The sequence below is a fragment of the Paenibacillus kyungheensis genome (genome assembly GCF_028606985.1).
Lineage (GTDB): Bacteria > Bacillota > Bacilli > Paenibacillales > Paenibacillaceae > Saccharibacillus > Saccharibacillus kyungheensis.
In genome coordinates, this window is sequence record NZ_CP117416.1 from 1,239,043 (window position 1) to 1,354,385 (window position 115,343).

The window sequence follows — 115,343 nt, forward strand, 5'->3', positions numbered from 1 at the left end:
AGTGATGGATACCGAATCGGTGAGTTTATTGCAAAAATCAGGCTTTTACCGTTTATTGGTCAAATTGAATCCGTCTCAGATCATGACACCGGATGTCGATGACAATACCAAACAACAAATTAAAATGATCACGCTCAAAAACTTGATGAATCCTGATATTGTCAGCGAAGCACAGTTATTACCTACAAACTTCAAAGCGGTACAAGGCTTGCAATTCCCTAAAAACTTGCCTGTTATTTTCTTTTTAGTCCAAAATGATCCTGATATTAAAAACTGGACAACTCAACATGAAGAACAGATCAAAAATTCATTACATGGCAAAGTGGTTCTATTAGACGGTACCCATTATCTGCATTACACTCAATCCAAAGCTATCGCAGATGATTTGCGAAGTTTTATGAACAGTATAAAGTAACAATTTGAAAGTGGTTCTAAATTATAATCTGCTAAGGAAGTAGATTATAAGACATGATGAATTATTTTGAATAAAAGAGCTACAGGAACTATATTTTTATCATTAGGATTAATCATTATCATCGAGCAACAAAGTTTACGTTTTATAGTAGTAACCGCAATGACTTTTCATAGTAATGGCATGTCTAATACAGCTATACAAGAGATGCTAACTTGGACGCTTACACCATACAACTTAGCTATACCTATCATTTTTGTGATCATAGGTATAGGTTATCTACTCTGGTCAGAATTAAATAAAGAATAAAGAATAAAGAATAAAGAATAAAGAATAAAGAATAAAGAATAAAGAATAAAGAAAAAGGATGCTATTTACTACAAATAGTATCCTTTTTCTTTACCTCAAACTTTCAACCCCATGCTGTGTCCATTTCCAAACATACTACATTTACTTTCATATCATTATTATCCTTAACTTTATTCAAAAGTTTTTAAATTAATCGTCTCCCAAATATCATCCTAGCACAGAGCGGAGATAAAGGAATTACCCGATAGAAGCGAAGCGTTCGCCTTTAAGATTTGGATATCGACCCCTACGCGGTCAAATCAAGATATCCAAGTCTTACCAGCGATCGACAGGGTAATTCTTTATCGGAGCGGTCTACAAATATATCAACTTAAATTATCTATCAGTAAATATGTAACTATAACTAACGCAATGAAGTCGCTCTCAATCCCGCAATTCTATTTTGATAACGCTTACCTAAAAAAAGTACACATAACCTAAAGAACTTAGCGTAGTTTCCTTACCGTCTCTTGCTCATAATAAAAGTATAAGCATATAAGAGAGATACCGGAGAGAAAGGGGACTTCAATCATGACCTTTTTGTATGAATTGCGTAAAAACAAAGTTCTTTTTTTGATGGCATTACCTGCATTAATTTTGCTAGTTTTGTTTAACTACTTGCCGATGTTCGGAGTCATCCTTGCTTTCAAAAATTATAATTTCTACGATGGGATTCTAGGCAGTCCATGGATTGGATTCAAAAACTTTGAATATTTGTTCAAAGGCGACGCCTGGCTGATTACCCGTAATACATTGTTATATAACTTCGTTTTTATTATTTTCGGACTGATTCTCGCAGTCGCCCTAGCGATTGTACTCGATGAGATTCGTAACCGATTCCTTTCCAAAACCTATCAGACGATCCTCATTATGCCTTACTTTTTATCATGGACGATTGTAGCCTTAATTTTTTACGCTTTTCTTAGCGCAGACAAAGGTATTATTAATCAAGCACTTACCTACATGGGGATGCACCCGATTAATTTCTATTCCGAGACGACATACTGGCCGTACATTTTGATCTTCGTCTTTTTCTGGAAAAGTGTAGGGTACAGCAGTATTATCTATCTTGCTTCGATCACAGGTATTTCACCGGAGTATTACGAAGCCGCTACGATTGATGGCGCTAGTAAATGGCAACAAATTCGCTTTATCACCATTCCTTGTCTAAAGCCTATCATTATTATTATGACCATTCTAAGTATCGGTAAAATTTTCTACGCTGACTTTGGACTATTCTATCAGGTGACATATAACTCGGGCGCTCTGTACCCTGTTACACAGGTTATTGATACGTATGTCTACAACGGTCTAACTTCGATGGGGAACTACGGTATGACGGCAGCAGCAGGCTTATATCAATCGTTTGTCGGATTCGTACTTGTGATTATTACCAACTGGATCGTCAAAAAAATGGACAAAGACAGCGCGCTGTTCTAGAAAAGGGGGAATTTCGATGGAGCAAACATCTAGTAAATTCAATCAGCTTCCAAAAAGTTGGAATCTTGTATTTAACCTGATTTTGATTGTGCTGTGTGTAGTCTGTATTATTCCAATTATTCTGGTTTATGCGATCTCATTCACCAGTGAAGCTAGCTTATCTGCAAAAGGATATCAGTTTTTACCATCAGAATGGAGTCTGGATGCGTACCGTTATGTGTTCCGCAACGGAGATCAGATTCTACAATCAGCATATGTTACGATCGGAGTTACCGCTATTGGAACATTATTCAGCTTACTGGTCACTGCGTTATTCTCGTATGTATTGTCACGACGTGATTTTCGTTATCGTAATGTGATGGCATTTTTCTTGTTTTTCACAATGTTATTTAACGGTGGATTGGTTCCATCCTATATTGTAAATACAAATGTACTGCATCTAGCAGATACGTTTTGGATTTTGATTTTACCGTATTCACTGAGTGCTTTTAATGTTATTATTTTGAGAACGTTTATGCAGCAGTCTATCGAAACAGCAATTTTAGAAGCAGCAAGAATAGATGGAGCAGGAGAGTGGTATATTTTTGCCCGTATCGTGCTACCATTGTCCAAGCCAGGTCTGGCTACAGTTGGTTTGTTCACTTTAGTGACGTATTGGAACGATTGGTTTCTTGGACAACTGTATATCACCAATCCCAAATTAGTCAGCCTACAATACATGTTAATGAAATTGCAGTCTAATATTGATTTTGTGACCAGTAACGCGACTTCAGCCACCAACAATATGCTGATGGCACAGATTCCAGCAGAAGGCGCACGAATGGCTATTCTGGTCATTGTGTTAACACCGATTCTTTGTGCATACCCGTTTTTCCAGAAGTACTTTGTTAAAGGATTAACGATTGGTGGTATCAAAGGCTAACACAAGGTAAGGAGGATTTTATGAATCATTCCAGATACAGGTATCACCGAATTGTTTTGATTCTGGTGGTATCTGTATTGTTGTTTATTGGAGCAGGTTGTCAGAAGCAGGGTAAGCCAGATATCACTTTATATTCAGCGACTTCACAATCATCACAGACAGGGCAAGAGGTCACGCAAAGCAATCTTCCACCTGCGGAACTGGTATTTTACAATTATGCCAATCCAATGCCAGATCAAGCTAAAGTGATGGACGAAGTGAACAAATATCTAAAGCGCAAAATCAATGCCACCATTCGAATTATTACATTGAATCCAACCGAATTTGAAGCGAAAATACCGGCTATTCTAGCTTCCGGTCAGCCAGCCGATCTAGTATTCACCAGCTCATGGACAAATAATTATTTAGCAAATGTGTCTAGAGGGGCCTTTTTGCCGCTAGATCATTTGTTAAAGCAATATGGTATAGGTATGCAAAAATCGATTCCGTCTATTTTGTGGAAAGGGATGCTGGTTGATAATCAGACGTATGCTGTACCTCTTAACAAAGAAATCGGACATCAATACGGTATACTGATGCGCAAAGACATTGTAGATAAATACCATTTGAAGATCAATCATATTCGAACATGGCAAGATATAGAGCCATTCTTGCAGATTGTTCATCAACATGAACCTCAATTACGACCACTCGATACACCGGAAATGTTGTACCGCTCTATTCCAATGAATCATATTGCAGGAGATTGGTATTTGCCAGGTGCGATCAATATCGGAGAATCACCTGCTTTTAAGCGTGATGATACGAACGTATTCAATCAGTATGCTACCCCTGAATTTAAGCATTTTGTAGAAACGATGTATCGCTGGAATCAAGCAGGCTATTTACCAAAAGATCCAATGTATGAGGCGGAAAATGATTGGAAAACAGGTCAAATATTTGCAGGAGCCCTATCTTATGCGCCTAACTATGTATATGAGCGTAGCAGTCAATTGGGTTATGATCTGGATTATGTTAATATCGGGCAGGGTGTGATTGAGACAGGCGATGTACAAAGTGGTGCTTTTGCCATTCCTCGATCTTCTGAGCAGCCTGAACGTGCGATGATGTTTTTGGAATTGTTATACACTGATCCGTATCTTGCTAATCTATTGAAGCATGGTATTGAAGGAGTTCATTATGTCAAAGTAGATGATAAACATATTGAACCTGCGCCTGGAATCGATCCGCTGAATCCTAAGTACGATTATGGATATGGTTGGATGTGGGGCAATATTTTTATTTCTTATTTTGATAAATCGTATCCGCAAGATACGTATGAGCAATATGAAGCATTTAATAGTGGCAATATTCCAGCGCCAGCACTCGGATTTAATATGAATATTGCGCCCGTATCTACAGAAGTAGCAGCGATCAATAATGTACTGGCAGAGTATTATCGTCCGCTTATCAATGGAACTGTTAATCCGCAAAAAGTACTGCCTGTTTTTTTGCAAAAATTACAATCAGCAGGCGTCGAACGTTTAATAGCAGAAGAGCAAAAACAACTGGATTTGTGGAGAGCAGCACAATCGTTAACATCTTCTATGCCTTGATGTTATAACGTATCTTCTGACAAGTTCGATATCATCTGTATCCTCAGGTGAAATATCTTTGAGCAGATTGTTTTCCCCTATGCTATGTTTATGGTACATTTATAAAAAAGAACTGTATGTGAGTATAAGTTCTTACGGGAATAGGGGGATCATCATCATGGCTGTAGATGAGAATTATCAGCGTAAGCTAGAAGATCAAAAGCGTTTATTTAAACAGTTGGGGATTAAGTTCGATGCACTTACGATTCATGAAAAAGATTTTGCGACCAAAATGCGTGGCTATTCTCAAGAAGAAGTCGACTTTTTTCTAGATGATGTTATTTTAGATTATGAGCGTTTTTACAAAGTCATTACAGACTTGCTTGATAAATATAATGAACTTCAACGTCGTCAGACATATGAAAGCGAGCGAGCTTCTGCACGTATGAAAGAGGTTGAAGATTCAGTAGATCGCAGTATTGTAACCGATGCTATTGGAACACTGGAGAGAACGATTGATCAGCTCAAAGTTCGCTTGCGTGATAGTGATAACAAAAAAATGATCTAACACATTACTAAAATATAAAACAAAAAGCTGCTTTCTGTCATCATAACAGGAAGCAGCTTTTTGGCATCAATACGATTAGATATCCAGTACAGATTGCAAAAGATTACATTTTTCTACAAGTGAAGATTCTTGCGAAAGAAAAGAGAACATCGCTTTGAGCATTCCTTTTCGTTGATGAGTACTTAATATTTCTTGTTCTAGCTCGTGTAGAACCTGACGATAATCTTCTTTTTGCTCATCAGAGACTTGCAGATGATGCAGTAATCTTTTGAGGTCTAGCAGGGCATCATGAATAATAATCCCTTTAAAAACAGGGCTTTCTTTAATATGTTCAGGATCTACTTTAAGCTGCTTCCAATCCCAGATCGGTACATAATTATATTTTATCATGCCTTTGATCCATATATCGATTGTATTCCCCAGAAGGGCAGCAAATTCTTCGTCTGTAGTATTCGGTTTGAGACCCATCATCGGTAAAATCAAGTACTGCATCATCATGCCGCGAATCATAAAAATAACATCATAAGCAAAAGGTTCAACCTGTTCACCATAGATATCTACCAGACAATCGGTAGTCCATTTGCTTAGTTTGAATTCTACAATCAAAAAAGCTTCGATTAGCTTTTCGCTATGAAATAAACTTTTATCATGCATCGACATCATCATCGTATGGAATTTGGTATCTAACGAATTTTGTAAATAAATACGGACAAATTCAGCAATTTTTTGCTCGGAAGCTAGCTGAGTATCAGAATACATGATACGAATCGCTTCATCGATTTTGCGTCCATGCATCATTACGGTAGCCACTAGCACATCTTCTTTACTTTGAAAAAATTTATAAAAAGAAGCTTTGGCTATTCCGCTTTCCTTCGCAATCTCATCTACGGAAGTAGCTGTATACCCTTTTACGGAAAAGAGTTGAAGTGCTACTTCAATAATTTCATCTTCTTTGTTTTTCAAGTGCACATCTCCTTTACCGCTACGTCATCACGTCATTATAAAATAAGAACAGGCTCTTTGAAAAGAAGCCTGTTCTTATCCAGTACACATTCATATCTACAGAATAATTCGATTACACTTTTTTACTTAAATTCAACTTTTCACGACGTTGTTGCTTGCGTTCTAATTTACGGGCTGCTTTTTTATCTTTCCGTCTAGCAACAACCATGTATAAGGAAGGCACTACAAACAATGTCAAAATCGTTGAGAATACAAGACCGAAAATAATAGTAACCCCAAGCGGTCGGAACAATAGTTCACCGACAGTAGCGATAGGAATCATACCCACAATCGCTGTCAACGAGGTAAGAAGAATAGGGCGGAAACGAGCAGATGCCGCAGAGATAATAGCATCGGTTAGTTCCATACCTTCATGCCTTGCATCTTCTATAAATTCGATTAATACGATACCGTTCCTTACAACAATTCCGGCGAGTGCTATAATCCCCATGACTGACATAAATCCGATCGGTGTACGAGTAATAAATAATCCTAATATACCGCCCGCAGCCGCTAGATAGACTGTAGTCATAATAATCATCGGAATCGAAAGCGAGTAGAACTGAATCATAATTAAGATAATGATCAGGAAGATAACGACTACAAACAGTTGCCCCAAATCAGTAAAGGTATCTGTTTGGCTGGACGTTGCTCCACCGACATCCCATGTGTATCCTTCAGGGAAATTAATTTGTTGTATTTTAGGTTCTAATTCCTGCATAACTTCTGTAGCGGTACGTCCATTCGCATCTGCCTCAATCGTATTCACTCGTGTTAAGTTATAACGATCGATTTGTTGAATCGCAAATGATGGTTTCATTTCAACCACTTGTGATAATGGAATCTGAGTTCCAGCAGAGTTAGTAATACTGACTTGTTGGAATAGTGCTGTTGGACTAGCGTTTGTAGAATCTTTCATATAAAGCTTGATATCGATCAGGTCTTCACCGTTATCAAAGTCACCTACACTAATACCGCTACCCATCATCAATAGTGTACGTGTTAAGTTCTCATAACTCACTTTATATTGATCCATCGCTTGTTTATTAACGACAAAGTTCAAAGCATAATTTTCGACACCAATACTATCAGTAATACCATATGTTCCTGGTGTATCAGCAATCGCAAGTTTCACTTTATCTGTCAAACTACGAATTTCTTCTAGATCATCACCTAGAATACGGATCGATACTGCTTTACCTACAGAGACACCCAAATCTGTAGCTTTTACAGAGATACTGATACCTGGATAATCTTTTTTAAGTTGATCAGACCATTGTTCTGACGCTGTAGCTACATCGAGCTTATGTTCTTCACCGGTGACTAGAATCTGTCCGGTCGTTACACCACCGCCACCTAGACTAAGGTTGGTAAATAACTGAGGTGCACCGCCACCAGAAGCATAAGCTATATTTTCAACACCTGGCTGTTTTTTGACCCATTTCGCAACGCCTTGTACGACTTCATCTGTTTTCTGTAAAGAAGTACCTGTAGGCAACGATACATTGATCGTTAACTGAGGATCAGATGAACTTGGGAATAGCTCGATTGGTGTAAAAGCAGCTAACCCGTAAGCAAGTGTACTCACAATAAGTCCTGTTAAAGCGACAATTAATGGACGTTTTAACACTTTAGGCATTAATTTTTTAGCATAGCCATTCGTTAACGATTGGATTTGTTTACCTAATAGTCCAGCAGGTTTTTCTGTGCCATGTGTTTTACCTTGTTCATTACGACGCTCTTCATACCATTCACGGAAAATAGGAATGATCGTTAATGCCATAATCATCGAAGCTAACATACATAACGAGATAATCGTTGGAATCGGACGAATAAATGATCCCATATCGCCTTCAAGCAACATTAATGGAGCAAAAGCCGCGATTGTTGCTAATGTAGCAGTAATAATAGAGATCGATACTTCTTTGGTACCGTTTATAGCTGCATCGGTCGGGCTTTCTTTGAGTACGGTTAATCGTCGTTCAATGTTATCATTCACAACAACCGCATCATCGACCAGTATCCCCAGTACGATAATCAATCCTACAATCGTAATCTGATTCAGCGATATTCCCAGAGTAGGCAAAAGAATCAGACCGAGTGCGATTGAGACTGGAATAGCCAAAGCTACAAAAGAAGCTGTTAACCAGTTCAATCCCAACATACAAATAATAATAACCGCCAAAATCGCAATTAACATTTCACGAATCAAATCATTGAAAATACGATCTACTTCATTTTTTTGAGCAAATAGGGAAGTAATCTTGATGTTAGCAGGCAATGTTTTTTCAAGTGAAGACATTTTTTCTGCTACACGCTCATGCATTGTAGGTACATCAGAACCTGTTTCACTACTGATATCGAGTGAAATTGCAGGTACACCGTTGTAATATCCTAAGTACGTTTCTTTATCCGTTACCAATTGCACATTAGCTATGTCTTTAACATAAACAGGAATACCGGCTTCTGTTTGAAAAACAACAATATTTTTGAGGGAATCTACATCATGAGATTCATCAACCGTTAATTGATAAGTACGTGATTGGTAGGCAATATCACCTGTAGGTACACGGTTATTTTCAGACTGGATCGCTTGCATAACCGATTCCCACGAAATATTGTACTGTTTTAACTTCGCCATATCAGCGTCTACTCGAACTTGCTGATCCGGGATACCTTTAATCGCTACATCGGTAATACCCGGTACAGAGCGAAGTTGGTCACGCCATGTATTCATAAGATCACTTAAAGCATAAATATCTTCTTTGGTTTTGCCATATACAGCAAACGATTGAACAAATGTCTGTGTTAAATTGTCATTAACGACAGGCGTGTTAGCATCAGAAGGAAGTTCGCCTTCAGCATCTTGCACTTTACGGCGTAACTCACTCCATGTGTCTTTAGCGTTTGCTGAGGGAAGAGCTTGAATCACGATACTGGATACTCCGTTACTGGAAGTAGAAGAGATCGTATCCAGATTGGTAACTTCTTTAATCTTCTGCTCTAACACTTTGGTGACCGTTTGTTCCATTAACTCTGGAGTTGCACCAGGATAAGTAGTGGTAACTGTTGCTGTTTTTACAACGATATCTGGCATTAATTGTTTAGGCAACTGCAATGCACTTACGATACCGAAAAGGATAAGCATGATAAAGAAGACAAGCGTAATTTTACGCTTTTTGACGATATATTTGATCATTTAGTGGTCGCCTCACTTACTGTAAGGGCATCTCCATTAAATAAACGGTCGGCTCCTTGAGTCACCACCTGATCGCCTACTTTTAAGCCTTTAGTAATCTGATAACGATTGTCGTATAGATTACCAATTTCAACAGGGGTTTGGACAGCTTTACCATTTACATTTTTGAATACATACGGTTCAGAGCCTGTACTTACAACCGCTTCTACAGGAATGGCGATTCCTTTTAATGAAGCAGCTTGACGAGAAGCTTTGACAACCTGACCTGGTTTCCAATCTAATTTAGGATTATCAATCGTTACTTCTGCATTGATAGAACCTGTATTTTCATTGGTGGCAGGATAAAGCTTTGTGACTTTGCCTGTACGTGCTTCATCATAAAGGTTTAAGCTAACTTGTTGTCCAACTTTCCACTTACTGATTTCACTATCTGCAATAGGAAGCAACACTTTAAGTTTGTTAATTTCACCAAGTGTAAACATAGCTGTACCCGCAGTTACCGTTTGTCCATTAGAAATCGTTTTTTCTAACACGACACCGGATACAGGAGCAGCAAGTCCTACTCTAGATAAATTCAATTGAGCCGTTTCTTTAGCAATAACAGCTTGTTCATAACTTGCTTGTGCCTGGCTAATACCCGCATTTGCTTGTTCGATACCTGCATTTGCTTGCTCAATTCCTGAATTGGCTTGCTCTACACTAGCAACAGCACTTTGACGACCAACTTCAGCTTCTTTAACCGTAGAAGCAGCTGCTGCACGATCTGATGCGCTTGCTCCTTCTAATAGAAGAGAAAGTTGTTCTTTGGCGTCATTCAGACTGTCTTGCGCTGTAGCAAGAGTCGTTTGAGCTTGTTCATTTTCTTGTTGCGTTAATAAACCATTTTGAAATAGTGTTTTGGCACGATCGGCTGCTGTTTTGGCTTGATTGTAAGCAGTTTGTGCTTTGTTCACTGCATTTTGTGATTGTGCTTTTTCTTGTGTACGAGCTCCAGCGGCTACGCCTTGCTCACGAACTTTCGCACTTTGAATTTGTGCATCCGCAGATGCGATACCTGCTTGAGCTGCTTGTTTGGCGGCTTGCGCATTGCTAAGAGAAGCTTGTGCGCTGGTAAGAGAAGCTTGTGCGTTGCTGAGGGATGCTTGAGCTGCGGCAACACTTTGGTTGGCATTGTCGAGATCAAGTTGTAAATCTGCGCTATCTAGTTGGGCTAAACTTTTCCCTTTTGTAACCTGATCTCCAATATCGGCATTCACTGAAGTGACTGTTCCACCGATTTTAAAAGAAACAGGGGTCTCATCATATGCTTGTAGGGTGCCTGATAAGTCATAGACCGCATCTAATGTTACTTCTTTGACGGCTGTGACTTCGACACTACTACTTGCCGGCTCCACTGCAGCTTTCTCTGTTGAACATGCTGTCAAACTAACAGCTAACAGAATCGCTGTAAAGGCCGTTGGCCAGCTTTTTTTCATAGTTACAGTATCCTCCTCTGAACTCACCAGTTTAATTTATACTCTATAGTTCATGGCTGAATTATAGATTGTTTTTACGGTGCTTGTCAATTGTATCAAACTAAATTTGAACCGACCTCAACCTCTGGATGTAGATTTGGATAAGATAAATTAAATCTAAAAGTGGATGCTTCATTTATGCAGAATAAGATTGTGAATATTGTGTGACGAATGGTAAGATTGTAGTATCATAATATATACAATATATGGAAGAGAAGGTGATTCATTGTGAGACCGACAGATCATTATGATCCAGATCAGAGGAACAATAATACGCCAAATCACAAACTTCATTATATAAATACAAAGCCTGCTATGGTGCGAGAAAAAATACACCTTTTACTTGCTGCGTCTATTTTAGTAGCACTGGTGGTCATTTTATTAGAGTGGACTTAAGGAAAGATATATCTGAAGGTATAATTTTATTTTAAAATAATGTTTGAACAAGGATTACGTATATGTCATTTAAGGTATATAATATAGAGGTAGAGTATTCATACATTTATATAAGTAGAAGAAACGATTTTTTAAATCAAACTTATTTTTAATTATAAATGATTTATTGAATTGTAGTTGATTTATTTTGTTAGTAATGCTAAATTAATTTTATTAGCTATACTAAATGTTTTTGGCAGAAGCATTCATTTGCGAGTGAAAGTATTTTTTTGAATATATGAAAAGAGGTAATATGGATATGAAAAAAGGAATGGTCGGCGCTTCTCTTCTGGCTATGGTACTTGTAGCATCTCAACCACTAACTATGGCTCATGCTGCGGATGCAATACCGACTCCAGTTGTAACAGACACAACAGCTACCCCAGCATCACAATTAACGATCTCTGGAGCAGGCGAATTGAAAAAGCTTGATACTTTGGATCTAAATACAGTTATCAATCTAGCACTAAATGATTCTTATAACCTTGCACTTCTTCAATTAAAATATAAAGTGTTAGATCAACAAAATGCGAGTCTAGGTGTAAATCTAGTTGACTTGAATAATAGCTTTAATATTCAAGCAGGTAATGGCTCTCCTGTATTGCATGTTCCATCTGATAATGGTAGTGGTACAGATTCAGGTGTTAATGGTGATGATTCACAAAGTGGTTCTGTAACTACAGTAAGTCCTTCACTAAAAGCTGCTAATACAGTGAGCGCTCAAGCAGAAGATGCTACGCCAGCTGCAACAACAGACAATAGTGGTTCTGGATCTGCTAGTGCTACAGATGCTGCTGATCCTACACCAGAACCTACTCCTACGCCTGAACCATCAAAGCCAGATCCAAGTGATGCTTACGAGCAACAATTAAAAGAACTTCAAGATGCTGTAGGTAAAATTTCGGATGGACTAAATAAAAGTGCAGCCGCTCAAAACACACAACTTGAAACTTCTCGTAAAACATTAGAAAAAAATATTAACAGCTTGGATACTCAAAAAGAAAATACAGAACTTCAAATCAATGAAGCTAAAGAAGGTATCAAACTTGGTATGACAGGTCAATATGTACAACTGTTGGCAAGTCAAAAACAAGTTCAATTGTCTAAAGACTATATCGATGTATTGACTCGTGATGTACAACGTGCTCAAACATTACAGTCTCTAGGATCAGGTACACAAGAAGATATCGATAAAGCAAATCGTGCTTTGTTAGCAGAAAAAGATAACTTAACTAATCTTGAAGATGCGTACCAAAAAGCATTGATTACTATTTCATTTGATCTAGGTATTGAATACAATCCAAATATTCAATTAACAGATATTGATGTAACTGTAGAACCGGTTACAAAGAAAAATGTAGATACAATCTTGTCTTCTTCATACCAAGTACAGACGCTTGCTAATGGCATTGTTCAAGCTCAATGGGAAGAAGATAACCAAGATAAAAATGCAGCCAACAGCTTTGATGAGCAAGCAACCAAAGCAAATACTGAAATTGCTAGACAACAATTGACTCAAGGTAAAATTGATTTGGCTAAATCTATCGAATCAAGTTACACTGATGCAGATACAGCATATAAAAGTGTTGTAACCGCGCAACGTACAGTAAGTGATGTGACTCTGGATAATACCAATATGCAGATTCGTTACAACGCTGGCGTAGTAACAAAATACGATTTTGATAAATTCCAATATCAAGTGCATGTAGATCAAGTGAAACAAGACTTGGCTAAACTACAATTTTATGTACAACAAGCTAAAGTACAAGCTATGGAAAATGGATATATTGCAGCTTCTTCTAGTGCTGCTGCTTCCGGTGCTTCATCTGCTTCTAGTGCAGGTTAAGTATTATCTATTCAACAAAAAAAGCCTATCCTTTGTATAAAGGGTAGGCTTTTATATATATATATATGATTTTACTAAACGCACGATTATATAGCGATTATGCTTCAGAAGCACCTTCTGTCCATTCGCTTAATTTGCGATCAGAAGGAAGTAAGAACGTGATGACTCCAAGTAATGGCAAAAAGCTACATAACTGCATGACAGGCGAGATCCCTATTTTATCAATCCAGTTACCTACGACTAAGGCTCCAAGTCCGCCTAATCCAAAAGCCAATCCTGTAATCAATCCAGATACAGTACCAATTTTGCCAGGGATAAGCATTTGAGCATAGACGACAGTGACTGAAAAGCTAGAAATAAGAATAAATCCGATAATCGTTAACAATACGCCGCTCCAAAATAAATTAGCATACGGCAAAATCAAAGCTAAAGGTGCTGAACCTGCCATCGATGCAAAAATAAGATTTCGTTTTCCAAAACGATCTGCTAGTGTACCACCGAAAAAAGTACCTAAAGCCCCAGCCGCTAAAAATAGAAAAATGTAAATCTGTGCATCGCCTACACTTAGTCCAAAACCTTCGATTAGATTAAAGCTATAATAACTCGCAATCGAAGACGAATACCAGGAGCGCACAAAAACAAGTGAAATTAAAATAATCATCGCAAATGCAATTCGATTTTTCAGTTCAGGGCGAATTTTTCCAGCATTGCGATGCTTTTTGGCAAAACTTTCACTACGAATCGTTCGTCCATACCAGCGTGCGATAAAGATTTGAACAATAATTCCTGCGGCTGCGACTCCGGTGAATCCGATAGCTCCGAATTGACCATACGGTACAAAGATCAGTGAAGTGAGCAGGGGAGCTAGTGATTGTCCTGCATTACCACCCACCTGAAAAATAGACTGAGCTAATCCTCTTCGATTCCCGGCCGCCATATGGGACACTTTGGAACCTTCAGGATGAAAAGTTGCTGACCCTAATCCGACAAATACTACAGCTAGCAACACTGCCGAATAAGAACTTGCATAAGCAAGTAATAACATGCCTGTAAATGTAAATCCCATTCCGATAGGCAGGAGAGAAGGGGTAGGACGCTTATCTGAAAAAAGACCAACAACAGGTTGCATAATAGAAGCGGTAAAATTAATCGCAAACGCAATCCAACCGATTTGTGTATAACTGAGATTCATCGTTTCTTTTAAAATAGGAAAAATAGCTGGAATGACCGATTGCATCGAATCGTTAAACAAATGAACAAGGGAGATTGCAAGTAAAACTCCGAATATTGTCTGATTCGCTGTAGAACCGGGAGAAGCATTGTTTATCTTTTTGGTGAGTGATGGCAACGACATGTTCATAATACTCCTTTTTTCAGTATAATATACACGCTGTAACACAAAAAAACCTTTTAGTTCTTCACTAAAAAGGCACTGAGTCCAAAAAAGAATCACATGGCGATCATCTTTTCCGTCTCGGTCCCAAGCAGGATCAGAGCAGAAAACAATGTAAAGTCAGCTTAAATGGATATTCACCCATTCACTGGCTTAGTCCTAACACCTCCAACATACATATGTATTGTATAGCTATTTGTAAAGCTAAAAGTACAATTCGGATCTACCGATATTGTCTTTTTATCAGTATATCAGAAATGACATACAGGTTCATTCTAGAAAAAAATAAAACGTATCTACATCTACACTAAAGTAGACATAAATACGCAGAATATGAATCTGATGGATTTAAATATTTAACAGTCTAGCAATAGTCTGTGGTTTGAATAATTTGGCAAGCTCTTCTTGAGCAGTCAGATAGACCATTCCATTTCCTTCGAGACGAGGAGAGTCACCGAGAGGAATTGTACGCTTGATCAATTGAGCATAAAGTTCAGGCTCTGTTAACTCTCGTTCAAAGCTTTGATTCGCGGTTACTTTGATTAACGCCATCGCACCGGATACATGAGGGGTAGCCATAGAGGTTCCGCTCAGTGTGGCATATTTACCATCCAAATATGTCGATAATATATTTTCACCTGGAGCCACTAGATCAACTTCATTATTCGAGTTCGAAAATTCGGAAGATTGGCGATTAAGATTGATTGCGCCTACACTAATGACTTCATTATAATAACCAGGGTATCCATATTCGTCAGTATTAGAATCGTTGTCGCCTTCATTTCCAGCGGCACAGATCACTAGAATATTGCTGTTGACTGCTTTTTGAATCGCTTCATGTAATTCAGGTACATCATCAGGCCCACCAAGAGACATCGAAATAATATCTACTTTTTGCTCGATAGCATACTCGATTCCTTGAATAATCCAGTCAATTTGACCAGAACCATCTTTATTTAAAACTTTACCAATGAGTAAATTCACTTCTGGAGCTACACCGACTACACCTGTATTGTTTTGGATCGCTGCAATCGTACCTGCTACATGAGTACCATGACCATTATAATCTTCATAGATATCAGGGTTACTTTGATCATCATCTGTAAAGTTACGTCCTTTGGTAATACGACCTTGTAGATCAGGATGATCTGTATCACAGCCTGTATCAAGTATAGCGACGATAATACCTGCACCTTTGGTAGTGTCCCAGACTTGCGGAGCTTGAATCATTTCTACACCTGTTGGTGTTTCAGTAACTTGTTCTGCATGAGCAATCACTTCGTAAGGAATAATACGCATATTACGTTCCATGTTTTGCCCTCCTTTAAATCATATCTGATCAGATCAACAACAATAAAGCTTGAAAGCTTACTTGCATGAACGAACGATAAGGTAGGATGGAAGTATCAACAAAAGTGTATATTCGAATATAGGTACAGTGTAACAATAATAAAGAGCCCAACACAGTTGCTATAGCCTTAGATATTGAACTTCTTTTGCTTTTATATATACAAAAATTGTTAAAAATTGACGAAAAACAATACAAAAAAGAACCTACCTCTTCTTCGTTAAAAGAAAGGTAGGTTAAGTAATAGGGAGGGTATAACGGGTCTAGCATCAAAAATATTCATCAAACACTATAAAGTGTGTTGATTTAGTAAGCACCTTCAGCAGTCATAATATCGCGCTCCAAATTAGGAACTTCAAGATTGGCGTGTAAATACTCTTGATCATGTGGAAGAGCCAATTGGAAATCTTCGCTACTGCATATTGAAATCGTGCAGTGATCCACAATAAAGTCGAGCACATGACCACCACCATTACGCTCATCATTAATAAAGTGTAAGTGATAACCTGCTACACCAATTCCTTGAGCAAATGCTGGTGTCCAGAAGCCTGCAATCACTCCGCCTGTATTAGGGAAATGGAAAGAGGGCTGCGATTTGGTTACTTCGATAAACGGTTTGTACGGCTTTTGTTGATGCGGTACAGTTCGTGTATTGACTTCACGGAACTGACCATCGATACGTATTGCATGAAAAATATTAGGGCTATCCAGTAGATCGTCCAGTACTTTTTCCAATTGCTGACGAGTCAGTGTGCGATTGATCTGGAATGTTTTTTCCTCTTCAAAAAAAGTCACTGTCGAGAACGGTGTACTTTCTTGCATACCGACTTGCTGAGCACTGCCATCTGGATACAGGTGATAGAATTTACCATCAAAAGCGATCATTTCACCATCCAATTGATGAAACGTACCAATGCCGAAATCACCATGTTTTTTGAGTTCGCCAAATGTGACTGAACCATCATACATACCGCTGAGTAAAGCGATCATTGTTGAAGCTTGATATATTACGTGATTTCCCATTTCTGTCTGACTCCTTTTTCAAATAAAATCCAATGTTATCTATAAATAATTGTTATACGATTGCTAAAATCAATAGATCTGTATTAGTTGATCGCATCAGGTAATAATTTTTCACCTAATTTGATATTATCTTGATAATCAATAGGTACATCCACAACAACAGGACCTTGATGTGCCATCGCTTGACGAAGTACATCTTCTAACTCTTCAGGACGAGTAACACGTAGCCCTAATGCGCCAAAACTTTCAGCATATTTTACAATATCGACTTTACCAAAATCGACACCAGAGGTACGACCGTATTTCATCACTTGTTGAAAAGCAACCATATCGTAAGCACCATCACGCCATACAATATGCACCAGTGGTGTATTTAAGCGGACAGCCGTTTCTAGTTCCATCGAAGAGAATAAGAAGCCGCCATCACCAGAAATCGAAATTACTTTCTCATTCGGACGTACTAATGAAGCGCCGATTGCCCAAGGCATCGCCACACCTAACGTCTGCATACCGTTACTGAACAACAGACGACGAGGTTCGTAAGAACGGAAGTACCGTGCCATCCAGATGTAATGGGAGCCAACGTCGCAAGCCACAGTGACTGTATCGCCGATCATACCGCGTAATGTTTTCATAAATTCTATCGGATGAACAAGATCTGGATGTGAAGAATGGAATCCTTTACCATCTTGTTCTAGTTTATGATGTAAACGTGCAAGCACTTCAAGCGATGGTGAAGAAAGGCGTAAACCTTCCAACTGTGTAGACAAAGCTTCTATATTAAGCGCAATATTACCGATCAATTCGCTTTGTGGTTGATAATAATGATCAATATCCGCTTTGCGATTATCTAAATGAAAAACAAGTCGTTGACCTTCTTGATTCCATAAATGAGGATCATACTCGATAGGATCATAACCCACAGTGAGCACTAGATCAGATTGTTTGAGTAGTAGATCACCGGGTTGATTACAGAACAGTCCGACTCGACCTAGAAAATGTTTCTCGAGATCACGCGAAATAGCACCAGCAGCTTGGAACGTTTCGACTACTGGAATATCAGTATCACGAATCAATTCACGAATCGCTTGCGTTACTTCAGGGCTACTTGCTTTCATACCTAATAAAATAACAGGCAATTTGGCTTGGCGAATCGCTGTAGCCACTTCATCAATCAGATGAGTAGGTGCTGTACCAAGCTGTGGTGTATGCATTGTATGGAAATTGAATTTTTTGGCTTCACTTACCAGTACATCCATCGGCAAACTAACAAAAGCAGCTCCCGGTTGAGAAGCAGAAGCTTCACGGAACGCATTCGTAATTGCTTCGCCTACATTGTTAGGATGTTCGACTTCAACGCTGTATTTGGTAACCGGTTCGAACAATCCTGCATTATCCATCGATTGGTGAGTACGTTTGAGACGATCTGTTCTGGAGACTGCACCTGCAAGAGCAACTACTGGATCACTTTCGGCATTGGCTGTTGCAAGCCCTGTGACTAAATTAGATGCGCCTGGACCTGAAGTCACAAGACATACGCCAGGTTTCCCTGTTAAACGACCGATTGCTGCCGCCATAAAAGCAGCATTTTGTTCATGACGACATACGATTAATTGTGGACCTCGATCTTGCAAAACATCAAATACTGCATCAATCTTAGCTCCTGGAATTCCGAAGATATATTCAACTCCTTGAGCGATGAGGCTATCAACAACAACATCAGCACCTGTTGTCACCTTTGTTTTCGCTACGTCGGTTGGATTCGTTGTTTTAATTTTGGTTTCTGTACTCAATCTGTCCATCTCCTTTTTCTGTTTATGAAAATAATCATTTTCTTTTCTGTACTTTCTTGTAAGTATGGAAAAGAGTACATTACCTATTTTATTCCCAAATAAAGTAAAATCAACTGTTAAAATTTTAAATATTTGATGGAAGCGATACCAGAAAATACTATAAAAAATAGTTGAAAATCACAGAATATAATTATAGCGAAATTTAAAATAACGCTTTCGTAACAATAGTTTTTGAATATGAAATATCATAAATACCAGATTGTTGATTTTTAAATGAATTTAAATAGTCTATTTTAATGGAAATAAATGAATAAGGAATTAATATCATTATAAGATCATATGTACGGCTACCATTGAGCGCAGAGGGATTGTTAAAAAGAATTATAAGTGACTTTTATATTCAAATTGTTATATATAAAAGAGAATAATGATAAGGTATTAGCCAGATTGTTCATACGCTTATTCCGACTATAGGGATAGGTTTTTCTATCATTATGGAAGTTAAAATGATGCGGAGAAAGTAAAGAATTTAAAGATAATTTGGAAATAAAATATTTTTAGTATATTTTGTGAACACCATAAATCGACAAAATAATATATGCTTTATCATAGAAAAATAACAAAAAAAGCTAACGCAATAACACGTTAGCTTCAAGCAAAATTCTATTTATAGAGCATTTTCATATCACAATTAACGATTATCGATCGTTTCAGGATACATATCATGATTCATCATACGGTGCTCTGCCATTTGCTCATACTTCGTACCTGGCTTGCCGTAGTTTGTATATGGATCGATAGAGATTCCGCCGCGTGGCGTAAATTTACCCCAGACTTCGATATAACGAGGTTCCATCAATTTAACCAGATCATTCAAAATAATATTCATACAGTCTTCATGGAAATCACCATGATTGCGGAAACTGAACAGGTAAAGCTTAAGTGACTTACTTTCAACCATTTTTTGATCAGGGATATAACTGATATAGATTGTAGCAAAGTCTGGCTGTCCTGTAATCGGGCAAAGGCTTGTAAATTCAGGGCAGTTAAATTTGACGAAGTAATCGCGATAAGGATGTTTATTATCAAAATTTTCAAGAATACTTGGATCGTATTCAAAATTGTATTTGACGCCTTGATTGCCGAGCAATGTTAAATCTTGCATTTCATCTGGTTGTCTTCCTGACATAAGAACAAATCTCCTCTAAATATATAATGACTTTCAATTTACTGCCTCTAGCATGTTACGTGAAAAAATGAAGTATATTATGATCTGCTACACTCCGCGCTTATTGCCCCATACCAGTGTATGCAGTTGCGGTAAAATACGAGCATCATTAAAAGCAGGCATCTCCATCGCTTGGTCAATCAGCCACTCATAACGCTTCAATAAAGAAGCAGCAATCTGATCATCTGCACTGGTCACATCCGGATTACCCGTCTGTAAATAAAGCAATACATTCGGATAGCGCACATGTACTCTCTCTGCATAAGCCAGATCATGTTCATCAAAAATAACCACTTTAAGGCTAAACGAATGAGCAAACTGTGATGTTCCTGCATAAGATAAAGACGTTTCTTGCGCTTGAGCGGTATAGCGACTAATCTGATTGTGTTCCAGACGACGAATAATATCATCTAACATCTCAAAATTCGTTGTCATTCCTGAACTTGGTGGCTTAGGAGAGATCGTAACTTCATTAATATCGGTCAACCAATCTTGCCATTTGGAACCTTGAGTCTCAACAGCGGTACGGATTCCTTTTTCAGCAAGCAATTTCACCAGCTCACCCAGTTGAGGAAGCAATGCAGGATTCCCGCCTGAGATTGTCACATGGTTAAAGCGATTGCCACCAATTTCAAACAATTGAGCATATACTTCTTCAGCACTAAGACGCATAATCTGATCTTTGGCACTGCCATCCCATGTAAAAGCAGAATCACACCAGCTACAACGATAATCGCAACCAGCTGTACGGACAAACATCGTTTTCTGCCCGATCACCATTCCTTCACCTTGTACAGTCGGTCCAAAAATCTCCAGTACAGGAATAGGAGCTACTTTGGCTTGAGTAGTGTGTTCAGCATGATGATGGTCGTTAGCATCTGCACTGGCTAACTGGTTCGCTTTGGCAATTTGCTCGGCGTTTACTTTAAAGGTTGTACTCATGCTTGCATCCACTCCCGTCTTGCTTCTGCGTAACTGGTTGGTGTCTCATACAATTGTACAAATTCTACACGTCCGCCTTCGACTTGAGCTGCATAAGGCTCACTTTGTAATGCTAATTCCATTTGTTCATATAACCACACGACCATATTTTCAGCCGTTGTATTCATCGGAGGTAGTGTCTCATTCAAATAACGATGGTCCAGAAAAGGTTCGATATGTGCTTTCCAGATGTCTTTAATATCGCCAAAATCTACAACGATTCCATTATCACTCGGAATACCACTAATTCCAAAAATCACCCGGTACGTATGACCATGCAGATTCATACATTTACCTTCATAGGCATGTAAATGATGCGCCGCATCAAATGTAAATTCTTTATTGATAAGCACCCGTCTACGATGGTAGCGGAGCTGTTCATGTTGGATATCAGTACCATACTGCTGCAACTTTTCGACGATACGGAAAGGGCCCGGTTGATTCATCGACGTGTACCTTCAGTAGAGTTGTTTTGTTGACGTTCTGCCAGATAACGATCTAGTCCAGCTTGACGCAATTTGCAAGCAGGGCATTCTCCGCAACCGGAGCCAACTATACCGTTGTAGCAAGTTAACGTTTTTTCACGTACATAATCAAAAGCACCTAATTGATCTGCCATTTCCCATGTCTGAGCTTTATCAAGCCACATCAAAGGAGTATGAATCACAAATTGATGATCCATGGATAAATTCAACGTTACATTAAGTGATTTGACGAAAATATCACGACAATCGGGATATCCGCTAAAATCCGTCTCACAAACACCGGTAATAATATGACGTGCGCCTTTTTGCTTGGCCATAATTGAAGCAAAGCTCAAAAACAACAAATTACGTCCATCCACAAATGTGCTTGGTAATTCGCCTTCTTCGTGCGTAATATCAATATCCGAACGAGTTAACGCATTAGGAGCCAATTGGTTGAGTAGACTCATATCGAGAATCGTTTGCTCAACACCTAATTCGTTAGCGATTTGATTAGCGACTTCGATCTCTGCGCTATGACGTTGACCATAGTTGAACGTTACCACTTCTACTTCAGCAAATTGTTCTTTTGCCCAGAACAAACAGGTTGTACTATCTTGGCCACCACTGAAAACGACGACCGCTTTTTCATTTTTAAGCATAAAAAAATCTCTCCATTTCCTTAAAGGGATATCAAGACATCAGCATGAAAATCACTTGGTCAAAAGAATCTTTATCATTCTAGTTAGCAAAGTGTTCTACATACTACATCTTGTCGTCCTTCGGGAAGAAGAGAGTTCCATGAACCTGTCCAACAAAAAACAAACCTCATATCAATGCTAAAAAAGACACAAATGATCTTTTTTAATCGTTGCATTAATCAGGATTGATAGTTTTTTATAGAGGGAGTTCGCGAACCTCTCCCGCGTTGCTCTGTACGGAACCACGTTATCTACTTTATCAGCAGAAAGTAGTTCTTTGCAGAACACCACGGATTATCTTCTGTTCAGGATAAAACTTAAAAAAACTGCTTCGTTAGTATAGCATATTTGCAAGCAATGATGCATGATTAGAACTAAATAATTTATAAAGATTTTAAAGGAGTAATCGATGGAAAAATACATATGTGCTGTATGTGGATATGATCAATTGGACGAACCGCAATGGGAAGGTGATTCGCCAAGTTATCAAATATGTGATTGTTGCTATTTTCAGTCAGGATTTGATAACGATGGAGCGAGTTACCCTGTTAGTGTCGAAGAATATCGCAAACGTTGGTTAGAGAATGGAAGCCCATGGAGAGGATCATATCAAAATCAGCCCGAGCATTGGGATGCAAGAATGCAATTAAAAAATATAAATGTTGATCCAGATAAGGAGGATAAGCCTATTATTCATGGGATAGGACATATTACATTTTCTGTAGCTGATATCGAGCATGCAATGACTTTTTATATTAATGTATTTGCTGTTCAGCCTGTATTAGTCAAACCGAAGACTGTTTATTTTGAAATAGCAGGTATTTGGTTAGCATTGAATGTACAAGAAGATATACCAAGACAAGAGATTCACCAATCATATACTCATATTGCTTTTTCGGTAAAAGAGGAAGATTTAGAAACTTTACAAGTTAGGCTTCAAAGAGCAGGTGCAACAATAGAAGAAGGCCGTCAGCGCAATCCAGAAGGAGAAGGGCAATCTATCTACTTCCGCGATCCGGACGGACATTTACTAGAGTTCCATACAGGGACGTTAGAACAACGATTGGATTATTATCGCAGATAATTTATAAAACTAAGTAGAAGGAGATAAACATTTGGAGGATTGGAACATACGATCAATATTTTAATTAATATTATTTAATCGTAGATGAGAGTTAGAGTTGAATTGCTCAAATAAACATAAGATTTTAAAAATAGAGAATGAATACTACGAATGTTATAGGTTTGATTTTAAAATTTGTACAGGACTAGGTGAATAGTAATGAAATATATATGTGCTGTATGTGGATATGATCAATTGGATGAACCGCAATGGGAAGGTGATGCTCCAAGTTATGAGATATGTTCTTGTTGCTTTTTTCAAGCAGGTTTCGATGATGATGGAGCAAGTGAGCCTGTGACTGTAGAAGAATATCGCAAAAGTTGGTTAAGATATAAGGGTACATGGGCTAACTTTCTTACACGTAGACCAGAAAATTGGGATTTGAGAGAACAGTTGAAAAATATTGATGTTGATTTAGATAAAGAGGATAAGCCTGTTATTCGTAGCATAGGACATATCACTTTTTCTGTAGCAGATATGGAGCGTGCAGTAATTTTTTATATTCATGTTTTTGGCGTACAACCTTTATTAGTAAGACCTAACATAGCTTATTTTGAAAGTGCAGGAATTTGGTGGACATTAAATCTGCAAGAAAATATGGTAAAAGAAGAAAGTAAACAGTCCTATACTCATATAGCTTTTTCAGTAAAAGAAGAAGATATAGAAACGCTACAAGCAAGATTATTAAAAGCAGGTGCAACAATAGAAGAAAGTCATCAGCATAATCCAAATGGGGAAAACAAATCTATCTACTTCCGCGATCCTGATGGACATTTATTAGAGTTCCATACAGGAACCTTGGAACAACAATTGGATTATTATCGCAGATAATTTATAAAACTAAGTAGAAGGAGATAAACATTTGGAGGATTGGAAAAATATTAAAATAGATGGTGTAAATAAGATAGAAAAAGTAGTCGCTGAATTTAATATACATGCAATGGAAAAGCTACCTTTTTTTAAATTTAAAATAAAAATAAGAGAGAGCAGTACAGGTGGATATTTTGGTTCACCAAATGTCGCTGTTAGAAGTCAGATAGATCATGAGCCTGATTGGATTTCAGGTTTTGGTCATTCTATAGATAAAGCATTGGAAGACACGATTATATACTTTTTTAAAACATTAGAAGATATGGATACAAAAAACTTAACTGAAGAAGATTTTGTATGGTCAGATGTTCACGATTTTTAAGAATATTCAATAATTAAGGAGGGTTTCATTTGGATTACTTTGAAAAATATCCGATTGGAAATTGTTGTGTTTGCTCACAAGGATGGGTTGTGATTGTTAAAGAAATTTCCATTCCAAAATATTTTGTGTATTGCAATGAGTGCGAAACAGAATGAGCTCATCCTGAAGATTTTATACTTAGACAAAAGAGCTCAAGGTTTAAATATGAAGATTTCTCTGAACCGAATGATAAAGAAGTGGTCGATATAGGTTGGTATAAATATATTGATCAAACCATGTTACAATAAAACAAACAACTGATTTTCATCAACAAAGGAGAATATACAATGAATATCACGATACGTAATGCTCAATTGGAGCAAGTGCCTGAACCGGATAAAGGATATATTGGCAAAGTGGAATTAGTCGTCGAAGGGCATGCTGAACCTTATGAAGTGACACTATTCACCAAGCGTGGCAAAGAGTGGGATTATAGCTTGCACTTTCTCAATGAACCCGGTAAAGAAGAAGAAATTCTTGCACTGGAAACGCTGATTAGTGAAGATGATGATACGTTTGATCGTATTATTGATGCGGTTTGGGATTTTTATGAAGCGAATGAAGAAAACTCTGCTTCCGAATAAATCATAGCCAACCTATGAAGAAGTAGCTAATATCCGTCATCATTAGACAGGATATTAGCTATTTTTTGTTATTTTTACATACAATGGAGTTATAACACTTGGCGTAAAGGGTTATTATAGGATAATATGCAAAAGAAGAGCTATTCCATATTCATATATCTAATGAGAGAAAGTAGGAGTTCCAGGCGGCATGATTTTGATGCAGCAATAATTGCACACATCGTAGCTTATAATAGACAGCACATATGGAAGGGAGATGTATGATGATTGGTTTTTTTCGTAACAAAACGGTTCCTTTAGCTGATCAGTGGACACGTCTGAAAGAAGCAGGTATTACCGTAAATGAAGGAATTAGTCTTGAACATTTAATGAGTGGTAAAGATAAAGCTTGGTTTGAGGAGAAGCCTTATGTGCATCTATTGATCGCATTGGGCGGGCAGACATTGATCGAAGAAGAATGGGCAAATCATACAAGTAATATCTGGTATGTGGATCTCAAAGCGGTAGAAGATACCGATATTTATACTCAACTGGCGGAGCGTATGGTGCAAATGACCGATGGCGCCCTTGAAATGAAACATATTCGCAGTTGTGTCGATCATGAGAAACGCAATGTACTGTTTTCGTTTATCTATCACGGAGAACGGATAGAATGGAATTTGGAGTATAAAAATGAATGGATCGATAAAAGCTTTTTCGATCATATGATTGCGCTGGATCGCACACGTAATCCAGAACGACAATTTGTTGCTAGCCCGCAAGATCATCATTTATTGATTGCATATATTGATCAGAAGCAGTTCAAACAGCTTAACAAATGGATCAAACCCGAGTTTGAATTATGGGATAATGGAGCTCGTTAATCGCAAAATGGATCGAATAGCTACCTGAGATAACAAGGTGTGCTAATCGATCCATTTTTGGATTCAACTTATTATTTAATAAATATGCCACCAAAAGGAATCACTTCACGTAGCACTCGCTTGAACAATCCATCGCCTTGCAAATGCTTTTCCAGTTCGCCACTATCATGCCCACTTTGAATCAGTACCGAGCCATTACCTGTCATTTGCCATTGATAATGCATATGCTGGCTAGCCAGATGATTACCATAGACACTTAACTTCAATTGAGCATTCTCAGGATAAGCAAGTAGACTACGAGCATCTACATATAAAGGTTCGGTAGGATGCAGTTTCATTTCAACAACAGCACCTTTGGTCAAAATACCGATTTCACCTTCACCGCTAAATTTTACTTTGATCGCATCACGGGTAATTAACATATTTTTGAACTGTAAGAGTCGGGTTTGCATTTTGATGCCGTCTGTATAATAAAAAAGGTGTCGGAAATCATAAAGAAGATCACTACCACCACTAATAGGAATAGGCATCAAATTAAAACCGGGGGGAAGAGAAGCGATAAATCGGCATGAACCTGTAAAGTCAGCTCGAATCAGATTACGTTTGCGGTACATTCCTTTAACATCCATAAAGCGATCACTGCGTCCTCCAGAAGGGCCGGTATATGCTATCACTTGACCGGGATGGAGCATATGCAATTTTTCTGCTTCATCTAGTACAATCGTTACCGCTTGTCCGGACGAAGGCATTTTGGTTGATTGTTGCCATTCCAAGTGCAAAAGGGTTCCTCCTGAAATTTATAATTAATATAGTCAATGTTTTCTTTTCGATCAATCGTATCATTAACGACGACGTAAGCCAAAACGGATCAGACGGGTAGATATAAAGAAAAGTACAACTATCCCTATAGCAGTAAAGACTAATCCTTTCCAAAAACGAGCGCTTTGTGCACGATCAGCTTCCGATTGCTTGAGTTGTTCTACTGTTTGTGCGAGTAAAGCATTTTGTTCAGCCAGACGTGCATTTTCTGTACGATAAGCTTCTATATTCGATTGAGCTTGATCAAGTTTATTTAATGCCTGATCATACCCTTGTTTGAGTTCATTCACTTCCTGGGGCAAATTCGTAAAAGTCTCAATCCCATTTTTGTAGTCTTCCCACCAACCTGCATGTGCCATCGTCTGGCTTGTAAATAGCCCTGATAATACGATGAAGCCGACCAAAAATATTCGTAACGGTTGAGTCCTTTTTGGCATTGTGATCCCCCTTTCTTTTCAATAGATTCAGTGTAAAGATGTATCATAATACATATACCCTAATATTACATGGTTTATAGGAAAAAATACATTTTGTTCTATATGACTCAGATACATTTCCGGCAAAAACATATGAAAGATGTTTAACTTCTTCTAAATACGGGTAATACTAAGACAGGCCAAGAAAAATTTCCAGTTCCACCACATACAAATACGAAGATTAACTATACTAGGAGTGAAAGAAAAATGTACAATTCTAACTTTGATCATAATTACAGAAAGATTCAAATTACAGTAAATGGCGAGCCAGTAGGCGACGGTTTGGTATTAGATCGTGTCACTTATGCACCTTTACGTGAAGAAGACAATCAAGCAGATAAAGCGAATCAACATCAAGCCATATCTTCTATCTAAATAAACATTAATATAATGAGTATCACCGATAGACGCGGAGATCCACGACCCGCGGCTTTTTTATATCTAAAATGATGTGTACGGAGCATCTACAAAGACAATAAGCCGTATAATTATTTTTTCTGTAGATAGAGAAAATGGTTATAGGGCTTTTTTGATAAATAAATAGGTAACATAGGTGTAGTAACTGCTTAATATCTATTATAATAAGTAAAATAGAGCATTAATTATGGATTGAAGGAGCCCAATACGATGAACACTATGGAGAGTCAGGCTGAACTTGAACAAGCATTACAACAGATTAAAAAGTGGGAAAAAAATCAAGGTGGTCTTATGTTTTGGGACAAATTGGGACGTATCCCTTTTATGATCCTCGATAAAATGACACCTAAAATGATCCGTAACAAATTAGGAGTAGTCTTAAATGAGTTAGGACGTTTTATTCAAAGTGGAGGAACATATCTAATTTCATCCAAAGCAGTCCTGCAACGTCTAGCCAAAGAACAAGGTCAAGCTGAGCAAGAGCTAACGATATCACAAGCATCTCAATTACCTTTGCAAGTGATGAACAAAACAGCAGACTCTTTATCCAAAAATCGTTCCAACTGGGCAGCGCTTCAAGGAGCAACAACAGGCATAGGCGGTATTTTCACTATTTCGGCAGATATTCCAGCAATGATTGGGATGTCGCTCAAAATACTACAAGAGATTGCATTATGTTACGGTTATGATCCAAAAGATCCGAAAGAGCGTTTGTTTATTATGAAATGTCTGCAATTCGCTTCTTCTGATGTAGTAGGCAAAAAATCAATTTTAGCAGAATTATCAGATTTTGATCATGCAGATACATCCAAAGAAGTATTTTCACAAATGAAAGGGTGGCATGAAGTCATCACCACCTATCGTGATAATTTTGGGATCAAAAAATTATTTCAATTGATCCCTGTTGCCGGGATTGCTTTTGGTGCATTTACGAACCATACTGCACTTGAAAGTGTCGCAGAAGCAGGTAAAATGTTGTATCGCAAACGTCGTATTCAAGAACGTCTACAAGAATTACAACAAGCTGAATCAAGTTCTCCTTCATTAGAAAAAATGTAATAGAATAGATCTGATCGAGCAGGTTCTATGCTAAACATATGAATAGCTAATCATTGTAAACAAAGACAAGCGTTCTCCATCGTAATCGTGGAGATAACGCTTGTCTTTCTCTTTTATACAAAAGCGAACATACGTGCTATAATGAGGGATGCATAACCTCGCCTTGAATAGGTGAAATGTTATTCACAAACTGTACAGGTAACGAAGTAGAATCTGCCCAATTGGCTTGATCCATCACTTGAAAATGAATATGAGGTTCGCTGGAATTGCCAGAATTACCACATTGTCCGATCACTTGTCCACGCTTCACCGTATCACCGACTTGTACTCTAATCGAATGTTGACGAAAATGAGCAAGCATACTGTATTCACGATCCGCATGTTGAATGATCACGTAATTACCAGCAGGCTGTTGTTCGTTTGTTGAACCTACAGGAGTATTATCTGCAATATCGTTCACGACTTTAATGATTTTGCCATCAGCAGGTGCAGTAACCGGTCGGCCAAAAGCAAAGTAACTATTGTTCTTTTTCGCATTACCACGATAAGAAGATCCATTTTGAGTAACGATAAGATCATAAGCATAACGTTGATTCGGATATTCATAATGGTAATTGATTAGTGTATTAGAACCACCCCAGACCACTTGCCAGTTTTGCTGAACAGGTGGACTGAATATCGTTTGAGTCTGTATATGATCTGTAGCAGGATACTTTTCTAGCTCGTTTACACGTAATCCTAAAATTGTATGATCTGGATAATCAGGAAGCTGATCAGCGAACACAGCAACGATTCCGCGGCGTTGTTGTTCGTCTACCCAGACTTTGCGAATCGTATGGTCTTGTTTGAGTTCAGATATAGCTTGGAATCCTTTGGCATCATCGCCAAACGAAGAAATAACTTTGAGAAACGTATCCCATGATACTTCTTCTTTGAAAGCTTGAGAAGTCTGAGAATAAATTTGCTCATAATTTCCTTTGACTAATTCATTTGCCAGATGATCGGGATGAATCGGATATTCTGATGTATCGCTAGGTGTGACACGCACAGATTGTGAAGTTTTATGCATAATTTGTTCTCCTGACTGTATCTTGAATGATTTGCTAGTTACAGATGAAGAAGCTAGGTGGTCTGTATTACAACTGGTAAGCATCAGGCTCAATAGTGAACAATATAATGTAATACGGAGCAATTTTGATAATGTTCCCATATGAACGCTCCTTTAAAAGATGTTAGAAAATGTGCTTGGATTCTTATGTGATGTCTTTATAGCTATCTTACTATGAATAATCAGGATAAAAAGGCGAATAGTAAAAATTTAACATTCATCTAACAAATCAAACATTTCATTTACAAAACAACATGAATAACTGGATGTGCTTGGCAGAAAGGAAGATTTTTTTATTATGATGGGTAAATCGCATTTTATTATTAGTACCGGCGTCACCGTTTCGTTGATGACACTTGCAGGAATACCGGTGACATCAGCAGCTGTTGTTGCAGCGGTTGTTAGTTCTTTATTACCCGATATCGATGAGCCTAATTCACTGCTTGTCTCCAAAACATTATCTGAACCTCTATTGCGCGTATTACAGACGATTATGCTGGTATCGGTCGTATGGATTTTGTGGCAAGGGCTTTTTGGAATGCCGTGGGATATAGGGATCGCAGTAGCTGTTGTCTTTATAGCTTTTTTGCCTGTTCGTTCTTTGCGCAAATTTGTGATGTTTATGATTGGAGTCGGTATGATTATTTATGGCCGAGATATAGCTCCATGGAATTATATGGCAGGTAGTCTGCTGATTATTTGTACCTTTTTACCTCACCGGGGATTAACTCATACGATCTATGGTACAGCCGCATGGTCAGCATTGTTGTATGGAACGACTGCTCATCTAGGCAAAAGTATCTGGATAGCGGGCGGAGTTTCTTATTTTCTACATTTATTAGCTGATTCTCTTACCAACCGAGGCGTAAAATTATTGCCACCGCTTAAATGGAGATTACGTTTTAATCTGATGAGCACAGGAACTAAAAAAGGCGATAAATTTGAAAATATATGTATCGTATTGACACTTATTTTGCTAGGGATCGTCTTTTTACCGAAGTTATCAGGGTAGAACGAAAAAAAGTATACACAATCATAAAAGAATCTTGCAGGAAGTTCCCTCTGTATCGCCAATTGATATAGTAAGCATTTCAATCTATAACTAAGCGACAGGGGGAAAAAGCAATGAGTGAGCAACCGATGAATGAACAAGAACGTGAAATGATGGAAAAGCTGATGGAAGTACAGGGTGGGGTACATAATTACAGCAGTGAGGAATCTTGGGTTAAGCCAGAAGATCCGTTCATTTTGGAACGATTAGAATGGTTCAAAGATCAGAAGCTAGGGCTGATGATGCATTGGGGGCCTTATTCACAGCTAGGGGTAGTCGAATCCTGGGCGCTTAGTGATGATGATGGCGATTGGTCAAGAGACGGGATCGATTGGCAACAGGACAAAGAAGAATTGAAAAGAGAGTATTTCGATCTGAACAAAACATTTAATCCGATCCGCTTTCAACCGGAAGTCTGGGCAGAACTTGCGGCAGAAGGTGGATTCAAATATTTAAATTTTACAACCAAACATCATGATGGATTTTGTATGTGGGATACGCACACAACCGATTATCGTATTACAGGCAAAGACACTCCTTTTCATCAGCATAAATACGCCGATATTGTAGGCAATGTGTTCAATGCTTTTCGGGAAAAAGGATTAGCAATCTCTGCTTATTTCTCCAAAGCGGATTGGCATACGCCATATTACTGGGCAGATGGCATGGAACGTGGACAAAATTCATGGCGCGGGCCTTCTTATGATCCTGCTCAATATCCATGGTTATGGGAAAAGTTTGTTGAATTTACGCATGAGCAGATTTTGGAATTGTTGACGAAGTACGGACGGATTGATGTACTGTGGTTAGATGCAGGATGGGTTAGACCAGGTAAAGGCAATCAAGATATTCGTCTGGGTGAAGTGGTGGAAAAAGCACGTAAACAGCAACCGTGGTTATTGTCAGCAGATCGTACTGTAGGAGGAGCTTATGAAAATATAGTAACCCCTGAACAGACAGTTCCAGAACATGCGATGTCGATTCCATGGGAAAGCTGTGTGACGATGGGAACTTCGTTTTCTTTCCGCTATGAAGACAACTACAAGTCAGTGCGTGAATTAGTGCATATGTTAATGGAGATTGTCGCCAAAGGTGGTAATCTAGCGCTGAATGTAGGGCCACAACCGGATGGACGTTTGCCAGAAGGAGCTATCGATCGGATCAAAGGATTGGGCGCTTGGCTAAATGTGTATGGAGAAGCTGTATATGGAACACGCAGTGTTGCACCTGTGTATACACAAGGATGGGCTTTTACAGGTAAAGCAGCTCAGCAGACAGTCTATGCTTCGTATTTATATGCGAACGAAGCGATAGTGGTTCCGTCTACAATCAGTATTCCTTATATGGAACAGATCGCAAGTATCGATTTATTAGGCGAAGAAGTCATTGAAGGATTAGACTTTGAACAAAATGAAGAAGGTATTGTGGTGAAATTGCCTGCATCTGTAACCGATGTAACAAGTGCGCCAATTGCTCATGTATTTCGTATTCAACAATCTTAAAAGATAATATAGATCTGTACAGTAAAAAGAGTGGTTATCTAAAACCACTCTTTTTGTGTAGGCAATATAAGCTTAAAAACGTTAAAAAGAACGTATGTTCGATTAATAATCAAAAAAATAATACATCTCTGGTGGGATGCCTGTTCGTTTAGCAAAAGCTTCGGTCGTTTCTCCTATTCGTTGTTCTTGTCCAACTGTTAGTAATGTAATCGCAAAATAGTTGGCTTGTCTTTCTAATTTACCCGGCCAGAAGTAAGAATGTTCTTCTAAAAAAAAGCGATTAATGCCTTTATGCAGTCGGTCATGTCCCAGTTCGTGCGCACATACGAATCGCTGCCATTGATCCGAAAGCCCTTCATTAATAATAATAAAGCGTCGTCTCAATTTTTTGTAATACAATCCCTTGGTTGATTTCCCAAGATCCATATAGCGAATATGTATGCCGAGCGCTTCAGCAATTTCAAAAGGGCAATTGGTTTTATATTTGCGGACCAGATGAGCTGCGTTCTCTTCCATCGTTACAAGCCACCTCCGAGCGCTTAGTCGAATAAGCGCGACTTCTTCTAGTCTGATAAGAAAGTGATTTTTACAAAGCAAAACTTCTTTCGTCCAAGCGCTTGGTAGTAAAAGCGCCTTTTTTCTATAGAATACGTATACATAAGATAAAGTGTTTATTTGGATGTAGAATCGTCAGAAGAAAGAGGTTTCCGTTTGTTCATTTGCTTGGCTTCCCAGAACAAACCGGTTAATACATCTTTGATCCGTTGCTTATCTTCATCATCCAGTGGCACTCCATCAAACATTAATTCACCATCTTCCTCTAACATTTTTTTAAAATCTCTTTTATCACGCGAACTAGCCCACTCGGGAATTTGTTCCGCTTCTTCAGGGCGCAAATATCCTGCTTGATCCATCATTTCGGAATAAGAAATAGCTAGCGCTTTGGCTAGTTTTTCGATCGTTTGTGGCTTAGGCACACCACGTCTACCATTTTCGATCCGTGAAATTTGTGAAGTGCTGATGCCGGCGATCTCTGCCAACTGATTAATACTCCAGTGTTTTTGCTCACGTATTTGCTTCAAATATAGACCAAATGAAAGATTATCCACCGACAATACACCCTTTCTATAGGTACACTTGCGAAATATTCAATGAAAGTAAGAACACTTATAATATACCCTAGTATTGCCATTAGGTAAACACACTCTTTTATTTCTTTGCCAAAAGGTATGGGTTTGTGAGCAAAAGCGAGATAATATATGTTTTTTGTACGAAAATCGCTTTATTTCCGATTTTACCAATATTCTCCGGTATGATATTGTAAAAACATAAAATACGAACAAAATACGAACAAGATCAATAAATTGGAATTTTTGATCAGTTTATAGAATGAGAGAAAGTCATTATTGTTTAAAATATTGCCAAAAGGTAATGGATGAAATAGCAAGAATATTGCCAGGTGGTTGTATTTTGTTAGCTCCGTTCTACTTTATAACTATACTAACCCTATTAAAGGAGTGTTGTCTCATGAATTTATTAACTGCTCTACCTGAATTAGATCGCCGCCAAACTCGTACTGCTGTCGAAGCGGTATTTGAAAAATATCGGATTTACAAAACAATCACATTTGAAATGCGTGAAACGTCGATGACTGCGTCTTATCAAGAACGGATGCATGGCCCTACAAATGTAACTAGCGATTCTACAGCAAATGCTGCGATCTATAATGTAGATACACCAGCCGCACGTCGTGCTTATTGTGAACGAGTAGAAGCGATTGTAGAGCGTTTGGGAGAACGCGAGCAATTGTTGCTTAAAGAGCGTTATCTCAAACACGATGATGTATTCGATTATAAAGTGTACAGTTATTTGTTCGATCCGCCGATCAGTAAAGACACGTATGTTAAAGTCAGAACCAAAGCTTTTTACAAAATGGCGTTAGCGCTTGCCGATACAGGAATGATCAAATTAGATGAATTGATGCCGAAAAAAAATCGTACCCGTCGCAGTACAGAAGTTCCTTATAGTTCATAATGATTATATGATAAAGCACAGATTCATATAATCATTATAAGGAAGATAGAGAGTCCAACGGTAAAGTGGAATAGAACTCATAGATTGTGTTACCTTTAGACAGATCTCAATAGAAATGAGGAAGAATCATGAGCCTAAAAGCAAAACCTGCATGGTGGATCAAAGTTGCTACAGCATCTGTGCTAGTATGTGCAGTCGATATTGTACTTTCTCGCAAAGTAGTCAGTCAATCGTGTTCCAACGCTGTAGATACATCGACAGGCAATCATCCAGTGAAATAAGTAATATTCAATCATATATAAGTCGTCCCAAACGTTTGCTTACAAGCAGACGTTTTTTTGTTTTTATTATGGAAGCTTTTCATAATAGATTTCAGTATTATATTCGAAATGGAGCGGAATAATGAGAATAACACAACGAATATGATTTGATTCACTAATAGGGCTAAATTGTTTTAACCTTCATTTATATAGAAGAAAAGAATTCAATCAGGCAGAAAAAGCGCTATAAAGCCTGTTATATCAACGAAAATCAAGCTTATCGAGAGGGGTTCCAATACCTCTTCTTTTTACCACCGTAAGTCATCTATTAACCGTCCTTTTTTCGTCCGATACACCGTCTCCATTAGGAGAAAAACGAGGTAAGATTGTATTATCGGAAATGAAGCAAAAGGAACACAATCAACCGAAAGCACATACGCTAATGTACAGACTGATCCTAGAGATTCAGTCTTTTTTTCATGCGGTGAGATGATTCCTTTGCTTATATTTCTGGATAAAGGAGGTGAACAATATTCCTAAGATGCGAGCTACGATCAAGTCCAAGCTGGCAGAGATTATTCCAGAATGGAAAGGTCAGGTGTACGACCTTCCGCCACTTGATTTGATTTTGCCAGGTTCTTGTGCAGTCGTTACTTTTGCAGAAGAAGTACAGAAGTCATCTTGGGCAGGTTATCGTCGGATTGTTAAAGTCTGGCCTTACGCCCGGGTGAGTAATGGCGGCTTTGAACAAGTAGAAGCTTGGACACAACAATTGATTGAAGCATTACATGATGTGCGTTTGGAAGATAAAGATGGGCATGCATTTACATGTATCTATCTTGGTGCTTCGGACAGTGACCGAATCGATACACTCAGTGGATTAGCTACACGAGCGATACGATTCGGTATCTATGTTCCTGAACCAGTAGATACAACCATTAGCAATAATGCGCTTCTGACTTCCAGCGTTGCTGATGCCAGTCCGTCTGCAACACTTGAATCTGGACAACCTGATTCATGGCTCACTGCCTTACACGATTGGACACAAGAACAACTAGGCAATGAGTGGACAATCTATAAGGAAGCGTGGCCTGCTGGTTATGTTGCTCCTGCTGTGCTCTGGCGATTGACTGCAAGTAACTTTGCGGCGGCAGGAACTTCTGCTTTTGATGTGCGGAAGCAATGGATAGGGCATGTCTATGGGCGAAATGCACAAGAAAAACAGCGAATAGCGACCGGGTTGGTAGAACGTCTGAGTTCACAGACACGAATCCCACTCGATCTGGCTGATCGACGTTATTTAACGGTAAGTGAAGCATCTGTAGATTTACAAGCAGATGCTTTTTTGAATGGACAGATTCGTTTAACGTTGTTGCGTCGTGTCCAGCGAGAATTACCTAATGCACCGTTAATTCGCGAAGTGACCAACAAACCTGTTTTAGATTACTAAATGTATGCTGAAGCGAATAAGTGCAAGCTTACTCATTTCATAGTCATGCTAAGAAAATGAGGTGTTCTGATGGCAAATGTCAGCAAAAAGAGTGTAACTGCTAAAACAAGCAGCACTCCAGTACATGAAGATACGGAGCAGTCCTCTTCCAAAGCAAGTCAGCCTCAATATACGCTGACTGAACTTCTGCAACATGCAGATGAGCTTTTTGGAGTAAAGGCTGAAGTATTGCATGGTGTGTTTTACGATGATTCCGAAAAATTATTTTCAGTAGAAGAAGCTACACAAAAAATCCAACAATTTATGAAAGAGAAGGTGAAGTAAAATGGCAAGTGGCACATGGGAAAGCACGAACAAACCGGTACTTCCGGGTTTATATATGAATTTTGAGGCAGCAGCTGCTTCAGCAATTCAAGCAGGTAATCGTGGTACAGTGGTTGTTTTGGTCAAAGGAAACTGGGGACCTGTAGGAGAGTTTGTGGAAATTGGTAGTGAAACAGCGATCTCACAACATTTTTCTGGAGACAGCGAAAATGGAGCAACAGCTTATAATTCACTTTATTTGGCATTGCTAGGTGGCCCTAAAAAATTGTTGGCTTACCGTTTGGCAGATGATACAGCTAAATCTTCTAGTCTAGTATTGAAAGCAGCAGGTGCTACAGAAGGCACAGCAGGCGCTAATGTGCTTCAATTGGATACAAAATATACCGGTACACGTGGTAATGGCTTTACTGTAACGGTTCAGCCGAACTTAACAGACAGTACTCAACAAGAAATTCGTCTATATGAAGGAACCAAATTGGTACGCACATTTGTAGCCAAAGATGGAAAAGCATCTTCTTTTGCCAAAGCGATCAACGAAGATACAGATAATCTATGGATTACAGCAAAAGCTTTAGTAGATGGTGGCATTCCAGCTAACGTAGCGAACGCTGCATTTGCAGGGGGCGCAAGTGGTAACGCTGGTCTAGCTAATGCTGACTATATTGAAGCACAAGCAGCACTTGAAAGTGAAGAATTCGATGTGTTGGCATTAGACTTTGCTGCTGACCCTGCTTTACTGAAAAGCTTTGCCGCTTGGATCAAACGTGTACGTAGTGAGGGTAAACATACGGTTGCAGTAGTCGGTGGTACAGCAGCAGATGATCTATCTTCCAAAGCAGCTACGATTGCAGCAACACGTTCTCTTTCATTGAACTACGAAGGTATTATCAATGTAGGTACAGGTGTGCGCATTGGGACAACAGATTATACTTCTGCACAAACAAGTGCTTATGTAGCAGGTCTCATTGCAGGTCAACGTTTAAACGAATCGACAACGTACCATATTACGCCTTTCGATGATGTGACTCGTCGTTGGACACGTTCTGAGCAAGAACAAGCTGTAAAAAATGGTGTGTTTATTTTCTTCCATGATGGTCGTCAAGTGAAAGCTCTTCGCGGGGTGAATAGTCTTGTGATTCCGGCTGCTGGACAAAATAATGCTTGGAAAAAAATCCGTTCGATTCGTGTTATGGATGCGATCAATGGTGACTTGCAACGTGCGGCAGAAGATTCTTATATCGGTAAAGTGAATAACACTGAAGAAGGTCGCCTTGCTCTTATTGGTGCCATGAAAGAATATCTGAATCTTTTGGCGCAAAGTAGTGTTATTGAAGCATCTGGCTTCGATGTAATCTTAGATCCTGCTTATTATGGCGCAGCTCCAATCTTACGTCCAGAAGCAGATCAAGTATTCTTGCAATGGAATGTGAAATTGACAGATGTTATGGAGCAATTGTTTGGCACATTTTACGTGCAATAAATAGTAGTCGTCAGCGCTATATCTATTCATTTAGGTATAGCTTATTCCCTTTACAAACAAAACTAAGAACCGAAAATCGAAGGAGGAAATATATATGTTAGACGCTTCAAGAGTTATTCTGGGTACACACGGACAATTGCACATCGATGGGGTATGGCAAACGCATATCAACAAACTGGAAGCAAGCGTAGAAATTGAAAAACGTGAGCTGAATCTGGTGGGTAACGAATGGAAAGTACACAAAAATGGTTCCAAAAAAGGTACAGGTACAATGACAGGTTATAAAGTGACTTCGGATATGTTGGTACGTGGTTTCCAAAAATTCGATATTATCTCCAAACTAGACGATCCTGAATCGTATGGTCATGAGCGTGTTCGCTTGATCCGTTGCATGCCAGACAAAATTCAACTGGCAAACTGGACAGCTGGTGAAGAAGTTCCAGAAGAAACGGCGTTTACGTTTGAAGGATATGAGTTGCTAGATCCGATTGTAGCGAACTAATTCAACTATTCATAAACTACTCAATAACTTTACAGTGTATGAGTAAATTAGTATGCGAATAGGTAAGGGTAAAAAGGCTACTTTTTACTATTACTGTTTTGGATATTTATAAGCTTTCATATCTTATTCCACTATAGGCTAAGCGGCAAGAGAAGAACTTATTAGCTATTTCTTCTTTTGTCGCTACTTGGCGTGGACTGAATATGAAATCATTTTTCTGTTTGTAGCAAAACACTATTATTGACGATCCTGAGGAGGACATAATCATGAGTTTGAACGAAAATTTATCAGAAGAACAAATCTTGGATAGCCTATTTGAAGCAGCAGACAAATTGCCAGAAGAAACAGTAGGGATTCAACGTCTGGATTTGCAAATGACGTTGCGTGGACTCACTTCGAGTAAAGTAGACAGTATTCGTGAACGTTGTACGGTTCGTAAAACGACTAAAGGTCGCACAGAAGAAAAAGTAGATAGCGAAACATTTAACGCATTGTTGATCTCAGAAGCTACTGTTCAATTGGAAGTCAAAGGATTGAAATTAAACGGTTGGGGCGATCCACGTATTACCAGTCGCTTGAAATTATCCGGTGGCGAGCAAGCGGTACGTCGTATGTTGCTAGCAGGTGAACTGGATGCAGTCGGCGATAAAGTCCTTGAACTATCTGGCTTCGGTGTGGAGCTTGATGACCTAAAAAACTAATCCACTCCGGCGGGATCACAACGATGCTGTATCACATGTGGGTACGGCACAACCTCCGTCCCGGAGAGTTTTGGAATTTGTCCCAGGGTGAACGTTCGCTATTGTTAGCTTTTTCGCAAGAAGAACTGCAATCGATCAGTAGCCAAATGGGAAGATAAAAGATATTTACTAGTAATTCCTTTGAGTAAATAGGGAGGTGAATGTATGGCAGAAAGCATAGATAATAGTCAATTGAAAGCAACAGTCAGATACTTTGATCAGATTCAGCGATCATCTGATCGATTGGGACGTGCACGATATCAGAATATTATCAAAATGAATAACGAATTAAAATCTACTACTCGTTACTTTGATAATATTTCTCGCGCAGCTTCAAAATTGGCTAGTACTCGAATTACACTACAGGTAAGTTTGAATGATCAAGCTTCTCCAGCATTAGATCGATTGCTTAAAAAATTGAGCAGTGTGAAAAGCCAAATGATTAGTGCTTCAGGTAACTTTACGATTCAACAACAAATTAATGCTACGATCAAAGGTCTCACATTACCCGTTCCCAAAGTAGCTCCCGCTACAGTTAACATGAGTCCCAGCTTAATTAATGTTTCTAATAATAGTCTAACTAATAATTCAACTAGTTCAGCAGCAAAAGAAGAACCTAAAGGATGGTTTGATACTGCTAAGGGATGGTTTGATGAAACTGTAGAGAATATTGATAAGATGAATAAAGTTTTCGATGGAGTTAAGAATATAAAAGGTCTTTTTGTAAAAGATAAAAAAGATCCTACGGATACAAACGGTAATTCAAATAGTGATACTGCTGCAAACGGAAGCAATGACAAATGCTGCTGCTGTTGTTCAGACAAAAGCGGATCTGGCGGATCTTCTAGTATCATCAATCAACCTAATCCGGCAGCAAATAATTCAAATCGTGATAATGCAGCAAATGGTAAAAAGGTGAGGAGAGGACGATTCGGAAATCAAAGAATTTCTACAGGAGGACCTTCGCCAGCTGCTGATTCACCTAATCCGCCCAATAATACAAACCCTGCACAACGTAGAATAGTATTAAATGCTAGAACTACAGATGCAATTAGGAATAGAACCCTTCATAGAACCAATCCAAATGATACTGCTACTGATGGTGATAACGATACTGCTACAGGCGGTAGAAGAGGGAAAATCAAAAGTGCTTTATCAGGCTTTTTTAGTATGGATGGTTCAGGTCCAGCCGGATTACCAAATATGGAAGAAGGCATGGGTAAACTTTCGGAACATTTATCTGGAAGTAATAATAAGTTTTTGAAAATGGTCGGTGGCGGACTAGCTGACGGTGGCGGTAAGATCTTGAAACCACTAGGATTTATATCAGACATGGTCAATATCGCTACTTCTTCAGAGGAAAATAGAGGAGAAGCAGTTGGTTCCGCTGTAGGTAGTACCGCAGGAACAGCTCTGGGCGCTGTAATTGGGTCAGCTATCTTACCAGGTATTGGTACTTGGGCAGGTTCTATGGTCGGTGGTTGGGCTGGGGAGAAATTAGGTGGATTGGTTGGTGGTAGTGATCTAGGTAAAGCTGCTGTTAGCGCAGTAGGTGATGGCATTACAGGTGTCAAAGATTATCTTTCAGACAAAGCCAATGGATTGAAAGATGGAATTATGAGTTGGTTTGGTGGTGGAGATAAGGCTAAACAAGAAGCTGCCGCTACTCCAGCAGTAGCTCAAGTAGCTCAACAACCTAACAACCCGATGCTTGCGACCAATGCCAATATAGCTAACCCCGCAATGACAACTCCTGCTGCCCAAATAGTTAAAAATGCAGCAACTAATTCTGATAAACCTGCAAGCAAAGGTCCAGGTGGAGATGCAACGAAAGCCGTTCAAATCAATGAAACACAAATGGGAGCTATTTCAGGCATGCTAAAAGAATTTAAGTCTGAAGTAGTTAATAAAGTATCGATTACTGTCCCAACAGGAGCCGTTCAAGTAACAGTCAAAGAAAACGAATTGGATTATGAAGGATTAGCTTTACAGATTGGTCATCGTATTGCAAATGAGCTTCGTAAATCTATGCAAAATATGAAGCCCAATCCTTCAAAAGCTACCCCATTACCTATGTAGTGTAAACTTTATAATTTTTATAAGAAAGGAGGATTACTGTGGATATTTTTCTGATTGATGGTAAACGTCGTTTTTTTCATTTTCCTGTAAATCCAGAAGAAATAAGTATCTCTCGATCAAAGGGATATGAAACAGTAAATATGTTGCAATATGGAGAGTTTGATTTTGTTCAAGGAGATAAAGTAAAAGAAATTAGTTTTTCTTCTTTTTTTCCAAAAGAATATAATCCTTCATATTGCCAATATAAAAATATTCCTGCACCGAATATAGCAATCAATAAATTAAATGAACTTCTTATCTCAGATCATCCTATGCAATTAATGATCACCACTACAGGAATAAATGTCCCTATTTATCTAATTTCATTTAATAGTTCTTTTAAAGGTGGAGAACCAGGTGATATTTCGTTTGATCTCACTTTCCGCACATGGCGTGATGCTAAAGTAAAACAAAAGAAAACCAGTAAGAATGGTAAAACTACAAACAAATCTGGTTCTCGTGCTGATCTTAAAACTAGCAATAAAGCGTATACTGTCAAATCTGGAGATTCTCTTTCTAAAATTGCTAAGCTTGAACTTGGTGATAGCTCTAAATGGAATGATATTTACAAATTAAATACTAAGTTAATTGGTGCGAATCCTAATCAAATCAAACCTGGACAAAAGTTGGTGATGCCAACATGAGCTATAAAGTTATTATCAAAGACAAGTATGATATCACTTCTTTAGTAGAAACACTAAGTATGAAAGATTCTTTAGATCAAATAGCTTATCAAGCTAGTGTTCGCTTAGCAGTATCTTCTAAATTAGGCTTACCTACTATTGCTCCAGGGATGGATATTCGGATTAGCGGTATTCCTTTTAATCAAAAAGCATATCATCCGATACTCGATTTAGGTGTGATCTGGGAAGTTGAAAGTTCCAATAGTGGAACAAAAAGGTTATCTATGACTGTATATGATCGCATGATTTATTTAGAAAAATCGGAAGATGAATACCTTTTACCTAAAGATCAGACAGCTAGTCAACGCTTAAAAAAATATGCAAAAGATTGGCAAATTAGATTAGGTGATATACCAGATACAAAAGTTAAATTGGGAAAAGCAGCTTATCGTGCTCAGACTATATTTTCAATGATTTTTGCAGACCTTAAAGAAACAGCTAAATCTGGAGGTACTATGTATCATCCACGAATGACAAGTAAAGGTTTGAGTTTATTTGAGATTGGAAGTAACAATGAAGTTGTTGAGCTAGATCGTCTTATCGATTTAACTCAAATGCGTACACTAGAAGGTGCTGTAACTAAAGTGAAAATATTAGCAACTTCAGAATCTAGTGGAGATAAAGAAGTGCCCTCTAAAGTTTTAGCTGTTGAAGAAAAAGGAACTGAAGAATTAGGAACTCTGCAAAAAATGATTAATGATGATCAGATTAAAACAGCAGATGCAGCTAAAAAATCTGCTAAAAATTATTTAACAGGCATTCAACAGACATTTACTATTACTGCACCAGATATCAATACGATTCGTGCTGGAGATGCTGTAACTTTAAGCGGTATGAAACTATTGGTTACATCTGCTAGTCATGATTTAGGCAATCCTGGAACAATGACATTAGAGTTAGGTACAGCAGATTATGTGAGAAGGAGGTATTATCTTGAGTAAAAAAGATCCTTATGGACATTTCGCAGATCTGATGCGTTCTACCATGTCCAAGCATACCCAACAAGCAATGAGTGGTCTAGGTGCAGTACTTGGAACAATGACTGGCTCAGGAGTAAAGTTAGATGATTTCAAACATGAAATTCAAGATTATATGGTTGCTGAATTACCAGGAATGCTTGAAATGCCTGAACGTACGTATGTAGGCAGTACCTATCCTTTAGGTCAAGGTGGGAATGGTGGAAACGCAACGAAAAGTGATTTTGTGTTCGATAAAGTCGAAGTAGAAGAAACGGTACTTCACTTGAACAAAGGTCTCAAAGCTGGTGATCGAGTACTGGCTCTTCGTGTAAATAGCGGTAACGATGTGGTCATCGTATGCAAGGTGGTGAGTGGCAATGGCTAACCTTTTTCCTGATACGGATGCTTTTATTTGGGGAGACGAAGAAGAGACGACAGCAACAGACAGCACAGAAGTCATATTCGGCAAAAGTTGGCGTTATGACTATGATGCAGGTGATTTTGTGCTTACTCCTAGTGGTAAAGTAGCCATTGCTGATGAGAAAGAAGCATGGGTGCAGTGGTGCCACAAAGCTATTTTGACCCCTCGTTATCGGCATGTAATCTACTCTCGTGATTATGGAAGTGAATTAGAAGAATTAGTAGGTCAAGGATACGGGCATGCAATCATGGAGAGCGAGATTACTCGAATGGTTACCGAAACATTATTGACCGATGAGCGCACAGAAAGTGTAGATCAGTTTACTTTTAAATGGGTAGACGATCAATGTGTATTTACCTGCCGGATTACAAGTGTGCAAGAAGATACGCAAATTTTGGAAAGTGAGGTGATCTAACTTGGCAGAACTTCCTCAGTATTTAACGGAACAAACAGAAGAAAATATTATGCAGCGTATGCTGGAACGAGTGCCTTCTGATCTAGACAAGTCGGAAGGTTCTTTTATTTGGGATGCAGAAGCACCGGTTGCTTTTATGTTATCTGAAGCAGCTATTTGGGCACAAGAATTGTTACGACGTGGATTCGCTAGTACGGTAGCCAGTACAGATGAGAATTTTCGTTCCGATGAATTAGATTTACGTGCAGCAGAGCATGGTGTGACTCGTAGAGAAGCAGTAGCAGCATCCGGCGTAGTTGTATTTACAGGTGAAGTCGGTAAACCTATCCCTATTGGGACTATAGTTGCTACGCCAGCAGATGAAAATTCAGGCGAAGCGTCATTGGAATATGAGACAACTGTAGCCGGTATTTTGGATAGTACAGGTAAAGCCACCGTGCCTGTTCGTGCAGTCGTTGCGGGCAAAGCAAGCAATGTGCCTACAGGTATTGTTACGATTGTATCTACTTCGCTTAATGGTGTTACGGGTGTGACCAATACCGTAGAGATCAAAGGTGGAGCCGATATCGAATCTGATATGTCTTTGCTAGAACGGTTTTATGCGAAAGTGCGTAATCAAGGAACTAGTGGCAACAAAGCACAATATATGCAGTGGGCTGGTGAAATTGCTGGAGTCGGCGGAGCACGAGTGATTCCTTTATGGAAAGGTCCCGGCACGGTAGGTATTTATGTATTGGATACAGATAAGCGTGCAGCCAATACCGATATTGTAAAAGCAGTACAAAATTATATTGATCCTACACAAGATGGACAAGGAGAAGGAACAGCTCCAGCAGGTCCCATTATTACAGTGATGCCAGCTGAAGAAGTACCGATGAATATTGATGTTACATTAACACTTGCTAGTACTGCTTCAGTTGCCGAAGTTAAGAATTTAATTCAACAAGGAGTAAAAGCTTACCTCAAGCAGTTGGCTTTTACAGATTCGCTTGTGAGGTATACACGCATTGCTGCTATTTTATTGGATATTCCACCGATCATCGACTATGCACAGTTAACAGTGAATGGTACAAGTGACAAAAATATTGAAATGAGCGCTAATCAAGTAGCAGTACTCGGGACGGTGACCGTTCATGAGTAATCTGTCTGGTAGTGCTCCTTTTTCTTTTTCCAGTGTAAAAGGTGCTGAATTATTTTCTTATTTACCTGCATACTATGAGACTTCACGAGTGATACGTGCAGATATGAATACCAAAGGACATGAAATGGATCATTTCTATCAAGCGCTGGAAGAAACCTTCCAGCAATTTTTTGTCCGTACAGCAACATGGGGATTACCCCGTTGGGAAGCTGAATTAGGTATTGAGACGAACCTCAACAAGCCATTAGAGCAAAGACGCGCAGTGGTTGAATCCAAACTACGTGGTGGCGGTAAATTTTCAGGTAAACTGGTCAAAAATGTATCCGAAGCCTATGACGGAGGGAAAGTAGCAGTTACTTTCCAACCACAACAATGGAATTTTACTATTAAGTTTATCGATACAATCGGTATTCCACCGAATCTGGATGATCTTAAAGCTGTGATCGAAGAGATTAAGCCTGCTCATCTATCTGTAGAATACCAATTTAGTTATTTATTAATACGAGATATTCATGGCGTGAAAACATTAAAAGAAATGGATAATCTACCTTTATCTAAATTTGCAGGAGGTGCTGTGTAATGGCAAGTAATACGCCTAATTTAAATTTGTTGAAAAAAGACCCGTTGACCGATGGTAATGAAACATTTAATATCCAGACCATGATGAATGACAACTGGGACAAGATTGATACAGCAGTCAAAAAAGTACAAGACGATGTAGCCAATATTGATCCAGATATTCCAGATGCCAGCACTACACAAAAAGGTATTGTGCAGTTAAGTAGTGCTACAAATAGTGCAAGTGAAACTCTTGCTGCTACAGCTAAAGCAGTGAAGACAGTAGCAGATGCTTCGTTGCCTAAAACTGGCGGTACTGTTTCTGGTGATATCTCTATTTCAGGTAAATCAACATTAGTCGGTCCTATTGATTTTAGAAATGGAATGGATGGTTTAGGAGATATCAAAAATACTGGTGGTATTAGATCAAATGGCATAGTTAATTTCACCAATAGATTGTTTGTAAGTAGTGGTGACAATAATGGGCAGCCTAGCTTGAGCTTAAGTATAGGTGATAACGATACTGGTTTTAATCATAATAGTGATGGATACGTGGATCTTATTTCGAATGGAAGAACTGTCGCCTATATGAAAGGTGGGAGATTTGTAGTACGTGGTGACGGTGATGACTTTTATGATGTAGCAAGAGACATTATAAATTTAAAGCAATCTGTCAGTAATGGTAAAACATCAATTGCATCAGCAATTACTGACAGAGGTGTTAATACGCTAGCTGATGCCAATTTTTCTACGATGGCAGCTAATATACGCAATATACCTGCTAGAATGATAGATGGTAATTTTAATACAGATTATATAGAAATATCTCGCGATTATACGGGTACGGTTCTTACTTATAACTTTCCTGGTGTTAACTTTACCCCAAAAGCCGTTTCTATCATTATTGGTACGAAATATATTTATAATGGCGGACAATCAAGTTTATATGGAGATATGAATCCAAGCACACTTAATGTAAATAATTCATTTTCTGCAAGTGTTAATGGTGCAAGTGTTTCGACGACTATTTCTGGATCACAAGTTACATTCAAATTTACTAGACAAACTTCGGGTGCTTATTCTGGTGGTAATATATATACACAAATCAAAGATTTTAGAGTTATAGGCTAATAATTTATATCTATTAAAAGAACAGATTATTTAAAATAATGTAGTATTTTTAGAGTGAATACATCAATTTCTCAAAGCCTCCGGCACTTCGCCTGGGGGCTCTTTTTTTAACCTAAACAAAACAACATACTACAATAACAGGAGGAAAGGTCCATGGGTGGGGAGGTTGAAGCCATTGTCAAATCGGTATCGACTGGTGCGGGGGCCATGATCGGGTACTTTTTCGGGGAGTGGAGTGTAATGATCAATCTACTATTGATGCTTGTCATCGTCGATTGGGTAACAGGATGGGCAGCTGCATGGATCAATGGAGAATTAAAAAGTCGAACAGGTTACCGCGGAATTGCTCGCAAAGTTGCTATTTTTGTTATGGTTACGATCGCTCATTTTATTGATAAAGCGGTAGGTGATCTGCATTATTTTCAAGATGCTGTCATCTTTTTCTATTTAGCGAATGAATTGTTATCTGTGATCGAAAATATGGGACGGATGGGTGTACCTATGCCTAAAGTGTTACGTCATGCTGTCAAAATCTTCGAATCTCATAGCGGAGAAGATGAACCGAATGAAGATGCTAACTCTTCTTCTCAACGCGCAACAAGCCATTCGGCAACCATCTTACCGACAACGAATGGACAGATTGAGTCAGATCACCATAACAATCCGGAATCTCACCAATCCAACAATAATCGTCCATCTGATCCAGTAGCAGAGGATAAGCCCAAGCAAGACGACGATCTAACTGGTACCGACGAATTGTCTCCAATGACACAAGCAGAACGAGATCAGCAATTTGTACGCAAAGAAAACACGTTAGAAAACTTCATTTTTCCAGAATAATAACGTATTGAATTTTGATCTACGTTTCAGTATCCATTTCACAGTAAATCTAAATTCGATACAATTTTCCAGTTGAAGAATAGATGTAGCTTAAATGCAAATAAATTGGTAAATACACCAGAGAGAAGGTGAATCGATTGCAAGCCAAAACAGCAGATGGTGCACAGGGCATTGATGTGTCGCACTGGCAAGGAAATATCGACTGGAACAAAGTCAAAGCCGCAGGCAAACAGTATGCTTTTATCAAAGCGACTGAAGGTACGCGTAATAAAGATGTTAGGTTTATTGCGAATATTAAAGGCGCGAAAGCTGCTGGATTGTTAGTAGGTGCGTATCATTTTCTGAATGCTACTAGTACCAGTATTGCACAGCAAGAAGCTGCTCATTTTGTCCAAAGACTGCAAGAAATTGGCGGAGCAAAAGCATTAGATTTTCCACCTGTACTGGACTATGAAAATAACCCGGGTGGACTAAGTAAAAGCTCGATTAATGCTATTGCTAAAGCTTTTCTAGAAGAAGTAGAACGCTTAACCACGATTCAGCCTATGATCTACACAGGTAACGCGTTTGCAGCTCATTTTGATACTTCACTTAGCAAGTATTCATTATGGATTGCAAGATACAGTAACACACGTATTCCTGACGATTGTACCGCATGGAAATCATGGGATTTCTGGCAGTACTCAGATTCTGGATATGTAAATGGAATCGGTGGCAATGTAGATCTCAATATTTATAAAGGCACATTAGCACAATTAATATCCACTTATCGTCACAAGCAAGATCATGAACCAGTAGAGGAGGGAGAACAACCGATGACCGCAGAAGAGAAAAAAGCTTTTCAAGCATTAGAAGCTACTGTCAAAGCACAAGCAGATCGTATTGCTGCATTAACAGACAGTCGTGATCTACTCAAAACCAGTATTACCAAAGTAGATACACGTATCCAACGGATCGAGCAAACTCAAAAAATGGATATTCCTAATTGGGCCAAAGAAGCGGTGGATAGCGCATTAGCTACTGGTCTAATTCAAGATGCAGAAGGTGGCAGTTACGACTTTTATCGTTTGCTCACCGTATTACATCGTAAAGGTCTCATTTAATACCATCTTCATGATATGGATAGATCTACTAATAAATAGCTATAACAAATAAACAAAATAACAGTGATACCAATAAACTTTTGATAAAGAGAGAGGATTTAGGATATGGAAGAATTAAATAATGTATTAGCATTTGCTTCTACCTTGTCGCTGATCGTATTAGCACTTGTACAAGCACTCAAAACCGCAGTCGCTACACCGAAAAATTGGATTCCAGTGATTGGGATTATTATTGGTGTAGGCATTGGAGCAGCAGCTTATCCATTTACAGAATTGGGATTAGTTCCTCGTCTGTGGGCAGGTGGACTTGCTGGATTGTCTGCAACAGGATTATTTGAATTAGCTTTTAATCCAAAAGCAGGCACCAGTAAAAGTATGTAATAGTGAACTATGCAGATTATATGATCTGAGAAATGTGTGTACGTATAGGAAAACGACCACTTGTATATCACTATATCGTTAAGTTAGTAATACCTATCTAATCTATGCTAAAAAGGTCTTATCTAGAGCTATTTAGAGAATAATACGATTAAGAACATTCGACTCATTCTTGAATACTGCCGCTATATGTACTATTGTTCATTTTTCAAATAGATAACCAATAAATTCTCGGTAGACAACAAAAAAAGGATCTGGAAGAATCCAGATCCTTTTACTTTTTACATTGAAAGATACCATTGTGCATCATGGTATAACTTCTTTATTTTACATACATCTGATTGCTCTTATAGCATCTTTACCAACAACTTAGCTTAAGATGCTGCTGTTGCAGTCATAGCAGGTAGTTTGATTTTTTGACCTGGATAAATCCAGTGTGCATTGGTAAGATCATTCAGATCGCGTAGTACTTTCCATGTTGTACCATGATCTACAGCGATTGAATACAAAGTATCCCCGGCTTTAACTACATATACATCGCTTGCTGCTGGAACCGGTTTGGCAGGTGTTGGTTTAGCAGGCTTAGCGGGTTTGGTTGTAGAAGGCTTAGCAGGAACAGGTTTAGCTGGTGTTGCAGGCTTAGTTGTAGATGGTTTGGCAGGAACCGGCTTCACTGGAGTCGCAGGTGTAGTCGCTTCACCTGTACTTGAAGCAGGAGTAGGTGCTTCTACAATCCGTCCATCTGTTTTGATATTAACTTTGCCCAGAGACTGCATATATTCGATCAATGCTTCATCTAATGAACCATAAATACCCGTTTGCGCTTTACCTTTGAACATTGTGTATTCATCGCCACCAACAGCCATAAAGTCATTTGTTGCAAGACTATAGGTTGCTTTTAGATCAAGTGGTTTGCCACCTACTGTTACCGAGTGGACCCGTTTGCCTTTTTCTTTAGCGGTATCGATTTTGTACGTGATTCCAGATACTTGAGTAAATGCTCCTTTTTCGTTCGGGAAATCACTAGCACCGTTGTTCAATGCCGCTAACAGTTCAGCACCTGTTACATTGATCGAAACGATTAGATTACCGAAAGGAAGAACAGTGATTACATCACCTTTGGTTACTTTACCCGCAGCGATTGAAGCACGAATACCTCCGCCGTTCGTAATCGCTACATCTGTACCTGCTGTTTTGCGCATAGCATCTGTTAACAGATCCCCAAGATTCGTTTCACCTGCACGAACTTGAGTACGCTCACCGTCTAATTTGACAGAAGATTCAGCAACCGTTTCTTCAAGGATCGATTTTTGTGATTCTTGAATAGAATCAACCAGTGCAGCAACTTTCGGATCTGGAGTAACATTTGCTGCTGCTTTTTCGTCTAATACATAAGCTTGTTTCTTCGTTACTTTACCGCCGTCTACCCATAGATCGATAACGCCCATATGTTCACCATATTCGCCTGTACTAGCGATCAGTGTTCCATTTTCAGTCTGTCCATTTTCAAGCAATGTATGACTGTGACCATCGATAAATACATCGATGCCCGGAACTTCTTTAACCACTTTCAAGCTTGTATCTGTGCTGGATTGATCCAGACCCAAATGCCCTAGAGCAACAATGACATCCACTTTACCTTGCAATTCAGCAACCATTTTTTTAGCAGCTACCGCAGGATCGGTAAATTCAATATTGGTTACATTTTTAGGATTTGTTTTGTATGCAGTCTCAGGCGTTTCCAATCCGAAAATACCGATTTTGACTCCGTCTACTTCACGAATAATATAAGGTTCAAAAGGAGCCTTTCCGTTTTTTTCGACAATGTTAGAAGAAATAATCGGGAAATTAGCCATTTTGGAAAGTTCTAGCAAGCGATCATAACCATAATCAAATTCATGGTTACCGGGTTCCATCGCTGCATAACCCATTAGATTCATCGTTTGGATGACGCTTTCGCCTTTAACCAATGTAGCAAAAGAAGTACCATGAATCTGATCTCCAGCGTCTAACAACAACGTATTCGGATTCGCTTCACGATACAAATTAGCGATTCCAGAAAGTTTGGCATAGCCCATATAAGGCGTAGCTTCTGTAGCGTGAGCATGAACGTCATTCGTATGTAAGAGAGTGATATGTGTTCCAGTACCAGCATCTTGTTGAGCCTGCTGATTAATACCTTCTATCGTTAGTGTGGAAGGTGCAGCCGCAGATAGAACACTTGAAAAGCTTAGAGTCAGCAATGCTGACGCGGCAAATGATAAAAACGTTTTCTTTGTAAACATAGAAATGAAATGCCCCCTTTTATTTGGTATTCTCCTTATTCTATCAGTTAATTGTTAACGGTGTCACTAGATTTGAGCAAACTATTTGTAAAAAATATTAAGAAAAGTTAGTTAATATGACATTATATACATTATCTTAGAACAATCATTGATATCATTCATTTTTAAAATCAAAGTATATTGATAATAAGAAGACAATTTAACAGCATATAAAAGGATTTTAATATAATATAAACGCAATAATTCAATATTACTGTCGTTTGATGTAGCCTTTTGTAACAAATAAACGTTTTATGTGAAAAAACATTGCCAAACAAGTAACAATGATGTAAATTAAGTTCAACCTGTGGTCAATTCCAATTTTAGCCAACATTCTCAAAATACATATACAAGAGAATATGCTGGATAAAAAGGATTGAGTACGTATCCATGATTTTCTAATTCAGAAGGGAGTTTGTTGCTTGTGAAAAAGGGATTATTGTTGATGTTTACGTTGATGCTTACGTCTGTTTTATTGTTGGCAGGTTGTACCGGAAACAAATCAGCTACAACAGCACCAGAAGCTAATGGAACAGAAGAGACCGCTGCTACTGGAGGCGGAACATTAATAGTAGGACGGGGTGGAGATTCAGCCGCACTCGATCCAGCAATCGTTACTGATGGGGAATCGCTCAAAATTGCACAACAGGTTTTTGATACACTATTAGATTACAAAGAAGGAACAACTGAAGTTATGCCATCACTCGCAGAAAGTTGGACGATTTCAGATGATGCACTAACGTATACTTTCAAATTACGTGAAGGTGTCAAATTCCATGATGGTACTGATTTTAACGCTGATGCAGTTGTATTTAACTTCAACCGCTGGGGCGATACCAAAAGTAAATACAAATTTGAAGGTGACTCTTTCGATTATTATGATTCCATGTTTGGACCGGAAGAAGATCGCGTAATTGCAAGTGTAACTGCAACTGATCCAACAACGGTTGTTTTCAAATTAAATAAACCACAAGCTCCATTTCTACAAAATCTAGCGATGACTTGCTTCGGTATTGCTAGTCCAAAAGCAATCGAAGATGAGAAAGCAAACTTCAAATCCAATCCAGTCGGTACAGGTCCATTTGTATTCAAAGAATGGAAACGTAGCGATTCGATCACACTCGACAAAAATCCTAACTACTGGCAAGAAGGATTGCCAAAAATGGATCAAGTCATTATCCGCTCTATTCCCGATAACACTGCTCGTTACAATGCCCTTCAAAACGGCGAAATAGATATGATGGAAGATTTAAGTCCAGATGATTTGGCTACATTAGAAGCTAATCCAGCACTACAAAAAATCAACCGTCCACCATTCAACGTCGCTTATCTCGGTTTCAATACAACCAAAAAACCATTTGATGATCCTAAAGTACGTGTAGCCCTAAATTATGCTGTTGATAAAAAAGGTCTGATTGATGCGTTTTTCGCAGGACAAGCAGAACCAGCGGTCAATCCAATTCCACCAACCTTATGGGGATATAACAAATCGGTTGAAGATTATCCGTATGATTTAGCGAAAGCTAAGCAATTGCTAGCTGATGCAGGTTACCCGAATGGACTTGATCAAGAATTAACGTTCTATGCTATGCCTGTACCACGTCCTTACATGCCAGATGGACGTAAAGTAGCTGAAGTGATTCAAGCGAGCTTTGAACAAATTGGTGTGAAAGTAAAAATTGAATCTCCAGAGTGGGCAACTTATTTGGAAGATTTGAAAAACGGTACAAAAGACGATCTATTTATTATTGGTTGGACGGGTGATAATGGAGATCCTGACAATTTCTTCTATCCATTACTTGATAAAGATTCTATTGGTGGCAACAACTATAGTCAATACGATAGTGAAGAATTCCATGATCTAATTGTCAAAGCTCAACAAGAAACCGATCAAGCAGAGCGTAGTAAATTGTATGAACAAGCTCAAGTAATTGTGAAAAAAGATGCGCCATGGGTTCCATTGGTACATTCTACGCCATTACTTGCAGCCAAAGCTGAATTGAAAGGGTATGTACCTTCACCAACCGGCTCAGAAGCATACACCAATGTATACATCGAACAATAAAAGCATGGTAGGTGATCAGCATGGGCTCTTACATTTTTAAACGCCTGATTGTACTCATTCCCGTATTGCTAGGTATGACTATTATTGTATTTTCGATTATCCATGCGATTCCAGGTGATCCGGCAGATACGATTCTAGGGGAAAAAGCAACAGAACAATCAAAGCAAGCTTTGCGTGAACAGTTAGGATTAGATCGTCCGTGGTTAGAACAATATTTTGCTTATTTAGGAGATTTGCTAACAGGTGATCTAGGAAGTTCGATCCGCACAAAGGAGCCTATTTCGCAAGAAATAGGTCCTTACCTGGCGGCAACGATGGAACTCACTGTAGCCAGTATGCTATTTGCAATAGTGATTGGTGTCAATGCAGGGATTATCAGTGCATGGAGACACAATTCGTGGTTTGATTATATCTGTATGATTATTGCGTTGGTTGGCGTATCTATGCCTATTTTCTGGTTAGGATTAATGGAGCAATGGATCTTTGCCAATAAATTGCATTGGTTACCTTCGATCGGGCGTGTGAATGTACGCGAACCATTAGAAACGGTAACTGGATTTTATGTAATCGATGCGATTATTTCAGGGCAAACGGCACAGTTATGGACAGTGATCAAACATCTTATTTTGCCTTCTGTAGCACTAGGAACAATTCCGATGGCGGTTATCGCAAGAATGACACGTTCCAGTATGCTTGAAGTCATGCAGTCTGATTATATTCGTACAGCCAAAGCCAAAGGGTTATCTCAATTTTATGTAGTCTATCGACATGGACTAAAAAATGCGTTTATTCCAGTCCTGACTGTTATTGGTCTACAAACAGGTGCACTTCTAGGTGGAGCTGTACTGACCGAGACGATTTTTGCTTGGCCAGGTGTAGGCAGATATATTTATGAAGCAATTAGCAATCGTGATTATCCGGTAATCCAATCAGGCATATTAATTATTGCTATCATTTTTGTTGTTATTAATCTGCTGGTGGATCTGCTGTACGCTTTATTTGATCCACGTATCCAGTACAAGTAAGAGGTGATCTGATGACACAAGCAACCCTGAATACCGGATCAGGTGGCAACGTCAAACATGTAAAGTCTGGGCCGTGGCGTGATGGCATACGTTCATTTATGCGTAACAAAACAGCTGTGGTAGGATTAGCAATTGTTGTATTTTTCATTATACTGGCTTTACTCGCACCACTGATTTCGCCTTATGATTACAAAGCGCAAGTACTATCAGAACGTCTACAAGCGCCATCTGCTGAACACTGGTTTGGTACAGATGATCTTGGTAGAGATATTTTGACCCGTACATTATATGGAGCACGTATATCGTTGTGGGTGGGCTTTGTATCTGTGATCGGTTCTATTATTATCGGTACATTTTTAGGCATACTGGCAGGGTTTTATGGTCGCTGGGTAGATATGTTAATCTCACGTGTATTTGATATATTGCTAGCGTTTCCAGCTATCCTGTTAGCGATTGCGATTGTAGCGATATTAGGGCCTTCCCTGCAAAATGCGCTGTATGCGATTGCAATCGTCAATATTCCAACCTATGGTCGATTGGTGCGATCACGTGTCCTTTCGCTACGGCAAGAAGAATTTATTACAGCTGCTCGTGCAACAGGTGTTCGAGATGTACGGATTCTGTTTAGACATATTTTGCCGAACAGTCTTACGCCGATTATTGTACAAGGAACACTCGGAGTAGCAACAGCGATTATAGAAGCCGCGGGACTAGGCTTTCTAGGAATGGGTGCTCAACCACCTGAACCTGAATGGGGTAAGATGTTATCTGATTCGCGTCAGTTTATTCAGACCGCTCCCTGGACAGTTATTTTTCCCGGAGTATCGATTTTGTTGACGTCGCTTGGATTCAATCTGATGGGCGATGGATTACGAGATACATTTGATCCGAGGATGAAGCGCTAAGCTAGAAATGATTATGACCAACTGAAAAGAAGATATGCGAACCGATTGTAGGCTCGTATATCTTCTTTTTTGATATCCAATAGAAGAATTCTAAATTTTTTCTTCTATATATACAGTCATTTTGTAACGTATATTTTTCAGTGTAAAATGGGTATAAATAGTTTACCATCTAATTAGGCATGTATTTGTGAAAATGCGTTACTTTGCGAAGTGTGCAAAAATGTGTATAATCACTCCAACCATGTATAGCCAATAGATATAGAGATATAGGAGAAACCATATGGAAAATAATTTAAAATCAATGCGTGAACACCGTCAATACACAGAGGATAAACATGAAGCTTCCCGCGAAGCTTACGAACGCGATTATTCGCGATTGATTCATTCTCCAACGTTTCGTCGTTTACAAGGAAAATCACAGGTATTTGGAGCAGGAACCGGTGATTATTACCGTACACGATTGACTCATTCTTTGGAAGTGGCACAGATCGCCAGACAAGCAGCCAAAAGTCTACTTAGTCGTTATCCTGAAATTGATGAATCATCTGCTAGTAATCCCGGGCTAATTATTCATCCTGAAGTAGTAGAATGTGCTTCAATTGCTCATGATTTTGGGCATCCGCCGTTTGGACATAAGGGAGAAGAAGTACTGGAGAGTATATTAGAAAATTTAATTACCGAGAAAACGCAAAAAGCATTAAAAGGCAAAAAAGTAACTTCTGCTGAACGTGAAGCTGTGCGTCAGCAAATGCGAGAAAAATATGAACACTTTGAAGGCAATGCTCATAATTTTCGGTTGATTATGTTTTTGGAAAAACGTGAAAATTTGGATGGACTCAATCTGTGCGATGCTGTTCTACTCGGTATTAACAAATATCCTTATACCGGAATCGTTAATAAAAAAGGACTGTACCATCGGGAGTGGCAATATATTAACCAGATTCGTCAGCAGTGGCAAATTCCAGATCGTAAAATTACACTGGAAGCTCAATTGATGGACTTGTGTGATGATATCGCTTATTCGGCTCACGATTTAGAAGATGGGATCAAAGCAGGTAAAATAGAAGTCCATGAACATTTTATGCATGATCCATATACGCATAAATTAATTATCGAAAAAATTATGACCCTTGAAGATCGTTTCTGGTTAGGATGGAGTCGTGAAAGTATAGCAGCTAAAGTAGATGAAGTCTTAACAGCATACTTGCGCATTTGGCGTGAAAAGTTGCCTGTTTGTGATCATGATTACTCTCGTACTCGCCGCGAAGTCAAAGCGTACTGGGTAAGTCATTTTGTCAGTCATCTGGGTGTGATTGATGATGGTGATTGGAAAAAGGTCACTTTTATCAATGATCAAGCAGAAGACGAAGATTTGTTACGAACTGTAAGTGTACTCAAAAGTTTTGCATGGGTGACGATGATTCGTGATCTACGCGTGCAGCGATTGCAAAAACGCAGCGAGTGGATTATTCGTCGCTTGTGGGATGCTTTTCTTGATCAAGAATCGTCTGTGTCTATTATTCCTTCGGATTGGTTGCAACGATTTGAACGTGATCAATTAAGCCCGAATCCTGTATGGACATGGGAGCGAATGGTCATTGATTATATTGCTGGAATGACCGACGCATTTGCCGAGAAAATATATAATGAATTATACGGTCTCAAAGTCGGGTCTATTTACGATCTCGATTAATATTATTTATGTTCTTACAAAAAACTATATTATAGAAGAAACATCATAGAAGAGGTGAAACCATGAAAGCATTACCCCTTGGCATTCTGGATATGTCACCTGTATTAGAAAGCGTATCGGTTGAAGAAGCATTACAACAGTCTGTACGATTAGCACAAATGGCAGAAGAACAAGGATATGAGCGATTCTGGTTATCAGAGCATCATGATATGGCAGGGCTTGCTTGTACAGCCCCTGAAATATTAATCACTTATATCGGAGCGCATACCTCAACCATTCGTCTAGGTTCTGGCGGTGTATTATTGCCTCATTATAGTGCACTCAAAATCGCAGAAACGTTTCGGATGTTATCAGCGCTATATCCAGGCAGAATTGATCTTGGTATAGGACGTGCACCCGGTGGATCTGCTCATGCTTCGATTGCACTCAGTGGTAATTATTTAGAACATGTGGCTCAGATGCCTACATTGATGCAAGACCTTACTCATTTGTTGCAAAATAAATATGAGATTGAAGGCGGAGAAGTTTTTGCTAGACCGATTCCTGCACAAGAGCCGGAATGCTGGTTACTTGGCACCAATATTAAGAGTGCAGGTCTAGCCGCTGAATATGGAACAGGATATGTATTTGGTTACTTTATGAGTGATAATGATGGTCAGAAAGCCATCCAACATTATCTTGAACAATATCAAGCTACATCGTTACAGTCTCATCCTAAAGTCATGATGGCAATCTCTGTTATTTGCGCAGATACGCAAACAGAAGCGGAGCAGTTATATGAGCATTGGAAAAGTCATTCTCAAGCGCCGGGCGGAAGTACTGACGAAATTCCAGCTCCGATTGTAGCAAGCACCGAAAATATTATAGAGCAGTTACAACAATTGCAAACTCAATATAAGGCGGACGAACTACTACTCATTTGTCCATTGCAAACGTACGATCAACGTATCCATGTGTATCAAAAAATTGCAGAAGCCAATCAATCGGTATCTTCTGTTTCGTTGTTATAAAATGCTAAAAAATAAAAGTATAGATTATATTCAAAAGATAAATGCGATTGAATAAATAAACGAACTTTTGAATAAATCATACTTTTTCATTACAAAAAAGACTCGTCCTTTTATTGGGAACGAGTCTTTTTATTGTTTTAATTAATATTTTTTACCATAATCAACTAGATTGATAGGAAGAGTCTGATCGTTCTGATAAGCTTTCAAGTTCGTTAGGAAAATATCTAATACACGTTCTGTATAATGTTCATTACTACCTGCAATATGAGGGGTAATAATCACTTGCTCCATTTTCCATAATGGATGATCTTCAGGTAAAGGTTCCGGGTCAAACACATCAAGCCCTGCTCCTGCAATTACGTGATCTTCCAAAGCATGAACCAATGCATCGGTGTCCACTGTAGAACCACGTCCCACATTTATAAAAATAGCATTTTTCTTCATCGCTGCAAAACGTTCTTGATTAAATAACTGCTTCGTCTCATCCGTTAGTGGCAAAATATTCACCACATAATCTGCTTCAGCTAAAGCATCGTCTAATTGATCCATCGTATACATCTCTTCGATATGTTCTGTTGCTTTACCTGAACGACGAACACCGATGGTATGCATACCGAATGCTTGAGCAAGTCTTGCCGTTTCTTGTCCAATATTACCAACACCTACAATAGCAATCGATTTTCCTTTAAGTTCGGTAAATGTTCCACTCGTGTCCCATATCTGTTGACTCTGATTACGAATCGCTTGATGAAAGTTACGAGAGAATGACAACATATATCCAAAAATTTGTTCTGAAATTGGAACGGTATGTACACCGTTAGCGCTGGTCAATTGAACTTGCTTATGACTCAACTTGTCTAAAGGCATATTATCCACACCTGCTGACCAGGTTTGAACCCATTTAACCGGACAGTCTTCGGCAAGAATATAATCAGCCAGCTTTTTAGACCATCCTACAATAATTTCGGCATCTTGAAAAAGGGAAGCATCTGCTTGTTTAGCAGGAACAGCTTTCAACTCATAATGGGGCGCTGCCTTTTGAATCTGTTGTTTTTGAGCTTCATCTAGTTCTTGTAGAAAGACAATGGTAGACATGTGATTCCCTCCTCGAGTAGTAAAGCTTGAATGTTTATTTCTGTTTTAAATGATATCAAATAATAACCCGCACACCAAATTAGAAGCAGTAAAGGAATGTAGTGTTTTGCAGATTTATATCATTTGGTGTATACTAAGTGGAAGTAATGATAGAACGTGTGTTCGTTAAAAGTGATTTTAGTATGAAGGAGGTTATATGGATCATGGGTACACAAGCAGGACAAGAGCGAATGTTTGTTGCTTTGCGGATCGGACAAGAAGCAGCAGAATCTTTAAGTGATTGGAGTGCTTCGTTACATGAGAAATATAATTTTCGCAAATGGACACATGCACAGGATTTACATATCACAATTCAGTTTCTAGGTGATGTATGGGTAGAAGAGATTCCACCATTACAACAAGCCATTGCTCAAATAGCAGCACAGACCCAATCATTTGCATTACAGATTGGATCATTAGATACATTTGGTCTGATCGAAGCACCCAGAGTGTGGTGGGTACATCCTGAAGGTGATCTTCAATCATTGCATATTCTTCAGCAGCGGATTGGACAAGCTTGTACAGAGTTGGGATATGTAATAGATGATCGTCCATATCGACCGCATATTACAATAGCTCGCAAATATAAAGGTGAAATTCCTTTTTCAGAGCTGGATCATACCTTTCAGTTGCCACCTATAGGATGGCAAGTCACAGAGATTGTATTGTGCAAAATACGAATAGGACATCAACCCTCATATGAGAATATTTCTACATTTCCTTTAGTGAAAGAGTGACCTATGCCTAATATTGGCTTTTTGTCAATTTGACAAAAGATAAGTAACTATACTACTATACGTTCTGCTGCAATTTTGTAATTGAAGGCGGGATGGAAATCGAATTTTCGGCAATAAGAAAATTCAAATTAGATTAGTAACTTCGGCTTGTAATCGTATATTCGACTGAATCATAAATTGAAAAAATGATTCAAAATTTGAATGTTGGTGTATTCAATTGAAATCGGATAGGTTACATAGAGGATGGAGTAAGCTAACAATATTGGAGGAAAAAAATGGAGTTTATTAAACGCAACCAATGGATTACGCCTTTGTTAGGCGTGCTTTTTATATTTGTAATGTCTATGCCTTTCTGGATGGATAACCGTACAACCAAAGAAGAATCTTTTACTCAATTGCCGATATGGGGAACTAAGCCTGTAGTGGCGTCTGCATCTCCGCTTGAAGCAAGGACAAGTCTAAGCTTTGTCACCTGGAATAATACACATACCAAAAAAGTGATTAAGCAAGTCAAAGCAGAAACAACAGCAGCACAGACCAAAGCTCTTAAAGCTAAAAAATTGGCGAAACAAGCAAAATTGAAAGCAACGAACGCACGTTCAGCCAAAGCGAAAGCATCGTCTGGCATTGTAACGGCAAGTTCGTCTATTAATCATTCAACTCCAACCCACTTATACTTTACTCGGACCGAGCTACTTAACCAGAAGGAGAAATCCGAAGCAACCTGGACCTACGCAATGTCTAGTAAAGATCGGCTACTGTTAGAACGTATCGTTATGGCAGAAGCTGAAGGCGAACCGTACGAAGGCAAAGTGGCAGTTGCCAACGTTGTCTTAAACCGGCTACGGTCAGCTAATTTTCCCAAAACTATCAAAGATGTTATTTATCAAAGATACCAGTTTTCGCCTGTAAACAACGGTAGATTTGATCGTGTGAAACCTAATGCTGAGTCTGTTCAAGCAGTAAGTGCAGCTCTATCCGGTCATAAAGAAGTGCCTGATAATACGTATTATTTTGTATCATTGTCTTTGGCGACCGATGATACGATTGAACGTACCCGTACCAAAGTAGTACAAATTGGACATCATACTTTCTTTAAATAAAACCATGAAATAAGCTGGTTTGTTTTAGTTTGCTGTTTTCTAGTTTATAAGAAGTAGAGGAATTATACTTTCATTGGCGAGAATGATAAAATCAATGCGGGTATATTAATTTATTTCGGAGGTGCATTTATTTATGAAAATCACATATTATGGTCAGTCTTGCTTACTGGTTGAACAAGATGGAAAAGCAGTTATTATTGACCCTTTTCTATCAGGAAACCCACATGTAAATGTTGCTCCAAAAGATATTAAAGTAGACGCTATTATTTTAACTCATGGTCATGGCGATCATTTTGGAGATACAGTCGAAATTGCTAATAACAACAATTGCCCTGTGATTGCAGTCGTAGAATTGGCTCAATACACAGCAAGCAAAGGTGTTGAAAATACAGTAGGCATGAACCTTGGCGGTAGCAAACAATTCGACGGGTTCAAAGTAAAATACACGCTAGCGTTCCATTCTTCATCGATTGAAGAAAATGGTCAAAATATTTATCTTGGAGAGCCTGCCGGTATTCTGTTAACGATGGGTGGTAAAACGCTATATCATGCAGGAGACACTGCGCTGTTTGGAGATATGAAATTAATCGGTGAATTGAATACGATTGATGTAGCTGCTTTGCCAATCGGAGATTTCTTTACGATGGGACCTGAAGATGCATTGATCGCAGCGAAATGGATCAAAGCGGATCAAGTGATTCCGATTCATTACAATACATTCCCGCCAATCGAACAAGATGCTGATGCGTTTGCAAAAGAGCTAGAGCGTGAAGGCATAAAAGGTTTGCCATTAGCGATCGGTGAAAGTGTAGAGATCTAATTCGTGCCAGCCGATTCACTTTGTAATAAAAGAATGAATCTTTAGATAAATAGTATAAAGCAGTATCCAAATCAAAAGCCTACCTTTACTATAAAAGGGTAGGCTTTATTTGTTTGCAAAAATAACGATAAAATAATAGATAAAAAGTATGTATTAATTATTAATTTTAATGTATAATAATACACTATATTGTTAAGAAGCTAATGCGATACGTTATTGCACTAATGCTTTGACGCAAAATAATATTTTATCAGAACTATAAAAATTTTGAATTGCCACGATGTCAGGTCAGTGTTAAAATGAGATAACTAATCCAGGGTAAAAGCAAACATGCTTATGCTACGTATAATCTCTACTAACAGAGATTCGGATAATTATACTTCTACTATTCATTTCTAATATCATATTCAGATAGGCTGCTTCCAACCATCTGTATCGTCAATTTACGTATACAGGTCGTGATGATTGGAAGAGCAGCCTGTTTTGTTATACCCTATCTCTGAAATTGCGATATTCACTGTCGTCCTCGTAGTGCCGTCCACTGGCTGTTCTCTTGACATCTCACTTCATAATAGAAAGGTTGCGTATTATGAACATTACTGGTTTGCCTCCAAAACAGGGGCTTTATGATCCTCAATTTGAAAAAGATGCTTGTGGTATGGGTTTTACTGCACACATCAAAGGAACACCGAGTCACCAGATCGTTAGCCAGGCGCTGACAATGCTTGAAAATATGGAGCATCGTGGCGGTCAGGGTAGCGAGCCAAATTCCGGTGACGGAGCCGGTATTATGGTGCAGATTCCTCATCGTTTTTTTGTTAAAGAAGCAAAAGCACTTGATTTTGAATTGCCTGAAAAAGGTCAGTACGGTGTAGCGATGGTGTTCCTCTCCCGTGATGAAGAACTACGTAACCGTCATGAAGACATGCTGAAAGACATTATTGCGCAAGAAGGACAAGTTCTTCTTGGTGTACGTACTGTGCCTACAGATGACAGTACACTTGGCAAATCGGCAAAAGATGCGAAGCCAGTCGTTCGCCAATTTTTTATTGGACGTAGCTCAGAGTTACAATCTCAAGATGAATTATCGTTTGAACGTAAATTATATGTGATTCGCCGTTTAGCAGAACGTCATATTCGCTTTGCAAGTGAACCGGGTGGAGAAACATTCTATATCCCAAGTTTGTCTTGTCGCAAAGTCGTATACAAAGGGATGTTAACCACGATTCAAGTAGGCGAGTTTTATTTGGATCTACGCAATGAAGAGTTTGAATCTGTAATGGCATTGGTTCACTCTCGCTTTAGTACCAATACATTCCCAAGTTGGGATCGTGCTCACCCTTATCGTTTTATGATTCACAACGGTGAGATTAACACGATGCGTGGAAATGTAAACTGGATGCATGCTCGTCAATCGCTCTTCGAGAGTGAAGTATTCGGTGATGATATTGACAAAATTCGTCCGGTTATCAATCCAGATGGATCTGATACAGCGATGTTTGATAATACGTTAGAGTTCTTGTATTTGAATGGACGTTCATTGCCGCATGTCGCTATGATGATGGTTCCTGAACCGTGGAGTAACCATGACAGCATGGATGCGAAGAAAAAAGCATTTTATGAATATCACAGTTGTCTAATGGAACCATGGGATGGCCCAGCAGCAATGGCATTTACCGATGGAATTCAGATCGGAGCGACACTTGACCGTAACGGTCTACGTCCAGCACGTTATTATGTTACCAAAGACGACCGTATTATTTTGTCTTCTGAAGTAGGCGTACTGGATATTCCAGCAGAAGATATTCTGTACAAAGATCGCCTGCGTCCAGGACGTATGTTGCTGGTAGATACAGCAGAAGGTCGTATTATTTCAGACGAAGAAATCAAAGATAAAATTGCTTCCGAGCAACCGTATGGCGAATGGCTTGAAGAGCATTTGATGAATCTGGATGAGATTCCAGACGCACCGGAAGCGATTCAACCGGATCATAGCAATATTGAGCAATTGCAATTATCGTTCGGTTATACATTTGAAGAGTTGCGTAAAGTGCTAGAGCCTATGGCATCTACAGGTGCTGAAGCGATTGGTTCAATGGGTTATGATGCACCGCTTGCGGTACTGTCTGATCGTCCGCAACGACTATTCAATTATTTCAAGCAGATGTTTGCACAGGTAACCAATCCTCCGATCGATTCGATTCGTGAAGAGATTGTAACGTCAACAGCAACATCGATTGGACCGGAGCGCAATTTATTAGATCCACAACCGGAAAGTTGTCGTCAGATTATTTTGAATACACCGGTATTGTCGAACGAAGATTTTGCCAAAATCCGTCATGTTCGTCGCCCTGGATTCAAAGCGATGACTATTCCTATTTTCTATACAGCAGCAGAAGGTGCAGAAGGATTACGTAAAGCATTAGATAATCTATGTGCAGCAGCAGATCGTGTTATTCGTAAAGGTCATAATTTCTTGATTCTTTCCGATCGTGGTGTAGATAAAGAAAATGCAGCTATTCCTTCATTGCTTGCTGTCGCTTGTTTGCATCACCATTTGATTCGTCAAGGAACAAGAACGAAAGTCAGTTTGTTGCTTGAATCTGGTGAACCTCGTGATGTGCATCATTTTGCTTTGTTATTAGGTTACGGTATTAGTGCTGTCAATCCGTATCTGGTATTTGAATCGTTGCAAGATATGATCAAACAAGGATTACTACGTGGAATTTCACATGAAAAAGCTGTGAAAAACTATGTTAAAGGTGTTACCAAAGGCGTAACTAAAATTCTGTCTAAAATGGGTATTTCGACGATTCAATCTTATCGTGGCGCACAGATTTTTGAAGCTGTAGGATTGAAGCAAGATTTTGTCGATCAATACTTTACATGGACCGCTTCTCGTATTGGCGGTATTGGTTTGGAAGAAGTTGCAGCTGAAAGTCTATCTCAGCATAATCGTGCGTTTACAGACAAAGATGGCAATGACAAAGTGCTCGATTCGGGTGGAGATTATCAATGGCGTAATGACGGGGAGAAACATTTATTCAACCCGCAAACGATCCATTTACTACAACATGCTGTACGTACTGGTGATTATAAATTGTACAAAAAATATGCAGCACTGGTTGAAGGTGAAAATGAGCAACGTCTGACATTGCGTTCGATGCTCAAATTCAAACCAAATGGTGCACCTATTCCTTTGGAAGAAGTAGAGCCACTGGAATCGATCTTCAAGCGCTTCAAAACAGGCGCAATGTCGTTCGGTTCGATCAGTCAAGAAGCGCATGAGAGTCTGGCTATTGCGATGAACCGTATCGGTGGGAAAAGTAACACCGGTGAAGGCGGCGAAGACCCTGCACGCTTTGTTCCAGACGCGAATGGAGATTCACGTCGCAGTGCGATCAAACAGGTAGCTTCTGGACGCTTTGGTGTTACATCGAATTATCTGGTCAATGCCGATGAAATTCAGATCAAAATGGCACAGGGTGCGAAGCCGGGTGAAGGTGGACAATTACCAGGACGTAAAGTGTACCCGTGGGTTGCTGAAGTTCGGGGTTCTACACCGGGTGTAGGTCTGATTTCACCACCGCCGCATCATGATATTTATTCGATTGAAGATTTGGCTGAATTGATCTATGATCTCAAAAATTCAAATCCACGTGCAGATATCAATGTAAAATTGGTAGCTGAAGTAGGGGTAGGTACGATCGCAGCAGGTGTTGCTAAAGGTCGTGCAGATATTATTTTGGTAAGTGGTTATGATGGCGGTACAGGTGCATCTCCACAAGGATCTATTCGTCATGCAGGCTTGCCGTGGGAACTCGGTCTAGCGGAGACACAACAAACATTGATTATGAACAATCTTCGTGATCGTGTTGTGTTGGAGACCGATGGTAAAATGCTAAGCGGACGTGATCTAGCGGTAGCTGCTCTATTGGGCGCAGAAGAATATGGTTTCTCTACAGCACCACTTGTAGCATTAGGCTGTATTATGATGCGTGTCTGTCAGATGGATACTTGTCCTGTAGGTGTAGCGACACAGAATCCAGAACTTCGTAAAAACTTTACAGGTGATCCTGATCATGTTGTAAACTTTATGAAATTTGTAGCTGAAGATTTCCGCGAAATTATGGCTGAACTTGGTTTCCGTACTGTTCAAGAAATGGTAGGACGTATGGATTGTCTGGATGCTGTCGATGCGGCAGAACACTGGAAGAAAAAAGGTCTGGATCTATCTGTATTGCTTCATGAACCTAAGCTTGCAGAAGGTAGTGAACGCTACAGAATCCAAAGACAAAATCACCAACTGGAAGAGACATTGGATATGCAACAATTGGTTCCATTGGCAACTCCAGCTCTTGAAAATGGTACGCGTGTAGAAGCTGACCTTGCGATCTGTAACGTGAACCGGGCGACAGGTACTATTTTAGGTAGCGAGATCACACGTAAATATGGCGCAGCAGGTTTACCGGAAGATACAATCACATTTAACTTCAAAGGATCAGCAGGTCAGAGCTTTGGCGCATTTGTTCCTAAAGGAATGACGCTCAAAGTAGAAGGCGACTGTAATGACTATGTAGGTAAAGGATTGTCTGGTGGTAAATTAGTCGTTCGTCCAGATGCCAAAGCTACATTTGTAGCAGAAGATAATATCATTATCGGAAATACGGCTCTGTATGGCGCTACAAGCGGTCAAGCGTATATTAATGGTATCGCTGGTGAGCGATTTGCTGTACGTAACTCTGGCGCAAATGTAGTCGTTGAAGGCGTAGGAGATCATGGTTGTGAATATATGACGGGTGGTCGGGTTGTTGTTCTAGGCAGTACAGGACGTAACTTTGCAGCAGGGATGTCTGGCGGTATTGCTTATGTGCTTGATCCAGATCGTAGTTTTGTAGAGCGTTGTAATCTTGAAATGGTTCTACTTGAATCGATTGAAGATGCAGCTGAACTGGAAGAAGTACGATCTCTGATCGAACGTCATGTGGAGTATACGGGTAGCCAAGCAGGACAACGTGTATTGCAAGACTGGAATCAACAATCTCAAGACTTTGTACGTGTTATCCCTAAAGACTACAAACGGATGACCGAGCAAATTCAAAAAGTTCACGATACAGGTCTAACAGGCGAAGCAGCATTACTTGCAGCCTTTGAAGCCAATATGCGTGAACTGGCACGTTCCGGTGCGTAGTATGTTAGCATCGTTGGGATGGTTGTTAGCCCTTTTCGATGTTATAGAATAGAAAAGGATTAAAGCATCTCAAGTAATGGTTATCTAAATAATGGATTGAAGAACCTGTTGTTACTGGAATATTCCAGTCAACAGGTTCTTTTTTTATGTCTAGCTTGAACTATGATACACTGGGTAAAAGATGGAGCACGTATCCATTATTGAGATTGATACATAGAGCAGGAGGAAAACAGATGGAATCCAATTCCGATACAATCATGTCTTCTACAGAACAGCATATGAAAGAGCCACTCACAGACACCAAAGTCCCTTATGCAGCAGGTCATCTACCTGTAGTTCAATTTGTAAATGTAAGTAAAGTAATCGGTGGCAAAACGTTAATCGATCATTTGACTCTGGATATTCCAGCAGGTAAAGTATTTGGATTTCTAGGCCCTAACGGTGCAGGGAAAACGACGACGATCCGTATGATGGTAGGGCTGATGAGCATTACAGAAGGGGATATTTTGATCGAAGGTCAAAGTATTCGTACTCATTTTGAAGAAGCTATTGCCAAAGTAGGCGCGATTGTCGAAAATCCCGAAATGTACAAGTATATGACAGGTAGACAAAATCTAATGCAATATGCTCGTATGTCGCCTGGTGTAGATCCAGCGCGAATTGATGAGGTAATTCAATTTGTTGGCTTAACAGGACGTATTCATGAAAAAGTAAGCACCTATTCACTAGGTATGCGCCAGCGTCTAGGAGTCGCACAAGCATTGCTACATCGTCCTAAGTTATTAATTCTGGATGAGCCTACCAATGGACTTGATCCGCAGGGGATAAGAGAGCTACGGGATTATTTACGTGCGTTGACTCGTGAACAAGGAACGACTGTATTTGTATCCAGTCATTTACTTGCTGAAATGGAATTGATGTGTGATGCGATTGCTGTGATTGATGGTGGGAAATTAATAGATGTACGTGAACTTCATACGACTCAAGAAGCAGAAGCGGATCTGATAGCGAAAGTAACGGTTGTATTTGAACTGGATCAACCTGAATTAGCAGCTCAATTAGCGTCAGCTGGCAAAGTGGAAGGAAATACATGGACGATTGAAGCAGATCGCCAAGAAGTAGCACGACTGAATACGTTATTTGTGCAAAATGGTATAGCTGTGTATTCGATTCGTCCGATCAAACGTAGCTTAGAAGATCAATTCTTAGAATTGACGCGAGGAGGACAATTATGATGAATTTCTGGAGACTGGTACATAATGAAAATCTCAAAATTGTACTTAAAAAGTCAACATGGATTTTGAGTATTTTGATGATTATCGGTTCACCGATGGTGCCGATTTTTCTTAAAATCGTAGATGTTCCTTTTACAGCATCAGGTGTACTATATCAATCATTTATTTTGTATTTTATTGTTATTATGTTATCGCTGATTATTGCTTCTGAATCGGTATCAAGTGAATTTTCAAGAGGAACGATTAAGCTGTTATTGATTCGTCCATGGGATCGTTGGAAAATTTTACTATCTAAATATATTGCTGTGATTTTATTTTCGTTAGTAGCTACAATCCTATTTGTTATTTTAAATATGATTTTTGCTTATATTTTATTTCCAACGACAGGCAGTAGCATTTTATCAGGGCCTACACCTGATCTGTTACTGACGATTGTATATAATTATATTCGCGCTTTAGTGTTAATCACTGTTGCCTTTATGCTGTCCTCGTTATTCCGTTCTACAGCGTTAGCGATTATGATTTCGATTTTGCTGTATTTCTCTGGTGGAACATTGAATGGTATTTTCCGACTATTTCTTGAGCCGGAAGATCGTGGAGTTGTAAAGTATTTATTGTCTACGAATTTGGATCTGACACAGTATTTTAATTCACCTACAGGCACATTTGGTGTCACCTCATTAGGATTCTCTTTAGGTGTATTGCTTGTGTACATGATCGTGTTTATCGCAATAACATGGTTTTCTTTTGTCAAAAGAGATGTTCGAGCATAAGTAGTACACAATAATGATCAACATAGCGCTATTCTTCTTCGGAAGAGTAGTGCTTTTTAATATGGTAATAATTACATTTTAATTGTTGAATCAACTAACAATGAGTTGGTTATAAGGATAGAGGAAGTGATTAACCTATAACAGTGAATCTAAAGGATATTGTAGTTTCGCTGATAGATAATAGGTTCTTAAGAAAAGTGGTACAGAAAGGAAGCATCATATGATTTGGATTGTACTGATTTGCCTTATTTTTATTTTTCAAACAGGGATTATATTGATTCTTGAGTTTCGTCGTCCATCCAAAGCAGTTGCGTGGATGTTTATTTCATATTGTGTTCCCTTTTTAGGATTTGTACTTTATTATTTTGTAGCTCGTAATTATCGGATTCGTCGTACGATTCGCAAAAAAGGAACGATTATTTTCCGCGAAGTTCGTCATCGTCTGTGGAGACAATCTCATGTGATACGTCATGCACAAGATATGGGCAATCCGAAATTTGAAAACGAAGAGCGTTTATTCGGATTATTGTCTCATTTAACTGAAAATCCAATCACTGCTTGTAATGATATTAAAGTGCTGACAGATGGAAAAGTTACTTTTTCAGCTATGTTGCGAGCGTTAGAGCAAGCAGAGCATCATATCCATATTCAGTTTTATATTTTTCGAGATGATATGATAGGCAAAGAATTTACTGAGATTCTAATCCGCAAAGCACAAGCAGGAGTCAAAGTTAGAATGTTATGTGATGGATTAGGAAGTTATCATCTGAAATACAAATTTGTGCGTCAGTTAAAAGCCGCAGGAATTGAATTTTATTTCTTTTTACCTCCGTTTACTTCGTTTATTCAGCGTGAAGTCAATTATCGTAATCATCGCAAAATCTTGGTGATTGATGGTGAAGTAGGATTTATGGGTGGATTAAATATAGGAGATGATTATCTGGGTTATGATCCTAAGCTTGGATACTGGCGGGATACTCATCTGGAGACACGCGGAGATATTGTTTACTTTTTGCAAACGGTATTTTTAGAAGATTGGGAATTTGCTTCAGGGCAACGGATCACAGATTCAATCTATTTTCCAAAACATCAATGTGCAGGCAATGAACGCGCATTAATTGTATCCAGTGGACCTGATCGGAACTGGGATGCTATTCAAGAGTTGTGTTTTAGTGCAATTGCTGTAGCGAAGCAACGTATTTGTATTACCACGCCTTATTTTATTCCAGATGCAGGTATCTATACCGCGCTCAAAACAGCCGCAGTTAGTGGTGTACAGGTCGATATTATTATTCCTAAAGTATCTGATTCACAGGTTGTACATTATGCGTCATTATCGTATATGCAAGAATTGATGCGTGCAGGAGTACGTATTCACCAATATGAAAAAGGATTTGTTCATGCTAAAGTGATGGTCATTGATGATTTATTGGCTTCAGTAGGTACCGCTAATATGGATATGCGTAGCTTTTATAGCAATTTCGAATTAGTTGCTGTGTTAGCAGAGCAGTCTACGATTGAGCGGTTGATGGAAGATTTTGAACGTGATCTGGAACATAGTCGTCTTTTGAATTATGAGCAATTTATCAAGCGATCTCGTATGCAAAAAACGATGGAGACGTTATCACGAATGTTGTCACCTCTTTTATAAAATAGCACCTATCTATCCACTTGCATGTTTCTGCAACAGTCTGTGATCTTAACAAGGAACTGGCTCAAGAATATGGTATAATCGCTCTATCAAAAGATTTGGCAAACGATAGATATCAAGTATAGATGATCTGTCGGTTGCCCTTTTAATGGAGGAACACATGTCTGAACGATTACCTGCAATATCATATACATTTATAAGCAAAAGCTTGGAAGATACCGATCAATTGGCTGCTTTTTTAGCAAAACGTTCTGCACCGGGTACGATCATTACGCTAGATGGAGATTTGGGTGCAGGCAAAACGCATTTTTCCAAATCATTTGCTTCTTATCTAGGTGTAACTGCGTTGGTGAATAGCCCCACATTTACGATCATTAAGGAATATGAAGGACATATGCCTTTTTATCATATGGATGTATACCGGATTAGTGAAGATGAAGCGGCTGATCTGGGGTTAGATGAATACTTTTATGGACAGGGTGCTACACTGGTTGAATGGGCAAGTATTATTCCTGACTTGGTTCCAGCCCAGCGTTTGCAGATTGAGATTACAGTCAATGAAGACGATACACGCAAGTTCATCTGTACAGGTTATGGAGAGCCTTATTCAGCATGGTGTCGTGAGTTAATACAGAATGGAGTTAGTGACAATCAATGAGTGAAATCAACGAACAGCCGCGCAAGCGGTTTTTGGTTTTGGATACATCTACAGCTGCTCAGAATGTAGCTGTAATGCAAGACAATACAGTACTTGTAGCTGAAAATAGTTATGCCGATCGTAATCATTCGGTAGGTCTAGTCAATGGAATCCAGAAGCTAATGGAACAGTCCAACACAGCACGCAATGAATTAACTGGTATTGCTGTAGGAGTAGGCCCTGGTTCATATACAGGTATCCGAATTGCAGTAACGACAGCCAAAACATTAGCATGGACATTAAATATTCCAGTGGTAGGCTTTTCCAGCCTAGCAGCACTGGCTTGGAGCGGATATCAAGAATACATTAATACAACATCAGCAGATTCAGCTTCAACAACAGATGAGGCAGAATCAACATTCTGGATTATTCCATTGATGGATGGTCGTCGTGCTCAAGTATATACGTCGTTATTTGAGTTTCGAGCTAATCACATAACTGAGACAGAGCAGACTCTATCTTTGCCCTATCGTTTAGAAGAAGATCGCATTATGCTAATGGATCACTGGATGAATCAAATAGCAGAGCAATATCATGCATTATCTGAACAAGAGCGCCCGGATCATATTTTGATCGTAGGTGAAACACCGAATCATCAAGAACGAGCAGAGCAACTACGAGATATAGTAAAAGACAGAGTGACTATAGTAGAGTGTGGATTGGATGCAGGTTGTGCAGGAGAAATAGGAGCAAGTCTTCTTTTCACTGAAATATATGATGAGACGCATCATCTATTGCCTAATTACACCCAGTTGTCAGAAGCAGAAGCGAATTTGCTACGCCAATCGAAATAGAAAGGAAGTGTGCTCATGGCATTATTGTACGAGCAGAATCAACAGCAACCTGTGCTACGTAAAATGACGATTGACGATATTCCAGAAGTGATGGAGATTGAACATGAAGCGTTCACACTGCCCTGGACAGAAGAAGCGTTCCGCAATGAATTGACGATGAATCATTTTGCCCGTTATATGGTGATGGTGATCGATGGACGAACGATCGGTTATGCAGGCATGTGGACGATTATGGATGAAGCGCATGTGACTAATATTGCAATTCGAGAAGCCTATCGTGGACGCAAACTGGGTGAAGGATTGTTAATTGAACTGATGAACTGGGCACTAGAATTAGGCATGATACGCATGACGCTTGAAGTACGTGTCTCTAATGAGATTGCTCAGCAATTATATATGAAACTTGGATTTACCAATGCAGGTATTCGCAAAGGATATTATTCTGATAATAATGAAGATGCCATGATTATGTGGTGTGAGCTGTCAGACGCGCAAGATCAGCTGGAAGGAAGCGTGGAATAAACATGATGCAACAAGATATACAAAGTGAAGGATGCCATATTCTAGCGATAGAGACGAGCTGTGACGAGACGTCAGTGTCTATTGTGCGAGATGGTAAAATCGTGCTGTCCAATCTCGTATCAAGTCAGATTGAGACGCACAAAGCGTTTGGCGGTGTTGTACCGGAGGTAGCCTCACGTAAGCATGTAGAAAGTATCACATTGATGATCGAAGAAGCGATCAACGAATCGGGCGTATCGTTACAAGACATTTCTGCTATCGCTGTTACACAAGGACCTGGCCTGGTAGGCGCATTATTAGTAGGGATTATGGCGGCGAAAAGTTTAGCATTTGCGCTGGACAAACCATTGATCGGAACACATCATATCGCAGGGCATATTTATGCTAACAATTTAACCGCAGATATCCAGTATCCTTCGATGGCACTGGTCGTATCCGGTGGACATACAGAGTTGGTGTTATTACAATCAGAAGGTCAATTTGAATTGATCGGTAGCACACGTGATGATGCTGTAGGTGAAGCTTATGACAAAGTAGCTCGTGCTTTGGGATTCCCTTATCCTGGTGGCCCGTATGTAGATAACCTGGCGATGGAAGCAGAATCGGCAGTGGCTTTGCCACGAGTATGGTTAGAAGCAGATTCATATGATTTCAGTCTTAGTGGATTGAAGTCGGCTGTCCTTAATGTAGTCAATCAGAAAAAGATGCGTGGCGAAGAACCGATGATAGGCGAGATTGCACGAGGCTTTCAAGAATCAGTGGTTGAAGTATTGGTAGAAAAAGCAGTACGTGCTGTCAAACAGTATGGAGCCAAGCAATTGTTATTGTGCGGCGGGGTAGCTGTGAATCGTGGACTACGAGCGAATCTAACCGAGCGTTGTGAAAAGGAACAGATTCAGTTATTGATCCCACCATTTGAATATTGTACAGACAATGCTGCTATGATCGGAGCGGCTGCGTATCTGAAATGGAAACATCAACAATTTACTGCATTAGATATGAAAGCAGAACCTTCTTTTTCGCTTGAGAAATGGTCAGTTACGTATCAACCTGTTCCACAAACAGAAAATAGTATTGACTAATACAATTCTTGCTTTTATAATACCAATAATTCGTTATCTATAATGAACTTCATCTTAAATAGAATAAACGCTTGGAACGGGATTAGTAGGGAGATTAGTCTGAATCCAGAGAGCTGCGGGATGGTGCAACGCAGTATGAAGGCAGCCCTGAACTCACCCGGGAGCGGAATGATGGAAAGTCTAGCAAGTAGACAGGTACATCATTACGGTTGATCCCCGTCATCGGATACCATTAAACGTGTATTTCATATAATGCATTTTAATGGATAAAGCGGGACGCCGTTTTGAATGATTCTAATCAGCGTCCAATAAGAGTGGTACCGCGAAGGTAAATCAACCGTCGTCTCTTTTACAGAGATGGCGGTTTTTTGGTATTTTCGTAAAAGGATATTATCGCTCTATTGGAATAGATAACGAATGTGAATTCACAAATATGCTTATAATATCATATACACACACGCAAAGAACAGGAGTAGTAAAAAGAAAGCTACCACAATCAGAGAGTTGCGGGAAGGTGCGACGCAATAAGGTAGAACGTCTTTTGAACTCGCCTGGGAGCGGAAGTAGGGAACATGATTATAGATGTAATCATCGTACTTACTTACGGGTCATTCCCGTCATCCAATGCTGACAAGTACATATCCTTTTTATCTATGTACATGAACTTGTTCAGATCAAGCGGGAATCAAGGCGATTCCAACAAGAGTGGTACCGCGACAGCATAGTCTGGCGTCTCTTACATTAGTGAGAGGTGTTAGGCTTTTTTTGTATTCTTTTTTCTTAAAATGTATGTATCAATGTACGCAAAAAAACAATTCGGGAGCGTGAATGTGATGAGTCAAATCAATCAGCCAAACTATAAAAAGATTACTATTTTGGATACCACTTTGCGTGATGGAGAACAAGCACCGGGAGCGACACTACAATGGAATCAGAAAATAACATTGGCAGAACGACTACAAGCATTAGGTGTAGATGTGATAGAACCTGGTTTTCCTATTTCCAGTCCAGGAGAGTTCGAAGCAGTACAGAAAATAGCTAGAACATTTCAGCAGTTTGAGATTTGTGGATTTGCACGAGCAGTAAAAATCGATATCGAAGCCGCCGCCAAAGCAACAGAAGATGCTGTTAATCGCAGAATCCACTTATTTTTATCTTCTTCCGATATCCATTTGCAACATCAATTACGCAAAACAAGAGCAGAGACCGTGCAGATTGCACATGATATGGTGTCTTTTGCCAAGCAGTTTACAGATCGTGTGCAATTTACAGCGATGGATGCTTCTCGAACAGCTATTGATGATCTGATAGAAATGGTAGAGGTTGCTATTGCCGCAGGTGCTACTATTATTAATTTGCCTGACACCGTGGGGTATGCTTTACCCGACGAATATGGACAGATGTTTAGAGCGGTTCGTCAAGGAGCACGAGGAGCCAATAATGTTCAATTGAGTGCACACTGTCATAATGATCTAGGATTAGCAGTAGCAAATAGTCTAGCAGCTATTCAAGCAGGCGCAGATCAAGTAGAAGTCACTGTTAATGGAGTCGGTGAACGTACAGGTAACTGTGCATTGGAAGAATTGGTTATGGCAATAGAAACGCGCCGTAATAGTCTGGATGTAACAACGAATATACGCGCAAATGCATTATATGAGATTTCACATGAGGTTAGTCGAGCGATGAGATTTCCAGTAGCATATAACAAGCCAGTAATCGGTAGAAATGCATTCCGGCACGAATCAGGAATTCATCAGGACGGATTGTTAAAAGATCTATCGACTTATGAAATTATGAGTCCAGAACGATTAGGTATTCCGCGTACTATGATTATATTAGGGAAGCATTCAGGTAGACATGCTCTATCTAATCGTCTAGCACAATATGATATTTATCCTGAAGAACAACAACTTCAGCAATGGTATGAAGATTTTAAAAAATACGCAGATCACAAGCATCATGTGACAGATGAAGAGCTATTAATGTTGACAGGAAATTCAACTGCAATTACGCAGTCTCAACTTTCGATTGCGGATATTCAATGGAATGCTCATTCAGATGGAACGATAGCCTCCAAAGTTATTCTTAACAGCCATAATCATCAATATACAACTCAATCGAGCGCTATTGGAACAATGCAATCAATTATGAATAGTATTCAACAAGCAATTCAGCAATATATTGAACAAGAGATTATAGAACGTACAGAAGGTGAAATAGAAGGTATACAATTGGAAGATATGGAAATGCAATCGTTCTATACAAACGGAGTAGCATACACAGATGCTGTGGCAACAATCTGTTACCAGAAACAAACATTCCGTGGTACGGCTTCTGGACAAGATTCGTTGCAAACCGCAGCTGTTGCTTTTGTATCTGCATGTAATCAGGCGTTTACAGAAACCATTAGAATGAAGAGCGATTTGTCAAGATGTTAACAAAGTTATCCACATATCCCCCACAAAGTGTGCATAAGTACAAAATAAGTGATTATACTAAGCTTTTTCAAAATCATGAAATAGGGGATATGTTTATCACCTTATTTGCTCAAAATCTGTGGATAATGTGCATAACTCGGTGGATAAATATGGATATGGACAGAAAATAGTATAATAACAGTGAAAAATGACCCTTATGGGTCATTTTTTATAGTGAATAAATCGTTATTTTTGTGGATAACTTTGTTCGTAAACTTTTTTACTTGATTTTAATAAATGTTTTGATCTTTTACAATTCCGTGTACAAGTATTGACAAAATAGCTTATGATTCTACAGCTAATGTCTCCCACTCTTCATAAGCGTGTTCCAAAGACTGTTGCAAATCAGCAATTTCTGCTTGATGTTTTTGTACTTGTTCATAGTCTTGGTAGACTTCAGGTAGCGTCAATTGTTGCTCTAATTCACCGATACGTTCTTCCCAATCTGCAATTTCTTTTTCCAATTGTTCTGTACGGCGTTGACGGTTACGTTCGTCTCGTTTGGCTTGTTTGCTTTCTTCATAAGAGTTAGCAACAGATTCTTCAGGAGTAGCTGTTGAAGTCGAATTATTTTTGGATTGTTGCAACGCATTTTCTGTCGCTATTTCAAGTAATTCTTGCTTTTTGATTAAATAATCATCGAAATTACCCAGATAAGCAGTTAAGCCTTCCGGTCGAAGTTCTAAGATTCGTTCAGCCATTTTATTTAAAAAGTACCGATCATGCGAAATAAATAGGAGGGTGCCTTCATAATCCATCAATGCTGATTCTAATACTTCTTTACTCATCAAATCGAGATGGTTGGTAGGCTCATCCAGAATCAACATATTTGCATCAAGCAACATCAACTTGGTTAAAGACACTCTCGCTTTTTCGCCGCCGCTAAGTGCAGATATTTTTTTGAGTACATCTTCACCGCTAAATAAGAAGTTACCCAGCACTGTACGAATACGCACTTCTTCCAGATGGGAGAAGCTACTCCATACTTCTTCAAGTACTGTATTATTTGGATTCAGATGACCTTGTTCTTGATCATAATAACCAATTTTTACTTTGGCTCCCCATTCAATCTTGCCTGTATCGGGTTCATGTTCATCAATAAGTGCTTTAAGCATAGTTGTTTTGCCTGTTCCGTTAGGTCCGATAAGTGCAACCATATCTCCACGTCTTAATTCAAATGAAATCGGCTCAAATAACTTCTGCTTATCTTCATAGGACAACGTAAGCTGATGTACACGCAATACTTCTTTACCGGAGACTACAGAGACACCGAATGAAAAGTTAGCTTTTTTGAGATCACCGGCAGGGCGATCCAATCGATCCATTTTATCGAGTGCTTTACGACGACTTTGAGCACGTTTGGTGGTAGAAGCTCTTACAATATTTTTCTGCACAAAAGCTTCCATACGAGCAATCTCGCCTTGTTGCTTATCGAATTGCTTCATAGCTGTTTCGTATTCAGCAGCTTTGATATCAATATAGCGACTGTAGTTACCGGTATAACGTTTGGAACGATGACGTTCGATTTCAACAATCGTTGTAACTAAGCGATCTAGAAAATAACGGTCATGCGATACAACTACTAATGAGCCAGAATAACCGCGTAAATAATCTTCTAGCCATGTTAATGTATCAATATCCAGATGGTTGGTCGGTTCATCCAACATTAATAGATCAGGCGCTTGTAGAAGAATACGGGCTAAAGCAAGTCTTGTTTTCTGACCGCCACTTAACGTATCAATAGTAGTATCTTGGGAAAAGTCACCAAAACCCATACCATGTAAAATACTGCGAATACGAGTATCCATTTCATATCCACCTTGTTCGCGGAACCATTCCGAGCGTTCAGCATAGCGGGCAAGTAGATCGGCATATCCTTTATCATCTTCCATCATAGCAGGATCAGCAATCTGCTGTTCCATTGTCCGTAATTCTTGTTCGGTATCGATCAAGTTCGCATACACAGAACGCATTTCTTCACCGATCGTACTCCCGTGATGCAATCCGCTATTTTGCGCTAGATAACCAAGCGTCATCTCTTTGTTGCGGAAAATCTGTCCACTATCATAAGACATTTCACCAGCAATAATTTTGAGCAACGTGGATTTGCCTGCGCCATTGACTCCGACAAGACCGATCCGTTCTCTTTCTTCGACTTGTAGATTTAAGCCTTCCAAAATAGGGGTGATTCCATATCGTTTTGTAATTCCATTTGCTTGCAGTAACATTGACTTATCGAGCCTCCACATCATCTATATAATGGACAATCATATATTTGTATAAAAAGAGTTATTGTATTTAGTTTACATGAAAGGATGTTAATTTGCACCGTATGATCATTTTTAATAGAAGGTGAAGTTGGTTTTTGGAAAGAAGAATGATACACTGTCACTATCGGGATTTTTGCGAAATTTGCAATGGTCATTCAGGCTTATTATTCCTATGACAGCCTGGTCTGTATTAGGAGGTAAACGATGGAAATGATCTCAAATAAACAACGTTTACGACAAGAATTAAAGCGTAAGCGTATGGCTTTAACTCCTGAACAACGAATACAAGAATCAGCAGACATTTGTGCTGCTGCTGCATCATATATGAATCAACTGCGTCAACAGAAAAAGAAATCTGCGTTAACTATATTTACTTACCTAGCATATCGAGATGAACCGGATACGATGCCATTATTACATCAATGCTGGCAAGCAGGAGATACTGTACTTGCTCCACGAATTGATGCAAAGCAAGATGCACTATTTCATGTATACCCAATTACAGGTGTTCATGATATCGAACCTGGTGCTTATGGTATTCCTGAACCGAGACATCATTTGTCTGCATTACCAGAATCGCAATGGGATCAGATTGATCTTATGCTTGTACCGGGACTTGGTTATGATCTACAAGGTGGACGGATCGGTTATGGTGGCGGATATTATGATCGTTTTATGTCCAGATTACAGCAATATTCATCTGATTTGCCTGTATGCGGAGCGTTTGTTTTTGGCACGCAAATCACGGAAAAGATTCCTATGGAATCGCATGATTTCCGTATCGACGTGCTGTTTATGGCGTCTGAATATGTGCTAATCGATAAATAGAAATAGTAGATAGTATCAATACCAGTAAAGATCGTAGGCGGGATGAATATACATGACTGATAACCACAATCAAGAGTATGAAGGATTACCAACACCGACAGGGAAATTGACTCATTTTAATGAGCAAGGTCGTGCCCGAATGGTTGATATTTCAGATAAAGAAAGTACATCACGTACAGCTATAGCGGTAACAACAGTGAAGATGCTCCCGACGACATTGTCTGCGATCAAAGCAGGGCAAATTGGCAAAGGAGATGTACTCGCTGTAGCACAGGTAGCTGGTATTCAAGCGGCAAAGCGTACATCGGATTGGATTCCAATGTGTCATCCATTGCCATTGACCGGTGTAAATATTATGTTTGACGATAACGATCGTGATGAACTTCAGATCAAAGTACAAGTCAAAACAGAAGGTAAAACCGGCGTCGAAATGGAAGCTTTGACAGCAGCATCAGCGGTTGCTTTAACTGTATATGATATGTGTAAAGCATTACAAAAAGATATGGTGATTGGGCCAACGATGTTGTGGTCGAAAAGCGGCGGAAAAAGTGGAGATTTTAAAAGAGAAGAATAGAAGTCATCCATATGTAGCATTTAGCCGAATATTATAGAGTAAGAATAGTGATCCACCTTAACACATGAAAATAGTTGTAATCAATAGATGAATATGCCAGATAGACGGGGAGGGTGAGAGCATGGTTTGGAGAACAGCTATTCTTACAGCCAGTGACAAAGGTGCACGAGGAGAAAGAGAAGACACCAGTGCACAAGTCATTCGCGAATTAATTGAAGAAGAGTTAGGTGGAGAAATTGTTGAATACCGGGTCGTGCCTGATGAGCCTGATGAGATCATTGCTGCATTGATTGAGATGACAGAGTACTTCAATGCTGATTTGGTATTAACCACAGGAGGAACAGAACTAGCTCAGCGTGATGTAACCCCTGAAGCCACACGTCGTGTCATTCAACGCGAAGTACCCGGTATGGCAGAAGCGATGCGAGCTACAGTAATGAAAAAGAATCGTTCGGCAATGCTATTTCGCGGGATCTGTGGTATTCGTGAACGTAGTCTGATTGTGAACTTGCCAGGCACTCCCAAAGGTGTACACGAGCATCTAGCAGCGATTATGGATCAATTACCTGAAGCGTTGTTAATGATTACCGGACAGTACAGCAACACCGATGAGCGTTAAGACTGATGAAGTGTATACAGCAGAGTGATTGATGTTCCACAATTTTTTTGCTTAAAGAATTGTGCTTTTTTGTCGTTAACTTATAATAGGGCTAAAGATGAAGTGTACATTTCGATATGCTATGATGAAACAGACAAAGCACGCTTTGTCTCATGAATAAGGAGGAATACCGAATGCTAACTGGTATAGGACCTACTGGATTTATATTGTTGATTGTATTGGCGCTTATTTTATTTGGTCCGAACAAATTACCTGAATTAGGACGTGCAGTAGGACGAACTTTCCGTGAATTTAAGGAAGGTACACGCGATATGATGAAAGATGAAGATACAACATCTAAGACTCGTACCGACTCGATCCAGTCCGCAGAAGTGATTCCACCTGCTCAACCAGAAGATAAACGTTAAAGAATGTAGACGATTCCGAATCCCTTCCCTACGGAAGGGATTTTCTTTTGAGATAGGAGGAACATATGGATAATCCTGAAAAGCAGATGTCTTTGATCGAACATATAGGAGAGTTACGGCGTAGATTGATTGTTATTATTGCTGTATTGTTTCTAGGGATGATTTTGGGACTATTTGTAGCTCAACCGATTTATCAGTATTTAGTAGCCGCAGAGACCGCACGAAATCTGGTATTTCATGTATTCTCATTTTGGGATGGTATCGGATTGTATATGAAAATTGCAATGGTAGTTGCTTTGTTGCTAACTCTACCAGTGACGGTATACCAGATATGGGCATTTGTAAGTCCGGGACTTTTAGATAAAGAACGCCGAGCAGCATTACGTTATGTTCCTTTTGTATTTATGATGTTTTTGTTAGGCGTTCTATTTGCCTATTATGTTGTATTTCCAATGGCGTTGACGTTTACATCCAATGTGACTCGGAATATGGGACTTGCTGAAACGTATGGAGTGGTACAATATTTTACGTTTATGTCCAATATCGTGTTTCCTGTAGCAGCTCTGTTTGAGTTGCCTATCTTGATTATGTTTTTGACGACTTTACGTATTTTGAATCCAGCACTTTTGCGAAAATTACGAAAAATCGCTTATCTTGTACTCGTATTTATAGCTATTGTGATTACCCCACCGGATTTTGTATCGGATATTTTAGTTGCTATTCCATTGTTATTTTTATATGAGTTAAGTGTTATTTTGTCAGGAATTGTTTATCGTAAACAACAACGATTAGATGCTATAAGGCTCGATGAAGAACTGCAAAAGTACGACTAACTTCAACTCAACAAGTGATATTAAGATATCAATCAAAAGAAAAGAGCATTTTTGCAATAGCGTTGATCTGACAAATCAGACAAAGCTAGCCAAAATGCTCTTTTTTAATGTGCATTTTTCTAAAAAAATCACTATCTTTTTTGAAGAGCAACTATTATAAATAGAAGAGAGAAAATAGAAATTATTCTTGAATATAGAAAGGAAAACAAAATAATCGTCAAAATATGACAAATACTGCAAAAAAGCATAGATAAAGCAAAAAAGAGCGCCTTTTGTTCAGTATTTGTACAGAGTGGTTGTACTAAAATGGTAAGGGAAGGAACGAAAAAGGGGATAAATATCATGAAAAAAATATCGTTTTTATTGACTACATTTGCGTTGATTTTTATTTTGCCATTACTGGGGAGTCTGGCAAAATGGGACGGATTACCTCCGGGATACGGAGTATTTCCTGTACAGAATAATGTACAAGATCCTGGATTTAACTTAATCTATTTTATAGGAGCATGTGTGATCGCTGCTTTTATACTTGCCTTTTTGTTATTTCCACGTTTGTTTGGATTTAAAAAAGAGAAAACGGTACGTGTTGTCCGATCAAAAGTAGCTTTTCCGATCTGGTTCTGGGCTGCTTTTCCAATATTATTGATCTGCTGGTTTATTATATGGTCTCGCGCAGGATTTGTAAGTTTACTTGAACCGTATACTTTTGTACCATTATGGTGGGCATTTATTTTAATTTTGGATGGTATCGTATACAAAAGAAATAACGGGGTTTCTCTTTTATCCAGCAAGCTATACATAATGCAGTTGCTGGCAATTGTTTCTTGTTTTAGTTGGTTTGCGTTTGAATATTTGAACTTTTTTGTTATGGAAAATTGGTATTATCCAAATAAAGATGTATTTTCGAACTTTGGTAATATTTTTTGGTTTGCATTGTCGTATACTACTGTATTACCAGCGATTATCGAATGGTATTTATTGCTTCAGACGTTTCCAGCTTTGAAAAAGAGGTACAGCAATGGACCTAAAATTCATTTGAATAAACCATTGCTTATAGGGTTCTATATCGTAGGTTTGATCCTTGCTTTTGCGATGGGATATTTCCCGTTCGAGTTGTTCTTTGTATTATGGGTGGCATTGGTGCCTATGTTGTCAGCAGCTATGGGATTAATCGGCTTTTGGACACCATTTACATCGATTAAGAATGGTAATTGGTCGCCGCTTCTGTTAATAGCGATTGCTACCGTAGCGAATGGTTTCTTCTGGGAAATGTGGAACTTTGGTAGTGAATGGTTTAATCAGGGGATTCCAGTCAATCCGAATTATTGGAAATATTCTGTTCCTTATTTAGATAAAATTCATATCTTTTCAGAAATGCCTATTCTGGGCTATTTCGGTTATTTATTCTTTGGCGTCAATTGTTGGGTTATTTGGCTAACAGGTGCATATGTATTTAAATTTGATCCTAATTTTGAAATTGTAGGAACAGGGGATAAAGCGAGGGAACACTAATGATATGGAAAGATCAAAAATATACAGTGATTGAAGAGATCGCCGATCATGGAAGTAAGGCGATCTATCGTTGCATTGATAATCTTTCCGGACAAACAGTTATTGCCAAGGTTCTAGGAGCCAAAGCATCCACATATGAAGCAGTGATGCGTATTAAAAAAGAATACAAAATGCTATCCGAACTGAAAGGTGCAGTAGACGGTGTAATCCAACCGATTCAACTTGAAGAACGTGGTGGTTTTTTTGTACTTACTTTGGAAGATATCGATGGGCAATCGCTACGCAATATAATCCGGGATGAGCCGTTAGAACTATCAACGATTTTGCGCTTAGCGATCAAAATTGTTGATATTGTTGGACGTATCCATGAACAGCAGATTATTCACAAAGACCTCAAACCTGCTAATCTAATCTGGAATCGTGAAAGCGATCAGATTCAAATTATCGACTTTGATCTATCTGTCAAACTCACCAATGAAAAGCAAGAATTTCAAAATGCAGGCGTGATGGAAGGAACATTATCATACATTTCACCTGAACAAACAGGACGGATTAATCGTAATATCGATTACCGTTCTGACTTTTATTCTCTAGGTGTTGTATTGTACGAAATGGTTACCGGGCAAAAGCCACATCCTGCTGAGTCAGTTGTAGAACAGATTTATGCGATTATAGCCAAAAAGCCAATCTCACCGTATGAGCTTTCAAATGGTGAAATCGCTCGTCCATTATCGGATATCATTATGAAACTGTTAGAAAAATCACCAGAGGATCGTTATCGCAGTGCCTACGGGATCAAAGCAGATCTTAGAAAATGCTATGATCCTCAAGCTGATTTTCAGATCGGACATGAAGACCGTTTAAGTCTATTTCATATTCCACAACGATTGCATGGACGTGATGAAGAGTTAAGTAAAATGAAACGCATTTTGACCGAAGGGATTCAAGAGCGAGTTCAATTGGCATTAGTATCTGGAGAAGCAGGAATAGGTAAAACTTCTTTTGTAAATGAGCTACACAGCTTTATTTCACAAGAACGTGGTTATTTTATTCAAGGAAAATTCGAACAGTATAATAAAAATATTCCGTATAGTGCTATTATTCAAGCTTTTCGTACATTGCTGGTGCAGTATCTCAAAGGACTGCCGGAAGAAAAGCAACAACTACAGCATTCTCTTCGTAATTGTCTGGGTAACAATGCAGGTGTTATCACCAAATGGTTGCCTGAATTAGAGCAAATACTCGGTATACAGCCGATGCTAGAACCACTCAATCCTACAGAAGAAAACAATCGATTTTTCTTATCATTTATACGTTTTCTTGAAGGATTAACCGCAGGACAACGACCACTGGTCTTATTTCTAGATGATCTACAATGGGCAGATGTATCCAGTATTCAATTGGTAGGACGATTGATGGAAAGTAGCAGTCTCAAAAAGCTATTTATTATCGGTTCGTATCGTGCTAATGAAGTCAATCCTGGTCATCCGTTAGCGACAGCGTTGCAGGAGATAGAAGCACAGGCAATGCTGCATCATATTGAATTGACTTCGTTATCTGCACTGCATGTACAACATCTGATCGAAGATACATTAGGTACAACAACAGCGACCATTATTGAGCCTTTACGCGACAATATCTATCACCAGACCAAAGGAAATCCCTTTTTTATCCATGAAATTTTAAAAGATTTGTACAAAAATAAAGCGATCTTTTTTGATGATCAATTAGGCACATGGAATCTGAATCAGGCGCAAGTTATACAGATGACGATGAATGAAGATCTGATTGATTATCTGATTAGTAAAATGCAAACATTGCCTGTACACATGCAACATATTCTTGGATTAGCTGCTGCTATTGGTCGTAGTTTTGATTGGCAAATTCTTCATCTGGTCAGCGATGCCACCCCTACAGTGATCATAGAGTCTTTAACCCAGGCAGTTCAAGACGATATTATTACACCTCTGCATTCCAATTATCAAATGCTAAGCAGTGTAGAAGAAGTAAGTATCGAATTGAAGCAGTTAGATGTTCCATTTGCATTCGGACATGATAAGCTTCAGCAAGCATTGTATCAAATGTTAGATCCACAGAGTCGTCAAAGTCTACATCTGCAGATCGGATGGTTATTGTTAGATCACTGGTCAGTCGATAAAGTGCGTGAAAATAGTATGGATATCGCAGGGCATTTGAACAAAGGAATATCGTTAGTTCAATCGACTCAAGAGCGTGAGCGAATTATTCAGATCAATCTCCGAGCTGCCAAGCGTGCAAAAGAAGCATTTGGTTATGAGATTGCATGCCAGTTTCTTGAAATGGCACTCAGCCTTTTGGATACGGACAGTTGGACAACAGATTATCAGACTACATTTGACCTGTATTATCTGTATAGCGAATGTTCTTATCTTGTTCATCAACTGGAGTCGGCAGATCAAGCTAGTCTTGTATTAATCAATCATGTACAGACAGCGCTCGAACTGGCTACCATCTATGAAATGCAGTCTAACCATTATATGTATCTTGGAATGATGAAAGAAGCGATAGATGCTGGTAAATTAGGTCTGGCGAGTCTCGGTATGTCTGTGCCAACCAAGCTAAACATGGCGATTGTAGGCAAAGAGATTATACGCGTCAAACTAAAGCTTCGTGGCAAAACAACTCATCAATTATTGCATGGCCCTGAAGTGCAAGATGAGAAAATTAAATTAGTGATGCGCTTGTTAGTAAGTTTTATTCCGCCTGCTTTTATTTCAGGAGAACAGACACTATTTGCATGGGCTGTTTTGAAAAAAACGTATCTATCGATCCAATATGGAAATGGGCCTGAATCAGCAGGTGCCTATATCGGATATGCGATGCTATTGTCGGGTATGGGCGATCTCAAAGGTGCAAAAGATTATGGCAAACTGGCGATCGATATTAATGAGAAGTTCAATGATCTACAGTGGCGTAGCCTTGTTAAAGTGTTATATACCTTATTTTGCTACAGTTGGAGCCATGAGTGGGAATTGTTAGAAGAACAGTATAGCCAAGCGATTGATTCTAGTATACTGTCTGGTGATATGTTGTATCTGGCACATGCTTGTTATTATATCAATCTCTGGAATCCAGCACTTGAAATTGAAAAGTATCTGCAAGAAAGCGATCAGATGATATCTATGATCGAAAATACCAAATACAAAGAAGCGCTGGCAACCGCCCATTTATCACGTCAGAAGTTTCGCGTACTTGCCGGAGAATTGAAGCAGACCGATTCATTTGACGATGATTTTTTTAGCGAACAAGCGTATTTGGAGCAGTTGACGGCTGCCAATTATTACTCGGGAATTGCTATTTATTATATTAACAAAATCCAGATTGCTTTTATTTTTGAAAATTATCGGCAAGCCTTGGAATATATCGATAAAGCATACAAAGTCGTGGGGACACTGGCAGGTTCAACATTTTTGGAAGAGTTCTCGTTTTATACGTTTATGAATATTGCAGCTTGTTATGATGAGCTAAGCGTAGGAGAGAAGCAGACTGCCCGTCTACGTATGCGTAAAGAGTACCGAAGAATGAAAAAATGGGCAATTCATTTTCCTCATAACTTTTTAACCCAGCAACATATGATGAAAGCTGAATGGTTACGGATCAATCGCAAATACAAAGAAGCAGAAAAATATTATCATCTTGCGTTATCTTCTGGTGGACATGGTAATTTTACGCGTTACAAAGCGATAGCAAGCGAACAAATTGCCCGTTTCTACAAATCTAGAACGTTAAATGAATTGGCGGCTTACTTTTTCAAGCAAGCTTCTTATTATTATTCGGTCTGGGGTGCCAAAGCCAAAGTAGAACATCTGGAAAAGCAGTATCAAGACTTAATGTATCATGTGCAGTGGATTCCATCTCATACAGAGAATACACTCACTTCTTCTACTGATAATATCGATATTCATTTGTTATTCAAAGCATCACAGATGATCTCCAAAGAAATTGATCTTGATCAACTGCTACAAAAAATCATGGAAGTTGTGATTATGAATGCAGGTGCAGAACGTGGTTGTATGATTATGCAATCGAATTTTTCACTGTGGGTAGAAGGGGAGTACAATCATGCAGGCAATAAAATGGATATTGTCTTGCACCATGATCAAGACCGAGAACAACATCATCATTTCCCGTGGGAAATCATTGATTATGTTGCCCATAGTGGACAAACGTTGCTTCATAGCGATGCTCGTTCTGGAATCGGACTAGCGGCGTATTCGTATATTACAGAACATCAACCTAAATCTGTATTATGTATGCCGTTATACAATCAGAACAAATTGATTGCTATTATTTATCTGGAAAATAATTTGATGACCGGTGCATTTACCAATGAGCGTCTAAAAATGATTAATTTATTATCCAGAGATATGGTCTATTCTATAGAAAATGCTAGTCTTTATGCCAATATGGAGAGCCTGGTGGCAGAACGCACAGAAGAATTGGCAATCAAAAATGAAGAACTAAGTAAATACTTTAACATTGTAGATAAAAATGTAATTATCGTTCAAACGAATCTGCTGGGCGAAATTACGATGGTCAGCGAAGAATTCTGCCTTATGACCGGGTATGCACGCGAAGAATTAATCGGTACCAAGCACCATTTCTTATATTCTAAAGATCGTCGCGAAGGTTCTTATGATATCTTTGTGATGAATGAAGAAAATACATGGAATGGCGAATTGATTCAACCGAAAAAAGATAAAAGTCTGTTATGGTTAGCTATGATTATCGAGCCTATTTTGAATCATAATCAGATTATCGGGTATACGTTTATCGGTCATAATATTACAGACAAAAAGAAAATTGAACGTATCTCGATTATAGATGATCTAACAGGTTTGTATAATCGTCGCCACTTTAACGATCGTATTGTGCACAAAATTTTAAAAGCAGCTAAAGAGCAAAAAGGGCTTGCTTTTATGTTGTTAGATATCGATCATTACAAAAAGTACAACGATACGTATGGTCATTATGAAGGTGACCATGTATTACGAATGATCGGTTCTACACTAACAGCTCAGATGCGCAAAAGAACAGATATGGCTTTTCGTCTGGGCGGGGAAGAATTTGCTATTTTGCATATTAGTACAGGCATTGAAGAAGCTCATGAATTTGCTGAATCATTGCGTGCTTGTATCGAAGAATTGCGTATTCCTCATAATCAAAATGACGCTAGCCCGTACATTACTGTTTCTGTAGGTCTGGCGGTTGTGACCGCGGTAGACGATGAACTGACTGAAGAAAAGATTTATCGACTGGCAGATGAAGCGTTATATCGTTCCAAAACCAAAGGCAGAAACTGCGTTACAATCAACGTTTTATAAAGCAAAAGAAATCAATGTGAAGATATCCAAATCACGTTGATTTCTTTTTTTATAACCAGAATGATGTTTTATTCCCTGGGATTGGGTAATTGTAAGAGTGATTGTATGGTGGGTTATTTCTTATTTTGAACCGAACTTTTATAAATTTACACAAAGAGACTTGAAATTATCGCTCAAGTTGAGTATCATAAAGTTGGTTGTTAGCACTGAAAGGTGTCGAGTGCTAATTACATAAATAACAACCATCACATGAAACAAATCAATATATTATTTTAAGGAGGCTATTTTTCATGATCAAACCTTTAGGTGAACGTGTATTGGTAGAAGCGATCGAACAGGAACAAACAACTTCATTTGGTATTGTCCTTCCAGACTCTGCTAAAGAAAAGCCGCAAGAAGGCAAAATTATTGCTGTAGGTAGCGGTCAATTAAAAGATGGAGTGCGTATTCCTTTGGAAGTAAAAGAAGGCGATCGTGTCCTTTTCTCCAAATATGCTGGAACAGAGATTAAATTCGAAGGTAAAGAATATTTGATTATGAAAGAAAGCGATATTCACGCTATTCTATCTTAATACCAACGAATATACATTTACACAGTCGGTATACGCCGGTCTGTCATTATAATGATTTTAAAATATCAAGGAGGTAACTATTCTTATGGCTAAAGAAATTAAATTCAGTGAAGATGCTCGTCGCGCAATGCTTCGTGGTGTAGATGCTCTTGCAAATGCGGTAAAAGTTACATTGGGACCTAAAGGACGTAACGTTGTTCTTGAGAAGAAATTCGGTAGCCCGTTGATCACAAATGATGGTGTAACAATTGCAAAAGAAATCGAACTAGAAGATGCTTTCGAAAACATGGGAGCTCAATTAGTAAAAGAAGTTGCTACTAAAACGAACGATGTTGCTGGTGATGGTACAACAACAGCTACTGTTTTGGCTCAAGCGATGATTCGTGAAGGTCTTAAAAACGTAACTGCTGGTGCTAACCCTATGGTTATCCGTAAAGGGATTGAAAAAGCTGTTCGTGCTGCTGTTCAAGAATTGCAAAGCATTTCTAGACATGTGGAAGACAAACAGTCTATCGCTCAAGTAGCATCTATTTCTGCGGCTGACGAAGAAGTAGGTCAATTGATCGCTGAAGCTATGGAAAAAGTAGGTAAAGACGGTGTTATCACTGTTGAAGAATCTCGTGGATTCGCTACTGAACTTGAAGTCGTAGAAGGTATGCAATTCGACCGTGGATATCTTTCTCCATACATGATTACAGATACAGATAAAATGGAAGCTGTTCTAGAAAATCCATATATCTTGATCACAGACAAAAAAATCACAAACACACAAGAAATCTTGCCATTGCTTGAAAAAGTAGTACAACAAAGCAAACCATTGGTATTGGTTGCTGAAGATATCGAAGGCGAAGCATTGGCTATGCTCGTTGTAAATAAATTGCGTGGTACATTCAATGCTGTAGCTGTTAAAGCTCCAGGATTCGGTGACCGTCGTAAAGCTATGTTGCAAGATATCGCTGCTCTTACAGGTGGTCAAGTGATCACTGAAGAATTGGGTCTAGACCTAAAAACAGCAACAATCGAGCAATTGGGTACAGCACGCCAAGTACGTGTAACAAAAGAAAACACAATCATCGTAGACGGTTTTGGAGACAAAACGGATATCGATGCTCGTGTGAACCAAATTCGTTCCCAACTGGAAGAAACAACTTCCGAGTTCGACAAAGAGAAATTGCAAGAGCGTCTAGCTAAATTAGCTGGTGGCGTTGCAGTCATCAAAGTCGGTGCAGCAACAGAAACAGAATTGAAAGAGCGCAAACTACGCATCGAAGATGCTTTGAACGCAACTCGCGCTGCGGTTGAAGAAGGTATCGTATCTGGTGGTGGTACAGCGCTTGTGAACGTATATGCAGCAGTATCTGCTGTACAAGTGACAGGCGACGAGCAAACAGGCGTAAACATCGTACTACGTGCTCTTGAAGAGCCTATCCGCACAATCGCTGCGAATGCTGGACAAGAAGGTTCTGTAATCGTTGAGCGTCTGAAAAAAGAAGTAGTTGGTATTGGTTACAATGCAGCTACAGGCGAATGGGTAAACATGTTCGAAGCGGGTATCGTTGACCCGGCGAAAGTAACTCGTTCTGCACTACAAAATGCAGCTTCTGTAGCAGCTATGTTCTTAACAACAGAAGCAGTTATCGCTGACAAACCAGAACCTGCTGGCGCTGGTGGCGCTCCTGATATGAGCGGTATGGGTGGCATGGGGGGAATGGGTGGAATGATGTAAAACAGAAAAGAATCCTTGATATAAAAGGATTTTGAACTGTTTTATCATTATACTGACCATATTTCGACCATAATAAATTTATAAAAAAGAAGCTTCTCATTAGTTGCATAAACTTTTGAGAAGCTTCTTTTTTATGTAATACTATTATAATATTTGACCATCGATCATAGCCCATTGTACTTGAAAGTCATCATCCAGTAGCACAAGGTCTGCATCCATACCTACTGCAATTGCTCCTTTTTGCTGTAGACCCAGAATACGTGCTGGCGTAGTGGATGCCATCTGTACAGCATCTGTTAAAGAAATCCCTGTCTCAACCGTATACCGAAGTGCTTCGTTCATCGTAACTGTACTTGAGGCTAGCGTTCCATCATGTAATCTAGCCACACCATCGGTTACCGTTACATGGTGACCTCCAAACAGATAATGTCCGTCTCCCATCCCCATTGCTTGTAAAGCATCTGTAATCAAAACCATACCTTCAGCACCTTTTGAACGATGCATTAATCGAATAATAGCAGGATGCAAATGAATATGGTCTACAATCGCTTGAAGGCTAACATGTTCTTCTTCAAAAGCAGCTACCACTATTCCTGGATCACGATGATGGATCGGTCGCATCCCGTTAAAACAATGTGTAACATGACTTGCACCAGCTTCAAATGCTTTTTTAGCTTCTTCGTAAGTCGCATCCGAATGAGCAATAGATATAATAACACCTTGTTCTTTGAGAAATGAGATTAGTTCCATCCCTCCCGGTAACTCTGGAGCAATCGACACCATTTTAATCAGAGAGTCGGCTTCTTTAAAGATCATCTTCATTTCTTCTAGATCAGGATGACGCAAATACTTCTCATTTTGCATACCTTTACGTATTGGATTTAAATAAGGCCCTTCTAAGTGAATACCTGCGATCTTAGCGCCTACTTCATGACCGACGACACGTTTCACACTGTCGATCATCGCTAAAAGATCTTCAATCGTAGAACTGACAGAAGTAGCGAGAAACGAGGTACATCCTGTAGAAGCACATGTACGAGACACTTCTTGTATACTTTCTTCATGACCATCCATCATATCAAAACCATTGGCTCCATGGATATGAACATCGATCATGCCAGGGATTAACCGATGTCCTTTACAATCGATTTGTTGATATTCTCCATTTGTAGAAATAGGGGCTGTATCCATCTTTACAATTTTTCCATTTTGGATTCCTACATGAACAAGGGTTAAAGTTTCATTTGGAAGTACCAGTTCTACATTTTGCAAAATAGTATACATAGATATGCTCATCCTTATAATATGACTTAGTCATTATAATCTATTCCATGTTCATCCTCTTGATAAGTAATAACCGTAATATTGTTCTGACTAAGTATTTCTTTTAAAGGGTTAGGAACAGGCTGATTGGTAATTAAAATATCTACATAATCAAAATCTAATCGATAAAATGATTTACTTGTAAATTTAGTATGATCTACTACCACAATGACTTGATCTGATCTTCTAGCTATTTCCTGCTTTACCCGGGCATCTTCTTCATAAGAGTAGTAGATACCATCTGAACCGATAGCTACAGCCCCAATAAAAGCTTTATCTGCGCGAATCTGACTCAGTTTATCGAGAATAGAAGGACCAAATAAAGAACGGTTTTTCACATTTAAATAACCACCAAGCAAATAAATTTGCATATCTTCTCGATCTGATAAGATACCTACATTATCAATAGAGTGAGTAATAACGGTGAGATGTTGAGCTTTAATTTGTTCTGCGACAAATTGTACAGTCGTGGATACATCCAAAATAATCGTTTCATGATCTTGAATAAGTTGAGCGCCTAACATTCCAATGTTTCTTTTAGGTTCGGCTTCATCAATCAGACGATCTTGATAAGATAATATTTCTTTTTTTAATTGAGGTAATGAGACTCCTCCATGAGTACGGATCACGACTCCTTCTTGCACTAATCTAACAATATCTCTACGAGCTGTATCTTTAGATATTTCAAATTCAGTACATATTTCAGCTACGCTCATCGATTGATGCTGTTTTAAATATTCCAGTATTTTCAGTAATCGTTCTTCTTGATACATTGTAATCACCTCATGTAAGTAATATTATAGTTCTATTTAATGATATTCAAGTATAATTTTAAAATAATTAATGATTTATAAGTATTTTGGATGTTTTAATATGATAAAGTACGTCAAGGTTTAACATAATAGTGTAATTATGATGTAACAATGTAATATTTATTTGTGATTCATGACTTGAAGCTTTAAACTAACTATATTAGGATTATACATTCATACAAAGACGTGTTATTACGTTAATAGATGAAGTAAAAGTGACTTTATAAGAAGGGACGTACATATGGAATATGGAAATGTAGTCACACTAATCGTTTCAATCGTTACCGTCATTAATATTGCGTTGTCGATCGGATTTCTGTTTTTTGAGAAAAGAGATGCAGGCTATACATGGGCTTGGTTGATGATTCTCTTTTTTATTCCGATTGTCGGTTTTCTGGTATATATCTTTCTGGGGCGTAATCTTAAAAAGAAAAATTTCTACGGGCTTTCTGCGGAAGAACGCGGATTTGTACAAGCTGAAGTCGATAAGCAGTTACTCACACTGCAAGATAAGCAGTCTCCACAATTTCAGATTCCTTCCAAATATGATGAGTTAGTCACACTTAATCTTAGATCAACCAATGCTTTATTATCGAATGACAATGAGATCGTTATTTTCGACGATGGTCATATTAAGTTCGATGCTTTATTTCAAGATATTCAATCAGCTACCCAAGAAATCAATATCCAGTATTATATTATTCAACCCGATGTACTTGGCAAAAGATTAAGAGATGCTTTAACTCAAAAAGCTAAAGAAGGTGTAAAAGTAAGATTACTTTATGATGAAGTAGGTTCTAAGAAAATCTCAGGTTCCTTTTTTAAAGAGCTACGGTTAGCGGGTGGAGAAGTCGAAGTGTTTTTCCCTTCCTTTTTCAAATTAATTAACTTCCGTATTAACAACAGAAATCATCGCAAACTTTGCATTATTGATGGAACGATTGCGTATATTGGTGGATTCAATGTCGGCGATGAGTATCTTGGATTAGATCAAAAATTTGGTTATTGGAGAGATACCCATTTTAGAATAGAAGGCGATTCAGTTAACCATATTCAAGGCAGATTTATTCTAGATTGGCATCAAGCTCGCAAAGAACAAAAAGAAGATTATCATGAATTTGAATACCGTTCTGAAAAGCATCATGGTCATAGTATGATCCAGATCGTTTCCAGTGGACCTAACTCGGAGACAGAACATCTCAAAAATATGTATATTAAGATGATTTTATCGGCTAAAAAGAATGTCTATATTCAGACTCCTTATTTTATTCCAGATGCGAGCTTTATGGACGCGTGTAAAATTGCTCTTATCTCAGGGATTGATCTGCAAATTATGATCCCTAACAAACCAGATCATCCGTTTGTCTATTGGGCAACATGGGCACATGTAGGTACATTGCTGGATTATGGAGCTAAAATTCTTTTGTATGAAAAAGGATTTTTACATGCCAAAACGATTGTGGTGGATGAAGAAGTAGCTTCTGTAGGAACGATGAATATAGATTCTCGTAGCTTTAGGTTGAACTTTGAGATTAATGCGATTGTGTACGATGAGCAGATCGCGAAGAAACTGCATGATTTATTTGATCAAGACAGCCTGGAGAGTAGTGAACTTACATTAGAGCGTTACCAGAATAGATCATGGATCATCAAGTTTAAAGAAGGTATTTCCAGGTTGCTTTCACCTATTCTGTAAAAAATAACAATCAAGTGTCGATAATTAATATTGTTTGTATAACAAAAAAGCAATTTCTAGATAACCTCTAGAAATTGCTTTTATTTGCTTATAATTAATTTTTTTGGATAGTAGAAACAGTTAATAATACAGCATTCGTTGTTCCGCCACCAACATTCTCAAAAGAATAAGATGCTGTAGGCACACCTCTCATCGTAACATTATCTCCATCAAGTATGTCACCTGTAGAACCTTTATAAATGCCTACAATAGAATTATCATTTTCATCAGAGATGTGAATCGTTGCAACTGTACCATAAGCGGTTTCTTGTTCTTGAACTTGTATAATATCACCAGTAAGTGAAACCATAGTGTCTAAATAAGGATTGATATTTTTAAAAAGGTGTTTTGAAGTAATAGTAGAATCAACTTCCGCTTTAGCTAGCTTCTTGTCAGCAGCAGTAGTTGCAGGAAATAGGTTAGAATTGTCTACAATATAGTTATAGGTAGAATCATCCAGAGCACCATCTGCTACCACATTAGGTACAACTTCAGTCATCATATCAGCGGTTACTGTTTGAGCAGAGCTTGTTGCTTGTTCAGCAGTTACTTCATTATTTGTATTTGTTTCATCATTTAGTGTAAATGATTCAATCATTTGGTCAACCATAGCTTTTCCACCATTATCATATGAAGCTTTACCCAAACTTAAAGAAATAGCATAAAAATTTCCGTTGGAAGGAACCAAGTATTGAGTTAATACAACATTTTCTTTAGTTTCTGGTTGAGTATATTCGCCTACAAGAACTCCAGAGTTATTATCATTATCTTTATATTCAATTAATTTAAAGTTCTCCATGTATGTTGCACTTGTTTCATAAAACTTTATTAATTGTTCAGAATTAGCTTTAGCAGTAATATTGGAAGCTTCCATTGTTACATTTAGATTGTCAGCAAATTTAGCTTTGGGTGCAGGATCTACAAATGCTATTTGAACAGAAGGTTGATTGAGATTAGAAGTATCATATTCTTTCCAAGATGCAGGATAATCTATCGAAAATAGATCAGCATCATAAGTTTTGAATTCTGTGGTAGTTGCTTGTGCAGTTGTTGCAGATTCATTCGTTGCTACTGTGTTACTTTCGGTTGCTGGAGTAGCTTCTTTGTTAGCAGATCCACAAGCTGTTAAAGCTACAGATAGTAAAATGACTGGTACGATTTTTTTGTACATTTGAATAATAACCCCTTATATGTGTATTGTCTCATCGGCTGAGAATATAACTTGTGCCTTATGTCGGAAAATAAATATAGCCATGTATCTACAAAATATACATAACACTATCTTTATCGGCAAATTAAGGAAGAATATGAAGAGTAATTCTTTTTTATATTAGATATTACAAAAACAAGCGCACCCCAATACATGGAGTGCGCTTGTTTTATACAGATCGTATCGCTTCTATTAACTTAGAGCAATGAGGGGGAAGAGCGATTTCAGGAATTGTTGCTGAATACGTAAGATGAATGTTATGGATTTCAAAAATGATTCTAGCCGTTTCATTTAAGTAATAAATATATTTATAAGGAGTATCTTCTTCATCGTGATGAGTGGAGCAGTACAATAGAACTTTATCTTGATGAGTGGTTTGATGACCTGCTTCTAATAACGCAAGTTGTTCTTTTTGGATCAACTGATTCAACGTCTCTTGAATATAACTAGAATATTTTTCTTCTCTAACCATATAAAATTTAGACATAATATCAGCTCCTTTCATACTATAACTATTCTATCATAGGCTATAGATTTCTGTGCATACACGAAAGTTCTTTATTTATTGATAATAATCGATAATTTATAATTAACATGCTCATTTAATTGAATAAGAAATTTATCCAGTTCTTCATTAGATGGGAATTTACATTCTAGAATATAGCAACTGTCTCCGCTGATTTTATAATTATGGATCACATAAGGTTCTTGTGTTTTTAGAAAAGAAAGATAAGGCTGATGATGAGTACTTTTGGTGTAAATATTAATCAATGCATGAATAAAATACCCCATCTTGATCTGATTAATATTGATCGTATATCCTTCAATTATTCCACTAGCTTCTAGTTTTTCGACTCGTGCAGAAGCGGCAGGTCCGCTTAAATGTATTTTTGTTCCTAGTTCTTTCATAGAGATTCGACTGTTCTTAGAAAGCTCTTCTAGGATTTGCCTATCTGTGTTATCCAACATCTCTTTCAAATCCCTTCATTAATAAAGTCAAACAGCAAAAACACTTTATTTATGCCATGTATTTGCAATGTTTCAATAGTATACACTGTATGTAAATCAAACAAAAGGAGTTACACACATGAATATACAGCTCATACGCAACGCTACATTGATCGTCAACTATGCAGGAAAAAAGTTTCTAATTGATCCCTTTTTGGCGGAAAAAGGTGTGTATCCTCCGTTCCCAAATTCAGCAAGACAAGATCAACATAATCCGTTACAAAATTTACCTGTGCCTATAAATGACATTATCGACCATATCGACGCAGTGATTGTGACTCATTTACATTTGGATCACTGGGATGATACTGCCAAAGAAGTATTGCCAAAACACGTAAAACTGTTCACTCAAAACGAAGAAGATGCAAACAAAGTTCGAAGTGCTGGTTTTCAACATGTAGAGGTTTTGCAAGAAGATACTGTATTTGAAGGTATTCAATTGACCAAAACAAAGGGGGAGCATGGTAGAGGAGATCTGGTGAACCTTATGGGGCATGTATCTGGAGTAGTGTTTAAGCATCAAGAGGAGAAAACATTATATATAGCCGGTGATACGGTATGGTATCAGAGCGTAGAAGAAACGATTCATACTCACAACCCGGAAGTGATTGTAGTGAATGCAGGAGCCAATCAACTCCTGGAAGGTGGGCCAATCATTATGGACAAAGAAGATGTGTATGAAGTTCATCAAGCAACACCGACTGCAACGATCATGGCTGTTCATATGGAAGCAGCGAACCATTGGGGACTATCCAGACAAGAATTGAGAAGATTTGCCGCTGAAAAAGATTTCTCTTCTCAACTATTAGTGCCAGAAGATGGAGAAGCATACACATTATAAGATTAGCAATGATAGGAATAGAGGAACTTTACTATTGGAAGTATTCACACCTCTAATCACGTTAGATCAAAAATTAGAAGCGATTAAGTAAAAAAAGGACGATCTACACCAATTTGCGTAGATCGTCCTTTTAAGTTTGCTTATATTTTATCAATGCTTAGCAATGTCTGCTTATTAACGACTTTGCTTAATAATTAAATTTTCTAATTTGTCTGCGATATATTCTGCGCCACGATTTAATTCACTTTCACGCAGTTCTAACCATGCATGACGCTCATCCATATCAAATGCTTGAGCGAATAATCCACCTAGTCCGCGTCCACGGCGATCCACTTCAACCAGTACTTGTAGTCCATGAGGTTCTAGGCGCATGACTAATTCTAATTCGGTAATCCGATTACTAAATTCGCGTCCTGGTGTAAATTCAAATTCTTGTACGAACGGTACACCATAACGAGAACGGGATAGATATTCTACTGATGAACTGTGGAAATGGAATCCTAACAACTCGGTAGCATGGAAGACGGTATCCATATAAGGGTGAGGATGAACGGTAATATAATCGTGATCGGTCGGATCAAGGCTCATGCCAATATCTAGTCCGGTATGCAACCATACTTTTTGACGATCAAAAGTAATAGGAGTCTGAGACGGTAAAATAAAGGAGAACGGGATTTCTAACTTTTGTCCTTTTTTCACAATCATTTCGTCAGACACTTTGTATTGAGCCATCGCATATTGTACATGTTCTTTTTTCTCATCATGTTCACGAATATATTCAGTCATCACTTTAATATAGATATTACCAACTTCTTGATCGACGTTACCGCCTTGAATATGAACCACTCCGTTAATATCTTCGTTAGGATAATACTCTGTACGCTCTAAAATAGTATCGATTTTGGCAGCGCCTACGCCTACACGAGCAAGCATTTTATTAAAGAATGACATTGGACATTTCCCCTTTTGTATAATAAATTGCTAATTCAGATATGAACATATACGGCAAATTCATATAGACGTTTCTTATTTTTTATAAAATGTTGTGATCTGTTCTTTTAATATCCAAAATTATTCGACAAATATAAGTGAGTAACCATGTTTCATCTATTATAAATATAGGTATTAAGATGTAGGCTTAAAGTTTATTACTAATTGAGAAAAGGAGTAATAAGTTGGAAATATTAACTATAAAGGATTGAGAATGTATTTCAAGAAAAATAAATAATATATAAAATGCGCAAAATGTCGTTTTTTATCGAAAAATAGGTACAAATGCTTATGTTACATATCGTGATTCAACCGATAATAATATTATTAATGATTTCCTTAAATTGTAATTTTGAATTGTGGACAATTGATATAAAAGTAGAGGAGTATGCTAAATGAATATTAAACAGAAATTATCAGGGGTTTTTTCTATTATGATACTTATCGTTTTGCTTGTAGGCGCTATTGGAGGATATGAAGTTCACACCGCAAGTAAAAATTATCAAAATTTGCTTAATGGACGAGTACAGACCATATTAGCGATTAAAGATCTTCGTTATTTGGCAGGCGATCAGACGAAATATTTAAGAGGATATTTACTTACAGGGGATACCAATCAGTTAGACATGTTCAAGCAGAACAAAGAAAAATTAATTGCAGATATTGCTACATGGCAACAAAAGTTAGCAGACGATTCCAAAGCTTCGCAAATGTTACAAGAATTATCTGATCTTGAAACGCAATATGGTGGTATTACAGATCAACTTATCGTATACAAACAACAAAATAATGTAGCCGCTTATACAAAAATGGTACAAGAACAGTGTGTTCCAATGGCATTATCTTTAGCAGATAAAGCACAACAAATGGAAGAATATCATGCTAACCTATTAAAAGAAGCACAGGTCGAAACGAATAATAGTGCAAATGTAACATTGTATACTTTAATGATTATCAGTGTGATTGCTGTGATTGTTGGTATTCTAATTGCATACTTCGTTATCCGTATGTTCTCTAAACCAATTGCTCTTGTCGCTGAAGGTGCTAAAGAAATCGCTCATGGTAATTTAACGATTGCTGATCTTCAAATTACAAGTAAAGATGAATTGGGACAAATGGCAACTTCGTTTAATGAGATGAAAAATAATCTACGTGGATTGATGCAAGTTATCGGTTCTAGTGCAGAGCAGATGGCTGCGGCTTCAGAAGAATTAACAGCGACATCCGAAGAATCTGTAAAAACAGCAGATGAAGCTACAACTACTGTAACAGGAATCTCATCTTCGGCAGGACGTCAATTACAACAAGTCATGGATAACCAACAATTGTTAGAAAAAAATACAAACAATATTTATCGTATTGCTGAATCTGTAGCATTAGTAGCTGACTCTTCTTCCAAAGCATTGAGTGATGTAGAACATGGTGGAAGCAATGTAGAGCAAACTGTATTACAAATGAAAAATGTAGATCAGACTGTACAAGCAACAGCTACAGCGCTTTATGAATTAGCAGAGCAATCGAAAGAGATCGCTACGATTGTACAAGTGATTCGTGATATCGCTGGACAGACTAACTTGCTTTCTTTGAATGCTTCGATTGAAGCTGCTCGTGCAGGAGAACATGGTCTTGGATTCGCTGTTGTTGCGAGTGAAGTGAAAAAACTTTCTGAATATTCAAATGACTCAGCTAGACAGATCAACGAAAAGATCGAAGATATTATTCAAAGAACTTCTCATGCTGTAAGTAAAATGGAAGAGGGCGCCAAAGAAGTACAAAGTGGTACTCAAGCTGTACAACAAATGGGTACTATTTTCCAAAATGTACAAAGTGCGATCCAGCTTGTTACAGAACAGGTACAAGAAGTGTCGGCGGCATCTAATCAAATTTCATCCAGTTCGTCTAAAATTCTAGATTCTGAGCGTCAAATTGCAGATCTTTCTCAACAAATCACGTCAGATTCTAAAGAAGCAACACAAGCTTCAACGATCCAATTAGAATCTATGCGCGAAATCTCCAATGCAGCAGAATCGTTAAGCCATCTATCTATGGAATTGCAGAGTGAAGTTGCCAAGTTCCGCGTATAAGATTAGATTCAATAGATAAATAAGTAAGTAAAAGATAACAAAATTCTTCTATATAGAAGATGAACTGATGATACAGAGTTCGTCTTTTAGATAGAAGAATTTTGTGTTTTTTTCTATGATGAAACGTCTGTTCCTATTTTCTAAGATGACAGGGTATAATAAGGAGATCAGAACAACAGGAGGAACGATTGATGTCTTCTAAAAAAATATGGGGATTTGTGGTTACTGCGATTCTAGCAGGGGTTATTTATCTAGTGAATGGACATGTTGATCTAGGCGGGATACTGAATCCTAACCAAGCATCAAATGGACAAGCTGATTATACCCTTGTTGTGCCTGCTGATCGTTATCCTAAGACCGCAGCTCACATTAAAGATGCTATAGCAGAAGGACATTCTGCGATCTGTACGATAGATCGTGGGGGCGCCAAAGCGAATCGTCAGCTATCTTTGCGAGGAATAGCTACCAAAAAAGGCTATGATCGAGATGAGTGGCCTATGGCAATGTGTCAGGAAGGTGGAGAAGGTGCAGATATTCGTTATATCAAACCTTCAGATAATCGCGGCGCAGGTTCATGGATAGGTAACCAATTAGACAATTATTCAGATGGCACAAGGGTATTATTTGAGGTAAAATAAGATAAGGATTGATTAAAAATTCGTTATTGAAAATTTATAAAGGAGGAATACCTGATGGGAACTTCTATTTTGCCGGCTGTGTTGCCTTTATTTATGGAATTTAATGCACACACACCTTACATTTTATTGTATGCAGTAATGATAGTAGTAGCTTGTATTGCTTTTGGATTGTGGGTTAAAAAACTTAACGATACCAAAGATGATCCAGAATAAGCTTCAATCGATATAGACTGCTATTGTAATGCATTAAAAAAGCTATCTTTGAAATCACTGACGATTTCAAAGATAGCTTTTTTTGTCTTTCTATTTAAATGCTATAAGATTAAATGTTATCAAAGGTAAAGATTATTTAGCAGCAGCTTGAGGTTGCAAATCTTCAATCGAATCCACATTTACATATTTAGGAACAACAAGACCTACTTTGACACCGGTCATATTAGGACCAAGATCATCCAGTTTGTCTTTGTATTTTTCCCAATAGTCAGCATGTGTGAGTGGTAACCAAGCAGCTACAGTAGCATCTGCATCACCATTAGCAACACCAGTGAACATAGGGCCTGCTTCTACTTGTAGAGCAGTGACTTTATAACCTAATTTATTTTCTAAAATATATTTCATAAGATTGGTACTTGCGATTTCAGAATCCCATGCTACATAACTTAGTGTTAATGTATTACCGTTCGCTTTTTTCAAGCCTTTCGTCCATTCATCTACACGATCAGCATGAGCTTCAGCCCAATCTTTAGCAGCTACAGCAGGATCAGTACCTGCTTGAATCGCTACCATCATTTCACCCATTTCATCAGAACTCCATTCGAAACGGTCTAAAAATTGGTAAGCTGTTGGATCATCTTTTTGCAATCCTTTACGAGCAAGGGTATGAATTTCTTCAGCATCTCCGTATGATTTCTTCGGATCATCTAAATATTTAAGATCATACTTGCTGAACATCCAGTGTGGTGTCCAACCTGTAATAATAATAGGCTCTTCATTTTTGATTGCTTTATCCAGTGTAGCTGTCATCGCTGCACTAGAACCTTCAACCAATGTCCAGTCTGTTAATTTATAATCTTCAATCGCTTTGTGTGTAGCTTTCATTATGCCTGCGCCTGCATCGATACCGATAATTTGGTAACCGACTTGATCGCCAATAGCATCGGAGCTATTGGTTGTTTTACTGCCCGGGAACGATGGAAATGGTTGACGGTTCGGGTTACAGGCAGAAATGATCATGATCAATATAATACAGGAGAAAAGCAGCAAGTTTTTATGCTTTTTCATGCGTATAATTCGCCCCTTTTATTCATATTTTCAAATGTTGCTGTTGTAGTTAGTGAGTTACTATTAAGCGCGTTGTTTGCGACCGCTTTTGAATAAGCTCTGAGAAAGACGGTCAAGTACGATAGCAAGTACAACAACAGCTAGACCTGCTTCAAAACCTTCACCGATTTTAAGTTGTCCTACAGCACGGTATACAACAGCACCGATACCTTGAGCACCGATCATTGATGCGATAACAACCATAGATAGAGATAACATAATCGTTTGGTTAATACCTGCCATAATTGTTGGTAATGCTAATGGCAATTGAACTTTAAATAATTTCTGTCCACCGGTTGACCCAAATGCGTCAGCCGCTTCTACTAATTCTTCAGAAACTTGTTTGATTCCCAAATGAGTCAGGCGAATCGTTGGTGGAATAGCGAAAATAACAGATGCAACTACACCAGGCACAACACCTAGACTGAAGAATGTTACAGCCGGTAGCAAGTATACGAATGCTGGCATCGTCTGCATAAAATCAAGTAACGGTGTAATGATCTGTGCAGCTAATTTGCTAGAACCACACATAATACCTAGTGGAACACCGATGATAATGGAGATCAGAGCAGACGTGATAACAAGACCTAATGTATTCATCGTTTCTGTCCAATATCCCAGATTGTAAATTAGTAAAAATCCAAGTGCTGAGAATATAGCGAGCGACCATCTATTCGCGATATAACCGAGTATACCGACAATGATGACGAATAAGAACGGGTGTGGCAACATAAAGAAATACGTAAAAATATCGACGACATAACTAATGATGTTAGATACGCCTTTAAAAAATCCTGCCCAGTGCAGGCTCAGCCAATCTACTAACGTTTGAATCCATTGTGCTAAAGGAATCTTAGGCATATTCATTCACCTCTCCATTATCTACTTCGCCGGCAAGTGCACCAAGTAAGGCTCCACGAATCAATACACCTGTTAAGCGATCACGTTCATCTACTACAGCAACAGGCAATTTAGCTGTGCTGACTAATTCAAACAACTCATTTAGCATGCGTTCCGGTTCAACTTGAGGCACATCGCGAATTAAGATGTCTTCTAGTTTTTGTTGTGTTTTCATCGCTGTTACAGCATCTTCTGCAGTAATAATACCGAGTAATTTTTTGGAACGATCTATTACAAATAAATTAGATACACCACGTTCACGCATCAATTCAAGCGCTACACGAGGTCCACGATCCAATGTAATTGTTTCTGGTCTGCGCATGACATGAGCAGCAGTTAATACTTTAGACAAATCAACGTCTTCGACAAAGCGTGCTACATACGAGTTAGCAGGCTGAATCATAATTTCTTCCGGTGTACCGATTTGTACAACAGCTCCGTCTTTCATAAGAGCGATGCGATCACCGATACGAAGCGCTTCATCCAGATCATGCGTAATAAAGATGATTGTTTTTTTCATTTTGTCTTGCAATTCAAGTAATTCATCTTGCATATCACGACGAATCAGTGGATCTAGGGCACTAAATGCTTCATCCATCAAAAGAACTTCAGGATCATTTGCTAGAGCGCGTGCTAGACCTACACGTTGTTGCATACCACCACTTAATTCATCAGGCATTTTGTTTTCCCAGCCTTTAAGTCCAACCAATTCAAGAGAAGTCTCTGCTTTGGTACGACGTTCAGCTTTAGCGACTTTTTGAATTTCAAGTCCATACTCCACATTTTCGAGAACACTACGATGAGGGAATAAAGCGAATTTTTGAAATACCATACTGATTGTTTTGCGACGCACATTGCGAAGTTGTTCTTTATTCATTTTGCGAAGGTCTTTACCATTCACCAGAATTTCACCGGATGTAGGTTCGATCAGACGATTGAACATACGAACCAATGTAGATTTACCGCTACCGGACAATCCCATAATAACAAAAATCTCGCCTTCTTCAATTTCCATATTTACACGATTGACACCAACAGTAATCTGTTTCTCTTTCGCCATTTTTTCTTTCGTCCAGCCTTGATCCAATAATTTGGCATTTTGTTCTGCATTAGGACCGAACAACTTACTTACATTTTTGATTTCTAAAATAGACACTATTTGTCACCCCTTTTATATAGTAGGAAGATAAAGATGAAAAACATTATATTTACAGAAAATAAATGATTATTTTCATCATTTGCAAACCAACGAGATTCATTGTAACAAATATAAGTTTGCAAATCAACCGTAAAACCCGTATATTTAGTATGTACAGAAAAAACTGTACAGAAAGTTTATATGGAATACTTTAATATTCTCTCATATACTCACCGATGCTATTCATTTTGAAACTTTACTTTTGACAATATCTTTTTTAAAATGATTTAGGAAACTTAAAATTCAGATCATAAAGAATAAACTGTATATATAGAATAGGAGTGTGCAAGCATGAGCTTGGACCAATTAAATGAATCACAGCAAGAAGCAGTAGAGAAAGTAAGAAAACGAGTTATTGAAGTGATAGGACGCAATATGGATTTGTATGGAGTCACATTATCGACAGGACATTTATATGGCATGCTCTTTTTTGCAGACAAGCCTATGACTTTAGATGATATGGGAACAGAAATGGCAATGAGCAAAACAAGTATGAGTACCGGTATTCGTAATTTATTAGATTTACGTATGGTCAATAAAGTATGGGAAAAAGGATCACGTAAAGACTTATATGAAGTCGAATATGATTGGTACCAGACATTTACGGATTTCTTTGCAATCAAATGGCGCAAATCGGTAGAAAGTAATATTTTAGTATTACGCAAATCGATCAAAGAAATCGATAAATTGATTGTAGAGTTGGATAGCGAGTCACCTGCTACAGAAGTATTGAACAAAGATAAAGAAAAAATGGAAGAAGCGGTTCGCTATTATATGTGGTTAGATCGATTGATTGATCTGATGGAAGAAGGACAGATTTTCGATTTTGTGCCTAAAGAAGAATAGAATAGTGAGCTATAAAATAAAACCACTTTCACCTATTGATCAGGTAAAGGTGGTTTTTTGTTTTAAATATAAGTAACAACTAATACAAGTAATCATTATTTTATTTACTTAGAATATAATTATCCAAATATAACTATCAAAACATTATACATATTTATATATTAGGTCTGGTCGATCATGGTATCTGATGGTAATATAACTTTGTATTACAAAATTGGCATAATAAAAAAGCAAATAAATCTGTATTTGCAAAGTGGTTGTGACGTATTTCTAATTTATGTCAAACGATTATAAGGAAAAAATAAGTGAACGTTAGTCACTGAAAAGAGGGATATCATTTGAATAAAGCCAAAGCTATGCGTACCTGTTCTATGATTACACTAACAGCATTACTTACCGTAAGTACTTTGTTATCGCCGACCCGTTCTTTTGCTGCTGAAGTAGGCACGATCACTTCTCCGTATGAATTAACGTCAACTGCGAATCGATCATTACTGCATTCGTCTGCTGATTCAGCTCCAATCATTTCGCCTAATATCAATGTAAAATCCAATCAGATCATTCGTGTGATTGTACAGCTAAATAATGAACCTGTTGCTGTCAATCAATATGAAGCTGATAAAGGAACACCAAGTTTAACCACTTCATCTATAGAAGATAGACAAGTAATGGCGTCTACAGCTACAACGATAGATTCACAGCAGTCTAATTTTAGTGCTGCTGCTCAAGCTAAAGGAATTAAGATGACTGTCAATTATCGCTATAACACTGTACTAAATGGAATGGAGATTTCTATACCTGCCAATCAGATTCCTACATTGGCTGAAATTCCAGGGATCAAGTCGATTTATGAAAATAATAATTATTATACGATTCCTGTGCAGGAACCAACTTCGCTTACTGCAACAAGTGCTACATATGATGCTTCACCGCTCAATCTTATCGGCGTTCCGTTAGCCTGGCAAAAAGGGTTAACCGGTAAAGGGGTCAAAGTCGGTGTTATTGATACGGGTATTGATTATGAACATCCTGATTTGAAAGGCGCTTATAAAGGAGGATATGATTCAGTACATCATGATAATGATCCTTATGAAGATCCTCCTTTATCTATAAAAGACGATCCGCAAGGATTAGGATTTGCAGGTACATCGCATGGTACACATGTATCCGGTACAATCGTTGGTCAAGCGGCGAATCAGACCAGTGAAATTGTGCAAAAAGGAGTCGCTTATGATGCTGAATTGCATGTCTACAAAGTATTAGGACGTGATTCGCAGACTGGACGCTCTACAGGTACAACCGCGCAAATTATCGATGGAATTGAACATGCTGTTAAAGATCACATGGATGTTATTAATTTGTCGTTAGGTACAGATGCAGACAAAGACGTCAATTCTCCAGATGTGATTGCTATTAATAATGCGGTATTAAGCGGTGTCGTGGTCGTGGTTGCGAACGGCAATGCAGCGGCGCCAGGCTCATACTATTATTCGCTAGGTTCTCCAGCTAGTTCGCCATTAGCGATTTCTGTAGGAGCTTCTACCGTTCCCGGCACTCAATACCAAGCGACTGTTACCGCTTCTGTATATGGCGCGGATACAGTTAGTAAAGATACGTATGCACAAAGTTATCCATTAAATGCGATCGCATGGCGCACCAAACAAGATGATTTCGCTCAATATTTGGGAGAAACTTCGTATCAAGGTGTATATGTTGGCTTGGGATTGGATGATGATTATAAAGGCAAAGATGTACAAAATAAAGTGGTGTTAATGTCACGCGGAGGTTCTAAATTTACAGACAAAATCACACTTGCCAAATCCAAAGGAGCCAAAGCGGTTATTATTTTCAATGGTGATGCTCAAGTCAATGATTCCACTGTAGCTGACTTATCCGAACATATCGCAGGGCGAGACGGAAATATCGGAAGTGGAGCTTATATTGGAGATGGGTATCCTTATATTCCGAGCTTTGATATGGCAGGACAAGCAGGACGTGCATTAGCAAGAAAAGTTGTGAAATCTCCGGCTACACCATTAACATTTACATTTGGCAATCAGTATCCCAAAACATCTTCAATAGGAGATACGATAGCTGATTTTAGTTCTCGCGGCCCTAATCAAGATGGATTGCTTGGAATTAAGCCGGATGTGGTTGCGCCAGGTACCAATATTGAATCCACATTTCCAGCGTACGGCAAATTTATTAAAGATGCTTCGTACAAAGAAGCTTATTTGCGGCAAAATGGAACAAGTATGGCTAGTCCTCATGTAGCCGGATTAGCGGCTTTGTTAAAACAAGAACATCCTGACTGGACTCCTTTTGATATTCGAGCAGTACTAGCGAATACAGCGACACCACTCAAAGACGCAGAAGGTACTTTATATGATGTCTATTCTCAAGGAAGTGGACGTGTCAATGTAGTAGATGCTGTCTATTCTCCGGCTGTTCTTGAAACGGTAGAACCGATTACAATTTTGGATAAAGAATTGAAAAAGAAAACAGTGACGAATTATGGTTCGTCTGCTGCTTTTGGCGTAATCACAGCAGGTGGAACAGAACAATCCAAAACATTACAGATCAAAAATACATCGACAACCAGTATTCAATATCAAGCCAGTGTACACATGAATCCAAGCGTTACTTCAGACCCGTATCAACCTGTATCCACACCGGATGTAAGCCATATCGCTACAAGGTTAAAAGGAACAAATCCAGACGGTTCGATTGTAGTGAGCGGCAAATCAACTAAAGAGTTTGCTCTGGCCGTTCAACCGGATGCTACAGCCGTAACAGGAGATTATGAAGGAGAAGTGGTATTAACTGCGAATGGGTATCCTACATTGCATTTACCATTTGTTCTCCATGTAGGAACCAGTCTTCCTGATGCTGGTCTAGGAATACAAGAAGTGACATTAAGTGATCGAAATGTTCGTTTGAATGGCAAGCAAGATAGTATAGATGTCGGTTTTCATTTGACAGCTACCGATTCCAATGTAATGGAATTGAATGTATATGATATGAACGATGTTGCTCAAGGAACACTGGCGCAGGTCGTACAACCTGTTACAGATGAAGGATATCCGCTATACAAGCCAGGGTATTATAACTTTAATAATATCGATAATGTAGTAATGGTAGCTGATAATAACGGAACTTCGCTGAAAGTACTTCCACCGGGACAATACAAATTAGAATTAGCTGTATATCATGTGAGCCCACAAGGTGTGACCGATCCTGAGTCGGTTCATCCTGCATATTCATCTTATCGGATTACAGGAACAGAGAAAGATCGGATTCATACTGCTGAACAACCATTTCGTTATATTCTGGATGGGCAACAGGTAATCGCCAAGCCAGTAATTGCACTCAACGATACAGATCGCATCACCTACAAAGTATTATCTTCAAGCGATGCGAAGTATGTAGACAACAACGGAACACTTTTAAAATATCCAACATCTGGATCGCGTATCGTCAAATTAAATATTCAGATTCAATCAGTAGCAGATCCTACCGTCAAAACAACAGTCAAAGCATTGATCAAAATCAAAGCAAATGCCAAATAATTAAAAGCTGTAAATAGCACTTGTTAAGACAAAAAGAACCTTTCATGTAGAAACTAACAAAACCGTCAGGTAAGTTAGTCCGATATGGAAGGTTCTTTTTTATTCCATTTAATGTAATATATATATAATTAATGGGTAAAGATTGATAAAAAATCATTATTTCATTATAACTAACGCAAATTTTGTCTATAGATGGATAAAATATCTAGCCACTGGTTAATTCAGGTGGTAATATAATTTTATGTTACAAAATCTTCCTCACATTCTTCGTAAAGGAGGTTACTATAGCTCACACAAAAAGTAAGATGTTAACGGTTTAATTCTGGGGCTACTTTCAAGTTCGGTAAAAAAATCATCGAGTACACTATCTAACTTAACGAAATGAGGGAAATCATTTGACGAAGTTACACGTTATCCGTAAATTTTCTGTTGTCTCCATGGCAGCAGTTCTTGCTGTAGGTACTTTATTATCGCCGACTGCTTCTTTCGCAGCTGAAGCAGGCACAGCATCCTCTCCTTATGAAATAGGACGTAATCTACCAAGTGTTTTACTAAATCAGACTTCTAACGAAGCACCGGTTATTTCTCCTAAATTAAATGTAACTTCCAGTAAAGTGGTTCGCGTTATTGTGCAGTTGTCCAATCAGCCAGTTGCTGTAGGTCAATATGCAGCTGAAGCAGGCGTTCGTAGCTTTGCAACTGAATCAACAGAACGAGCGATTGATTCTCAGCAAGCGGCTATCGTCAATGCCGCTAAAGAACAAGGCATTTTGTTAAAAGTGAACTATCGCTATAACACTGTTCTTAACGGGATGGAAGTTTCGATTCCAGCGAATCAAATTCCTAAATTGGCTGAATTGCCAGGTGTAAAATCTATCTATGAAAATAGTGTGTATTACACAATTCCCGTGCAAGACCCTCCTTCGTTGACAGCAACAACTGCTACATATGATGCTTCACCTTTGAACTTAATCGGTGCGCCTGTAGCTTGGCAAAAAGGTTTGACAGGTAAAGGTGTCAAAGTCGGCGTTATTGATACAGGTGTCGATTATGAGCATCCAGATTTGAAAGGCGCTTATAAAGGCGGATACGATTCTTTTGAAAAAGATAACGATCCATATGAAGAACCACCAATCGCAATCGAAGATGATCCATACGGTACAGGATTTGCAGGTACATCGCATGGTACTCACGTATCTGGAACAATCGTAGGTCGTGCAGCTAACAAAACAAGTGATATTGTACAAAAAGGGATCGCTTATGATGCAGACCTTTATGTATACAAAGTATTAGGACGTAACGCAGAAACAGGACGTTCTTCAGGTTCTTCTGCACAGGTAATAGATGGTATCGAACGTGCGGTTAAAGACGGTATGGACGTTATCAACTTGTCTCTAGGTTCTGATGCTGAAAAAGATGTAAACTCACCAGACGTTATTGCGATCAACAATGCTGTACTTAGCGGTGTAGTTGCTGTTATTGCGAACGGTAATGCAGCCAAACAAGGATATTACTACTATTCTATGGGTTCACCTGCATCGTCTCAGTTAGCGATTTCTGTAGGAGCTTCTACAATCCCTACCAAACAGTTTACTTCGACAGTAACAGCATCTGTATACAACACTGAAGCTGATGCTACAGCAGAAGCAGTAAGTGCAGCGGCAGTCAATTATCACAATGCTGATGACACTACAACAGTAACCGCAGATGCTTATGGTCAATCGTATGGATTGAACTTGATGGCTTGGCGTACAGGAAATGAAGATTTCCAAAGAATACTGGGTACTTCTCCACTAGACGGTGTCTATGTAGGATTAGGTCTAGTCGGTGATTATGTAGGAAAAGATGTAAAAGATAAAGTGGTTCTGATCTCGCGTGGTAGTGCTACATTCGTAGACAAAATCAAAGTAGCCAAAGAAAATGGAGCTAAAGCAGCAATCATTTTCAACGGTAATGTTAAAGCGTCTGATCCATTGCAAGCTGATTTGTCTGAAAGTGTAAGTGGACGTGACGGACAGATCGGTTCTAGCGCTTTCTTGGGTGATGGTTTTGAATACATTCCAACATTTGATATGGCTGGTAAAGAAGGACGTGCTCTTGCAAGAGAAGCATTGAAATCTTCTGCTGATGCGCTAACATTCAAATTCGGAAGCAGTTATCCAAAAACAGAAAAACGTGGCGATACGATGGCTGACTTCAGCTCACGTGGACCAAACCAAGATGGATTACTAGGTATCAAGCCAGATCTTGTAGCTCCAGGTGTAAGTATTGAATCAACGATTCCTGCTTATGGTAAATTTATCAAAGATGCTTCGTATGCAGAAGCATATACGCGTCAAAACGGAACAAGTATGGCAAGCCCGCATATCGCAGGTCTAGCTGTATTGCTCAAGCAAGAACATCCAGATTGGACACCATTTGATATTCGTGCAGCATTGGTGAATACAGCAGATGTGATCAAAGATGAAAATGATCAACAATATGATGTATATTCTCAAGGTGCTGGACGTGCGAATGTAGCAGCAGCTGTCTATTCACCAGCTTTACTAGAAACGGTAGAACCTATCGTGATTCTAGACAAAAACTTGAATAAGAAAACAGTCACTAACTATGGTTCTTCTGCTGCATTTGGCGTATTAAAACCAGGTAGTGCAGAACAAACGAAAAAACTACAATTGAAAAACACTTCTTCATTATCTGTGTCTTACAAAGCAAGCATCAAATTGCATTCTGATGTAACTTCTGATCCTTACAATTCGACGTCAACACCGGATGTAAGCAATATCAGTGCTACACTGAAAGGATTGGATGCTAACGGTTCGATCTTGCTAGGCGGCAATTCAACAAAAGAATTCTCATTAGCTGTTAAACCTAATGCTTCTGCGGCAACAGGGCCTTATGAAGGCGAAGTAGTATTAACAGCGAACGGATATCCTACATTGCATTTACCGTTTGTACTTCATGTAGGTACTGAATTACCGGATACAGGCTTGGGTATTCAAGAAGTAACCGTAAGCAACACGAATATTCGCTTGGATGGTAAACAAGATGTAACGGATATTGGTTTCCATTTAACATCCAAAAATTCAAATGTTATTGAATTGAATGTATACGGTCTGGATGATGAGCTTAGAGGAACAGCGGCTCAATATGTACAGACTCCAACAGAAGAAGGTTATCCTTTATTTGATCCAGGATACTACCAATTCAATGATATTGATAATGTAATTATGGCTACTGAAAATGGTAAAGTATCTCTTAAAGCATTAGAGCCAGGCACGTACAAATTGCAATTGGCTGCTTACAATGTATCTCCAACAGGTTCAGTAGATAGCAACTCTATTTACACATCTTCTGCTCAATACCGTATTGTAGGTACTGAGAAAACACGTATTGCAACAGCGAAAAAACCATTTAACTACATCATTGATGGTAACAATGTCCTTGGACAATCTGTATTTACATTACCAACTGATAATCGTGTAGATTACAAAGTATTGTCTAGCGATGATCCGAAATATGTAGATAACAATGGTGTATTAATCAAGTATCCAGCATCCGGTTCACGTATGGCGAAGTTGAAAGTTCAAATCACTTCTGTGACTGATCCAACAGCAACAGTAACTGTAAATGCTTTGGTTAAAATTACTGCTCCTAAAAAGTAATATTGAAGCAGCATATACACGCCAAATAAGTAATATCTAACAAAAAAGACGCTCTAGCTATTAGCTGAGCGTCTTTTTTGTTGCTATAAAGTGATATGAGTAGCGTATCATTATAATCGCCTGATTACGAAGCAGACACACCTAGTTGGCGATACAAAGATTGTTGTTGCTGTAACGCTTCCTGATATTTAGGATGATCTTCTTGCTCAAGCATAAATAATAGATCATCATGAAAATCTTGAATCATATATCCTTCTGGCAAATCTTCGAACAGACTATGGAAATCAACTACAGGCAGATTCAGTTGCCCTTGAGCCGCTTGTTCCATCCAGTGAATCCAATCTCCCAATGTCAGAACATTCGTCATCCACAGGTCTTCCTGTAAGCTGATACAGTCTTGCAACACTTCATATACATCCGGTTCTGCAAAACGGCGAGAAGCTTGTACAGATAGCTCATATAGGGATTGAGCAGCAGCATAAGCTTCTACACCCAATGAATGTTCCAAATGATTGAAATAATCTTCGACTTTGATCTCATGACCATCATCATACAGTAGGGGCACAACAGCCCATTGGTGCAAAATATCAGTTAGTGTATCGTCATTGATAATACCTTCAACATATAATTGTTCAATTTGATGTGTTGTCATATCCAGACCTCCAAGAATTCAATACGGGTTGTGATTCTATTACTTAACCATTCCCGTTTGCATTATACCTTAGAATGTCTTATAGCACATCTTCTTTTTCCCATTGTGATCCATAAGGAGAAGGGCAATAAGATGCAGCCAAGCGTGTACGGATATGAACAAGACATCCACAGTGTTTGCAGGTGGTTCCGTATTGTAAAGAAGGGCAAGACAGACAGGCATTCATACGTGCTTGTTGTACAGTTTCAGGTGTTAGCTCATGTGGCTGTTTGTGCTGGATGGCTATAGCGACCAATACTTCAATCTTTTCTTCAGACAATTGAGGGCTACGGTTACAACCTTTGCACCCATGAGTGATTGCTGGCATCAGCAGACCGTCCTCTCTGTTAGATCAACGTAATCGCTGCGACAGAAGCCGCTGGAAGCTCAAAAGTTAGCGTGCCGTCTTTGGCAAAAGAAACATCCAAAGCTACCGGTACGATCTGTTCTGGTTGTTCAAATGTATTATGTGTGTTCAGTGCTGAAGCTGTTAATACTTTGCCTTGAATATCAGCAGGGGTGAAACCTTCAATTTGGCAAGAGAACGATTCACTCTCATTGTGGCTCAAGTTACAGATCGTCAGATGAACATGATTCAGATGGTCTTTTGAAGCCGCTGCGCTGATTTTATCGATCGATTGAGCACCCATCGTATATTTAGGGCTAGTATACTGTAAGTCTATTCTCTCACTATCCTGATGCACTTGATACATATTAAATACATGATAGGTTGGAGTCAGTATCAATTGATCGCCTTCTGTCAAAATCATTGCTTGCAGTACGTTGACCATCTGCGCAATATTTGCCATTTTGATCCGATCAGCATATTTGTAAAAGAGGTTTAAGTTCACTCCAGCGACGATAGCATCGCGCAATGTATTTTGCTGATATAAAAAGCCTGGATTGGTTCCTGGCTCTACATCTGTCCAGATTCCCCACTCATCTATAATCATGCCTACTTTTTTCTCAGGATCATATTTATCCATAATTTTGGAATGCTTAATAATCAATTCTTCCATATACAATGTATTTTTGAACGTAGTAAACCATTCTTCTTCTGTAAAATGAGTGGATGAACCTTTGCTTGATGTCCAATCACCAGAAGGAAGCGTGTAATAGTGTAGACTCAATCCATTCATTAAATGTCCTGCTTCGCGCATCAACACTTCTGTCCAGTGGTAATCATCACTATTGGCTCCGCAAGCGATTTTGTATATCTGATTGTCTCCATAGTTACGAACATACGTAGAATAGTGTCTGTAGAGATCAGCATAATATTCAGGGCGCATATTACCACCACAACCCCAATTTTCATTTCCTACACCAAAATAAGTCAATGTCCACGGTTCGTCCTGACCGTTCTGTTTACGCCAGTCTGCCATTGGAGATTGTCCATCTAGTGTCATATATTCCACCCATTGCTGCATTTCATGGACTGTACCACTACCTACATTGCCACTGATATAAGGTTCTGTCTCAAGTAACTCACATAATCGTAGAAATTCATGTGTACCAAAATGATTATTTTCCTCTACGCCACCCCAGTTGTTATTGACCATACGAGCACGTTGGTCTACAGGGCCGACTCCATCTTTCCAATGATACTCATC

The 115,343-nt window shown here is 38.7% G+C and carries 97 protein-coding genes, 2 pseudogenes, 1 riboswitch and 2 other annotated features (2 of these 102 only partly in view); of the genes and pseudogenes, 69 read left to right on the forward strand and 30 right to left on the reverse strand.

The genetic code is table 11. The annotated features are described in order from the left end of the window. The 6 genes from PQ456_RS05320 to PQ456_RS05345 form a co-directional block, all read left to right on the forward strand. Nucleotides 1-415: the 3' end of an alpha/beta hydrolase gene (locus PQ456_RS05320; protein ID WP_273615209.1), read on the forward strand. It extends 518 nt beyond the left edge of the window; only the last 415 of its 933 coding nucleotides appear in the window; the start codon falls outside the window, past its left edge; it ends in the stop codon at nucleotides 413-415. 66 nt (nucleotides 416-481) lie between these two features. Further along, a complete protein-coding gene (locus tag PQ456_RS05325; RefSeq protein ID WP_273615210.1) occupies nucleotides 482-721 on the forward strand; it encodes a hypothetical protein in 240 nt (79 codons plus the stop codon). A gap of 570 nt (nucleotides 722-1,291) precedes the next feature. Then, nucleotides 1,292-2,200, forward strand: coding sequence for an ABC transporter permease (locus PQ456_RS05330; RefSeq protein ID WP_204825312.1), 909 nt, complete (start codon nucleotides 1,292-1,294; stop codon nucleotides 2,198-2,200). A 16-nt stretch (nucleotides 2,201-2,216) separates the two neighbouring features. After that, nucleotides 2,217-3,122, forward strand: coding sequence for a carbohydrate ABC transporter permease (locus tag PQ456_RS05335; protein WP_273615211.1), 906 nt, complete (start codon nucleotides 2,217-2,219; stop codon nucleotides 3,120-3,122). A 20-nt stretch (nucleotides 3,123-3,142) separates the two neighbouring features. Further along, on the forward strand, nucleotides 3,143-4,717 hold the full coding sequence (locus tag PQ456_RS05340) for an ABC transporter substrate-binding protein (RefSeq protein ID WP_273615212.1): 1,575 nt from the start codon (nucleotides 3,143-3,145) through the stop codon (nucleotides 4,715-4,717). Nucleotides 4,718-4,874: 157 nt separating this feature from the next. Continuing rightward, complete coding sequence (locus tag PQ456_RS05345) at nucleotides 4,875-5,264, forward strand: DivIVA domain-containing protein (protein WP_204825309.1); 390 nt, start codon at nucleotides 4,875-4,877, stop codon at nucleotides 5,262-5,264. 75 nt (nucleotides 5,265-5,339) lie between these two features. On the opposite strand, the gene PQ456_RS05350 is transcribed toward PQ456_RS05345, so the two are convergent. The 3 genes from PQ456_RS05350 to PQ456_RS05360 all read right to left on the reverse strand — a co-directional run bounded on the left by PQ456_RS05350 (nucleotide 5,340) and on the right by PQ456_RS05360 (nucleotide 10,940). After that, the gene (locus PQ456_RS05350) at nucleotides 5,340-6,227 is read right to left on the reverse strand and encodes a TetR/AcrR family transcriptional regulator (protein WP_273615213.1); all 888 of its coding nucleotides are present in this window, start codon (nucleotides 6,225-6,227) and stop codon (nucleotides 5,340-5,342) included. Between the two features lie 112 nt (nucleotides 6,228-6,339). Then, the gene (locus PQ456_RS05355) at nucleotides 6,340-9,465 is read right to left on the reverse strand and encodes an efflux RND transporter permease subunit (protein ID WP_273615214.1); all 3,126 of its coding nucleotides are present in this window, start codon (nucleotides 9,463-9,465) and stop codon (nucleotides 6,340-6,342) included. Continuing rightward, complete coding sequence (locus tag PQ456_RS05360; protein ID WP_273615215.1) at nucleotides 9,462-10,940, reverse strand: efflux RND transporter periplasmic adaptor subunit; 1,479 nt, start codon at nucleotides 10,938-10,940, stop codon at nucleotides 9,462-9,464. Before PQ456_RS05360 ends, PQ456_RS05355 begins: the two co-directional genes overlap by 4 nt. Nucleotides 10,941-11,207: 267 nt before the next feature. On the opposite strand from PQ456_RS05360, the gene PQ456_RS05365 reads away from it, so the two are divergent. Together PQ456_RS05365 and PQ456_RS05370 are read left to right on the forward strand one after the other, a co-directional pair. Further along, nucleotides 11,208-11,375: a hypothetical protein gene (locus tag PQ456_RS05365; RefSeq protein ID WP_273615216.1), complete on the forward strand. Its 168-nt coding sequence runs from the start codon at nucleotides 11,208-11,210 to the stop codon at nucleotides 11,373-11,375. 298 nt (nucleotides 11,376-11,673) lie between these two features. After that, on the forward strand, nucleotides 11,674-13,260 hold the full coding sequence (locus tag PQ456_RS05370) for a TolC family protein (protein ID WP_273615217.1): 1,587 nt from the start codon (nucleotides 11,674-11,676) through the stop codon (nucleotides 13,258-13,260). Nucleotides 13,261-13,357: 97 nt separating this feature from the next. On the opposite strand, the gene PQ456_RS05375 is transcribed toward PQ456_RS05370, so the two are convergent. From PQ456_RS05375 to queC, 8 genes are all read right to left on the reverse strand, one after another. After that, the gene (locus PQ456_RS05375; protein WP_273615218.1) at nucleotides 13,358-14,614 is read right to left on the reverse strand and encodes an MFS transporter; all 1,257 of its coding nucleotides are present in this window, start codon (nucleotides 14,612-14,614) and stop codon (nucleotides 13,358-13,360) included. Between the two features lie 387 nt (nucleotides 14,615-15,001). Further along, on the reverse strand, nucleotides 15,002-15,964 hold the full coding sequence (locus tag PQ456_RS05380) for a S8 family peptidase (protein WP_273615219.1): 963 nt from the start codon (nucleotides 15,962-15,964) through the stop codon (nucleotides 15,002-15,004). A 343-nt stretch (nucleotides 15,965-16,307) separates the two neighbouring features. Further along, nucleotides 16,308-17,024, reverse strand: a complete 717-nt coding sequence (gene budA / locus PQ456_RS05385) for an acetolactate decarboxylase (protein WP_273615220.1) — start codon at nucleotides 17,022-17,024, stop codon at nucleotides 16,308-16,310. A gap of 83 nt (nucleotides 17,025-17,107) precedes the next feature. Continuing rightward, nucleotides 17,108-18,826, reverse strand: coding sequence for an acetolactate synthase AlsS (gene alsS / locus PQ456_RS05390; RefSeq protein WP_420540642.1), 1,719 nt, complete (start codon nucleotides 18,824-18,826; stop codon nucleotides 17,108-17,110). A 682-nt stretch (nucleotides 18,827-19,508) separates the two neighbouring features. Next, the gene (queF, locus tag PQ456_RS05395) at nucleotides 19,509-20,006 is read right to left on the reverse strand and encodes a preQ(1) synthase (RefSeq protein ID WP_273615221.1); all 498 of its coding nucleotides are present in this window, start codon (nucleotides 20,004-20,006) and stop codon (nucleotides 19,509-19,511) included. A gap of 87 nt (nucleotides 20,007-20,093) precedes the next feature. Then, the gene (gene queE / locus PQ456_RS05400; protein WP_420540663.1) at nucleotides 20,094-20,825 is read right to left on the reverse strand and encodes a 7-carboxy-7-deazaguanine synthase QueE; all 732 of its coding nucleotides are present in this window, start codon (nucleotides 20,823-20,825) and stop codon (nucleotides 20,094-20,096) included. Between the two features lie 158 nt (nucleotides 20,826-20,983). Next, complete coding sequence (queD, locus tag PQ456_RS05405) at nucleotides 20,984-21,472, reverse strand: 6-carboxytetrahydropterin synthase QueD (RefSeq protein ID WP_204825297.1); 489 nt, start codon at nucleotides 21,470-21,472, stop codon at nucleotides 20,984-20,986. Then, nucleotides 21,469-22,152: a 7-cyano-7-deazaguanine synthase QueC gene (queC, locus tag PQ456_RS05410; RefSeq protein WP_273615223.1), complete on the reverse strand. Its 684-nt coding sequence runs from the start codon at nucleotides 22,150-22,152 to the stop codon at nucleotides 21,469-21,471. The genes queD and queC overlap by 4 nt, the downstream gene beginning before the upstream one ends. 221 nt (nucleotides 22,153-22,373) lie before the next feature. Continuing rightward, nucleotides 22,374-22,417: riboswitch (PreQ1 riboswitch) on the reverse strand. A 462-nt stretch (nucleotides 22,418-22,879) separates the two neighbouring features. Between queC and fosB the strand changes: the two genes are divergently transcribed. The 5 genes from fosB (at nucleotide 22,880) to PQ456_RS05435 (ending at nucleotide 25,992) form a co-directional block, all read left to right on the forward strand. Continuing rightward, a complete protein-coding gene (gene fosB, locus PQ456_RS05415) occupies nucleotides 22,880-23,275 on the forward strand; it encodes a metallothiol transferase FosB (protein WP_420540664.1) in 396 nt (131 codons plus the stop codon). Nucleotides 23,276-23,509: 234 nt separating this feature from the next. Continuing rightward, complete coding sequence (locus PQ456_RS05420; protein ID WP_273615224.1) at nucleotides 23,510-24,145, forward strand: VOC family protein; 636 nt, start codon at nucleotides 23,510-23,512, stop codon at nucleotides 24,143-24,145. Nucleotides 24,146-24,176: 31 nt separating this feature from the next. After that, on the forward strand, nucleotides 24,177-24,506 hold the full coding sequence (locus PQ456_RS05425; RefSeq protein ID WP_273615225.1) for a hypothetical protein: 330 nt from the start codon (nucleotides 24,177-24,179) through the stop codon (nucleotides 24,504-24,506). Between the two features lie 326 nt (nucleotides 24,507-24,832). After that, the gene (locus PQ456_RS05430; protein ID WP_273615226.1) at nucleotides 24,833-25,129 is read left to right on the forward strand and encodes a hypothetical protein; all 297 of its coding nucleotides are present in this window, start codon (nucleotides 24,833-24,835) and stop codon (nucleotides 25,127-25,129) included. 263 nt (nucleotides 25,130-25,392) lie between these two features. Continuing rightward, the gene (locus PQ456_RS05435) at nucleotides 25,393-25,992 is read left to right on the forward strand and encodes a hypothetical protein (protein WP_273615227.1); all 600 of its coding nucleotides are present in this window, start codon (nucleotides 25,393-25,395) and stop codon (nucleotides 25,990-25,992) included. A 71-nt stretch (nucleotides 25,993-26,063) separates the two neighbouring features. Here PQ456_RS05435 and PQ456_RS05440 read toward each other — a convergent pair whose 3' ends face one another. Further along, entirely contained in the window at nucleotides 26,064-26,741 is a 678-nt protein-coding gene (locus PQ456_RS05440) for an AIM24 family protein (protein WP_273616249.1), read from the reverse strand. A 93-nt stretch (nucleotides 26,742-26,834) separates the two neighbouring features. After that, complete coding sequence (locus PQ456_RS05445; RefSeq protein WP_273615228.1) at nucleotides 26,835-27,248, reverse strand: hypothetical protein; 414 nt, start codon at nucleotides 27,246-27,248, stop codon at nucleotides 26,835-26,837. A 246-nt stretch (nucleotides 27,249-27,494) separates the two neighbouring features. On the opposite strand from PQ456_RS05445, the gene PQ456_RS05450 reads away from it, so the two are divergent. Beyond that, nucleotides 27,495-27,662, forward strand: a complete 168-nt coding sequence (locus tag PQ456_RS05450) for a hypothetical protein (RefSeq protein ID WP_273615229.1) — start codon at nucleotides 27,495-27,497, stop codon at nucleotides 27,660-27,662. Nucleotides 27,663-27,914: 252 nt separating this feature from the next. Then, nucleotides 27,915-28,763, forward strand: a complete 849-nt coding sequence (locus PQ456_RS05455) for an EcsC family protein (protein ID WP_273615230.1) — start codon at nucleotides 27,915-27,917, stop codon at nucleotides 28,761-28,763. 136 nt (nucleotides 28,764-28,899) lie between these two features. Here PQ456_RS05455 and PQ456_RS05460 read toward each other — a convergent pair whose 3' ends face one another. Next, complete coding sequence (locus PQ456_RS05460) at nucleotides 28,900-29,832, reverse strand: M23 family metallopeptidase (protein ID WP_273615231.1); 933 nt, start codon at nucleotides 29,830-29,832, stop codon at nucleotides 28,900-28,902. 337 nt (nucleotides 29,833-30,169) lie between these two features. Between PQ456_RS05460 and PQ456_RS05465 the strand changes: the two genes are divergently transcribed. Beyond that, a complete protein-coding gene (locus tag PQ456_RS05465; RefSeq protein ID WP_273615232.1) occupies nucleotides 30,170-30,883 on the forward strand; it encodes a metal-dependent hydrolase in 714 nt (237 codons plus the stop codon). Between the two features lie 113 nt (nucleotides 30,884-30,996). Further along, nucleotides 30,997-32,424, forward strand: coding sequence for an alpha-L-fucosidase (locus tag PQ456_RS05470; RefSeq protein ID WP_273615233.1), 1,428 nt, complete (start codon nucleotides 30,997-30,999; stop codon nucleotides 32,422-32,424). A gap of 102 nt (nucleotides 32,425-32,526) precedes the next feature. Here the strand turns inward: PQ456_RS05470 and PQ456_RS05475 are convergent, their stop codons facing one another. Both PQ456_RS05475 and PQ456_RS05480 read right to left on the reverse strand, forming a co-directional pair. Further along, nucleotides 32,527-32,940, reverse strand: a complete 414-nt coding sequence (locus tag PQ456_RS05475; RefSeq protein ID WP_204825286.1) for an ImmA/IrrE family metallo-endopeptidase — start codon at nucleotides 32,938-32,940, stop codon at nucleotides 32,527-32,529. A 155-nt stretch (nucleotides 32,941-33,095) separates the two neighbouring features. Then, the gene (locus tag PQ456_RS05480; RefSeq protein WP_204825285.1) at nucleotides 33,096-33,533 is read right to left on the reverse strand and encodes a helix-turn-helix domain-containing protein; all 438 of its coding nucleotides are present in this window, start codon (nucleotides 33,531-33,533) and stop codon (nucleotides 33,096-33,098) included. Nucleotides 33,534-33,951: 418 nt separating this feature from the next. On the opposite strand from PQ456_RS05480, the gene PQ456_RS05485 reads away from it, so the two are divergent. The 18 genes and pseudogenes from PQ456_RS05485 (at nucleotide 33,952) to PQ456_RS05570 (ending at nucleotide 48,964) form a co-directional block, all read left to right on the forward strand. After that, nucleotides 33,952-34,458 carry an ArpU family phage packaging/lysis transcriptional regulator gene (locus PQ456_RS05485; RefSeq protein WP_273615234.1) on the forward strand — a complete coding sequence of 169 codons (507 nt, stop codon included), beginning with the start codon at nucleotides 33,952-33,954 and terminating at the stop codon, nucleotides 34,456-34,458. Between the two features lie 128 nt (nucleotides 34,459-34,586). Next, entirely contained in the window at nucleotides 34,587-34,739 is a 153-nt protein-coding gene (locus PQ456_RS05490) for a hypothetical protein (protein WP_273615235.1), read from the forward strand. Nucleotides 34,740-35,241: 502 nt separating this feature from the next. After that, nucleotides 35,242-36,168 (forward strand): hypothetical protein, encoded by a 927-nt coding sequence (locus PQ456_RS05495; RefSeq protein WP_273615236.1) that lies wholly within the window; start codon nucleotides 35,242-35,244, stop codon nucleotides 36,166-36,168. 69 nt (nucleotides 36,169-36,237) lie between these two features. Continuing rightward, nucleotides 36,238-36,492 carry a YqzN/YkzM domain-containing protein gene (locus tag PQ456_RS05500; RefSeq protein WP_273615237.1) on the forward strand — a complete coding sequence of 85 codons (255 nt, stop codon included), beginning with the start codon at nucleotides 36,238-36,240 and terminating at the stop codon, nucleotides 36,490-36,492. 1 nt (nucleotide 36,493) lies between these two features. After that, entirely contained in the window at nucleotides 36,494-37,972 is a 1,479-nt protein-coding gene (locus PQ456_RS05505; protein WP_273615238.1) for a phage tail sheath family protein, read from the forward strand. Nucleotides 37,973-38,066: 94 nt separating this feature from the next. Then, a complete protein-coding gene (locus tag PQ456_RS05510; RefSeq protein WP_273615239.1) occupies nucleotides 38,067-38,474 on the forward strand; it encodes a phage tail tube protein in 408 nt (135 codons plus the stop codon). Between the two features lie 266 nt (nucleotides 38,475-38,740). Continuing rightward, entirely contained in the window at nucleotides 38,741-39,175 is a 435-nt protein-coding gene (locus tag PQ456_RS05515; protein WP_273615240.1) for a phage tail assembly chaperone, read from the forward strand. Between the two features lie 204 nt (nucleotides 39,176-39,379). Next, nucleotides 39,380-41,293, forward strand: coding sequence for a tape measure protein (locus PQ456_RS05520; protein WP_273615241.1), 1,914 nt, complete (start codon nucleotides 39,380-39,382; stop codon nucleotides 41,291-41,293). Nucleotides 41,294-41,331: 38 nt separating this feature from the next. Further along, nucleotides 41,332-41,976: a LysM peptidoglycan-binding domain-containing protein gene (locus PQ456_RS05525; RefSeq protein WP_273615242.1), complete on the forward strand. Its 645-nt coding sequence runs from the start codon at nucleotides 41,332-41,334 to the stop codon at nucleotides 41,974-41,976. Continuing rightward, a complete protein-coding gene (locus PQ456_RS05530; RefSeq protein ID WP_273615243.1) occupies nucleotides 41,973-42,956 on the forward strand; it encodes an XkdQ/YqbQ family protein in 984 nt (327 codons plus the stop codon). The genes PQ456_RS05525 and PQ456_RS05530 overlap by 4 nt, the downstream gene beginning before the upstream one ends. Nucleotides 42,957-42,987: 31 nt before the next feature. Then, on the forward strand, nucleotides 42,988-43,359 hold the full coding sequence (locus PQ456_RS05535) for a hypothetical protein (RefSeq protein WP_273616250.1): 372 nt from the start codon (nucleotides 42,988-42,990) through the stop codon (nucleotides 43,357-43,359). Beyond that, nucleotides 43,352-43,810 (forward strand): DUF2634 domain-containing protein, encoded by a 459-nt coding sequence (locus PQ456_RS05540; protein ID WP_273615244.1) that lies wholly within the window; start codon nucleotides 43,352-43,354, stop codon nucleotides 43,808-43,810. Before PQ456_RS05535 ends, PQ456_RS05540 begins: the two co-directional genes overlap by 8 nt. 1 nt (nucleotide 43,811) lies before the next feature. Further along, nucleotides 43,812-44,951: a baseplate J/gp47 family protein gene (locus PQ456_RS05545; RefSeq protein ID WP_273615245.1), complete on the forward strand. Its 1,140-nt coding sequence runs from the start codon at nucleotides 43,812-43,814 to the stop codon at nucleotides 44,949-44,951. After that, the gene (locus PQ456_RS05550; protein WP_273615246.1) at nucleotides 44,944-45,531 is read left to right on the forward strand and encodes a YmfQ family protein; all 588 of its coding nucleotides are present in this window, start codon (nucleotides 44,944-44,946) and stop codon (nucleotides 45,529-45,531) included. The genes PQ456_RS05545 and PQ456_RS05550 overlap by 8 nt, the downstream gene beginning before the upstream one ends. Continuing rightward, entirely contained in the window at nucleotides 45,531-46,640 is a 1,110-nt protein-coding gene (locus PQ456_RS22990; protein ID WP_273615247.1) for a phage tail protein, read from the forward strand. Before PQ456_RS05550 ends, PQ456_RS22990 begins: the two co-directional genes overlap by 1 nt. A 153-nt stretch (nucleotides 46,641-46,793) precedes the next feature. Continuing rightward, nucleotides 46,794-47,237: pseudogene (locus tag PQ456_RS05560) on the forward strand (phage holin family protein); the annotation flags it as partial. Nucleotides 47,238-47,617: 380 nt separating this feature from the next. Continuing rightward, nucleotides 47,618-48,583, forward strand: coding sequence for a glycoside hydrolase family 25 protein (locus PQ456_RS05565; protein ID WP_273615248.1), 966 nt, complete (start codon nucleotides 47,618-47,620; stop codon nucleotides 48,581-48,583). Between the two features lie 105 nt (nucleotides 48,584-48,688). After that, nucleotides 48,689-48,964 carry a holin gene (locus PQ456_RS05570; RefSeq protein WP_273615249.1) on the forward strand — a complete coding sequence of 92 codons (276 nt, stop codon included), beginning with the start codon at nucleotides 48,689-48,691 and terminating at the stop codon, nucleotides 48,962-48,964. Nucleotides 48,965-49,335: 371 nt separating this feature from the next. Here the strand turns inward: PQ456_RS05570 and PQ456_RS05575 are convergent, their stop codons facing one another. Next, complete coding sequence (locus tag PQ456_RS05575) at nucleotides 49,336-51,246, reverse strand: 5'-nucleotidase C-terminal domain-containing protein (RefSeq protein ID WP_273615250.1); 1,911 nt, start codon at nucleotides 51,244-51,246, stop codon at nucleotides 49,336-49,338. Between the two features lie 484 nt (nucleotides 51,247-51,730). Here PQ456_RS05575 and PQ456_RS05580 point away from each other — a divergent pair, with 484 nt between their 5' ends. The 5 genes from PQ456_RS05580 to PQ456_RS05600 all read left to right on the forward strand — a co-directional run bounded on the left by PQ456_RS05580 (nucleotide 51,731) and on the right by PQ456_RS05600 (nucleotide 57,983). Then, complete coding sequence (locus PQ456_RS05580; RefSeq protein WP_273616251.1) at nucleotides 51,731-53,350, forward strand: ABC transporter substrate-binding protein; 1,620 nt, start codon at nucleotides 51,731-51,733, stop codon at nucleotides 53,348-53,350. Between the two features lie 20 nt (nucleotides 53,351-53,370). Next, nucleotides 53,371-54,375, forward strand: coding sequence for an ABC transporter permease (locus PQ456_RS05585; protein WP_273615251.1), 1,005 nt, complete (start codon nucleotides 53,371-53,373; stop codon nucleotides 54,373-54,375). Nucleotides 54,376-54,386: 11 nt separating this feature from the next. After that, nucleotides 54,387-55,280, forward strand: a complete 894-nt coding sequence (locus PQ456_RS05590; protein WP_273615252.1) for an ABC transporter permease — start codon at nucleotides 54,387-54,389, stop codon at nucleotides 55,278-55,280. Between the two features lie 280 nt (nucleotides 55,281-55,560). Next, nucleotides 55,561-56,973 (forward strand): deoxyguanosinetriphosphate triphosphohydrolase family protein, encoded by a 1,413-nt coding sequence (locus PQ456_RS05595; RefSeq protein WP_273615253.1) that lies wholly within the window; start codon nucleotides 55,561-55,563, stop codon nucleotides 56,971-56,973. Nucleotides 56,974-57,035: 62 nt separating this feature from the next. Then, nucleotides 57,036-57,983: an MsnO8 family LLM class oxidoreductase gene (locus PQ456_RS05600; protein WP_273615254.1), complete on the forward strand. Its 948-nt coding sequence runs from the start codon at nucleotides 57,036-57,038 to the stop codon at nucleotides 57,981-57,983. Between the two features lie 141 nt (nucleotides 57,984-58,124). On the opposite strand, the gene PQ456_RS05605 is transcribed toward PQ456_RS05600, so the two are convergent. Beyond that, the gene (locus PQ456_RS05605) at nucleotides 58,125-59,078 is read right to left on the reverse strand and encodes a D-2-hydroxyacid dehydrogenase (protein WP_273615255.1); all 954 of its coding nucleotides are present in this window, start codon (nucleotides 59,076-59,078) and stop codon (nucleotides 58,125-58,127) included. A 203-nt stretch (nucleotides 59,079-59,281) separates the two neighbouring features. On the opposite strand from PQ456_RS05605, the gene thpR reads away from it, so the two are divergent. The 12 genes from thpR (at nucleotide 59,282) to PQ456_RS05665 (ending at nucleotide 76,160) form a co-directional block, all read left to right on the forward strand. After that, the gene (thpR, locus tag PQ456_RS05610) at nucleotides 59,282-59,854 is read left to right on the forward strand and encodes an RNA 2',3'-cyclic phosphodiesterase (RefSeq protein WP_273615256.1); all 573 of its coding nucleotides are present in this window, start codon (nucleotides 59,282-59,284) and stop codon (nucleotides 59,852-59,854) included. Nucleotides 59,855-60,129: 275 nt separating this feature from the next. Beyond that, nucleotides 60,130-60,957: a cell wall hydrolase gene (locus tag PQ456_RS05615; protein ID WP_273615257.1), complete on the forward strand. Its 828-nt coding sequence runs from the start codon at nucleotides 60,130-60,132 to the stop codon at nucleotides 60,955-60,957. A gap of 133 nt (nucleotides 60,958-61,090) precedes the next feature. Continuing rightward, nucleotides 61,091-61,777 carry a metal-dependent hydrolase gene (locus PQ456_RS05620; protein ID WP_273615258.1) on the forward strand — a complete coding sequence of 229 codons (687 nt, stop codon included), beginning with the start codon at nucleotides 61,091-61,093 and terminating at the stop codon, nucleotides 61,775-61,777. Between the two features lie 589 nt (nucleotides 61,778-62,366). Beyond that, nucleotides 62,367-66,968 (forward strand): glutamate synthase large subunit, encoded by a 4,602-nt coding sequence (gene gltB / locus PQ456_RS05625; RefSeq protein WP_273615259.1) that lies wholly within the window; start codon nucleotides 62,367-62,369, stop codon nucleotides 66,966-66,968. A gap of 278 nt (nucleotides 66,969-67,246) precedes the next feature. Continuing rightward, nucleotides 67,247-68,203 carry an ABC transporter ATP-binding protein gene (locus tag PQ456_RS05630; RefSeq protein ID WP_273616252.1) on the forward strand — a complete coding sequence of 319 codons (957 nt, stop codon included), beginning with the start codon at nucleotides 67,247-67,249 and terminating at the stop codon, nucleotides 68,201-68,203. Further along, nucleotides 68,200-68,976 (forward strand): ABC transporter permease, encoded by a 777-nt coding sequence (locus tag PQ456_RS05635; RefSeq protein WP_273615260.1) that lies wholly within the window; start codon nucleotides 68,200-68,202, stop codon nucleotides 68,974-68,976. The genes PQ456_RS05630 and PQ456_RS05635 overlap by 4 nt, the downstream gene beginning before the upstream one ends. A gap of 220 nt (nucleotides 68,977-69,196) precedes the next feature. Further along, the gene (gene cls / locus PQ456_RS05640) at nucleotides 69,197-70,627 is read left to right on the forward strand and encodes a cardiolipin synthase (protein ID WP_273615261.1); all 1,431 of its coding nucleotides are present in this window, start codon (nucleotides 69,197-69,199) and stop codon (nucleotides 70,625-70,627) included. A 160-nt stretch (nucleotides 70,628-70,787) separates the two neighbouring features. After that, entirely contained in the window at nucleotides 70,788-71,285 is a 498-nt protein-coding gene (tsaE, locus tag PQ456_RS05645) for a tRNA (adenosine(37)-N6)-threonylcarbamoyltransferase complex ATPase subunit type 1 TsaE (protein WP_273615262.1), read from the forward strand. Next, complete coding sequence (gene tsaB, locus PQ456_RS05650) at nucleotides 71,282-72,118, forward strand: tRNA (adenosine(37)-N6)-threonylcarbamoyltransferase complex dimerization subunit type 1 TsaB (protein WP_273615263.1); 837 nt, start codon at nucleotides 71,282-71,284, stop codon at nucleotides 72,116-72,118. Before tsaE ends, tsaB begins: the two co-directional genes overlap by 4 nt. 15 nt (nucleotides 72,119-72,133) lie before the next feature. Next, nucleotides 72,134-72,640 carry a ribosomal protein S18-alanine N-acetyltransferase gene (rimI, locus tag PQ456_RS05655; protein WP_273615264.1) on the forward strand — a complete coding sequence of 169 codons (507 nt, stop codon included), beginning with the start codon at nucleotides 72,134-72,136 and terminating at the stop codon, nucleotides 72,638-72,640. 2 nt (nucleotides 72,641-72,642) lie between these two features. Beyond that, nucleotides 72,643-73,722 (forward strand): tRNA (adenosine(37)-N6)-threonylcarbamoyltransferase complex transferase subunit TsaD, encoded by a 1,080-nt coding sequence (gene tsaD / locus PQ456_RS05660; RefSeq protein WP_273615265.1) that lies wholly within the window; start codon nucleotides 72,643-72,645, stop codon nucleotides 73,720-73,722. 63 nt (nucleotides 73,723-73,785) lie between these two features. After that, nucleotides 73,786-74,073: a binding site (T-box leader), on the forward strand. 102 nt (nucleotides 74,074-74,175) lie between these two features. Beyond that, nucleotides 74,176-74,462: a binding site (T-box leader), on the forward strand. A gap of 93 nt (nucleotides 74,463-74,555) precedes the next feature. Next, complete coding sequence (locus PQ456_RS05665) at nucleotides 74,556-76,160, forward strand: 2-isopropylmalate synthase (protein ID WP_273615266.1); 1,605 nt, start codon at nucleotides 74,556-74,558, stop codon at nucleotides 76,158-76,160. A gap of 323 nt (nucleotides 76,161-76,483) precedes the next feature. On the opposite strand, the gene PQ456_RS05670 is transcribed toward PQ456_RS05665, so the two are convergent. After that, the gene (locus tag PQ456_RS05670) at nucleotides 76,484-78,427 is read right to left on the reverse strand and encodes an ABC-F family ATP-binding cassette domain-containing protein (protein WP_273615267.1); all 1,944 of its coding nucleotides are present in this window, start codon (nucleotides 78,425-78,427) and stop codon (nucleotides 76,484-76,486) included. A 246-nt stretch (nucleotides 78,428-78,673) separates the two neighbouring features. Here PQ456_RS05670 and PQ456_RS05675 point away from each other — a divergent pair, with 246 nt between their 5' ends. The 9 genes from PQ456_RS05675 to groL all read left to right on the forward strand — a co-directional run bounded on the left by PQ456_RS05675 (nucleotide 78,674) and on the right by groL (nucleotide 90,903). Next, the gene (locus tag PQ456_RS05675) at nucleotides 78,674-79,297 is read left to right on the forward strand and encodes a 5-formyltetrahydrofolate cyclo-ligase (RefSeq protein ID WP_273615268.1); all 624 of its coding nucleotides are present in this window, start codon (nucleotides 78,674-78,676) and stop codon (nucleotides 79,295-79,297) included. 52 nt (nucleotides 79,298-79,349) lie between these two features. Further along, complete coding sequence (gene moaC / locus PQ456_RS05680) at nucleotides 79,350-79,871, forward strand: cyclic pyranopterin monophosphate synthase MoaC (RefSeq protein ID WP_273615269.1); 522 nt, start codon at nucleotides 79,350-79,352, stop codon at nucleotides 79,869-79,871. Between the two features lie 121 nt (nucleotides 79,872-79,992). Continuing rightward, complete coding sequence (locus tag PQ456_RS05685) at nucleotides 79,993-80,490, forward strand: MogA/MoaB family molybdenum cofactor biosynthesis protein (RefSeq protein WP_204825245.1); 498 nt, start codon at nucleotides 79,993-79,995, stop codon at nucleotides 80,488-80,490. A gap of 173 nt (nucleotides 80,491-80,663) precedes the next feature. Next, nucleotides 80,664-80,897: a twin-arginine translocase TatA/TatE family subunit gene (gene tatA / locus PQ456_RS05690; protein WP_273615270.1), complete on the forward strand. Its 234-nt coding sequence runs from the start codon at nucleotides 80,664-80,666 to the stop codon at nucleotides 80,895-80,897. A 65-nt stretch (nucleotides 80,898-80,962) separates the two neighbouring features. Further along, on the forward strand, nucleotides 80,963-81,730 hold the full coding sequence (tatC, locus tag PQ456_RS05695) for a twin-arginine translocase subunit TatC (RefSeq protein ID WP_273615271.1): 768 nt from the start codon (nucleotides 80,963-80,965) through the stop codon (nucleotides 81,728-81,730). Between the two features lie 342 nt (nucleotides 81,731-82,072). After that, nucleotides 82,073-83,242: a small-conductance mechanosensitive channel gene (locus tag PQ456_RS05700; RefSeq protein WP_273615272.1), complete on the forward strand. Its 1,170-nt coding sequence runs from the start codon at nucleotides 82,073-82,075 to the stop codon at nucleotides 83,240-83,242. Next, nucleotides 83,242-88,605, forward strand: a complete 5,364-nt coding sequence (locus PQ456_RS05705) for a diguanylate cyclase (protein ID WP_273615273.1) — start codon at nucleotides 83,242-83,244, stop codon at nucleotides 88,603-88,605. The genes PQ456_RS05700 and PQ456_RS05705 overlap by 1 nt, the downstream gene beginning before the upstream one ends. A gap of 290 nt (nucleotides 88,606-88,895) precedes the next feature. Next, nucleotides 88,896-89,177, forward strand: coding sequence for a co-chaperone GroES (gene groES, locus PQ456_RS05710; RefSeq protein WP_069326136.1), 282 nt, complete (start codon nucleotides 88,896-88,898; stop codon nucleotides 89,175-89,177). A gap of 85 nt (nucleotides 89,178-89,262) precedes the next feature. Next, on the forward strand, nucleotides 89,263-90,903 hold the full coding sequence (gene groL, locus PQ456_RS05715) for a chaperonin GroEL (RefSeq protein WP_273615274.1): 1,641 nt from the start codon (nucleotides 89,263-89,265) through the stop codon (nucleotides 90,901-90,903). A gap of 144 nt (nucleotides 90,904-91,047) precedes the next feature. On the opposite strand, the gene nagA is transcribed toward groL, so the two are convergent. Next, entirely contained in the window at nucleotides 91,048-92,187 is a 1,140-nt protein-coding gene (gene nagA, locus PQ456_RS05720; protein ID WP_420540643.1) for an N-acetylglucosamine-6-phosphate deacetylase, read from the reverse strand. A 26-nt stretch (nucleotides 92,188-92,213) separates the two neighbouring features. Continuing rightward, the gene (locus PQ456_RS05725; protein WP_273615276.1) at nucleotides 92,214-92,999 is read right to left on the reverse strand and encodes a DeoR/GlpR family DNA-binding transcription regulator; all 786 of its coding nucleotides are present in this window, start codon (nucleotides 92,997-92,999) and stop codon (nucleotides 92,214-92,216) included. Nucleotides 93,000-93,279: 280 nt separating this feature from the next. On the opposite strand from PQ456_RS05725, the gene cls (PQ456_RS05730) reads away from it, so the two are divergent. Next, nucleotides 93,280-94,734 carry a cardiolipin synthase gene (gene cls, locus PQ456_RS05730; protein ID WP_273615277.1) on the forward strand — a complete coding sequence of 485 codons (1,455 nt, stop codon included), beginning with the start codon at nucleotides 93,280-93,282 and terminating at the stop codon, nucleotides 94,732-94,734. Between the two features lie 94 nt (nucleotides 94,735-94,828). Here cls (PQ456_RS05730) and PQ456_RS05735 read toward each other — a convergent pair whose 3' ends face one another. The 3 genes from PQ456_RS05735 to PQ456_RS05745 form a co-directional block, all read right to left on the reverse strand. Then, the gene (locus tag PQ456_RS05735) at nucleotides 94,829-95,944 is read right to left on the reverse strand and encodes a PsbP-related protein (RefSeq protein ID WP_273615278.1); all 1,116 of its coding nucleotides are present in this window, start codon (nucleotides 95,942-95,944) and stop codon (nucleotides 94,829-94,831) included. A 208-nt stretch (nucleotides 95,945-96,152) separates the two neighbouring features. Then, entirely contained in the window at nucleotides 96,153-96,470 is a 318-nt protein-coding gene (locus PQ456_RS05740) for a hypothetical protein (protein ID WP_273615279.1), read from the reverse strand. A 71-nt stretch (nucleotides 96,471-96,541) separates the two neighbouring features. After that, nucleotides 96,542-96,952, reverse strand: coding sequence for an Lrp/AsnC family transcriptional regulator (locus tag PQ456_RS05745; RefSeq protein ID WP_273615280.1), 411 nt, complete (start codon nucleotides 96,950-96,952; stop codon nucleotides 96,542-96,544). Nucleotides 96,953-97,070: 118 nt separating this feature from the next. On the opposite strand from PQ456_RS05745, the gene PQ456_RS05750 reads away from it, so the two are divergent. Continuing rightward, nucleotides 97,071-97,832: an MBL fold metallo-hydrolase gene (locus PQ456_RS05750; RefSeq protein ID WP_273615281.1), complete on the forward strand. Its 762-nt coding sequence runs from the start codon at nucleotides 97,071-97,073 to the stop codon at nucleotides 97,830-97,832. A 174-nt stretch (nucleotides 97,833-98,006) separates the two neighbouring features. Here the strand turns inward: PQ456_RS05750 and PQ456_RS05755 are convergent, their stop codons facing one another. Next, nucleotides 98,007-98,783 carry a sporulation protein gene (locus PQ456_RS05755; protein WP_273615282.1) on the reverse strand — a complete coding sequence of 259 codons (777 nt, stop codon included), beginning with the start codon at nucleotides 98,781-98,783 and terminating at the stop codon, nucleotides 98,007-98,009. Nucleotides 98,784-99,217: 434 nt separating this feature from the next. On the opposite strand from PQ456_RS05755, the gene PQ456_RS05760 reads away from it, so the two are divergent. The 3 genes from PQ456_RS05760 to PQ456_RS05770 all read left to right on the forward strand — a co-directional run bounded on the left by PQ456_RS05760 (nucleotide 99,218) and on the right by PQ456_RS05770 (nucleotide 101,757). Then, the gene (locus PQ456_RS05760; RefSeq protein WP_273615283.1) at nucleotides 99,218-100,906 is read left to right on the forward strand and encodes a methyl-accepting chemotaxis protein; all 1,689 of its coding nucleotides are present in this window, start codon (nucleotides 99,218-99,220) and stop codon (nucleotides 100,904-100,906) included. Between the two features lie 191 nt (nucleotides 100,907-101,097). Next, entirely contained in the window at nucleotides 101,098-101,544 is a 447-nt protein-coding gene (locus tag PQ456_RS05765; protein ID WP_273615284.1) for a NucA/NucB deoxyribonuclease domain-containing protein, read from the forward strand. 54 nt (nucleotides 101,545-101,598) lie between these two features. Next, nucleotides 101,599-101,757, forward strand: a complete 159-nt coding sequence (locus PQ456_RS05770) for a hypothetical protein (RefSeq protein ID WP_161594229.1) — start codon at nucleotides 101,599-101,601, stop codon at nucleotides 101,755-101,757. Nucleotides 101,758-101,889: 132 nt separating this feature from the next. On the opposite strand, the pseudogene PQ456_RS22950 reads toward PQ456_RS05770, so the two are convergent. Together PQ456_RS22950 and PQ456_RS05785 are read right to left on the reverse strand one after the other, a co-directional pair. Then, a pseudogene (locus PQ456_RS22950) lies at nucleotides 101,890-103,725 on the reverse strand (glycine betaine ABC transporter substrate-binding protein). Then, nucleotides 103,718-104,920 carry a quaternary amine ABC transporter ATP-binding protein gene (locus PQ456_RS05785; protein ID WP_273615287.1) on the reverse strand — a complete coding sequence of 401 codons (1,203 nt, stop codon included), beginning with the start codon at nucleotides 104,918-104,920 and terminating at the stop codon, nucleotides 103,718-103,720. Before PQ456_RS05785 ends, PQ456_RS22950 begins: the two are co-directional and overlap by 8 nt. Before the next feature lie 333 nt (nucleotides 104,921-105,253). Here PQ456_RS05785 and PQ456_RS05790 point away from each other — a divergent pair, with 333 nt between their 5' ends. From PQ456_RS05790 to PQ456_RS05800, 3 genes are all read left to right on the forward strand, one after another. Further along, entirely contained in the window at nucleotides 105,254-105,808 is a 555-nt protein-coding gene (locus PQ456_RS05790; RefSeq protein WP_273615288.1) for a GbsR/MarR family transcriptional regulator, read from the forward strand. Nucleotides 105,809-106,146: 338 nt separating this feature from the next. Further along, nucleotides 106,147-109,377: a S8 family serine peptidase gene (locus PQ456_RS05795; RefSeq protein WP_273615289.1), complete on the forward strand. Its 3,231-nt coding sequence runs from the start codon at nucleotides 106,147-106,149 to the stop codon at nucleotides 109,375-109,377. A 395-nt stretch (nucleotides 109,378-109,772) separates the two neighbouring features. Then, nucleotides 109,773-113,042: a S8 family serine peptidase gene (locus PQ456_RS05800; protein WP_273615290.1), complete on the forward strand. Its 3,270-nt coding sequence runs from the start codon at nucleotides 109,773-109,775 to the stop codon at nucleotides 113,040-113,042. A 124-nt stretch (nucleotides 113,043-113,166) separates the two neighbouring features. On the opposite strand, the gene PQ456_RS05805 is transcribed toward PQ456_RS05800, so the two are convergent. The 3 genes from PQ456_RS05805 to PQ456_RS05815 all read right to left on the reverse strand — a co-directional run. After that, nucleotides 113,167-113,694 (reverse strand): hypothetical protein, encoded by a 528-nt coding sequence (locus PQ456_RS05805; RefSeq protein ID WP_273615291.1) that lies wholly within the window; start codon nucleotides 113,692-113,694, stop codon nucleotides 113,167-113,169. Between the two features lie 79 nt (nucleotides 113,695-113,773). After that, nucleotides 113,774-114,061: a hypothetical protein gene (locus tag PQ456_RS05810; RefSeq protein WP_273615292.1), complete on the reverse strand. Its 288-nt coding sequence runs from the start codon at nucleotides 114,059-114,061 to the stop codon at nucleotides 113,774-113,776. A 19-nt stretch (nucleotides 114,062-114,080) separates the two neighbouring features. After that, a protein-coding gene (locus PQ456_RS05815) for an alpha-N-arabinofuranosidase (protein WP_273615293.1) crosses the window boundary here: on the reverse strand, nucleotides 114,081-115,343 show its 3' portion. It continues 219 nt past the right edge of the window; 1,263 of the gene's 1,482 nt are visible here — the last part of the coding sequence; its start codon lies beyond the right edge, outside the window — the gene reads right to left on this strand; the stop codon is at nucleotides 114,081-114,083.

Excerpts from the sequence above, each read along its gene's own strand:
- PQ456_RS05330 (WP_204825312.1), top strand. The coding sequence starts at position 1,292 with ATGACCTTTTTGTATGAATTGCGTAAAAACAAAGTTCTTTTTTTGATG.
- PQ456_RS05335 (WP_273615211.1), top strand. The coding sequence starts at position 2,217 with ATGGAGCAAACATCTAGTAAATTCAATCAGCTTCCAAAAAGTTGGAAT.
- PQ456_RS05340 (WP_273615212.1), top strand. The coding sequence starts at position 3,143 with ATGAATCATTCCAGATACAGGTATCACCGAATTGTTTTGATTCTGGTG.
- PQ456_RS05345 (WP_204825309.1), top strand. The coding sequence starts at position 4,875 with ATGGCTGTAGATGAGAATTATCAGCGTAAGCTAGAAGATCAAAAGCGT.
- PQ456_RS05355 (WP_273615214.1), bottom strand. The coding sequence starts at position 9,465 with ATGATCAAATATATCGTCAAAAAGCGTAAAATTACGCTTGTCTTCTTT.
- PQ456_RS05360 (WP_273615215.1), bottom strand. The coding sequence starts at position 10,940 with ATGAAAAAAAGCTGGCCAACGGCCTTTACAGCGATTCTGTTAGCTGTT.
- PQ456_RS05370 (WP_273615217.1), top strand. The coding sequence starts at position 11,674 with ATGAAAAAAGGAATGGTCGGCGCTTCTCTTCTGGCTATGGTACTTGTA.
- PQ456_RS05375 (WP_273615218.1), bottom strand. The coding sequence starts at position 14,614 with ATGTCGTTGCCATCACTCACCAAAAAGATAAACAATGCTTCTCCCGGT.
- PQ456_RS05380 (WP_273615219.1), bottom strand. The coding sequence starts at position 15,964 with ATGGAACGTAATATGCGTATTATTCCTTACGAAGTGATTGCTCATGCA.
- budA (WP_273615220.1), bottom strand. The coding sequence starts at position 17,024 with ATGGGAAATCACGTAATATATCAAGCTTCAACAATGATCGCTTTACTC.
- alsS (WP_420540642.1), bottom strand. The coding sequence starts at position 18,826 with ATGGACAGATTGAGTACAGAAACCAAAATTAAAACAACGAATCCAACC.
- queF (WP_273615221.1), bottom strand. The coding sequence starts at position 20,006 with ATGTCAGGAAGACAACCAGATGAAATGCAAGATTTAACATTGCTCGGC.
- queE (WP_420540663.1), bottom strand. The coding sequence starts at position 20,825 with ATGGTGATCGGGCAGAAAACGATGTTTGTCCGTACAGCTGGTTGCGAT.
- queD (WP_204825297.1), bottom strand. The coding sequence starts at position 21,472 with ATGAATCAACCGGGCCCTTTCCGTATCGTCGAAAAGTTGCAGCAGTAT.
- queC (WP_273615223.1), bottom strand. The coding sequence starts at position 22,152 with ATGCTTAAAAATGAAAAAGCGGTCGTCGTTTTCAGTGGTGGCCAAGAT.
- PQ456_RS05430 (WP_273615226.1), top strand. The coding sequence starts at position 24,833 with ATGAATATCACGATACGTAATGCTCAATTGGAGCAAGTGCCTGAACCG.
- PQ456_RS05435 (WP_273615227.1), top strand. The coding sequence starts at position 25,393 with ATGATTGGTTTTTTTCGTAACAAAACGGTTCCTTTAGCTGATCAGTGG.
- PQ456_RS05440 (WP_273616249.1), bottom strand. The coding sequence starts at position 26,741 with ATGCCTTCGTCCGGACAAGCGGTAACGATTGTACTAGATGAAGCAGAA.
- PQ456_RS05445 (WP_273615228.1), bottom strand. The coding sequence starts at position 27,248 with ATGCCAAAAAGGACTCAACCGTTACGAATATTTTTGGTCGGCTTCATC.
- PQ456_RS05450 (WP_273615229.1), top strand. The coding sequence starts at position 27,495 with ATGTACAATTCTAACTTTGATCATAATTACAGAAAGATTCAAATTACA.
- PQ456_RS05455 (WP_273615230.1), top strand. The coding sequence starts at position 27,915 with ATGAACACTATGGAGAGTCAGGCTGAACTTGAACAAGCATTACAACAG.
- PQ456_RS05460 (WP_273615231.1), bottom strand. The coding sequence starts at position 29,832 with ATGCATAAAACTTCACAATCTGTGCGTGTCACACCTAGCGATACATCA.
- PQ456_RS05465 (WP_273615232.1), top strand. The coding sequence starts at position 30,170 with ATGATGGGTAAATCGCATTTTATTATTAGTACCGGCGTCACCGTTTCG.
- PQ456_RS05470 (WP_273615233.1), top strand. The coding sequence starts at position 30,997 with ATGAGTGAGCAACCGATGAATGAACAAGAACGTGAAATGATGGAAAAG.
- PQ456_RS05475 (WP_204825286.1), bottom strand. The coding sequence starts at position 32,940 with ATGGAAGAGAACGCAGCTCATCTGGTCCGCAAATATAAAACCAATTGC.
- PQ456_RS05485 (WP_273615234.1), top strand. The coding sequence starts at position 33,952 with ATGAATTTATTAACTGCTCTACCTGAATTAGATCGCCGCCAAACTCGT.
- PQ456_RS05490 (WP_273615235.1), top strand. The coding sequence starts at position 34,587 with ATGAGCCTAAAAGCAAAACCTGCATGGTGGATCAAAGTTGCTACAGCA.
- PQ456_RS05500 (WP_273615237.1), top strand. The coding sequence starts at position 36,238 with ATGGCAAATGTCAGCAAAAAGAGTGTAACTGCTAAAACAAGCAGCACT.
- PQ456_RS05505 (WP_273615238.1), top strand. The coding sequence starts at position 36,494 with ATGGCAAGTGGCACATGGGAAAGCACGAACAAACCGGTACTTCCGGGT.
- PQ456_RS05510 (WP_273615239.1), top strand. The coding sequence starts at position 38,067 with ATGTTAGACGCTTCAAGAGTTATTCTGGGTACACACGGACAATTGCAC.
- PQ456_RS05515 (WP_273615240.1), top strand. The coding sequence starts at position 38,741 with ATGAGTTTGAACGAAAATTTATCAGAAGAACAAATCTTGGATAGCCTA.
- PQ456_RS05520 (WP_273615241.1), top strand. The coding sequence starts at position 39,380 with ATGGCAGAAAGCATAGATAATAGTCAATTGAAAGCAACAGTCAGATAC.
- PQ456_RS05530 (WP_273615243.1), top strand. The coding sequence starts at position 41,973 with ATGAGCTATAAAGTTATTATCAAAGACAAGTATGATATCACTTCTTTA.
- PQ456_RS05535 (WP_273616250.1), top strand. The coding sequence starts at position 42,988 with ATGCGTTCTACCATGTCCAAGCATACCCAACAAGCAATGAGTGGTCTA.
- PQ456_RS05540 (WP_273615244.1), top strand. The coding sequence starts at position 43,352 with ATGGCTAACCTTTTTCCTGATACGGATGCTTTTATTTGGGGAGACGAA.
- PQ456_RS05550 (WP_273615246.1), top strand. The coding sequence starts at position 44,944 with ATGAGTAATCTGTCTGGTAGTGCTCCTTTTTCTTTTTCCAGTGTAAAA.
- PQ456_RS22990 (WP_273615247.1), top strand. The coding sequence starts at position 45,531 with ATGGCAAGTAATACGCCTAATTTAAATTTGTTGAAAAAAGACCCGTTG.
- PQ456_RS05570 (WP_273615249.1), top strand. The coding sequence starts at position 48,689 with ATGGAAGAATTAAATAATGTATTAGCATTTGCTTCTACCTTGTCGCTG.
- PQ456_RS05575 (WP_273615250.1), bottom strand. The coding sequence starts at position 51,246 with ATGTTTACAAAGAAAACGTTTTTATCATTTGCCGCGTCAGCATTGCTG.
- PQ456_RS05580 (WP_273616251.1), top strand. The coding sequence starts at position 51,731 with ATGTTTACGTTGATGCTTACGTCTGTTTTATTGTTGGCAGGTTGTACC.
- PQ456_RS05585 (WP_273615251.1), top strand. The coding sequence starts at position 53,371 with ATGGGCTCTTACATTTTTAAACGCCTGATTGTACTCATTCCCGTATTG.
- PQ456_RS05590 (WP_273615252.1), top strand. The coding sequence starts at position 54,387 with ATGACACAAGCAACCCTGAATACCGGATCAGGTGGCAACGTCAAACAT.
- PQ456_RS05595 (WP_273615253.1), top strand. The coding sequence starts at position 55,561 with ATGGAAAATAATTTAAAATCAATGCGTGAACACCGTCAATACACAGAG.
- PQ456_RS05600 (WP_273615254.1), top strand. The coding sequence starts at position 57,036 with ATGAAAGCATTACCCCTTGGCATTCTGGATATGTCACCTGTATTAGAA.
- PQ456_RS05605 (WP_273615255.1), bottom strand. The coding sequence starts at position 59,078 with ATGTCTACCATTGTCTTTCTACAAGAACTAGATGAAGCTCAAAAACAA.
- thpR (WP_273615256.1), top strand. The coding sequence starts at position 59,282 with ATGGGTACACAAGCAGGACAAGAGCGAATGTTTGTTGCTTTGCGGATC.
- PQ456_RS05615 (WP_273615257.1), top strand. The coding sequence starts at position 60,130 with ATGGAGTTTATTAAACGCAACCAATGGATTACGCCTTTGTTAGGCGTG.
- PQ456_RS05620 (WP_273615258.1), top strand. The coding sequence starts at position 61,091 with ATGAAAATCACATATTATGGTCAGTCTTGCTTACTGGTTGAACAAGAT.
- gltB (WP_273615259.1), top strand. The coding sequence starts at position 62,367 with ATGAACATTACTGGTTTGCCTCCAAAACAGGGGCTTTATGATCCTCAA.
- PQ456_RS05630 (WP_273616252.1), top strand. The coding sequence starts at position 67,247 with ATGAAAGAGCCACTCACAGACACCAAAGTCCCTTATGCAGCAGGTCAT.
- PQ456_RS05635 (WP_273615260.1), top strand. The coding sequence starts at position 68,200 with ATGATGAATTTCTGGAGACTGGTACATAATGAAAATCTCAAAATTGTA.
- cls (WP_273615261.1), top strand. The coding sequence starts at position 69,197 with ATGATTTGGATTGTACTGATTTGCCTTATTTTTATTTTTCAAACAGGG.
- tsaE (WP_273615262.1), top strand. The coding sequence starts at position 70,788 with ATGTCTGAACGATTACCTGCAATATCATATACATTTATAAGCAAAAGC.
- tsaB (WP_273615263.1), top strand. The coding sequence starts at position 71,282 with ATGAGTGAAATCAACGAACAGCCGCGCAAGCGGTTTTTGGTTTTGGAT.
- rimI (WP_273615264.1), top strand. The coding sequence starts at position 72,134 with ATGGCATTATTGTACGAGCAGAATCAACAGCAACCTGTGCTACGTAAA.
- tsaD (WP_273615265.1), top strand. The coding sequence starts at position 72,643 with ATGATGCAACAAGATATACAAAGTGAAGGATGCCATATTCTAGCGATA.
- PQ456_RS05665 (WP_273615266.1), top strand. The coding sequence starts at position 74,556 with ATGAGTCAAATCAATCAGCCAAACTATAAAAAGATTACTATTTTGGAT.
- PQ456_RS05670 (WP_273615267.1), bottom strand. The coding sequence starts at position 78,427 with ATGTTACTGCAAGCAAATGGAATTACAAAACGATATGGAATCACCCCT.
- PQ456_RS05675 (WP_273615268.1), top strand. The coding sequence starts at position 78,674 with ATGGAAATGATCTCAAATAAACAACGTTTACGACAAGAATTAAAGCGT.
- moaC (WP_273615269.1), top strand. The coding sequence starts at position 79,350 with ATGACTGATAACCACAATCAAGAGTATGAAGGATTACCAACACCGACA.
- PQ456_RS05685 (WP_204825245.1), top strand. The coding sequence starts at position 79,993 with ATGGTTTGGAGAACAGCTATTCTTACAGCCAGTGACAAAGGTGCACGA.
- tatA (WP_273615270.1), top strand. The coding sequence starts at position 80,664 with ATGCTAACTGGTATAGGACCTACTGGATTTATATTGTTGATTGTATTG.
- tatC (WP_273615271.1), top strand. The coding sequence starts at position 80,963 with ATGGATAATCCTGAAAAGCAGATGTCTTTGATCGAACATATAGGAGAG.
- PQ456_RS05700 (WP_273615272.1), top strand. The coding sequence starts at position 82,073 with ATGAAAAAAATATCGTTTTTATTGACTACATTTGCGTTGATTTTTATT.
- PQ456_RS05705 (WP_273615273.1), top strand. The coding sequence starts at position 83,242 with ATGATATGGAAAGATCAAAAATATACAGTGATTGAAGAGATCGCCGAT.
- groES (WP_069326136.1), top strand. The coding sequence starts at position 88,896 with ATGATCAAACCTTTAGGTGAACGTGTATTGGTAGAAGCGATCGAACAG.
- groL (WP_273615274.1), top strand. The coding sequence starts at position 89,263 with ATGGCTAAAGAAATTAAATTCAGTGAAGATGCTCGTCGCGCAATGCTT.
- nagA (WP_420540643.1), bottom strand. The coding sequence starts at position 92,187 with ATGTATACTATTTTGCAAAATGTAGAACTGGTACTTCCAAATGAAACT.
- PQ456_RS05725 (WP_273615276.1), bottom strand. The coding sequence starts at position 92,999 with ATGTATCAAGAAGAACGATTACTGAAAATACTGGAATATTTAAAACAG.
- cls (WP_273615277.1), top strand. The coding sequence starts at position 93,280 with ATGGAATATGGAAATGTAGTCACACTAATCGTTTCAATCGTTACCGTC.
- PQ456_RS05735 (WP_273615278.1), bottom strand. The coding sequence starts at position 95,944 with ATGTACAAAAAAATCGTACCAGTCATTTTACTATCTGTAGCTTTAACA.
- PQ456_RS05740 (WP_273615279.1), bottom strand. The coding sequence starts at position 96,470 with ATGTCTAAATTTTATATGGTTAGAGAAGAAAAATATTCTAGTTATATT.
- PQ456_RS05745 (WP_273615280.1), bottom strand. The coding sequence starts at position 96,952 with ATGTTGGATAACACAGATAGGCAAATCCTAGAAGAGCTTTCTAAGAAC.
- PQ456_RS05750 (WP_273615281.1), top strand. The coding sequence starts at position 97,071 with ATGAATATACAGCTCATACGCAACGCTACATTGATCGTCAACTATGCA.
- PQ456_RS05755 (WP_273615282.1), bottom strand. The coding sequence starts at position 98,783 with ATGTCATTCTTTAATAAAATGCTTGCTCGTGTAGGCGTAGGCGCTGCC.
- PQ456_RS05760 (WP_273615283.1), top strand. The coding sequence starts at position 99,218 with ATGAATATTAAACAGAAATTATCAGGGGTTTTTTCTATTATGATACTT.
- PQ456_RS05765 (WP_273615284.1), top strand. The coding sequence starts at position 101,098 with ATGTCTTCTAAAAAAATATGGGGATTTGTGGTTACTGCGATTCTAGCA.
- PQ456_RS05770 (WP_161594229.1), top strand. The coding sequence starts at position 101,599 with ATGGGAACTTCTATTTTGCCGGCTGTGTTGCCTTTATTTATGGAATTT.
- PQ456_RS05790 (WP_273615288.1), top strand. The coding sequence starts at position 105,254 with ATGAGCTTGGACCAATTAAATGAATCACAGCAAGAAGCAGTAGAGAAA.
- PQ456_RS05805 (WP_273615291.1), bottom strand. The coding sequence starts at position 113,694 with ATGACAACACATCAAATTGAACAATTATATGTTGAAGGTATTATCAAT.
- PQ456_RS05810 (WP_273615292.1), bottom strand. The coding sequence starts at position 114,061 with ATGCCAGCAATCACTCATGGGTGCAAAGGTTGTAACCGTAGCCCTCAA.